The organism is Oceanobacillus halotolerans, from assembly GCF_010993955.1.
Lineage (GTDB): Bacteria > Bacillota > Bacilli > Bacillales > Amphibacillaceae > Oceanibacillus_A > Oceanibacillus_A halotolerans.
Genome location: NZ_WIXL01000002.1, coordinates 1 through 115,343 on the forward strand (window position 1 = coordinate 1; position 115,343 = coordinate 115,343).

The 115,343-nt window shown below is 35.7% G+C and carries 117 protein-coding genes, 1 other RNA gene and 1 riboswitch (1 of these 119 running past the window's edge); of the genes, 23 read left to right on the forward strand and 95 right to left on the reverse strand.

Annotated features, from left to right (window positions below):
- The first annotated feature begins 484 nt into the window (after window positions 1–484).
- The 4 genes from GHC26_RS02960 to GHC26_RS02975 all read left to right on the forward strand — a co-directional run bounded on the left by GHC26_RS02960 (window position 485) and on the right by GHC26_RS02975 (window position 6,235).
- Window positions 485–955, forward strand: a complete 471-nt coding sequence (locus GHC26_RS02960) for a flavin reductase family protein (protein ID WP_163969781.1) — start codon at window positions 485–487, stop codon at window positions 953–955.
- Window positions 956–1,022: 67 nt separating this feature from the next.
- Window positions 1,023–1,490 (forward strand): CBS domain-containing protein, encoded by a 468-nt coding sequence (locus tag GHC26_RS02965; protein ID WP_163969782.1) that lies wholly within the window; start codon window positions 1,023–1,025, stop codon window positions 1,488–1,490.
- A gap of 247 nt (window positions 1,491–1,737) precedes the next feature.
- Window positions 1,738–5,358 carry a dynamin family protein gene (locus tag GHC26_RS02970; RefSeq protein WP_226376854.1) on the forward strand — a complete coding sequence of 1,207 codons (3,621 nt, stop codon included), beginning with the start codon at window positions 1,738–1,740 and terminating at the stop codon, window positions 5,356–5,358.
- A 13-nt stretch (window positions 5,359–5,371) separates the two neighbouring features.
- Window positions 5,372–6,235: a 5'-3' exonuclease gene (locus GHC26_RS02975; RefSeq protein ID WP_163969784.1), complete on the forward strand. Its 864-nt coding sequence runs from the start codon at window positions 5,372–5,374 to the stop codon at window positions 6,233–6,235.
- 234 nt (window positions 6,236–6,469) lie between these two features.
- Here the strand turns inward: GHC26_RS02975 and GHC26_RS02980 are convergent, their stop codons facing one another.
- Window positions 6,470–7,312: a COX15/CtaA family protein gene (locus tag GHC26_RS02980; protein ID WP_404821764.1), complete on the reverse strand. Its 843-nt coding sequence runs from the start codon at window positions 7,310–7,312 to the stop codon at window positions 6,470–6,472.
- A 120-nt stretch (window positions 7,313–7,432) separates the two neighbouring features.
- Here GHC26_RS02980 and GHC26_RS02985 point away from each other — a divergent pair, with 120 nt between their 5' ends.
- A complete protein-coding gene (locus tag GHC26_RS02985; protein WP_163969786.1) occupies window positions 7,433–8,770 on the forward strand; it encodes a D-serine ammonia-lyase in 1,338 nt (445 codons plus the stop codon).
- A 60-nt stretch (window positions 8,771–8,830) separates the two neighbouring features.
- Here the strand turns inward: GHC26_RS02985 and GHC26_RS02990 are convergent, their stop codons facing one another.
- A complete protein-coding gene (locus GHC26_RS02990; protein ID WP_163969787.1) occupies window positions 8,831–9,019 on the reverse strand; it encodes a hypothetical protein in 189 nt (62 codons plus the stop codon).
- Between the two features lie 189 nt (window positions 9,020–9,208).
- Here GHC26_RS02990 and GHC26_RS02995 point away from each other — a divergent pair, with 189 nt between their 5' ends.
- The 4 genes from GHC26_RS02995 (at window position 9,209) to GHC26_RS03010 (ending at window position 11,734) form a co-directional block, all read left to right on the forward strand.
- Window positions 9,209–9,415, forward strand: coding sequence for a DUF1657 domain-containing protein (locus tag GHC26_RS02995; protein WP_163969788.1), 207 nt, complete (start codon window positions 9,209–9,211; stop codon window positions 9,413–9,415).
- Between the two features lie 119 nt (window positions 9,416–9,534).
- Window positions 9,535–9,966 (forward strand): PH domain-containing protein, encoded by a 432-nt coding sequence (locus GHC26_RS03000; protein ID WP_163969789.1) that lies wholly within the window; start codon window positions 9,535–9,537, stop codon window positions 9,964–9,966.
- 4 nt (window positions 9,967–9,970) lie between these two features.
- Complete coding sequence (gene cysK, locus GHC26_RS03005; protein ID WP_163969790.1) at window positions 9,971–10,894, forward strand: cysteine synthase A; 924 nt, start codon at window positions 9,971–9,973, stop codon at window positions 10,892–10,894.
- A 219-nt stretch (window positions 10,895–11,113) separates the two neighbouring features.
- Window positions 11,114–11,734 (forward strand): CAP domain-containing protein, encoded by a 621-nt coding sequence (locus GHC26_RS03010; protein ID WP_163969791.1) that lies wholly within the window; start codon window positions 11,114–11,116, stop codon window positions 11,732–11,734.
- Between the two features lie 306 nt (window positions 11,735–12,040).
- On the opposite strand, the gene GHC26_RS03015 is transcribed toward GHC26_RS03010, so the two are convergent.
- The 7 genes from GHC26_RS03015 to GHC26_RS03045 form a co-directional block, all read right to left on the reverse strand.
- Window positions 12,041–12,772, reverse strand: a complete 732-nt coding sequence (locus GHC26_RS03015) for an aspartate/glutamate racemase family protein (RefSeq protein WP_163969792.1) — start codon at window positions 12,770–12,772, stop codon at window positions 12,041–12,043.
- A gap of 244 nt (window positions 12,773–13,016) precedes the next feature.
- Window positions 13,017–14,546, reverse strand: coding sequence for an FAD-dependent oxidoreductase (locus GHC26_RS03020; protein WP_163969793.1), 1,530 nt, complete (start codon window positions 14,544–14,546; stop codon window positions 13,017–13,019).
- A 132-nt stretch (window positions 14,547–14,678) separates the two neighbouring features.
- Complete coding sequence (locus GHC26_RS03025) at window positions 14,679–15,104, reverse strand: hemerythrin domain-containing protein (RefSeq protein WP_163969794.1); 426 nt, start codon at window positions 15,102–15,104, stop codon at window positions 14,679–14,681.
- Window positions 15,105–15,442: 338 nt separating this feature from the next.
- Window positions 15,443–16,174, reverse strand: a complete 732-nt coding sequence (gene narI, locus GHC26_RS03030; protein ID WP_163969795.1) for a respiratory nitrate reductase subunit gamma — start codon at window positions 16,172–16,174, stop codon at window positions 15,443–15,445.
- Window positions 16,175–16,194: 20 nt separating this feature from the next.
- Window positions 16,195–16,728, reverse strand: a complete 534-nt coding sequence (narJ, locus tag GHC26_RS03035; RefSeq protein ID WP_163969796.1) for a nitrate reductase molybdenum cofactor assembly chaperone — start codon at window positions 16,726–16,728, stop codon at window positions 16,195–16,197.
- Window positions 16,703–18,250: a nitrate reductase subunit beta gene (narH, locus tag GHC26_RS03040; protein WP_163969797.1), complete on the reverse strand. Its 1,548-nt coding sequence runs from the start codon at window positions 18,248–18,250 to the stop codon at window positions 16,703–16,705. Before narH ends, narJ begins: the two co-directional genes overlap by 26 nt.
- Window positions 18,240–21,926: a nitrate reductase subunit alpha gene (locus GHC26_RS03045; protein ID WP_163969798.1), complete on the reverse strand. Its 3,687-nt coding sequence runs from the start codon at window positions 21,924–21,926 to the stop codon at window positions 18,240–18,242. Before GHC26_RS03045 ends, narH begins: the two co-directional genes overlap by 11 nt.
- A 292-nt stretch (window positions 21,927–22,218) precedes the next feature.
- On the opposite strand from GHC26_RS03045, the gene GHC26_RS03050 reads away from it, so the two are divergent.
- Window positions 22,219–22,488, forward strand: coding sequence for an acylphosphatase (locus tag GHC26_RS03050; protein ID WP_163969799.1), 270 nt, complete (start codon window positions 22,219–22,221; stop codon window positions 22,486–22,488).
- A gap of 39 nt (window positions 22,489–22,527) precedes the next feature.
- Here the strand turns inward: GHC26_RS03050 and GHC26_RS03055 are convergent, their stop codons facing one another.
- Window positions 22,528–22,767: a DUF362 domain-containing protein gene (locus GHC26_RS03055; RefSeq protein ID WP_163969800.1), complete on the reverse strand. Its 240-nt coding sequence runs from the start codon at window positions 22,765–22,767 to the stop codon at window positions 22,528–22,530.
- Window positions 22,768–23,471: 704 nt separating this feature from the next.
- On the opposite strand from GHC26_RS03055, the gene GHC26_RS03060 reads away from it, so the two are divergent.
- Window positions 23,472–24,908: a YcdB/YcdC domain-containing protein gene (locus GHC26_RS03060; RefSeq protein ID WP_163969801.1), complete on the forward strand. Its 1,437-nt coding sequence runs from the start codon at window positions 23,472–23,474 to the stop codon at window positions 24,906–24,908.
- 433 nt (window positions 24,909–25,341) lie between these two features.
- On the opposite strand, the gene GHC26_RS03065 is transcribed toward GHC26_RS03060, so the two are convergent.
- From GHC26_RS03065 to vrrA, 3 genes are all read right to left on the reverse strand, one after another.
- Window positions 25,342–25,548: a DUF6501 family protein gene (locus tag GHC26_RS03065; RefSeq protein WP_163969802.1), complete on the reverse strand. Its 207-nt coding sequence runs from the start codon at window positions 25,546–25,548 to the stop codon at window positions 25,342–25,344.
- 38 nt (window positions 25,549–25,586) lie between these two features.
- Complete coding sequence (gene msrA, locus GHC26_RS03070) at window positions 25,587–26,561, reverse strand: peptide-methionine (S)-S-oxide reductase MsrA (RefSeq protein WP_163969803.1); 975 nt, start codon at window positions 26,559–26,561, stop codon at window positions 25,587–25,589.
- Window positions 26,562–26,635: 74 nt separating this feature from the next.
- Entirely contained in the window at window positions 26,636–27,235 is a 600-nt protein-coding gene (gene vrrA / locus GHC26_RS03075) for a VrrA/YqfQ family protein (protein ID WP_163969804.1), read from the reverse strand.
- Between the two features lie 247 nt (window positions 27,236–27,482).
- Here vrrA and GHC26_RS03080 point away from each other — a divergent pair, with 247 nt between their 5' ends.
- Window positions 27,483–27,809: a YolD-like family protein gene (locus GHC26_RS03080; RefSeq protein ID WP_163969805.1), complete on the forward strand. Its 327-nt coding sequence runs from the start codon at window positions 27,483–27,485 to the stop codon at window positions 27,807–27,809.
- Window positions 27,810–27,865: 56 nt separating this feature from the next.
- On the opposite strand, the gene GHC26_RS03085 is transcribed toward GHC26_RS03080, so the two are convergent.
- The 7 genes from GHC26_RS03085 to GHC26_RS03115 all read right to left on the reverse strand — a co-directional run bounded on the left by GHC26_RS03085 (window position 27,866) and on the right by GHC26_RS03115 (window position 31,558).
- Window positions 27,866–28,078: a YozE family protein gene (locus tag GHC26_RS03085; protein ID WP_163969806.1), complete on the reverse strand. Its 213-nt coding sequence runs from the start codon at window positions 28,076–28,078 to the stop codon at window positions 27,866–27,868.
- A 22-nt stretch (window positions 28,079–28,100) separates the two neighbouring features.
- Window positions 28,101–28,862, reverse strand: a complete 762-nt coding sequence (tatC, locus tag GHC26_RS03090; protein WP_163969807.1) for a twin-arginine translocase subunit TatC — start codon at window positions 28,860–28,862, stop codon at window positions 28,101–28,103.
- A gap of 69 nt (window positions 28,863–28,931) precedes the next feature.
- On the reverse strand, window positions 28,932–29,123 hold the full coding sequence (locus tag GHC26_RS03095; protein WP_163969808.1) for a twin-arginine translocase TatA/TatE family subunit: 192 nt from the start codon (window positions 29,121–29,123) through the stop codon (window positions 28,932–28,934).
- 19 nt (window positions 29,124–29,142) lie between these two features.
- A complete protein-coding gene (tatA, locus tag GHC26_RS03100; protein WP_163969809.1) occupies window positions 29,143–29,349 on the reverse strand; it encodes a twin-arginine translocase TatA/TatE family subunit in 207 nt (68 codons plus the stop codon).
- A 132-nt stretch (window positions 29,350–29,481) separates the two neighbouring features.
- A complete protein-coding gene (gene mobA / locus GHC26_RS03105) occupies window positions 29,482–30,060 on the reverse strand; it encodes a molybdenum cofactor guanylyltransferase (protein ID WP_163969810.1) in 579 nt (192 codons plus the stop codon).
- Window positions 30,061–30,090: 30 nt separating this feature from the next.
- Window positions 30,091–30,582 (reverse strand): dihydrofolate reductase, encoded by a 492-nt coding sequence (locus GHC26_RS03110; RefSeq protein ID WP_163969811.1) that lies wholly within the window; start codon window positions 30,580–30,582, stop codon window positions 30,091–30,093.
- Window positions 30,583–30,607: 25 nt separating this feature from the next.
- Window positions 30,608–31,558, reverse strand: coding sequence for a thymidylate synthase (locus GHC26_RS03115; RefSeq protein ID WP_163969812.1), 951 nt, complete (start codon window positions 31,556–31,558; stop codon window positions 30,608–30,610).
- Window positions 31,559–31,993: 435 nt separating this feature from the next.
- On the opposite strand from GHC26_RS03115, the gene GHC26_RS03120 reads away from it, so the two are divergent.
- Both GHC26_RS03120 and GHC26_RS03125 read left to right on the forward strand, forming a co-directional pair.
- Window positions 31,994–33,025 carry a C40 family peptidase gene (locus GHC26_RS03120; protein WP_163969813.1) on the forward strand — a complete coding sequence of 344 codons (1,032 nt, stop codon included), beginning with the start codon at window positions 31,994–31,996 and terminating at the stop codon, window positions 33,023–33,025.
- Between the two features lie 73 nt (window positions 33,026–33,098).
- Window positions 33,099–33,461, forward strand: coding sequence for a phage holin family protein (locus GHC26_RS03125; RefSeq protein ID WP_163969814.1), 363 nt, complete (start codon window positions 33,099–33,101; stop codon window positions 33,459–33,461).
- 226 nt (window positions 33,462–33,687) lie between these two features.
- Here the strand turns inward: GHC26_RS03125 and GHC26_RS15850 are convergent, their stop codons facing one another.
- Complete coding sequence (locus tag GHC26_RS15850; RefSeq protein ID WP_226376838.1) at window positions 33,688–34,113, reverse strand: HD domain-containing protein; 426 nt, start codon at window positions 34,111–34,113, stop codon at window positions 33,688–33,690.
- On the reverse strand, window positions 34,113–35,780 hold the full coding sequence (locus tag GHC26_RS03135) for a formate--tetrahydrofolate ligase (RefSeq protein ID WP_163969815.1): 1,668 nt from the start codon (window positions 35,778–35,780) through the stop codon (window positions 34,113–34,115). Before GHC26_RS03135 ends, GHC26_RS15850 begins: the two co-directional genes overlap by 1 nt.
- A gap of 347 nt (window positions 35,781–36,127) precedes the next feature.
- Here GHC26_RS03135 and GHC26_RS03140 point away from each other — a divergent pair, with 347 nt between their 5' ends.
- The 4 genes from GHC26_RS03140 (at window position 36,128) to GHC26_RS03155 (ending at window position 39,073) form a co-directional block, all read left to right on the forward strand.
- On the forward strand, window positions 36,128–36,328 hold the full coding sequence (locus GHC26_RS03140) for a cold-shock protein (RefSeq protein WP_163969816.1): 201 nt from the start codon (window positions 36,128–36,130) through the stop codon (window positions 36,326–36,328).
- A 390-nt stretch (window positions 36,329–36,718) separates the two neighbouring features.
- Window positions 36,719–36,862, forward strand: a complete 144-nt coding sequence (locus GHC26_RS03145) for a cytochrome c oxidase subunit 2A (protein ID WP_163969817.1) — start codon at window positions 36,719–36,721, stop codon at window positions 36,860–36,862.
- A 25-nt stretch (window positions 36,863–36,887) separates the two neighbouring features.
- Entirely contained in the window at window positions 36,888–37,391 is a 504-nt protein-coding gene (locus GHC26_RS03150) for a cytochrome c oxidase subunit II (protein WP_163969818.1), read from the forward strand.
- Window positions 37,391–39,073, forward strand: a complete 1,683-nt coding sequence (locus tag GHC26_RS03155; RefSeq protein ID WP_163969819.1) for a b(o/a)3-type cytochrome-c oxidase subunit 1 — start codon at window positions 37,391–37,393, stop codon at window positions 39,071–39,073. The genes GHC26_RS03150 and GHC26_RS03155 overlap by 1 nt, the downstream gene beginning before the upstream one ends.
- Window positions 39,074–39,149: 76 nt before the next feature.
- Here the strand turns inward: GHC26_RS03155 and GHC26_RS03160 are convergent, their stop codons facing one another.
- The 10 genes from GHC26_RS03160 to GHC26_RS03205 all read right to left on the reverse strand — a co-directional run bounded on the left by GHC26_RS03160 (window position 39,150) and on the right by GHC26_RS03205 (window position 47,730).
- Window positions 39,150–39,662, reverse strand: a complete 513-nt coding sequence (locus GHC26_RS03160; protein WP_163969820.1) for an isoprenylcysteine carboxyl methyltransferase family protein — start codon at window positions 39,660–39,662, stop codon at window positions 39,150–39,152.
- Window position 39,663: 1 nt separating this feature from the next.
- The gene (locus tag GHC26_RS03165) at window positions 39,664–40,755 is read right to left on the reverse strand and encodes a type III polyketide synthase (RefSeq protein ID WP_163969821.1); all 1,092 of its coding nucleotides are present in this window, start codon (window positions 40,753–40,755) and stop codon (window positions 39,664–39,666) included.
- Window positions 40,756–40,776: 21 nt separating this feature from the next.
- Entirely contained in the window at window positions 40,777–42,273 is a 1,497-nt protein-coding gene (locus GHC26_RS03170) for a carboxypeptidase M32 (RefSeq protein WP_163969822.1), read from the reverse strand.
- A 2-nt stretch (window positions 42,274–42,275) separates the two neighbouring features.
- On the reverse strand, window positions 42,276–43,415 hold the full coding sequence (locus GHC26_RS03175; protein WP_163969823.1) for a THUMP domain-containing class I SAM-dependent RNA methyltransferase: 1,140 nt from the start codon (window positions 43,413–43,415) through the stop codon (window positions 42,276–42,278).
- Between the two features lie 124 nt (window positions 43,416–43,539).
- Window positions 43,540–43,922: RNase P RNA component class B (gene rnpB / locus GHC26_RS03180), an RNA gene on the reverse strand.
- A gap of 65 nt (window positions 43,923–43,987) precedes the next feature.
- Window positions 43,988–44,296: a cell division regulator GpsB gene (gpsB, locus tag GHC26_RS03185; RefSeq protein ID WP_163969824.1), complete on the reverse strand. Its 309-nt coding sequence runs from the start codon at window positions 44,294–44,296 to the stop codon at window positions 43,988–43,990.
- 1,050 nt (window positions 44,297–45,346) lie between these two features.
- Window positions 45,347–45,751, reverse strand: coding sequence for a cytidine deaminase (gene cdd, locus GHC26_RS03190; RefSeq protein WP_163969825.1), 405 nt, complete (start codon window positions 45,749–45,751; stop codon window positions 45,347–45,349).
- Between the two features lie 67 nt (window positions 45,752–45,818).
- Window positions 45,819–46,172, reverse strand: coding sequence for a DUF1798 family protein (locus GHC26_RS03195; RefSeq protein WP_163969826.1), 354 nt, complete (start codon window positions 46,170–46,172; stop codon window positions 45,819–45,821).
- 64 nt (window positions 46,173–46,236) lie between these two features.
- A complete protein-coding gene (locus tag GHC26_RS03200) occupies window positions 46,237–46,446 on the reverse strand; it encodes a hypothetical protein (protein WP_163969827.1) in 210 nt (69 codons plus the stop codon).
- 330 nt (window positions 46,447–46,776) lie between these two features.
- Window positions 46,777–47,730: a DUF2515 family protein gene (locus tag GHC26_RS03205; RefSeq protein WP_163969828.1), complete on the reverse strand. Its 954-nt coding sequence runs from the start codon at window positions 47,728–47,730 to the stop codon at window positions 46,777–46,779.
- Window positions 47,731–47,883: 153 nt separating this feature from the next.
- Here GHC26_RS03205 and recU point away from each other — a divergent pair, with 153 nt between their 5' ends.
- Window positions 47,884–48,471, forward strand: coding sequence for a Holliday junction resolvase RecU (gene recU / locus GHC26_RS03210; RefSeq protein WP_163969829.1), 588 nt, complete (start codon window positions 47,884–47,886; stop codon window positions 48,469–48,471).
- Window positions 48,472–48,487: 16 nt separating this feature from the next.
- Window positions 48,488–51,157, forward strand: coding sequence for a PBP1A family penicillin-binding protein (locus tag GHC26_RS03215; protein ID WP_163969830.1), 2,670 nt, complete (start codon window positions 48,488–48,490; stop codon window positions 51,155–51,157).
- 54 nt (window positions 51,158–51,211) lie between these two features.
- Here the strand turns inward: GHC26_RS03215 and nth are convergent, their stop codons facing one another.
- The 12 genes from nth to GHC26_RS03275 all read right to left on the reverse strand — a co-directional run bounded on the left by nth (window position 51,212) and on the right by GHC26_RS03275 (window position 64,766).
- Window positions 51,212–51,868 carry an endonuclease III gene (gene nth / locus GHC26_RS03220; RefSeq protein ID WP_163969831.1) on the reverse strand — a complete coding sequence of 219 codons (657 nt, stop codon included), beginning with the start codon at window positions 51,866–51,868 and terminating at the stop codon, window positions 51,212–51,214.
- Between the two features lie 4 nt (window positions 51,869–51,872).
- The gene (locus GHC26_RS03225; protein WP_163969832.1) at window positions 51,873–52,559 is read right to left on the reverse strand and encodes a DnaD domain-containing protein; all 687 of its coding nucleotides are present in this window, start codon (window positions 52,557–52,559) and stop codon (window positions 51,873–51,875) included.
- A gap of 1,095 nt (window positions 52,560–53,654) precedes the next feature.
- The gene (asnS, locus tag GHC26_RS03230) at window positions 53,655–54,947 is read right to left on the reverse strand and encodes an asparagine--tRNA ligase (RefSeq protein ID WP_163969833.1); all 1,293 of its coding nucleotides are present in this window, start codon (window positions 54,945–54,947) and stop codon (window positions 53,655–53,657) included.
- A 25-nt stretch (window positions 54,948–54,972) separates the two neighbouring features.
- Window positions 54,973–56,157: a pyridoxal phosphate-dependent aminotransferase gene (locus GHC26_RS03235; protein ID WP_163969834.1), complete on the reverse strand. Its 1,185-nt coding sequence runs from the start codon at window positions 56,155–56,157 to the stop codon at window positions 54,973–54,975.
- Window positions 56,158–56,171: 14 nt separating this feature from the next.
- Complete coding sequence (locus GHC26_RS03240; protein WP_163969835.1) at window positions 56,172–56,693, reverse strand: cell wall elongation regulator TseB-like domain-containing protein; 522 nt, start codon at window positions 56,691–56,693, stop codon at window positions 56,172–56,174.
- A 348-nt stretch (window positions 56,694–57,041) separates the two neighbouring features.
- Window positions 57,042–59,840: an ATP-dependent DNA helicase DinG gene (gene dinG, locus GHC26_RS03245; RefSeq protein ID WP_163969836.1), complete on the reverse strand. Its 2,799-nt coding sequence runs from the start codon at window positions 59,838–59,840 to the stop codon at window positions 57,042–57,044.
- Between the two features lie 44 nt (window positions 59,841–59,884).
- Window positions 59,885–60,856, reverse strand: coding sequence for a biotin--[acetyl-CoA-carboxylase] ligase (locus tag GHC26_RS03250; protein ID WP_163969837.1), 972 nt, complete (start codon window positions 60,854–60,856; stop codon window positions 59,885–59,887).
- Complete coding sequence (locus GHC26_RS03255) at window positions 60,832–62,028, reverse strand: CCA tRNA nucleotidyltransferase (protein WP_163969838.1); 1,197 nt, start codon at window positions 62,026–62,028, stop codon at window positions 60,832–60,834. The genes GHC26_RS03250 and GHC26_RS03255 overlap by 25 nt, the downstream gene beginning before the upstream one ends.
- A gap of 4 nt (window positions 62,029–62,032) precedes the next feature.
- On the reverse strand, window positions 62,033–63,175 hold the full coding sequence (gene bshA, locus GHC26_RS03260; RefSeq protein ID WP_163969839.1) for an N-acetyl-alpha-D-glucosaminyl L-malate synthase BshA: 1,143 nt from the start codon (window positions 63,173–63,175) through the stop codon (window positions 62,033–62,035).
- Complete coding sequence (gene mgsA / locus GHC26_RS03265; protein WP_163969840.1) at window positions 63,172–63,582, reverse strand: methylglyoxal synthase; 411 nt, start codon at window positions 63,580–63,582, stop codon at window positions 63,172–63,174. Before mgsA ends, bshA begins: the two co-directional genes overlap by 4 nt.
- A 10-nt stretch (window positions 63,583–63,592) precedes the next feature.
- Window positions 63,593–64,390 (reverse strand): 4-hydroxy-tetrahydrodipicolinate reductase, encoded by a 798-nt coding sequence (dapB, locus tag GHC26_RS03270; protein WP_163969841.1) that lies wholly within the window; start codon window positions 64,388–64,390, stop codon window positions 63,593–63,595.
- A 37-nt stretch (window positions 64,391–64,427) separates the two neighbouring features.
- Window positions 64,428–64,766 carry a nucleotide pyrophosphohydrolase gene (locus GHC26_RS03275; RefSeq protein WP_163969842.1) on the reverse strand — a complete coding sequence of 113 codons (339 nt, stop codon included), beginning with the start codon at window positions 64,764–64,766 and terminating at the stop codon, window positions 64,428–64,430.
- Between the two features lie 169 nt (window positions 64,767–64,935).
- Between GHC26_RS03275 and GHC26_RS03280 the strand changes: the two genes are divergently transcribed.
- Window positions 64,936–65,808: a YitT family protein gene (locus GHC26_RS03280; RefSeq protein ID WP_163969843.1), complete on the forward strand. Its 873-nt coding sequence runs from the start codon at window positions 64,936–64,938 to the stop codon at window positions 65,806–65,808.
- 51 nt (window positions 65,809–65,859) lie between these two features.
- On the opposite strand, the gene GHC26_RS03285 is transcribed toward GHC26_RS03280, so the two are convergent.
- From GHC26_RS03285 to prsW, 35 genes are all read right to left on the reverse strand, one after another.
- Window positions 65,860–66,543, reverse strand: coding sequence for a zinc metallopeptidase (locus GHC26_RS03285; protein WP_404821765.1), 684 nt, complete (start codon window positions 66,541–66,543; stop codon window positions 65,860–65,862).
- 68 nt (window positions 66,544–66,611) lie between these two features.
- Window positions 66,612–66,866 (reverse strand): sporulation protein YpjB, encoded by a 255-nt coding sequence (locus tag GHC26_RS03290; RefSeq protein WP_163969845.1) that lies wholly within the window; start codon window positions 66,864–66,866, stop codon window positions 66,612–66,614.
- 68 nt (window positions 66,867–66,934) lie between these two features.
- Window positions 66,935–67,519, reverse strand: coding sequence for a DUF1405 domain-containing protein (locus GHC26_RS03295; protein WP_163969846.1), 585 nt, complete (start codon window positions 67,517–67,519; stop codon window positions 66,935–66,937).
- Between the two features lie 564 nt (window positions 67,520–68,083).
- Complete coding sequence (locus GHC26_RS03300; RefSeq protein WP_163969847.1) at window positions 68,084–68,857, reverse strand: menaquinol-cytochrome c reductase cytochrome b/c subunit; 774 nt, start codon at window positions 68,855–68,857, stop codon at window positions 68,084–68,086.
- A gap of 15 nt (window positions 68,858–68,872) precedes the next feature.
- On the reverse strand, window positions 68,873–69,547 hold the full coding sequence (gene qcrB, locus GHC26_RS03305; protein WP_163969848.1) for a menaquinol-cytochrome c reductase cytochrome b subunit: 675 nt from the start codon (window positions 69,545–69,547) through the stop codon (window positions 68,873–68,875).
- Between the two features lie 6 nt (window positions 69,548–69,553).
- Window positions 69,554–70,066, reverse strand: a complete 513-nt coding sequence (locus GHC26_RS03310) for a QcrA and Rieske domain-containing protein (protein WP_163969849.1) — start codon at window positions 70,064–70,066, stop codon at window positions 69,554–69,556.
- A gap of 149 nt (window positions 70,067–70,215) precedes the next feature.
- On the reverse strand, window positions 70,216–70,674 hold the full coding sequence (locus GHC26_RS03315; RefSeq protein ID WP_163969850.1) for a DUF2487 family protein: 459 nt from the start codon (window positions 70,672–70,674) through the stop codon (window positions 70,216–70,218).
- Window positions 70,675–70,787: 113 nt separating this feature from the next.
- Complete coding sequence (locus tag GHC26_RS03320) at window positions 70,788–71,342, reverse strand: ReoY family proteolytic degradation factor (protein WP_163969851.1); 555 nt, start codon at window positions 71,340–71,342, stop codon at window positions 70,788–70,790.
- A 39-nt stretch (window positions 71,343–71,381) separates the two neighbouring features.
- A complete protein-coding gene (locus GHC26_RS03325) occupies window positions 71,382–72,644 on the reverse strand; it encodes a tetratricopeptide repeat protein (RefSeq protein ID WP_163969852.1) in 1,263 nt (420 codons plus the stop codon).
- An 894-nt stretch (window positions 72,645–73,538) separates the two neighbouring features.
- A complete protein-coding gene (gene aroA / locus GHC26_RS03330) occupies window positions 73,539–74,834 on the reverse strand; it encodes a 3-phosphoshikimate 1-carboxyvinyltransferase (RefSeq protein WP_163969853.1) in 1,296 nt (431 codons plus the stop codon).
- Between the two features lie 20 nt (window positions 74,835–74,854).
- Window positions 74,855–75,916, reverse strand: coding sequence for a 3-dehydroquinate synthase (gene aroB, locus GHC26_RS03335; protein WP_163969854.1), 1,062 nt, complete (start codon window positions 75,914–75,916; stop codon window positions 74,855–74,857).
- Window positions 75,916–77,082, reverse strand: coding sequence for a chorismate synthase (aroC, locus tag GHC26_RS03340; RefSeq protein WP_163969855.1), 1,167 nt, complete (start codon window positions 77,080–77,082; stop codon window positions 75,916–75,918). The genes aroB and aroC overlap by 1 nt, the downstream gene beginning before the upstream one ends.
- A gap of 29 nt (window positions 77,083–77,111) precedes the next feature.
- Entirely contained in the window at window positions 77,112–77,885 is a 774-nt protein-coding gene (locus GHC26_RS03345; RefSeq protein WP_163969856.1) for a CheR family methyltransferase, read from the reverse strand.
- 90 nt (window positions 77,886–77,975) lie between these two features.
- Window positions 77,976–78,422, reverse strand: coding sequence for a nucleoside-diphosphate kinase (ndk, locus tag GHC26_RS03350; protein WP_163969857.1), 447 nt, complete (start codon window positions 78,420–78,422; stop codon window positions 77,976–77,978).
- A 75-nt stretch (window positions 78,423–78,497) separates the two neighbouring features.
- A complete protein-coding gene (hepT, locus tag GHC26_RS03355; RefSeq protein WP_163969858.1) occupies window positions 78,498–79,469 on the reverse strand; it encodes a heptaprenyl diphosphate synthase component II in 972 nt (323 codons plus the stop codon).
- A gap of 32 nt (window positions 79,470–79,501) precedes the next feature.
- A complete protein-coding gene (gene menG, locus GHC26_RS03360; RefSeq protein WP_163969859.1) occupies window positions 79,502–80,227 on the reverse strand; it encodes a demethylmenaquinone methyltransferase in 726 nt (241 codons plus the stop codon).
- A 6-nt stretch (window positions 80,228–80,233) separates the two neighbouring features.
- The gene (locus GHC26_RS03365; protein WP_163969860.1) at window positions 80,234–81,028 is read right to left on the reverse strand and encodes a heptaprenyl diphosphate synthase component 1; all 795 of its coding nucleotides are present in this window, start codon (window positions 81,026–81,028) and stop codon (window positions 80,234–80,236) included.
- A 98-nt stretch (window positions 81,029–81,126) separates the two neighbouring features.
- Window positions 81,127–81,342 carry a trp RNA-binding attenuation protein MtrB gene (gene mtrB, locus GHC26_RS03370; RefSeq protein WP_163969861.1) on the reverse strand — a complete coding sequence of 72 codons (216 nt, stop codon included), beginning with the start codon at window positions 81,340–81,342 and terminating at the stop codon, window positions 81,127–81,129.
- 156 nt (window positions 81,343–81,498) lie between these two features.
- On the reverse strand, window positions 81,499–81,771 hold the full coding sequence (locus GHC26_RS03375) for an HU family DNA-binding protein (RefSeq protein ID WP_163969862.1): 273 nt from the start codon (window positions 81,769–81,771) through the stop codon (window positions 81,499–81,501).
- A gap of 703 nt (window positions 81,772–82,474) precedes the next feature.
- A complete protein-coding gene (spoIVA, locus tag GHC26_RS03380; protein WP_163969863.1) occupies window positions 82,475–83,953 on the reverse strand; it encodes a stage IV sporulation protein A in 1,479 nt (492 codons plus the stop codon).
- A gap of 245 nt (window positions 83,954–84,198) precedes the next feature.
- A complete protein-coding gene (locus GHC26_RS03385; protein ID WP_163969864.1) occupies window positions 84,199–84,918 on the reverse strand; it encodes a hypothetical protein in 720 nt (239 codons plus the stop codon).
- Window positions 84,919–84,939: 21 nt separating this feature from the next.
- The gene (locus GHC26_RS03390; protein ID WP_163969865.1) at window positions 84,940–85,137 is read right to left on the reverse strand and encodes a DUF2768 domain-containing protein; all 198 of its coding nucleotides are present in this window, start codon (window positions 85,135–85,137) and stop codon (window positions 84,940–84,942) included.
- Window positions 85,138–85,455: 318 nt separating this feature from the next.
- Window positions 85,456–85,716, reverse strand: coding sequence for a stage VI sporulation protein F (locus GHC26_RS03395; RefSeq protein WP_163969866.1), 261 nt, complete (start codon window positions 85,714–85,716; stop codon window positions 85,456–85,458).
- 57 nt (window positions 85,717–85,773) lie between these two features.
- On the reverse strand, window positions 85,774–86,811 hold the full coding sequence (locus GHC26_RS03400; protein WP_163969867.1) for an NAD(P)H-dependent glycerol-3-phosphate dehydrogenase: 1,038 nt from the start codon (window positions 86,809–86,811) through the stop codon (window positions 85,774–85,776).
- Between the two features lie 12 nt (window positions 86,812–86,823).
- Complete coding sequence (der, locus tag GHC26_RS03405) at window positions 86,824–88,134, reverse strand: ribosome biogenesis GTPase Der (RefSeq protein ID WP_163969868.1); 1,311 nt, start codon at window positions 88,132–88,134, stop codon at window positions 86,824–86,826.
- Between the two features lie 85 nt (window positions 88,135–88,219).
- The gene (locus GHC26_RS03410; protein ID WP_163969869.1) at window positions 88,220–88,405 is read right to left on the reverse strand and encodes a capping complex subunit for YIEGIA; all 186 of its coding nucleotides are present in this window, start codon (window positions 88,403–88,405) and stop codon (window positions 88,220–88,222) included.
- Window positions 88,406–88,408: 3 nt separating this feature from the next.
- Window positions 88,409–89,299, reverse strand: a complete 891-nt coding sequence (locus GHC26_RS03415) for a YIEGIA family protein (RefSeq protein ID WP_163969870.1) — start codon at window positions 89,297–89,299, stop codon at window positions 88,409–88,411.
- Window positions 89,292–89,888, reverse strand: a complete 597-nt coding sequence (locus GHC26_RS03420; RefSeq protein WP_163969871.1) for a YphA family membrane protein — start codon at window positions 89,886–89,888, stop codon at window positions 89,292–89,294. The genes GHC26_RS03415 and GHC26_RS03420 overlap by 8 nt, the downstream gene beginning before the upstream one ends.
- A gap of 391 nt (window positions 89,889–90,279) precedes the next feature.
- Window positions 90,280–91,410, reverse strand: coding sequence for a 30S ribosomal protein S1 (gene rpsA, locus GHC26_RS03425; protein WP_163969872.1), 1,131 nt, complete (start codon window positions 91,408–91,410; stop codon window positions 90,280–90,282).
- Between the two features lie 156 nt (window positions 91,411–91,566).
- Window positions 91,567–92,166 carry a lysophospholipid acyltransferase family protein gene (locus tag GHC26_RS03430; RefSeq protein WP_163969873.1) on the reverse strand — a complete coding sequence of 200 codons (600 nt, stop codon included), beginning with the start codon at window positions 92,164–92,166 and terminating at the stop codon, window positions 91,567–91,569.
- 16 nt (window positions 92,167–92,182) lie between these two features.
- Complete coding sequence (gene cmk / locus GHC26_RS03435; RefSeq protein WP_163970199.1) at window positions 92,183–92,863, reverse strand: (d)CMP kinase; 681 nt, start codon at window positions 92,861–92,863, stop codon at window positions 92,183–92,185.
- A 357-nt stretch (window positions 92,864–93,220) separates the two neighbouring features.
- A complete protein-coding gene (locus GHC26_RS03440) occupies window positions 93,221–93,880 on the reverse strand; it encodes a flagellar brake protein (protein ID WP_163969874.1) in 660 nt (219 codons plus the stop codon).
- A 90-nt stretch (window positions 93,881–93,970) separates the two neighbouring features.
- Window positions 93,971–95,314 (reverse strand): germination protein YpeB, encoded by a 1,344-nt coding sequence (gene ypeB / locus GHC26_RS03445; RefSeq protein ID WP_163969875.1) that lies wholly within the window; start codon window positions 95,312–95,314, stop codon window positions 93,971–93,973.
- 12 nt (window positions 95,315–95,326) lie between these two features.
- Window positions 95,327–96,460 (reverse strand): spore cortex-lytic enzyme, encoded by a 1,134-nt coding sequence (sleB, locus tag GHC26_RS03450; RefSeq protein ID WP_163969876.1) that lies wholly within the window; start codon window positions 96,458–96,460, stop codon window positions 95,327–95,329.
- 156 nt (window positions 96,461–96,616) lie between these two features.
- Entirely contained in the window at window positions 96,617–97,291 is a 675-nt protein-coding gene (prsW, locus tag GHC26_RS03455; protein ID WP_163969877.1) for a glutamic-type intramembrane protease PrsW, read from the reverse strand.
- A gap of 86 nt (window positions 97,292–97,377) precedes the next feature.
- Between prsW and GHC26_RS03460 the strand changes: the two genes are divergently transcribed.
- Window positions 97,378–98,349, forward strand: a complete 972-nt coding sequence (locus tag GHC26_RS03460) for an asparaginase (protein ID WP_163969878.1) — start codon at window positions 97,378–97,380, stop codon at window positions 98,347–98,349.
- A gap of 39 nt (window positions 98,350–98,388) precedes the next feature.
- On the opposite strand, the gene GHC26_RS03465 is transcribed toward GHC26_RS03460, so the two are convergent.
- The 7 genes from GHC26_RS03465 to GHC26_RS03495 form a co-directional block, all read right to left on the reverse strand.
- The gene (locus tag GHC26_RS03465; RefSeq protein ID WP_163969879.1) at window positions 98,389–99,363 is read right to left on the reverse strand and encodes a YpdA family putative bacillithiol disulfide reductase; all 975 of its coding nucleotides are present in this window, start codon (window positions 99,361–99,363) and stop codon (window positions 98,389–98,391) included.
- Window positions 99,364–99,661: 298 nt separating this feature from the next.
- Window positions 99,662–100,942: a Glu/Leu/Phe/Val family dehydrogenase gene (locus tag GHC26_RS03470; RefSeq protein ID WP_163969880.1), complete on the reverse strand. Its 1,281-nt coding sequence runs from the start codon at window positions 100,940–100,942 to the stop codon at window positions 99,662–99,664.
- 174 nt (window positions 100,943–101,116) lie between these two features.
- Window positions 101,117–101,701 (reverse strand): genetic competence negative regulator, encoded by a 585-nt coding sequence (locus tag GHC26_RS03475; protein ID WP_163969881.1) that lies wholly within the window; start codon window positions 101,699–101,701, stop codon window positions 101,117–101,119.
- A gap of 152 nt (window positions 101,702–101,853) precedes the next feature.
- Window positions 101,854–102,147 carry a hypothetical protein gene (locus tag GHC26_RS03480; RefSeq protein WP_163969882.1) on the reverse strand — a complete coding sequence of 98 codons (294 nt, stop codon included), beginning with the start codon at window positions 102,145–102,147 and terminating at the stop codon, window positions 101,854–101,856.
- Between the two features lie 9 nt (window positions 102,148–102,156).
- Window positions 102,157–102,726, reverse strand: coding sequence for a CPBP family intramembrane glutamic endopeptidase (locus GHC26_RS03485; RefSeq protein ID WP_163969883.1), 570 nt, complete (start codon window positions 102,724–102,726; stop codon window positions 102,157–102,159).
- Window positions 102,710–104,263, reverse strand: coding sequence for a RecQ family ATP-dependent DNA helicase (locus GHC26_RS03490; RefSeq protein ID WP_163969884.1), 1,554 nt, complete (start codon window positions 104,261–104,263; stop codon window positions 102,710–102,712). Before GHC26_RS03490 ends, GHC26_RS03485 begins: the two co-directional genes overlap by 17 nt.
- Window positions 104,238–105,329, reverse strand: a complete 1,092-nt coding sequence (locus tag GHC26_RS03495; RefSeq protein ID WP_163969885.1) for a helix-turn-helix domain-containing protein — start codon at window positions 105,327–105,329, stop codon at window positions 104,238–104,240. Before GHC26_RS03495 ends, GHC26_RS03490 begins: the two co-directional genes overlap by 26 nt.
- 261 nt (window positions 105,330–105,590) lie before the next feature.
- On the opposite strand from GHC26_RS03495, the gene GHC26_RS03500 reads away from it, so the two are divergent.
- A complete protein-coding gene (locus GHC26_RS03500; protein ID WP_163969886.1) occupies window positions 105,591–105,845 on the forward strand; it encodes a ferredoxin in 255 nt (84 codons plus the stop codon).
- 623 nt (window positions 105,846–106,468) lie between these two features.
- On the opposite strand, the gene GHC26_RS03505 is transcribed toward GHC26_RS03500, so the two are convergent.
- From GHC26_RS03505 to resA, 9 genes are all read right to left on the reverse strand, one after another.
- Window positions 106,469–107,692 (reverse strand): hypothetical protein, encoded by a 1,224-nt coding sequence (locus GHC26_RS03505; RefSeq protein WP_163969887.1) that lies wholly within the window; start codon window positions 107,690–107,692, stop codon window positions 106,469–106,471.
- Window positions 107,689–108,225, reverse strand: a complete 537-nt coding sequence (locus tag GHC26_RS03510; RefSeq protein WP_163969888.1) for an RNA polymerase sigma factor SigX — start codon at window positions 108,223–108,225, stop codon at window positions 107,689–107,691. The genes GHC26_RS03505 and GHC26_RS03510 overlap by 4 nt, the downstream gene beginning before the upstream one ends.
- A 79-nt stretch (window positions 108,226–108,304) precedes the next feature.
- Window positions 108,305–108,817 carry an ECF transporter S component gene (locus GHC26_RS03515; RefSeq protein WP_163969889.1) on the reverse strand — a complete coding sequence of 171 codons (513 nt, stop codon included), beginning with the start codon at window positions 108,815–108,817 and terminating at the stop codon, window positions 108,305–108,307.
- Between the two features lie 5 nt (window positions 108,818–108,822).
- Window positions 108,823–109,215: a DUF4430 domain-containing protein gene (locus GHC26_RS03520; protein ID WP_163969890.1), complete on the reverse strand. Its 393-nt coding sequence runs from the start codon at window positions 109,213–109,215 to the stop codon at window positions 108,823–108,825.
- A 154-nt stretch (window positions 109,216–109,369) separates the two neighbouring features.
- Window positions 109,370–109,560: riboswitch (cobalamin riboswitch) on the reverse strand.
- Between the two features lie 49 nt (window positions 109,561–109,609).
- Window positions 109,610–111,376: an ATP-binding protein gene (locus GHC26_RS03525; RefSeq protein WP_318936970.1), complete on the reverse strand. Its 1,767-nt coding sequence runs from the start codon at window positions 111,374–111,376 to the stop codon at window positions 109,610–109,612.
- On the reverse strand, window positions 111,376–112,092 hold the full coding sequence (locus GHC26_RS03530; RefSeq protein WP_163969892.1) for a response regulator transcription factor: 717 nt from the start codon (window positions 112,090–112,092) through the stop codon (window positions 111,376–111,378). Before GHC26_RS03530 ends, GHC26_RS03525 begins: the two co-directional genes overlap by 1 nt.
- A 106-nt stretch (window positions 112,093–112,198) precedes the next feature.
- Window positions 112,199–113,389, reverse strand: coding sequence for a c-type cytochrome biogenesis protein CcsB (gene ccsB / locus GHC26_RS03535; protein WP_163969893.1), 1,191 nt, complete (start codon window positions 113,387–113,389; stop codon window positions 112,199–112,201).
- Between the two features lie 23 nt (window positions 113,390–113,412).
- A complete protein-coding gene (gene resB, locus GHC26_RS03540) occupies window positions 113,413–115,056 on the reverse strand; it encodes a cytochrome c biogenesis protein ResB (RefSeq protein WP_163969894.1) in 1,644 nt (547 codons plus the stop codon).
- A 35-nt stretch (window positions 115,057–115,091) separates the two neighbouring features.
- Window positions 115,092–115,343, reverse strand: partial view of a thiol-disulfide oxidoreductase ResA gene (gene resA, locus GHC26_RS03545; protein ID WP_163969895.1) — the end only. It continues 321 nt past the right edge of the window; the window shows 252 of its 573 coding nt (coding positions 322–573); its start codon lies off the right edge, out of view — the gene reads right to left on this strand; the stop codon is at window positions 115,092–115,094.

A 115,343-nucleotide genomic window follows, 5' to 3' on the forward strand; every position in this document is an offset into this window, starting at 1 on the left:
TGTCTAGCTTCGACGGACAGGACGTCCTAGTGCCGATAGTCATAAGGACGTGGCGTTATCATCGGCCAGCGCCTACCCCCTCGAGGTCTTAAGTCAATCCTCTTTGTGGCAAAAAGCGCCACACCGAGGCTCGGCTTAAGCTTGGCAGATAAGAAAAACTTTCTTACTGCATAAGTGCAACTAAGGCTTTCGCCACTCGGCGACAAGCCAAGTTTTCTAATCGGGGGTGACCAAGGCACTTACGCTTTTCTATAGAGGAGGCTGAGGCCGTGCCTGCGGTAAAGAAGACACTGTGAAAACGAATAGTTTGAACAGATGTCGCACTTATGCGCCTGGTGAAAGCGAAGTGTTTTTCCGTAGCGGTATTCATAAGCTAAACTACTGCGCATAATAGATCTTATGTGCAAGACTATTCATACTTGAAAGCAATAATCTTTTAGAAAACAGCCTTAACAAAAGAGTGAAGTAGGGGGCATCTTTTTAAATGAATAATAGACTTTTTCGTGATGCGATGGGGAAGTTTGCTACAGGTATCACAATTGTAACAACTGAATATAATAAAGAAATAAAGGGTATGACCGTAAATGCATTTATGTCTGTTTCACTGGAACCAAAATTAATCGCGATTTCAATTGATGAAAAAGCAAGTATGTACCCGATTTTACAGGAAAACAAGAAATTTGGGCTTAGTATATTAAAAGAGGATCAAAAGGAACTTTCCATGATATTTGCCAAACAAATAGAAAAAGATAGGGAAGTCCCTTATAAATTTCTGGATGAAATACCTGTTATTGATGGTTCTCTTATCACATTGTCATGTCATGTGACAGAAACGGTAAAAGCTGGTGATCATTTAATTTTTATTGCAGAAGTTTCAGAAATGAATACCAGTGATGAAGACACAAATCCGATACTTTTTTACCGAGGAAAATATAAAAGCATCGATCAAAACTAGGGAAAATGTAGGATATGTCGTATTTTATCTTTTACTAAATTTATCCCGCATAATAGAGGTGAACTACATGCATATTAAAGACTTCATGATTACCGATACAATATATGCAACAAAAGAAACAACGCTAGAGGAACTATTAGAAACATTGGTAAACAATAAAATTGGCGGTGTACCTGTTTTAGATGAAAACCATAAGTTACTTGGTATGGTGACAGATGGAGATGTCATTCGCTATTTACAACCTAAGGGAAGAACAGTATATGATATTTTTTCCATGGTGCTAGTAAACGAAAAAGAAGATCTAGAAGCAAAATTAAACTATACAATTCATGACACAGTTGAAAAAATCATGAGACGTAAAGAAATTTGTACAGTTCATGAAGATGATGATTTAGAAAAAGCGTTACTTATATTTTCTAAGAATCGTTTTAAGAAAATACCAGTTTTAAATAATGAAGAAAAGGTAGTTGGTGTGGTAAGCCGAGGCGATCTTATTCGTTTTATATCCACTAAATTAATATCAAGTAAAAAGTAACCTCTTTGTAAAAAGATTTCTGGTCGGTATCTAAGAAGGTCAGAAATCTTTTTTCATAAGTTAAGAAAATTTTAGCTAAGAAGTGGACTCGACGTTGCTTAAATTTTAATGTCCCAAGTATAAGAAAAACTAACACATTCGTTAAAGTACGAGCGAATGCGAGTTTTTCTAATTTAAGGTAGAATTCCCGTTGTTGTTTCCTTATAATTAGAATAGTATTTGAAATGAGAAAGGACATACAGTGGACATGATACAAGATAAAACTCGTTTATTATCAACAGCACAACATTTAGTTGCACTTCACAACATAATGTATCAACATCAAGATTACAAGAACGCCTCAAAGGTAATCGACTTATATGAAAAACATGAGAAAGAAGAATTAATCATTAGTTTTGCTGGCCATTTTTCTGCTGGTAAATCATCCATGATTAATATGCTCTTAGGAGAAGAAATTTTACCAAAGAGCCCCATTCCTACTAGTGCAAATATCGTAAAAATCACATCTGGAAAAGGGGAAGCACGTATATTCTTCCGTCATGAACAACCTATAGTATATAAAGAGCCATATGATATGGATACGATTAAAGAGTATTGTAAAGATAAAGATACCATTCAACGTATCGAATTAGAGACCTCTAAAAAGATTGTACCTGATTCATCTGCCATCATGGATACACCTGGTATTGATGCTAGTGATGATGCAGACCGTTTAATAACGGAAGGATCTTTACATTTAGTAGATATTTTATTTTATGTAATGGATTATAACCATGTCCAATCGGAAGAGAACTTACAATTTTTATCAGCTTTGCATGAAAAAAACATTCCATTTTATGTCATCATTAATCAAATAGATAAACATGACGAATCTGAATTAGCTTTTTTAGCATTCGAGAAAAGTATTCAACAAACATTTCAGGAATGGGATATATACCCAGAACTGATTTTTTATAGTTCTTTAATCGACCCATCGGCTGAACATAATCAATTCGATACGATAAAAAAGACATTACACAATATGATGACGAAAGAAAAAGATAAGTATGTAGGAATGAATAATGCCGTTCATCAACTTGTGGAAGACCACAAGCAATTTCTGACTATGGAATATGAAGAGAAAATAGACGATTTACAAGAGGTGGAAGGTCAAGAAGAGGTGGATTTTAGTGAAATAGAATCCTTAGCTAAAACCCTCCAAGCATTACGTGAAAAACCGAAGAAATTAGAAGCGGAGTATCAATCAATCGTTAACCATACGTTAAAAAACGCTTATGTAATGCCAGCTGAACTACGAGATAAAGCAACTTCTTTTTTAGAATCGCAACAACCTGACTTTAAAATAGGCATTTTTGCTTCTAAGAAAAAGACCGAAAAAGCAAAGGCAGACTATTTAGCAAATTTCCTCCAACCATTACAAGAAAGAATAGAAACAGCCATACAATGGAAGCTACGTGATAAGTTAATAGATTTCTTAAAAACGAATGACATGAATAATACATTCATTATTCAACAGGTTCAATCACTTCAAATCTCCTATTCAGAAGAAGACCTTATACGTCTTATAAAGCCAGGAGCTAAAGTAAATGGAGATTCTGTTTTAAATTATACTAATGAAGTTCGTCAAGATATTTTAAATAAATATAAACAACAAGTTCGTTCAATTTGGGATGTCATCCAACAGTATTATAATGAGCAAATTAAAGAAGAAATAATTACTTATGAGGAAAAACTATCCAGCTTAGAAAAAAAACAATCCATTCAAAACCAAAAAGAAAGTTTACAATCGGAGTTAGAACAAAAGCAGAGGCAAATCGATGAACAATTCCAGACGATCCCAGATGAAAAAGCATGGGAACTGCTAAAAGATCAACAAAATAGTAGAAATAGTAAGGTGGAACAAAAATGGATGGAAGTAGACCATTCTCCACGATTGAATGAAAAAAAAGATTCAACACAAAAAATAGAATCAAAGTCAGCGGATAAACAGTTTCAACAAGATGATATTCTTAAACATATTAACAAGATTAACAAAACGATAAATGGGGTTCCAGGATTACAAGAAATTCAAGCCAGCTTACAACAGAAACAACATCGGTTAACAAATCGTTCTTATACCATTGCATTATTTGGTGCTTTTAGTGCCGGTAAATCTTCCTTTGCTAATGCACTAATAGGAGACCAAGCATTACCTGTCTCACCAAATCCAACTACGGCAACAGTCAACCGAATCAAACCAGTGACAGAAAAATATAGTCATGGGACTGTTGTTATTACATTTAAAAGTCACTCAGAAATACTTCATGATTTAGAGCTAATTTTAAAGCATTTCACACCGCCAACTGGGGATGTCGCAGCCATTTTAAATTGGGTGGAAAATGAGCAGATTACCGAAAGTAAGCAACTCAACAAAATGTATCAATCCTATTTACAAGGTATGATATCTGGCTTTTCAAGAACAAAGGATTCAATTGGAAACAGCATTCCAGTAACAGTGGAGGAACTACGTGACTATGTAACCGATGAAACGATTGCATGCTTTGTTAAAACAGTTGATTTATATTATGAATGTGCCATTACAAATCAAGGGATAACATTAGTGGATACCCCTGGTGCTGATTCTGTAAATGCACGTCATACCAATGTTGCATTTGATTATATTAAGGAAGCAGATGCCATTCTGTATGTTACTTATTATAATCATGCATTGACACGTGCTGATCGTGACTTTTTAATGCAATTGGGTCGTGTAAAAGAGACGTTTGAACTTGATAAGATGTTTTTCATTGTAAATGCAGTTGACTTAGCAGAAAACGATACAGAAGTAACCCTTGTTACCGACTATATTGAAGAGAAGTTAGTCGAACTAGGAATTCGTTTTCCACGTCTATTTCCTGTATCAAGTAAACAATCTTTACAAGAAAAACAAGAAAGAAAGCTATTAAATGAAAAAATGATGCATTTCGAGGAGAAGTTTTATCACTTTTTACATCATGAATTAGCGGCATTAATACACGACTCTATATTACGCGACTTTGAACGAAGTTATTTCATGCTAGAGAATTATATAGCATCATTAGAATTAGATCATGAAGAAAAAGAGAGATATAAACAGCAATTAATGGAAAATCATGATCAAAGTATACAAGTGATTAACCGTTTTAATCCTCAATTGTTTGAAGAAAATATTGAGCAAAAACTAACCAAACAATTATTTTACGTATTAGAACGGTTATCCATTCGTTTTCATGATTTCTTTAAAGAAACCTTTAATCCTACGACAATTACGGAGTCTGGAAGTCGAGCAAAATCTCAACTTACAACGAATTTACAGGAACTTATTGATTATGTAGGGTTTGAATTAAAACAAGAGGTTCAAGCTGTTTCGCTTCGAATTGAATCCTTTATGAAGACACAGGTTAACGATATCTATGAGGACTTACGAACGAAATTAACACAAATTGATCATACAGTGGTATTACCTAATGTTGAATCGACTTATTTTGAGACACCTGAATTTAACCTAGCATTTCAATCAATAGATATGAAAACCTTTGACAAAGTGTTAGCTACATTCAGGGGAACAAAAGCATTCTTTGTTAAAAATGAAAAAGAGAAAATGAAAGAAGATCTATATAGAGTGTTAACGCCATATGCTGAGGAGTATTTGGAAGATATCAAATCAACTATGCTTGTCCGCTACTTGGATCAATTTAATAATACCATCAATCGTTTAAAAACTGAGGTTCACAAACATATTGATATACATCGGGATGATTACCTCAAATTAATGAGCACACCAATAGATATCAATGAGTTAAAGGATAAGCATGATAAAATACAGGCAATTATAGATCATTATAATTAGAGGAAGTGCAAAAGTGGAAAGACAAAAAGTATTATTAATTGATGGAATGGCTTTATTATTTCGAGGTTTTTATGCAACGGCCTTTCGCGGAAATTTTATGAAAACAAAAAAAGGTATCCCAACAAATGGAATTTATCAATTTTTACGCTATTTTTTAGATGCTAAGAATCAGTTTGAACCTAGCCATGTTATATGTTGTTGGGATATGGGTTCCAAGACATTTCGAACAGAACTATTCGATAGGTATAAAGGAAACCGATCCGAACCACCTGAAGAACTTATTCCACAGTTCGATCTTATTAAAGAAGTCACAGAAGCATTTAACATACCAAATGTTGGGTTAGAAAATTATGAAGCGGACGATTGTATTGGCACTTTAGCCAAGCAATACGCTAATATGCATGATGTCATTATTTTAACTGGTGACCAAGATATTCTTCAGTTAGTTGATGATGGGATCGAAGTGGCCATTATGAAAAAAGGGCAAGGTAATTATGATGTCTTTCATCAGGCAAACTTTTTAGAGAAAAAGGGAATCACACCCAAACAACTGATTGATTTAAAGGGATTAATGGGGGACACATCAGACAATTATCCAGGTGTAAAAGGAATCGGTGAGAAGACGGCTTTAAAGCTTTTACAAGAATACAATTCAATTGAAGGGATTTTAGAAAATCTAGAAAACCTGTCAAAAGGAATTCGGACAAAAATTCAAAATGAAATCGATATGCTACACCTATCACGACATCTTGCCGAAATAAAGTGTGATGTCCCTGTAAGCTGTTCATTAGACAACGCACTTTGGAATTATGATCACCGACAAGTTGAAGCTAAATTAACAGAACTAGAATTTAAAAATATGCCAAAATGGCTTTAAAATCCAATATAATTTTTTTATCAAGCTTCGGCACGTAACTTCGTGCTGGAGCTTGGTCATTATTTATTAATTTTAGACTTTTTCACATATTCCAAGATGGAAGGAAGTCACGTTAAAGTTATGTCGCATTATAGGTAAACCGTTAGATAAACTTCATCAAAATAAGGTGAGGGCAGTCACAGTCTTTTAGAAAAAATTTAAAAATGATCTAGCTACTTACTGTTTTTTTTAGTCTTAATCTTTTCGAATAACAAAGCTAGTTTCAATTACAATTGCAAAAAGTAACGTTGCAGCTGCAAGATGAATCACTGCATATGATATGGAAATATTAGATAAAATGGTTAGAATACCAATTAGTAATTGTATGAAGATAATAATAGTTGCAACAACCATTCGACCTTTTAGTAATGATAGATTGTTTTGAAAAACATAGTAAGTAATATAAACGATATGTATACTAACGATAAATGCAACATACCGATGGATAGTTTGAAAAAAGCCTGAAATGGAGTTTGGGAAAAATGAATTATTACAAGTTAACCAACCACATGCTAATCCATAGTGATTATGCTTAACATAGGCTCCAAGCCCAATCGTTATAATTAAAAGTAAAGTTAGAAAATGAAAGTGCTTTTTCAATGATTGGCTTTTTTCAGATGAAGCATGAGATTGATTACGCCAAATCCATATAAGAAGTGCCAAAAAAATCATGGCAATTAATAAGTGAATAGTAATGATAACAGGTGGTAAATGATAAAATACAACAATTGCACCCATAATTAACTGGATTATTAACAGTGTAAGTAACCAATTAGCTACATGGCGTACTTTGCTATTGTCTTCTGTTTTTAGTTTCCAAAAAATAATACTCGTAAAGATAAATAAGATAGCACCAATCACACGGTGTCCAAATTCAATTAATGTTTCACCTTGTAATTCTGGTATCACTTCTCCATTACAAAGAGGCCAATCGGGACCGCAACCCATCCCTGATTCAGATGATGCTACATAACCACCGAAAACAATTAAAAAATAGGTAAGTACAATCGTAATAAATGTTAATTTTTTCAAATACATCACTCCTTATTATAAAATCATTCGTATTATATCAAATAGTTTGAATCTTATTTGTGTTTTGTATCACTTCATGGTACATTTTCTTTAATGTAGACTTAAGAAAAAGGAAGGAGGAATACCATGGCTTTTACCTCTAGTAGCTTACAATCGTGGAAACAACGTTATCCAGAACTTACAGATATCTTAAATTTAATACCTACATTGTGGTTAAATCCTAAAGTAAAAGAACTGGATTCTATTTCAACTATGCCAGTCACGAAACAAGACATCTATGATGCGGCTGATTTATTTGAACGTTTTGCACCTTTTTTAGAGGCAGCATTTCCAGCTTTACAACAAACAAATGGCATCATTGAATCCCCTTTAAAACCAATCAACAACATGAAAGCAGCACTACATAGGTACTACAATACTGAAATTAACGGAAATCTCTATTTAAAATGTGACAATGAATTACCAGTTGTCGGATCAATCAAAGCAAGAGGAGGTTTTTATGAAGTCCTTCATTATGCGGAAACCTTAGCAATAGAGCATGGGTTATTACAAAAAGGGGATTCCTATGAAGCATTTACAAGTGAAGAGTTTAAGCAATTTTTTCAAAACTATTCGATTGGTGTTGGTTCTACAGGAAATTTAGGTTTAAGCATCGGTATCATGAGTGCAGAACTTGGATTTAATGTAACTGTCTATATGTCTAAAGATGCAAAGCAATGGAAAAAAGATTTACTCCGAAAAAATGGAGCACAAGTTGAAGAATTCTCAGGTGACTTTAATGAGGCTGTTTCAATCGGTAGAGAAAAAACAACAACCCATGCAAATGGATACTTTGTAGACGATGAGAGCTCAAAACATTTATTTTTAGGATATAGTGTTGCAGCATTAAGATTACAAAAACAAATAGAAGCAGCAAATATTCCTGTTGATAAAAATCATCCTTTATATGTCTATTTACCATGTGGTGTTGGAGGCTCCCCTGGTGGTATTACGTTTGGCCTTAAACAAGTGTTTGGTGATCATGTTCATTGTTTTTTTGTTGAACCAACCCATTCTCCAGCAGTATTAATTGGACTCTTAACAGGTGAAAAAGATAATGTGAGCGTGCAAGATTTTGGGATAGATAACATAACAGAGGCTGATGGATTAGCTGTTGGTCGAGCGTCTCAATTTGCAACTTCTATTAGCGAGCACCTTATTAGTGGTATATATACAATAAAAGACAACGACCTATTTCAATTGTTATCAATGTTAGTTGATGCAGAAGAAATATTTTTAGAGCCATCTGCAACTGCAGGATTATTAGGTCCCAAGTCTGTGCTTCAATCGAGTTACCAAAATACCCATCATATTGATTCCGGTAACATTACACACATTGCTTGGGCAACTGGGGGATCACTTGTACCAGATAGAGAACGTCAAGAATTGTATAAAAAGGGGAAAGAAATTCTCCAATCAAATTAATGTACATGAAAAAACCTATACCAAAAGATAATTGGTACAGGTTTTTTTGCTTTTTTATTTTTAGTTGTTTCGGTTATTGTTACGTTTACGACTACGATTATTGTTTTGGTTGTTGTTATTATTGTCATAATTATTATTTTGATCTAGATCATCAAGAAACTCATTTGCAAAATCAACATTTGCATTATTTTGATTATTGTAGTTATTTTGGTTGTTGTTACGACGGTTACGGTTATTATTATTTGCCATCTGTTCGTTATCTCCTTTATTTTTAATTTTTTTGAAGTGAATTCACTTCACACTTATTATGGCTTATTCTATAGAAAACATCCAAAACCGCTAATGGTAAAAAATTCTATCTTCGTCGAGAATTTTTAGGTTTAATATTCGACATAACAAAGTACTTAAAGGGGATGATAGAATCAGGAGGTGAATGTAATGACTGTTGGAACACAATTACAACAAACCATTTCAAGTTGCGAAAGTGCACTTGCTAGTCTCCACAGCTTTGCTTTAGAAACACAAGATCAAAATGCAAAACAAATGTATCAAAATATGGCAAATCAACAACAAATGATTCTAAACAACTTAAATGCTCGTTTACAATATGTTCAGTCTGAGGAACCACAGTACAAGCAAAACTAATTATTTTCTCAAAAAGACCATCGTTTAGGATGGTCTTTTTGAATAATCACTTCAATGGAAAAATGGATTCTTTATCACTATAATAAGAGTATTATATCCGTACATTTAGGAGGCCTTTTATGTATTTTCCTTCCAAGAAAGATCGATGGTTATCCATTATTCTATGGGGTGTTTCTCTTGTTGGGATTATAATCCCTTTAATAACAGGGAGTATTTTAACCGTCATTTTTACTGTTCCGTTAGCAATAATTTTATTATGGTTCTGGTTCCGAACGGGTTATTTAATAGAAGAAGATAAGATAAAGGTACGCTATGGACCTATTAGACAAACCGTTAACATAAAGGAGATAAAACGAATACATAAACGAAAACTGCCATTATCTGCACCAGCATTATCAATGGATCGGATTGAAATCATGTGCAGTAAATTCAACGTGGTAACCATTTCACCTGAGAATCAGGAAAAATTTATCGAAACACTTTTAGCCATTAATCCAGCCATCAAATTAGATGATCACCTTAAAGAAAAAATTCAGAGCAAAAGGAGGTAACTATATGAAGGTAGTTGATACGGTAGCGGATTTAGTTGGACAAACGCCAATTGTAAAATTAAATAAGCTTGTACCTAAGGGTTCTGCCGATGTTTATGTTAAATTGGAGTCATTTAATCCTAGTAAAAGTGTTAAAGATCGTGCAGCTTATAGTATGATCCTAAAAGCAGAAGAAGAGGGAAGAATTAAGCCTGGAGACACCATCATCGAACCAACAAGCGGAAATACTGGAATTGGATTAGCAATGAATGCGGCAGCAAAAGGGTATAAAGCGATCTTAGTTATGCCTGATAACTCAACACAAGAACGTAGAAACCTTTTAAAAGCATATGGAGCAAAAGTAGTGTTAACACCAAGTGAGGAAAAAATGCCTGGTGCAATCAAAAAAGCATTAGAATTACAAAACGAAATCCCTGGGAGTTTCATCCCACAGCAATTTGAAAACGAAGCAAATCCAGATATACACCGCAAAACGACTGCTTTAGAAATATACAAACAAATGAATGGTCAATTAGATGCATTTGTTTGTACAGCAGGAACAGGTGGGACTGTTACAGGTACAGGGGAAGTATTAAAAGAGAAAATCCCAAACCTATACATAGCAGTTGCTGAACCAAAAGGGTCCCCTGTCTTATCTGGTGGTAAGCCTGGAAGCCATAAATTAGTTGGTACAAGTCCTGGATTTATTCCAGATATTTTAAATACATCTATTTATGACGACATTGTTCAAATTCATGATGAAGAAGCAGTAAATATGTTTAAACAACTTCCACAGAAGGAAGGAATATTTATTGGATTATCTGGTGCTGCAGCGGTTGTCACTGCAATACGTGTTGCAAAACGGATTGGAAAGGGAAAACGTGTCTTATGTATTGCACCAGACACAGGTGAACGATATCTAAGTATGGACTTATTTCATGAAAACTAAGTTGTAAAATCAGTTTTAGAGGAGTTAGTGTTTTTTATCATTAACTCCTCTTTGTTTTGTTCAATAGGCTTAATTGTACATAATGTTACGAGAATAAAGAATAATGGGTAACGGAGCTATTTGTTTTAATAAAATATTCATCTCTGATGCATTATTAATGGAAAGTGTTAAAAAATATCACTAGTACATTATTACGAGTGGGAGGGAGGGATAACATTTATGAAGAAGCTTTGCATTATTGGAATGATCATGTTAATGGCTTTTCCGATAACAGCGAATGCTGAAATTAAGCATTTTAAGGAACCGCCTTTTGAATTCTATAAAGTTTCTCCAGGTGATTCTTTTTGGTATATTGCACAACGTTATGGCTTAGACTACCGGGAGTTAATGCGCCTAAATCCTAATGTGGAACCAACCAATATGCTGGTTGGCTCTGTTATTCGATTAAAGTCTTCTGCGCCAAGTCCTAGTAATTTTGAACAGCAAGTAGTGAACCTTGTGAATAAGGAAAGATCAAAGCAAGGTTTAGCACCATTAAAACACCGTGCAGATATTAAAAATGTCGCAACCAAAAAAGCACAAGACATGATTAATTCAAACTATTTTTCTCATACCAGTCCAAATTATGGATCACCGTTTGATATGTTGAAAACATTTGGGATTAGTTATCAATCAGCAGGGGAAAACATTGCAAAAGGACAAAAGACACCTGAGGAAGTGATGAACGCATGGATGAACTCTGCTGGACATAGACAAAATATTTTAAATCCCGATTTTAATTCCATTGGCGTAGGATACTATCAAGGTGCATGGGTACAACTGTTTATAAAATCTAGATAATAAATAAGTCCAATTGAACGCTCAATTGGACTTATTTATCCCGCATGTAACGGGCAGTAAGACCCCCACTTCAAGATTTCAGGAGATCCAAGAAAGATAAGTGGGGGATCAAACTGCCCGTATTAAATGTCCGATTTGTTCAACTAACAATCAGTGGAGGGGAAAGGAAACCCCCACTGATTGAAGTTTCACTTTATTGGATTTTGCTAAAAGCTCGTAAACACCTTATTGCATAGTTGATATATTATGCGCAGTAATTGTTTAGTACGCTAAAACAGCAAAGAATTTGAAAAGAGCATATTTATTTTAGAGAAATCCGTTATAAATAGGGGCTCGATATGCAGAATGCACATAGTCTATCATCGTTTTATAATCGAATACAGGTAATCCTACAGCCTCCTGGACAGCTTTTGAATATGGAGGTAGAAAGCTACATTCAAGTAATATTGCTTTTATATCCGGATCCTCTTGGACCATTTGAGAAGCAAGAGAAACAACCTCCTGTTTGATTCCTTCCTCATTTAGAACACCACTTTCTTTCACACAAGCATCATAAAAATAAGAGGTATTCTGTAATCCCTTAATGCTCAATCGATTCATATCTTGAATACCAATTTCTGTTAGTAACTGTTCATTTAATAATGTGGAATCAGCTGTGATCACACCAATTTTTTCCGTAGTATTGACCATTAAGAAAAGAAATGGAAGTTGTAATAAACTAGATAAAAATACCGGAACTTGTAGAGCATCACGTAATTGATTTTGATAATATAATAAAAAACCACAATCCGCTGTAATGGCCTTAGCACCATTCTTCACAAGTTCCTGACCCTTTGCAATAATTTCAGGTACAACAGTAGAATCTTTATTCGCTATTTTTGTAGCAGTAACATTATCTAATGTTCGATATAAAACAGGATAAGAGTAAGTAGTAGCATTCCCAACATCACCAGGAATCATTGGCACATACGTATCAAGCATTAAAATTCCGACCGTAAAGCCATAATACACTTGACCTTTATTTGCCTTATAGATCATTTTATTCTCCTTTCCAGTATACTAATCATAGTATGGGACAGCTGTTTTCTTTTTACTTATTTCTCATTCATATTATTTGGAAATAGAAAAGAGGAGAAAGGAACTGCATGCAGTATCTATCCTATTTCGTTTTCTAGTTTACATAATATATATTATAGGAAGTTATACATTAGTTTATTCATTCCATCTCAATAACAAAGTATACTTGTGATAGTGAGATGAAATGAAATTTTTATCCGTTTAATTACTCTAAATCAACTTTTGGTAATGGTTTTCTTGCCGGACCTTCGATGATTTCGCCCGTGTAGGAAAACCTCGATCCATGGCAAGGACAATCCCAAGTTCTATCCCCAGCATTCCATTCCACCTCGCATCTCATATGCGTACATGTGGTATCTAATGCATGTAAATTATATTTGGTGTCTTTGTATACACCAACACGTTGTCCGTTTATGTGTGTAACCATCGCTTCATCACTTGATAGGTCTTTGACGGAATTGTCTGCATATTCTAGTTTACCCTTTATAAAATGTTTTGCAACATCTGCGTTCATACTGGTGAATTTCTTAATTGCTGGATCTGCTTGAAATCGAGATGGCGAATATAAATCTTCATATGGTGAATCTTCGCCTAAAATCCGATCACTTATGATTTTTGCAGCAATCGTTCCATTGGTCATGCCCCATTTTCGAAATCCTGTTGCAATAAAAACGGATGGCTGTTCTTTTGTCATTGGTCCAATATATGGGACTTTATCTAATGTAGTTAAATCTTGTGTTGACCAACGATAAAGAAATTTGTCTATGCCAAAATGTTTTTCGGCAAATGATTGTAGTGCTTTATAGTGATCGATTGTTGGTATCCCTTGTCCGGTTTTATGATTTTCACCACCAATCAACCACAGATCTTCATTACCAATTGTTGTTGTTCGAATCGACCTTGTTGGAGACTCTGCATTAATATACATTCCTCCAGGAAACTTTTTATTCGTCTTAATACCAATAACATAAGCTCTTTCTGGGTACATTCTGGAAAAATAAAAGCCATTCCCATCATTAAAAGGAAAATGCGAGGCTGTTACAACATGTCTACATGTGATGTGATGATCATCTCTTGTTACAATTGTTGGATACGCTTTTTGTTTTATATCAAGTGCAGCGGTATTTTCATATAACTTTACTCCGTTATTTACACATTCTTCTAATAGTGCCCTTAAATATTGTAAGGGATGAAATTGTGCCTGATTTTTCATTACTAATGCGGATTTAATTGGAATATCTAACGGTATACTTTCGGTAAGTTCACTCGGAATATTTAACTGATCATACGCTTTTTTTTCGGTTTCTAACTTGGAGAGATATGTATCGGAATTCGTATAAATATAAGCATCCTCTTTTTTAAAATCACAATCAATCTCTAATTCATTTATCGTTTGTTCAATCATTTCCTTTGCCTCTGTACAAGCTTGATAATATAGGGAGGCTTTCTCCAGTCCAAAATGTTGGATAAATTCATCATAGATTAGACCGTGCTGTGCCGTTACCTTAGCAGTTGTATGACCTGTTGTGCCATTTAAGATGACATCTGAATCAATTAAGGCTACTTTTACATTTTGTTTTGCTAATAGATAAGCTGTTGTTATTCCCGTAATCCCACCACCTACTATGCCGACATCAACATTTATCGACTCTTCTAATTTAGGAAATTGAGGGAAACGAACGGAATCTCGCCAATAAGGTTCTGGAAATTTGGGCATTATGCTTTTAATATCCATCTATAATACGCTCCTTTTGATAACGAAAGAATCATTAATGTTATTGTTACCAAAAGCTTTAAAGCTATTCTAGATTGTTAGGTATAAAAAAACAGTTCTAGAAACAATGATCCTAGAACTGTCATCTGGAGACTATTCTTCTAATAAACTTTCTTCACTTCTACTATGAATTCTATTGATAACGAGTAATGATTGAAATTTATTCATGATGTCTTCGGTTATTTTTCGGCTTTCCTTCAAGCTATCCTTAATCTCTCCTACTACAATCCGCAAGAGATCATGATCCCGTGTTAACTCATAAATTTTTGGTTGTAATTCAGGGTTTTCCTTTGCAATTTCTTGATACAATCCATCATCATCTTCCTCAGCATCTGCGTGTGCAATAACACGTGTCTCCCAATGGTCCACCAATGCATCAGCTGCCTTCACACAATCATCCATTCTGTTCTCCTGAAATAATCGAAATGTAACTTCTGTTAGATCACGTGCTTCTGCAAATGAACCATCATGGATGGACCGGTGTGATGCTAGTTTTCGTAATGCTGGTCCTGTAGCCATAACTATCGCCCCCCATCTCTACTATTCATTTTATGTAAATATCATAACATAACAGTCCCTGCATCAATAAACATTATGCAGGGACATGGTGTTTGTTCTAAGATGAGAATGTTTAAAATTTATTCAGGAATGTCTAGCTAGCACCAACCCCCTCGAGGGCTTAAGCTAATCATCTATGTGGCAAAGACCGCCACACCATGCTTGGCTTGTAGCTTGGCAGATAAGCATCATAACTTTCCTACTGCATAAGTGCAGCTAAGGCTTTCGCCATAAGAACTTGGCGAAAAGCCTAGTTTTCTAATCGGAGGTGCTCAAGGTGCTTCTAGCTTTTCTTATGTCTAATTCAGCTTTTTGCGTTTTGCTACTTTTGGCTTGTTGTGTGGTTTTACATTTCGATATACAACATAGTTTCTCTTCAAATATCCTAATGGTAAACTAAATACATGGACTAACCTAGTAAATGGCCATATGGCAAATAAAACAAATGCCAAAAAGACATGCATCTGAAATCCAATTGGGGCTTGAGCCATTGCCACAATCATTCCTTGAGATGGTTGAAATGTCAGTATTTCACGCATCCACGGTCCGATTACTACCCGGTAATCAAAGTCACCACCTGTAGCAGTATAACCAGCCGTATTCGTAAAACCTACTAGCACAACAATCCCAAGCATTACTAAGGCAACATAATCACTTACAGAACTATTTTTAATAACCCGCTTAACAGATACACGGCGAAGAAATAAAAAGAATCCGCCAATTACAACGGCAACCCCAGCCAAACCACCAAACCAAATGGCACCGAAATGGTACATATGCTCATTAATCCCAATTGCATCAAACCATGCTTTCGGAATTAATACTCCTGCAACATGACCAAAAAATACGAAAATAATCCCCCAATGAAATACCGTACTACCAAACCGTAATCGTCTTTGTTCTAAAAACTGACTAGATTTAGCTGTCCATCCAAATTGGTCGGTATTATACCGATAAATATGCCCTAGTATAAAAATTGTTAACGATATATACGGAAATACGACCCAAAGAAAAATATCAAGGTTTGTCATGGAGCCCAATCCTTTCCGTTTTAGGATGCTTTTACATTTTTCATCAATTCATAGGAACAATCAATGGTAGCCTTTAGCAGAAAATGATAAGGGCTATCATTTTCTGCTAAATCCTGATCTACCTTTTTCATGGAGTTGAAATGTAATTTTAGTAATCGCTCTACATATTCATCCTCCGCTAAAGATAGAAACTCTAAAATAAGTGGTAAATAATCTGGTAACTCATCTGTTTCTGCTTCAAGATCTGTATCATTGAAAATCTGACGTAACTTTACTAATGCTTCACCACGTTCCCTTGAATCTTTAAATACGTTATACGTTAAATTTAAGGTAGCGATCCCATGAAAATCAAACGTATAAACATAGTCTTCACACAATTTATCAAACGGTGTAGATTCTAAGTAATAGACAAAAGACTTTAAATAAGCATTAACTGTTGGGTTCTCAATCTTATCAATTTCTTTTTTTACCTCTGGTAAGGTGTCTAATACTTCTTTTTCTGGATAGTGCAAAAAAGTGGATGCTATTTTATACACTTTTTGATGGGTTTTCATCTAACTCCCTCCAGAAGCCACTTTCATAATACTCTAATGGATCGGACACTTGTCCACCACCCATACAGCTACGGCATGCCTCCATAAAGTCATATCCTGCATTACCTTGATGTGAAAACATCGTACCTGCTTCTTCACGGTGAGACTTTGGTATAACATAGCGATCTTCATATTTGGCAATCGCAGATAATTCATACATCTCTCTAGCCATATCCTCTGTTAACCCTGCTTCTTCCAATATAGACATATCAAATTCTTTTCCTAATTCACGGTAACGCATATACGTACGCATTGCTACCAGCTTTTGAAGGACTTTTTTGACCACTTCTGTATCACCTGCTGTAAATAGGCTTGCTAAATATTGAATAGGGATCCGGAATTGATTAATCGTTGGGAAAATAACATTTGGATTTAACGAATTAACTTGCTCTCCTAAAGCATTCATAAATGGACTTAATGGTGGTACATACCATACCATTGGCATTGTTCTATATTCAGGATGCAATGGCAATGCAATTCTTTGCTCTACTGCCATCTTGTATACTGGAGAGCGCTGTGCTGCTTCAATCCAATCCTCAGGAATCCCTTGTTTTATTGCTTCTTTTATAATCTCTGGATCATTTGGGTCTAAAAATGTACTAAGTTGGGCCTCGTATAACTCCTTGTCATCTTCTACAGATGCTGCCTCTAACACCTTATCAGCGTCGTATAAGACAATTCCAATATAACGAAGGCGACCAACACATGTTTCGGAACAAATAGTAGGTTGTCCATTTTCAATTCTAGGGAAACAGAATGTGCATTTTTCCGCTTTATGGGTTTTCCAATTAAAATACACTTTTTTATACGGGCAACCTGTCATACAAAAACGCCAGCTGCGGCATGTTTCTTGATCCACTAACACGATTCCATCTTCTTCTCGCTTATACATTGCACCTGATGGGCAAGAAGAAACACATGATGGGTTTTGACAATGCTCACAAATACGTGGCAAATACATCATAAAGGTTTCTTCAAATTCAAACTTAATTTGTTCATCCATATTACGCATATTAGGGTCATTTTTACCTGTTTCGTGAACACCACCTAAGTCGTCTTCCCAGTTAGGTCCCCATGTAATATCCATATATTCCCCAGTTAGTTGGGAAACTGGGCGAGCTACAGGCTGGTGCTCTTTTTCAGGACTATCAATTAATTTCTCATACTCATATGTCCATGGTTCATAATACTCATCAAGTTGTACGAGATTTTTATTATAGAAAATATTAAGTAGTTTACTGACACGACCTCCAGCACGCAATTCTAACTTCCCATTTTTAACATGCCATCCGCCTTTTCGTTCGTCGTTATCCTCCCATTCACGCGGATAACCGACACCTGGTTTGGTTTCCACGTTATTCCAGTACATATATTCAGCACCTGGACGATTGGTCCATGTATTGCTGCACGTAACACTACACGTATGACACCCAATACACTTATCTAAGTTCATTACCATTCCAAATTGAGCTTTAATCTTCAAGCCAATCCACCTCTTCTCTCTCAATTTTTCGAATTGTTACCTGTTCATCACGTTGATTTCCAGTAGGACCGTAATAATTAAATCCATAACTTAACTGTGCATAGCCGCCAATCATGTGCGTTGGTTTCACATGGATTTGGGTTGGGCTATTGAATGTACCTCCACGTGTTTTCGTGATTTTTGAACCAGGAACATTGATCAATCGGTCCTGTACGTGATACATGTAAACAACTCCACGTGGCATCCGGTGACTAACAACTGTCCTAGCAACAACAACACCATTTCGGTTATACATTTCTATCCAATCATTGTCCTTAATGCCAACAGATTCTGCATCTTCATTATTCATCCAGATATGTGGTCCTCCACGCTGAAGTGTAAGCATCGGCAATGTGTCATAATAGGTAGAGTGATAGGACCATTTAAAATGTGGCGTTAAATACCGCAATGTAATTTCATTGTCAACTGCTTCTGGTTTCCGGTCTTGATCATAGAATGTCAGCTTTTGTAATGGTGGTTTAAATGTTGGTAATTCCTCCCCAAATTCAAGCATCACGTCATGATCTAAATAGAAGTGCTGTCTACCTGTTAACGTTCGAAACGGGATTTTTCGTTCTACGTTAGTCGTAAACGGTGAATATCTTCTATTTCCAGTTTCTGTCCCACTAAATACTGGTGATGATAATACTTTTCTCGGCTGTGTTGTAATGTCATTAAATGATACATGCTCTTCTGACCGTTCAATAACAAGATCTGTTAAGTGCTTCTGACCTGTTTTCTCTTCTAACGCCTTCCATGCTTTCATTGCTAGGGAACCATTTGTTGTACTAGACAACGTTAATATGGCTTCAGCAGCTTTTCGGTCTGTTTCTAAACTTGGCAGTCCTTTATAGTGCTTGGTTTTTTTATTCATTCCGAGCAGCTTTTTCAATTTGTCGTACTCTTCTTTTGCATGCCACCCAAGTCCTTTTGCACCTATTTGATCCCGTACATTTTCACCGAGAGAAATAAATTTTTCATATACCTTTGGATACTCTCTCTCCACTACTTGAATTCTAGGGAAATTAACACCAGGCTTTGGTTCAAAATCGCCATATTTCCAATCTGGAACGGTTCCGTATGCTTGAGCAATTTCATCCTTAGAGTCATGTAGTAATGGACCTGCTACAACATCCTTTACAACACCAGGTAAATGGGTTTCAGCCATTTCTGAGAATTTTTTGGCCAACGCTTTAAAGGCATTCCAATCTGATTTTGCCTCCCAAGGTGCAGCGATTGCCGGATTAAAGGGATGGATAAATGGATGCATATCTGTGCTGGATATATCGTACTTTTCATACCATGTAGCTGCTGGAAGTACAACATCTGAATATAATCCGGTTCCACTCATTCGAAAGTCGTAGTTAATCAGTAAATCCAGTTTCCCTTTTGGGACATCCTCGATCCATTTAATTTCATTGGTATTTTTCTCTTCCTCTTGCTCGCTCAAAGTCCCTTCATGGGTTCCTAATAAATGTTTTAAGAAATATTCATGCCCTTTTGCGGAACTTCCTATTAAATTAGCACGCCATACAAACAAAACTTTTGGAGAGTTAACAGGATTACTAGGATCATCAATAGCAAATTCCATTTCCCCAGATTTTAATTGATTCACAATCTTTTGTGCTGCCTCTTCACTAGTTTCGTTTTCGACAAGTTGTGTCGAGTTCTTATTAAACTGCGGGTAAGATGGTAACCACCCCAACCGAGCAGCAAGTGCATTGTAATCCCCCAAGTGCTTATAACGACTCTGTTTCGTTAATGGAGATACTAGGTTCTCTGCTTTTTGGTCCTCGTAACGCCATTGTTCTGTGGCAAAGTAGAAAAATGGTGTTCCAGCCTGTAAACGTGGAGGTCCTCCCCAGTCTCTTGCCATGGCAACTGTCTGCCATCCTTCTAATGGACGAACTTTTTCCTGGCCAACGTAATGTGCCCAACCACCACCATTAACACCTTGGCAGCCAGTTAACAAAACAAGATTTAACACAGTACGGTAGACCATGTCTGCATGATACCAATGGTTAATACCAGCTCCCATGATAATCATCGAACGGCCTTTTGAATCGATAGCGTTTTGAGCAAACTCTCTAGCGATCTGTGCAACATTATCTGCTGGAACCCCTGTGTATTTTTCCTGCCACGCAGGAGTAAATATGGTGTTTTCGTCCATTGAAGAAGACTTTTCTTCCCCTGGTAAACCACGATTCACACCTGAATTTGCCATCAATAGATCAAATACCGTCGTAACATATTTCGTTTGTCCATCAATTTTCAGCCTTTTCACTGGAACTTTTCGCTGAAAGACTTGTCTTTCCTCATTCATAAATTGTGGAAAACTAACATCTACAACATCATCAGAATGATCAATAAGGGAAAGTAATGGATCAATGTCTCCTAATTGATTATCTGTATCGCGCAAGTGGAGATTCCAAGTTCCATTTTCTTCCCAACGGTGACCAACGGTTCCATCGGGTGCCGCGTATTTTCCACTGTTTTGATCGATCACAAGTGTTTTCCACTCTGCATTATGAATATTCATGCCAACTTGTTCTGCTCTCAGAAATTTACCAGAACGAAGATTTTCTTCATCTTGATCCAATGTGATTAAAAACGGCAGGTCTGTAAACTGTTTTACATAATTCATGAAATAAGGTACTTGTTGGTCAACATAATATTCTTTCAGGATTACGTGTGTCATGGCCATTCCAATTGCAGCATCATTCCCTGCCTGAACTGGTAGCCATGTATCTGCAAATTTAACGTATTCAGCATAGTCTGGTGCCACAGCGACAACCTTTGTCCCCTTATAGCGCACTTCTGTCATAAAGTGAGCATCTGGTGTTCTTGTTTGCGGCAAATTTGAACCCCATATAATTAAATAATTGGAATTAAACCAATCCGAGCTTTCTGGTACATCCGTTTGCTCACCCCAGATTTGTGGTGAAGCTGGTGGTAAATCTGCATACCAGTCATAAAAACTTAATAATGGAGCTCCGATTAGGTTCAAAAATCTTGATCCACCTGAATAGCTAACCATTGACATAGCAGGAATTGGCGAAAAACCAAATATCCGATCAGGGCCTTCTTTTTGAATGGTGTGAATGATAGACGAAGAAATTAGTGTATTCATTTCTTCCCATGTTGTGCGGACAAATCCACCCTTCCCGCGAGCTTGTTTATATCGTTGGGCACGCTCTGGATTTTCTACAATACTTTTCCAAGCTTTTACTGGATCTTTCTGTTCAGCTAATGCCTCAGACCAAATTTTTAATAAAGCTGAACGAATATACGGATAACGTACTCGCTGCGGGCTATAGGTGTACCATGAAAAGGTAGCACCTCTTTGGCAGCCACGCGGCTCATATTCCGGCATCTCAGGACCTGTAGTTGGATAGTCCGTTTGCTGGGTTTCCCATGCGATTATGCCGTCTTTAACATGAACTTTCCAGCTGCATGATCCAGTACAGTTAACACCATGTGTCGTACGGACTACTTTATCGTGTTGCCATCTCCTACGATAAATTCTTTCCGTATTCGTACGATCTAATGGTGAACGCTCATACTGGTCATTCAACTTCTCTGACTTTCCAAAATAGGATAATCTTTTCCATAAAGAAGTAGATGATGATTGAGACATTTGGCACCTCCAGAAAAATGATATAAACTAGTCATTTTAGAAAATATGATGTTTTCAGTTTTATAGAGCGTAAGATGGTAAATTATGTAATCTCAAATTTTGTAAGATTACGCGTGATATTTATCACGCTTTCGACATAAAATACAAATTGGGTGTTAAATTAATCGACCTTACTAGTAACATAACCAAAACAACAATTATTTATTGCATTTTTATTTATCTTTTTCTATATTTTGGTTTCAGAGTAAACTTCTTTAAAATGGGATAAAACGATTTTGGATGGTGAGAACAAATGGTAAAACATATTATTGTAATTGGTCGTGTGCAAGGAGTTGGGTTTCGCTATGCTACACAGCAAAAAGCACGACAACTAAATTTAAATGGATGGATACAAAATAAGGAAGATGGTACAGTTGAAATAGAGGTTGAAGGTGACTCTACAAAAATGGAGGAATTAATAAATGCTATTAAATCAGGACTTAATCCATTTATGCGTGTCGAAAAATTAACGGTACATAATATCGATACATCCAAAGGCTATAGTGGATTTAGCATAAAATAGAAAAACCGCTATCTTTACGTATAAGATAGCGGTTAAGGATTAACGGTCTTCGAAAAACTTCTGGTTCAATTCAATATACTCTGTTTCTTCCTCTGGAACTTCATCTTCCATATAAATAGCTTCAACAGGACATACAGCTTCACATGCGCCACAATCAATACAAATATCTGGATCAATATAAAACATGTCCTTACCTTCCTCTATGCAATCAACAGGGCAAACTTCTACACATTCGCCTGCTTTTTCCGTTTTACATGGTGATGTAATTACAAATGCCATCATATCTCCTCCTACGTTTATGTTCCTATCTAAACAATTCTTTTCATTTTGAAAGGGGTAGAATTTTAAAGGATTATATCATATTTATCTTACACCAGTAGCCTAAATTGTTTCAAGTATTTCCTAATATAATCATTATTCTTCGATTCAATCATGGAATTATTTTCTACGTTTGTTATTACGCTCCTTTTGTATATTTTTTGTTTCTCACCATCAGAGTTATATAAGACGACGTAACATAGCAGCTTTGATTTCCGTTTCGGACAAGTAGTTTACCTTCGACGGGAGTTAATTTCCTATCAATATTTACATATATATATCGGAACGAGGATATGGTGATTACAGCCATTGAAATGTACAACCCTTGACATAGTATTTACCACCGAATGACAAAAAGTGTACCAAAGAATGACAGACTGTTTACCACTTCAAACCTTCAGGTGATAAAAAAGCTATAGTCTTGGCAATCAAAAATGTTATAGTCGTTATATAAATTTGATAGATTTTCAATAAGATCAGTCTTCTGCAAATCCCCATTTAATGGAATTAAGTGGGATTTTTGAAAAGGTTTCGAAGCAGTTAATATCTTGTCGTTACTCAATGAAGCAGGATCATACAAAAAGGTATATCAATTCTTTTATATAATGTAAGATTAAAATAGGTGGAGAAAGAGAAGTAATAGCAAAACTACGGAGGTGGCTTGCTTGCTAAAAGAAGAGTTAAAGAAACGAGCAATATCGATGGTCCAAATACCTAGTCATTTTCACTCTATCATAGAGGAGTATGTTGAGCGAGAGAATGGAGAAGGTGAAGCCATGTTTTCATGGACAAACGAGGCACAAGATGAGGGGGTTACTATAAATCTGGATTTCTCTGGCAATTTAACTAGTTTATCAATTGATAATAATGATGAAAACTTAGACGTGATTCCTTTAAATATAGAGACAAAAAGAGAACGTGCGGAACAATTTTTACTTCGTCATTATCCTGACGCATTAAAATATTTAACATACTATAAAGCGAAAAAACTTACTCGTACAGATCGTTTTTACTATGAACAAATTGTAATGGATTTACCATTAGGAAATGCTGGATGTTATATTGATATAGACCATGTGGGGAGTATTGTTAAGTTTACATATCAAGGTGTGAAACAAATTCCTGATATACCAACCACACTGATTCCAAAAGAAAAACTGGTGGAACACGTACGAAACAGATTGAATTTTCAATTGGGAACTACAAATTTGTATACTGCTATTCATGATGTAGCAGCAGATGGACTCCGTCTTGTTTACGAGCCTGATCAATTTTTCATGAAATATAAAGCGGACGTTTTAAAACCAACCTTAACGATTATACATGACGAAGACGAACCGCAAACATATGTCTCTCTTACTCCTCCTTCTACTACGAACGTACGCAAAGATTTATCTATTGAAGATATCGTTGGTATTACTGATAGGATGGAAGTCATTCGTGAAGTAGATATGGGGGAAGAAACGGGCATAGTGTGGCGTGATCAGGACTGGGAGATGAAGGAAAGGGATTTATCGATAAATGGCTTTTTCAAGAGACAATCAGAAGATACAGTTAAAGCCTTCATTTCAAAGAAAACTGGTAAAGTCAGAAGCTTCATGTGGTTTAATGAACGAAGTGGTGATCTTCGACTTAGCCGCGAAGCATGTTATCAAAAAGCCATTGCCTTTTTACAAATGATAGTTCCAAACTATTATCAGTATCTACAACTGATTGTTCAAGAAAACGAGGAAGAAGTGGATGATACTTCAAAGAAAGAAGCATTCACATTCAATATGCATAATGGTCATGGTATACCAATTCATCTAGAATTAGTTATAGTTGTTGTTAATCGTCAAACAGGACAGGTTGATCATTATAGCGGACCGAGTTTTGATATGGAACAATTGAGCCAACTCCCTATTGAACCGGCTATTTCTAAAAAAGAAGCAAGTGAAATATTTATCAATCATTTGGATTTTGAATTAGCTTGGAACAAAAATTATGATAGTAAAACAGAATCATATATCCTTGTTTATCAAGCGTGTGATCGGCATTCCAGAACCCCCATCCGGTCAATTGATGCTATGACTGGAGCTGTTATTTCCAATAAAGATAAATAAAATAAAGCAGTTTTTGTTGAATCAATTTAAGTGATTAAAAATATTGTCATAAATAGTTTTCCATTAAAGGGTGCGATTGCGGAAGATCACTAGTCTAATTTCTTGCTAAAAATGCGGAGGAATTAGACTTTTTTATCTTTCAAAATCCTTACGTTGTAAATACGCATTTTCTTGACGTCACTCCATTGGTAAACGCGTTGGCGACAAGTGGTAGATCTTGTGACAATTGCTGGTAAAGAACATGGCAGAAGTGGTAAATTCTATGGCCCTAATCATATGGTAACAAGAGTGCGCCTCTCAGTGCCCGAGCAAGCAAAAATTTCTTCACTCTCAATAGGGTATGGAAAATAACAATCTTGAAAACCATCTTTATTTACGAAAGATAAGATAAAAACTCACAAAAAAACAGTGGAATTGAGATCCACTGTTATAGCTATTTTACCTCTTTAAAATAATCTTTAAAAAACCCACCTATTCGATTACTATTATCAATAATAAAATAGAATTCATCCGTTTCATTTTTAACATCATATATTTTTCCTGGGGTTAATTTATCATGGACAATGAATTTTTTTGCATCAGCATGAACACATTCTATTTGTTTTATTGTTTTATTATTTTCCCAATTCTTATGAATCACGTCATCGTCACTCCAATGTTTTAGTTTACATAATATAATTATTGTCTATCTTCTTCATCAAATAAGTATAAATAGTTTTCATATCCTTCATCAGCCATCTCATCTTTTGGTATAAACCGCATTGCCGCTGAGTTCATGCAATAGCGTAAACCTCCTGCATCTTTTGGTCCATCCTCAAATACATGACCGAGATGTGCGTCCGTATGTTTACTCCTCACTTCTGTACGTATCATACCGTGTGACGTATCCATATTTTCATTAATATGGTATGGATCAACTGGCTTTGTAAAGCTTGGCCAACCACAGCCTGCGTCAAATTTATCTTTAGAAGAGAATAATACATTTCCAGAAATAATATCGACATAAATACCTTCTTTTTCATTATCCCAATATTCGTTTTGGAATGGTGTCTCCGTTCCATTTTCTTGTGTAACATGATATTGAATCGGTGTTAATTTTTCTTTTAAGTTTTCTTTAGCCAATGCTTGTTTCCAATTCTTTTGGATAAAATCTTCCCTACCTGAGCCTTTTTTATATAACCGATAATGGAATGATTGTTTTTTATAATAATCCTGATGTTCTTCTTCTGCTGGGTAAAACGTTTTGGCAGGAAGAATTTCTGTCACAATTGGCTTGGAAAATTTCCCACTCTCCTCCAATGATTGTTTTGATTTCTCTGCTATTTTCCTCTGCTTTTCATTGTGATAAAAAATGGCCGTTTGATAAGATTCTCCCCTATCGTTAAATTGACCATTTGGATCAGTTGGATCAATTTGCTGCCAAAACGTTTCAACTAGTTGTTCATATGGCATAATCGATGGATCAAAGGTGATTTGCACTGCTTCAACATGACCAGTAGTATTGGAACAAACCTGTTCATATGTTGGGTTTTCTACTGAACCACCAGTATAACCTGAAACAACTTTTAAAATCCCAGGGCGCTCGTCAAAAGGTTCAACCATACACCAAAAACAGCCACCTGCAAATGTAGCAATTTCTTTGTTATTTGTCATGAAACATCCTCCATACATAATTATTTATATCCATTTTTTCGTTAATTGCTTCAGAAATCAAGTGGTTTGCCTATTTAAATGAATAATTTTGGAACGGATTCACCACTCCTAGATTTCCCCTCATTTACGGATTCTACACTGGACTGTTCTTGTTTTTCTGTTTGCTGACTTGTCGTATCTTCTAAATTCCGCTCATCATGCACCGAACTCTCTAAACTCTCTAGAAAATCAAGACTATCTTCTGATGACTCTTCCTTTTCTAACTCGGCAGCATCTAGATTTTCTTGATCACTTTCCTCGTTATTGTCATTGTCTTCTTCGCTATCCGTCTCACTTAATGCTTTCATCATTTTTAGCATCATTGGTAAATTCTTAACCATTGGTCCATACTCCTGAATGACTGGTGCTGTTGATTGTACTACATTTAAAATTTGTTGAATATTACTTAACGTATTGCTCAAACCACCCCCTGTTCCTCCCCCAGCTATGTTAGCTGTATTAGAAGGATTTTGAACGAGACGACTCAGTAATTGTTGAATCCCACCACTTCCGCCAGTTCCAGGTGTTGGGGTTGGCGTCTGGTGCATACCTTGCATCGGTCCTCTAAATGAATTAGGTGGACCTTGTATTGGCGGCTGATAATTTGTTGGAGATCTCCGTATTGGTAAAGCCATCCTTATCCCCCTTACTTAAATCATAATCTAGATTATTGTACGCCATCTTAGGTGGATACGTGTAGGCCACTATACTTGACTATTCATGTGAAATAATTATTCCCTATTTCCCGGGTAACCGCAAAAAACCCAAACATTTTTACAAATAATGTAGTGTTTTGTCGAAATTTATATCGTTGGCTCTAGGAGCTTATAAGTTGAATACAGAACATATGTTTTGTATTCTATAAATAGAGGTGATGGTGATATGTTAAGAGATCGAGGGAACATAAAATGGACATCATTGATGCTACCAGAACATGTTGAAATGCTTAAAAATGTTTGGCAAGAGGATCACTATGAAACAAAGCCAATTCTTGATGATCAAGCATTAGAACTACTAAATGAGCAACTAAATTTGGCCTATATTCATCAAGATACTATCCTACTAACAGTTTATGATAAGGGTTGCCAAAATGATATAGAAGGAAAAATTATAAAAATTAATCCTTATCAAAGGGATTTAACAATAGAAGTAAACCACGAGAAAATAACCATACCTTTTTCAAAAATAATCACTATTAAGGAAAGATAAAGCAGTGTCCCAAAAGGGCATCAGTTGACCTTTTGGGACACTGCTTTATGTAATAATCATTCAGAACTATAATGATTCCAAATCTCATCAAAAATCATTAAGGCACTCGGAAATGGACTATTCCACTCCAAATAATCACTGATTTCATGATAACTTGTAGAATGTTTCGGGAAATTATGATCATGAAAAATCCAGTCTGCTAACTTACTCTTCTCATCAGGGTTCTTCTTTCCTCTATATGTCATCACATAATGATAAAATGATCGCATTGTACATCATCACTCCATACCATTAGATTTGTTCTGACTTCATAAATTCTTCATGTTTTCGTTGCTTTTTCCGATAAACAATTTTTGCTAAATAAATACTGATCTCATATAAAATGATTAGTGGTAGCGCTACAACTATTTGTAGAATAAAATCTGGTGGTGTTACGATTGTACCGATAATGATCAACACAAAATAAGCATATTTTCTAGTTCGTTTCATAAAATGTGGTGTTAGAATACCTAAAGATGTCAAGAACATAACAATAATAGGAATTTCAAACAAAATAGCAAAAGGTAATGTAATACGTAGTAAAAATTTAAAATACTTTTCAGTTGTAAACATTTCATTAAACATGCCTTCACTTAAACTTAGTAAAAAGGGCAATATAAGTTCAATAAACATAAAATATCCAAAGACTAGTCCACCAATAAACAAGAGAAAAATAGCAGGGATATATGCTAGTGATGCTTTTCTCTCGTTTGGCATTAAGCCAGGCTTAATAAATGCCCATATTTGATAAGCTAAAATAGGAAGCGTTCCAACAATACCTACTAACCCTGCCATTGTAAAATAAAGCCATACTGCTTCTCCAGGACTTAGAATATTAAGTTGAAAGTCTAATTCAGCAGTAAAAAAAGCATAAAGGTCTTCTACATATACAAAGCCAAGAACAAAAAATAAAATAAAAAAGATAGCTGTAATAATTAATCTATTCCGTAATTCTGATAAATGTCCAGTTACATTCATTTCTTTTTCATCTAATTTGATATCGCGATCGGTCATTTTTCACACTCCCACTGCTGTACACAAAAGAAGATGCAAGGTTATATACCTTACACCTTCTTGACCATGCTATTGTTTTGTTGATGGTTGATCACTTTTTGTTGACGTATCATCGTCTACAATATCCTTTGTGGCATTTTTAAACTCCTTTAATGAGCTTCCAAAAGCCTTGCCAATTTCTGGTAATTTAGAAGGTCCAAAAACAATCAATGCAATTATAAGTATTAAAATTAACCCTGGGACACCAATACTACTAAACATTCCCATCACTCCTCCGTGATTACTTGCGCTCTTCCCCTTTGATGATTCCTTTTACTTCTTTAGCCTCATCAGTCATATCACTTGTTAGGTCATTTGCTGATTTTTTAAATTCCTTAAGTGTTTGACCAGCAGCTTTTCCAATTTCAGGTAGTTTCTTTGGTCCAAAAATGACTAATGCGATAATTAATATTAAAATTAATCCTGGAAAACCGATACTTGAAAACATCATTACACCTTCTTTACATGGTTAAGTTTATTATAATAGAATTGTTTGTTTAGGTATATCAAAAATAGCAAAAGTACATATAAAGTTCACGATTTACTTATAGTTTAACATGTTTGTCTTTTTATTCACAACTTAAAATGTTTTAGCATGTTCGAATTGCTCTGGGTGATTCATATTAAAGAAATGCTTTTCTACTAATTCTTGTGGGATTCCGCTAAAATCATGGACATAATGGACTTGTACAGCATCAAGTAGTTTCTTAACTTTCCGTTGATCGTCATTTAATAATTGTTGAATAACCGGCAAAACAGACCGTTTATAAATGCCTGAAAGTGGATGAATCTGTCCATCATAAACAGGTACGACAGCCTCATAGCGGCCTAACTGGTTAAATAACTGATCATAAACATCTTTATGTACAAAAGGCATATCACAAGCTGCAATGAAATAAACATCTGCTTCATGATAATACATCCCACTCTCTATTCCAGCTAAAGGTCCTTGGTAGTGAAAACGATCTCGTTGTAAAGGAATGGAAAGATGAGTATAGCGAGATGGTTCATTTGTAATGATAACCAATGTATCACTACATTCCTCCATTGTATCCATAACATGTTCGATAACTGTTTGGCCGTTTAATTCCAACAATGATTTATTTTTCCCCATTCTAGAAGATTTTCCACCAGATAATATAACACCACAACGTTTCATTCTATATACATCCCCCTTATGGGATACGCATTATCCCTTTCGATCATACTGGATGAAGTAATAGTTATAAGGGTTTTTCGCATCTTTTTTCCCTTTTTCCTTTGTTGTAACAGTCCATTCAGCAGCTGAAAATGGTGGAAAATAAGTATCACCTTCAAAGGTGTCTTTGATTAATGTAATATACATCCGATCTGCATAAGGTAATACTTGTTCAAAAATAGTAGCTCCACCAATGACAAAGTATTCTTCGTCTGGATATTCTTCATTCCATTTTAAAATAGGATTGATATCATGAATAACTGTCACCTCATCTGGAAAAGCCGCATCCCCTCGAGTAATCACTATATTATTACGATTTGGTAATGGCCGTCCGATTGCTTCGTATGTTTTCCTCCCCATAATAATAGTGTGACCTGTGGTTTTTTCTTTAAAAAACTTCAAATCATTTGGCAAATGCCAAGGTAAGTCATTATTAGCACCTATAAGATTTTGCTCGTCCATTGCAACAAGTAATGTTATCACCGTTTAACACCTCCGATTATCATTCTTAAACAGCTATTGGGGCTTTAATAGCTGGATGAGGATGATATTGTTCAATGACTATATCTTCTAGTTCAAAATCAAAAATCGTATCTTTATCTTGATTTAGTTTAAGAGTTGGTAATTTTTTTGGTTCTCGTCCAAGCTGTGTTTTGATTTGTTCGACATGATTAGAATAAATATGTGCATCCCCAATTGTATGGATAAATTCCCCCACTTCTAAATCACACTCATATGCTATTAAATGTGTTAATAAGGCATAGCTGGCAATATTAAATGGGACACCTAAGAAAATATCACCGCTCCGTTGGTATAATTGACAGGATAACTTTCCGTCCGCAACATAAAATTGAAACAATGTGTGACAAGGGGGCAATGCCATTGTAGGTACATCTTCGGGATTCCAAGCAGATACAATATGCCTTCTGGAATCAGGGTTTTCCTGAATCGATTGGATTACCTGTTTCATTTGATCAATTGTTTGGCCAGTAGATGTTTTCCACTCTCGCCACTGCTTTCCATAAACTGCACCTAAATCTCCATATTGCTGAGCAAAGTTATTATCCTGTAATATCTTTTCCTTAAATTGTTCCATTTGTTGTTGATATGCTTTATTAAATTCAGAATCAACCTGTGAGCGTATACCAAAATTGGTCATGTCTGGTCCATCATAGTCTTCACTTTCTATCCATTTTTTAAAGGCCCATTCATTCCAGATGTTATTATTATACTTTAATAAATAGCGAATATTAGTATCTCCTTTTAAAAACCATAATAGCTCACTTGCTACTAATCGAAATGGCACCTTTTTGGTTGTTAAAAGCGGAAAACCTTCTTGTAAATTAAACCGCATTTGATAACCAAACAAAGAATAGGTACCAGTATTCGTACGGTCCATTTTTTTCGTCCCATTTTCTAATATTTCATGACATAAATTCAAATATGCTTGTTCACTCATCGACTCATTAACTCCTTTGCCCATTACATTTTATAGAGAGATCTTTTTGTAAGGCTCTTTTCGCAGTTATTGTTATTTTAACGTGGTAGTTGATATTTAATGCGACTTAACTTAACGTCTATGATTTCCGCTTCGTACAATAGCGTTCACCACGGCCACAAGTACGACATCTGTTCGACTGTTCGTTTCGCATTGTCTTCTACACCGCGGACAACGCTTTTAGCTTCCTTTATAGAAAAGCGGAAGTGCCTTGGTTACCAATATTTAATAAAAACACATTTAGAAAACAGCCTTTTGTAACATTTGTTTCATTTATTGTAACATAAACGTAAATAGTGGATAGGTCATAAACCCATTTTTCCCCACATAAATGTATTAAGAAGAATCACAGAGCTCAAGGTATATGAGCTATTCTACTCGAAAGGGGATATTTGCATGCTAAATGGTACTGTAGAACACGTAGTGAAACAGTCTTTTCTATATAGTTACGTGTTAAGCCAACCGTTTGCAGTTTATGTTGATGCATACCCTGTCCTTCAAAATAAACTATTGTTAGAAGCGGAACAAGTTCAGTATAGTGAACACGGTGAGACAGTTCGGGTATTACAGGAGAAACTAAATAAATTATCCTATTATGATGATAAAATTGATGGAGATTACGGCATCTTAACCGAACATGCATTAAAGAAATTTCAATCAGACCACAATTTAACCGCTACAGGTCAAACTGATAAAGAAACCATTTATGCGATTATAGACTCTGAAAAAGAAAAGTATATAGAAAAGTTAGAGAACATGTCAGATTCTGTTCAACCAGGTATGCAGAATGATGATGTAAAAATTGTCCAGGAAGCGCTCCATTATTTTGGTTATTATAAAGGAGAAATTGATGGAATTTATGGACCAATGACTCAAAAAGCGTTGGAAACTGCAGAGAATGAACATGATATGGAGCTCACCGATCATGTTGATGAATCAGCACTTAAAGCATTATATGACACTAATGAAAATGAAAGTAAAAGTGAAAACGAAAATACCGACAATACACAAAAGCAAGGGAAACAAAAAGAGACTCAACCTGAAGTGAAGCAAGCAGAAACGAAAGATTTTAATCGGTCAACACTAGCAGATGTTGCGCGTTCTTTTATTGGAACCCCATATGTATGGGGTGGTACATCTCCTTCTGGTTTTGATTGTAGTGGATTTATCCAATATGTTTTTCAATCACAAGGAATAAAAACGCCAAGAACGGTAAGTGAAACTTGGAATTTTGCTGAGCAGATCAGTCAACCATCTATTGGTGACCTCGTCTTTTTTGAAACATATAAACCTGGACCATCACATATGGGAGTTTATATAGGAGATGGTAAATTTGTGCATGCTGGCGAATCACGAGGTGTCGAGATTAGTGAATTGAGTGAATCATATTGGGAACAGCGATATATTGGAGCAGGACGTGTAAAATAAAATACCGCTGACTGTTATAAGCTAATAAAAATAACAAATACTAAGCCCATCTTGTCTAAAAGGTGGGTGACGAATGACTGGTCTTATTGTTAAATTACTTATTTGCCCAATTGGCCTTATTATCGCATCATGGTTACTTCCTAATGTTAATTTCACTTTTTGGTATCAACCAATTTTACTTGGTATTGTATTAGCTATTATAGGATATTTTATGGAAGTACTCATGTTACGTGAAGAAACAAAGGGATTAAGTTTATTTTTGGATTTTGCCGCTTCTGTTGCAATCATCTATGTTGGGGCATGGTTAATGCTCGGTGTATCTATTTCCTTTTGGGGAGCAATATTGACGGCTGCTATCCTTGCTATAACAGAAATAGTTCAACATAATTGGCTGTTACGGAGTGGGCGCATAAATAAAGAGCAAGTAAGTGGATAGACAAAGAATCACGTAGTAACTAATTACTACGTGATTCTTTAATACAACTTGTGTTTTCTACATTCCATTCTTCCATAAAACACGTTAAATATTGATCCATAAATAAATGCCTTTTTTCAGCGATTGCCTTTGCTGTATTTGTATTCATTTTATCTTTTAGCGTTAATAATTTATCATAAAAATGTTGAATAGACGTTTGGTTGAATTGTTCATCACGATAAATGAGCTAGTTATTTGCTCCACCATAGGCAAATGTTCTTGCTATCCCAATAGCTCCTATCGCATCTAGACGATCAGCATCTTGGACAATTTTTCCTTCAAGTGTGTTAGGAATAGCCCCTTTTCGAAAAGAAACATCCTTTACTGTTTGATTAATATCATCAATCACTTTGTCATTCAAACCTATATCCTTCATAAATGTACATAAGTTTCTTTTAGCATATTCAGGATCTGAAAAGAGCTTTTGATCCCCAATATCATGAACCCAACCAGCTACTTCACACAGGATTGGATCACTATTTTCTTTTAACGCAATATCTTTTGAACATAGGGCGACTCGGCGCATATGGTAATAATCATGGCCGGTAACATCATCCTTAAATTGTTCATAAATATATTGCTTTATCTTACCAATTTGTTCTTCTGTGATCACTAGAATAATCCCTTAACCTTTCCATCTTCGCTAACATCCATATTCAATGCTGCTGGTTTTTTTGGTAATCCAGGCATTGTCATAACATCACCTGTTAATACTACGATAAATCCTGCACCAATTGATGGTCTAAGTTCTCTAATCGTTATCTTAAAGTCAGAAGGTCTTCCTACAAGTGACGGGTCATCAGAAAGTGAATATTGTGTTTTCGCCATACAAACTGGAAGATTTCCCCATCCTTGCTTTTCAAAAAATTGAAGCTGCTTCTTCGCTTTTGAAGATAATTCTATATCATCTGCACCATACACAGTTTGAGCAATTTTTCGTATTTTTGTCTCTAATGGGTCTTTTAAATCATAAATATAGTTAATTTCTGATGGTTCCTCTGCTTTTTTCATGACTTTTTCAGCTAAATCAGTTCCACCTTTACCACCTTTGGCAAAAACTTCTGTCAATGCTACTTCAATATTTCTTTCTTCACACCATGTTTGGATAAAGTTCGTTTCTGCCTCTGTATCTGTTGGGAATTTATTAATGGCAATTACATATGGTAGGCCAAATGATTCTATCGTTTCAATATGTTTTTCCAGATTCTTCATCCCTTTTTCTAATGCTGGGAGGTTTTCCTCTGTTAACTCATTTTTATTCACTCCCCCATGCATCTTTAGGGCACGAACGGTAGCAACAATAACGACTGCGTCTGTGTCGATATTACCTGCACGAGTTTTAATATCTAAAAATTTCTCTGCACCAAGGTCTGCACCAAATCCTGCTTCTGTCACAACATAGTCCCCTAATTTAGTAGCTGTTTTTGTCGCCATGATACTATTACAACCATGTGCAATGTTAGCAAATGGACCACCGTGAATAATTGCAGGTGTATTTTCGATCGTTTGAACTAAATTCGGTTTCATTGCATCCTTTAACAGTAATGTTAATGCACCTTCAACTTTTAGATCCTTTACTGTGACTGGTTCTTCTTCATATGTATACCCAACCACAATACGGGATAATCTTTCCTTAAGATCGTTTAAACTAGTAGCTAAGCATAATACGGCCATTATTTCGGATGCTACAGTAATATTGAAACCATCCTCACGAGGTACACCGCGTAATGGTCCACCTAAACCGACTACGATTTGTCTAAGTTCACGGTCATTCATATCCATTACCCGTTTCCATTCGATACGTCGTGGATCAATATTTAATTCATTACCACGATGGATATGGTTATCTATAAATGCCGACAATGCATTATTTGCTGTAGTGATAGCATGAATGTCTCCAGTAAAATGTAAATTAATATCTTCCATTGGTAATACTTGGGAATTTCCACCACCAGCAGCTCCACCTTTTAATCCCATTACTGGTCCAAGTGATGGCTCTCGTAATGCGATAACAGCATTTTTCCCTAGTTGATGGAAAGCTTGTCCTAATCCGACAGTTACAGTTGACTTACCTTCACCTGCTGGGGTTGGATTAATTGATGTTACCAGAATAACTTTGCCATTCGGTTTATTCTCTAAGTTAGCTAATAATTGATCAGAAAGTTTAGCTTTCGTATGCCCATATGGCTCCCAATCCTTCTCCTGTAGGTTAAGTCCCTCGGCAATATCATTAATTGGTTTTAGTGTAGCCTCTTGTGCAATCTCGATATCAGATTTCATAAAAAAGTCCCCTTCCTTTGTAGGTTTTTTATAAAACGCTTCCATTTATACTTTACCATACATATTCCCTAGTTACTATGGTTATAATAAAAATGTAAATCGGTAGCCCTTTTTCTTGACTGGCTACCTTAAATAAGCTATATTAGAACCAAGCAAAGAAGATGTACGGAATCATTACCAACAGGCAACTTCTATAGAAGTGGATGTAATAGTGATCCGACACTTCTTATTAGAAGTTGCCTTTTAATTTAAGCATTCTGTTTATCTGCTTTGTATTAACACGTACAGTGGTTCTAGCAAACAGCAACAATCTCTTTACGTGAAAGTTTTTAGGAGGATTATTTAACATGGAAAATGGAGTAGTAAAATGGTTCAACGCAGAAAAAGGATACGGTTTTATTCAAGTGGAAGAAGGAAATGATGTATTTGTACATTATTCCGCAATCCAAGAAGAAGGCTTTAAGGCTTTAGAAGAAGGACAAGAAGTTTCTTTTGAAATTGTGGAAGGCGAACGCGGACCACAAGCTGCTAACGTAGTTAAAAAATAAACACCATAAAATGAAAGCGGTAATCTTATTGATTACCGCTTTTTCGTGTGCTTTTTTACCTTCCTCTATCCCCTTCCCCTTAGGCTCTCTTGTCACATTCTTTGTTGTTTTTTAACGTCGTATCTTCTATATTAAACAGACTTCCCTTATTTACCATCAATATTTAAACGTTAAAAATAGGAACGCATATTCTATTTTTTATAAAAATGCCATTTTTTCTTCACATAACCTTCACAAACTTTTTTAACAAAAAGGTTAGTAATCCCTTGATATTCTTACATAAAAGCATTATTGAACAATTTGTGAAACGTCTTATATATCCCTTATTTCCATGTTGAAAATGTGTATCATGAAATTAAGGAAATTATTTCAAAGAAAAGGGGTGTCAATATGAGTAACTTACAAGAGAAAAAAACAGATCCAAATCAGAAGAAAGAACCAGAATTAAAAGGAACCCTAATTTCCGTTTTTTTAGTTGGCGCATTTATTGTTATTAGCTGGATTGGTGTTTTTGTACTATTTATATCAAGGTAATTATTAAATTAGGGAGTGAAAAAAAATGCACATACACAAATATGAAAAGATATGGCTAATTTTTGGAATTAGTGCACTTGTCATCTTTTTAGTCATCTTAGGATTCGGCGCATTCTGGCAAGGCACACATCCACAAAGCCATGGAGTCACAATCGATCCAGAAAACATCGAAGCACATGAAGCCTTTCAGGAGGATAATTTAGGATTAACGAAAGTAGGCGATGATAAATATATTGTCAATATTATCGCATCTGCATTTAATTATAACCTCGGTACTGATGAGGATGGAACACCAGTTAAACACATTCGAATTCCAAAAGGTGCTACCGTTTTATTCCAAGTAACAACACCTGATGTCGTTCATGGATTTAATGTTGCTGGAACAAACGTAAATATGATGGTTGAACCTGGATATATCAGTAGCTTGGAGACAGAATTAAACAAACCTGGTGAATATACCATTGTATGTAATGAGTATTGTGGTGTTGGCCACCATATGATGTATGCAACATTGGAGGTGTATGAATAATGGGAATTGCAAAATTAGAAGATGCAAAATCAAGTCAAAGTTTACCAATTACGAAACCAGAATCTAGATTGTATATGTCCTTTATACATGTTGCATTTATTTCCTTACTAATTGGTGGTTTAATGGGACTGTTACAAACGCTTGTACGTTCTGGTAAATTCGAACTACCATGGGGAATTGATTATTATCAGATCTTAACAGTCCATGGTGTTATATTAGGACTTGTTCTTACAACCTATTTTATTATTGGATTTCACTTTGCCCTAATGGGAAAAACAGTAGGGATCTCTGAAAAACAACGTAAAGTTACCTGGTTAGCCTTCTGGGTTATGGTTGTCGGTACCATCATGACAGCTACTACAATTTTATTAGGTGAAGCAAGTGTTCTTTATACATTCTACGCACCATTACGTGCACATCCTGCCTTTTATATTGGACTAGCACTTGTTATCATTGGTAGTTGGGTTGCAGGCTTTGTCAATTGGCGTCAGTTATATGTATGGAAAAAACAAAACCCTGGTGTGAAATCACCTTTAGCTGCATTTATGGTCACAATTAATACACTATTATGGTTTATTGCATCACTTGGTGTAGCTGCAGCAGTATTAATTCAATTCATACCTTGGTCTTTAGGATATGCAGAAACAATTAATGTGCTTGTTAGTCGTACATTATTCTGGTATTTTGGACACCCACTTGTTTATTTCTGGTTGTTACCTGCATATATGGCATGGTATCTCGTAATACCTAAAATTATTGGCGGAAAAATCTTTAGCGATTCACTTGCAAGAATGTCGTTTGTACTATTTTTATTCTTCTCCATCCCAGTTGGCTTTCACCACCAACTAACAGAACCTGGTGTTGATCCAACATGGAAATTTATTCAGGTTGTTTTAACGTTTATGGTGGTTATTCCAAGTTTAATGACCGCATTTTCACTATTTGCTACATTTGAAATTACTGGTCGTAAAAAAGGATATGGTGGTTTATTTGGATGGTTTAAACACCTTCCATGGAAGGATGTGCGATTTTTAGCTCCATTTATTGGAATGCTTGCTTTCATCCCAGGTGGTGCAGGCGGAATTATTAATGCATCTCACCAAATGAACGCGGTTGTCCATAATACAATATGGGTTACAGGGCACTTCCATTTAACAGTTGCAACAACGGTTATTCTAACATTCTTTGGTATAACATATTGGCTTGTACCACATTTAACAGGAAGAAAACTAACACCTCAACTGAATAAATTAGGAATTGTACAAGCAATTATTTGGACAGTAGGTATGACAATTATGTCCGGTGCTATGCATATCGTTGGTCTATTTGGTGCACCTAGACGTTCTTCTTACTCAGAATATGGTGGTACAGAACAAGCTTCAGAATGGATTGGATATCAGTTAGCACAAGCAGTTGGTGGCACAATTCTCTTCATCGGTATATTGTTAATGATTTACATCTTTGTGAAGTTAACCTTCTTTGCACCAAAAGGAGAAGAAGAATTTCCAATTGCTGAAGAGGAAGAAGATGCAGAACCTACTCCAGCATTCTTTGAAAATTGGAAATTATGGATTGCGATTACTATTGCATTAATTTTATTTGCATACACGATCCCGTTTGTGGATATAATTCAAAATTCACCTCCAGGATCAAAACCATTTGATTTTCCAATAGGAAGATAGAAAGTCTAAAAGGGGACAGTTCTCAAAACTGTCCTCTTTTATTGTTTAGGTGTGGAACCTACCTTGCGTAAAGCACCTATTGTCTTAGTAAAGTTAATGCTTTTTCTTCTGTTGGAATTCTGATGGTTAATAAAAGGCCATGTAAAATTGGGAAAATGATTGCCGTAATATAGGCACCAAAAAGTAATGGAATAATAAATAACTCAATTGCTACGATGATATAGTTAGGGTGTTTGACATATTTATAAGGTCCCCTCGTAATAGGTGTAAACTTTGGTAACACAATAATTTTTGTATTCCAAAATCGTCCCAACGACTGGATACACCATATCCGCAATAGTTGTGTAAGCACAAATATTGCCAATAAATAGTAGTTTACAGATGCATTAATAGGATTTCTGAGCATTACTTCTAAAAGAATGGAGAGAAAAAAGATGCTATGAACAAGCACAAACCATTTATAATGTTGTGCTCCGAGCTCAAGTGCTCCCCTTTCCTTCATCCACTGTTCATTGCGTTTTGCAATGCGTAACTCCATCAATCGTTGTAAGATAACAATGGTAAATAATATCCACATTAAGAATGTCATACTATATCCACTCCACAAGTAATAGTTCAGAACTAAAACCAGGGCCAAGAGCAGAAATAATACTTTTTTCTTGTTTCTCTATCTTTTCTTTCATCCATTCATAAAGTACAAACAAAACAGTTGCAGAAGACATATTTCCATGTTCACGTAATACTGAATAGGACTTTTCAAATTTGCTACTTGATTCATTTAGGACGGATTCCATAGCCTCTATAACTTTCCTTCCTCCAGGATGTGAAATATAAGAATGGATCTGTCTTCTACCCAGTGCCGTTTTTGATAAAAACGATTCTATATGTTTCTGCCAAAATGAATGTACAAGAGCTGGAATACTTTTAGAAAAAATCACTTCTAGCCCGTTGTTGTTTACATTCCATCCCATTACATCTGTGCTATCCTTTTTGGTTAAGGAACTTGTTTCAATTACTTTAGGGATTGGTAAGTTAGAGGAGCGATCCTCTAACAACATAGAGTCTACCCCACATACTAAAGCTGCACTTATCCCGTCACCGAAAAGTGCACTCCCGATGATATTACTTTTATTCAAATCTTGTTTTTGGAACGTTAAACTACATAACTCACAGCATACTACTAAAGCAGATTTATCTGGGTTTGCTTTTACCCAATCAACTGCTCGGCTCAAACCAATTGCACCACCAGCACAACCTAATCCCCATAATGGCATTCGCTTAATATCTTCGGCAAATGGTCGCTTATTCATTAATTCCACATCAAGACTTGGCGTGGCAATACCTGTACTAGAAACAAAAATAAGCATATCAACAGCATCATATGGTATATCTCTTGTAAGAAAATAATTATTAGTTAAACAATCGTCAACGGCCTTTACTGCATATTCCGCTGCATAGGTTTGATACAAGTCGTTTTTCTCCTGAAACGTATGGTCCTCTGTAAACCAATTAGCGTCAACCACAAATTGCCTATTAGAAACGTTTGCATTATCAAAAACTGGAAGTAACCGTTTAATTCGTGAATCGTTATCATGAAAAATTTGTTGAACGAGTTGCTTTATTTCATCTTGTTGAATATTATTAGGTGGTATTGCAACACCAGTTGAGCAGATATAAGCCATAGTGTCACCTTTCTTCGTTGTCTATAATTGATAAATTTTGGTGTATTTGTCAGTTAAGTATTGAATGAGATACTGCGGGTTTATATCTTCCTCTGTCACCTCTTGCACAATGTCTAATGGTTTTTTCATCTTTCCAAATTGATGTATATGTTCTGTTAACCATTGCCTAATTTTATGGAAGTCCCCATTTTTTATAAACGAATCAATATCGTTCGTGGAATCTAATACATGATGAAACTGAGCTGCATAAATATAACCAAGAGCGTATGACGGAAAATAACCAAAATCTCCACTCGACCAATGAATATCCTGCAGTACACCCAGCCTGTCATTTGGCGGTTTGATACCTAAATATTCCACCATTTTTTCATTCCATGCTTCAGGGAGATCTTTAACAGCCAATTCATCATTCATTAATGCTTTTTCTAACTCATATCGAATCATAATATGAAGACAATACGTTAATTCATCAGCTTCAATACGTATGTAGGAAGGTTGTACATCATTTATTAAGCGATAGAACTCTTCTAATTCTATGTTTTGAAATGGTTTAGGAGCATAGGTTAAAAAAGTGTCATAATGTGATTCCCAAAATGACTTCCTTCTACCTATAAAGTTTTCCCAAAACAAGGATTGTGATTCATGAATACCCATAGAAGTTCCTGTTGATAACGGTGTATTACTTAACTTAGGGTGGATATTTTGCTCATATAATGCATGTCCACCTTCATGTATTGTCCCAAAAATAGCCATACGAAAATCTTGTTCATCATAGCGCGTAGTGACACGAACATCATTTCGATTAAGGGGAATAGCAAATGGATGAACGGTTTCGTCTAAACGTCCTGATGTAAAATCATATCCCATTTCTTCTAAAACTTTCACACTAAATGCCTCTTGATCTTGTTTTGGAAAAGGGATTAACAATTTGGAAGCAGCTAATTGGTGATCACTTTTATTTATTTTATCTACTAAATTGGTTAATGATTCGCGTAAGGGTAGGAATACATCATCTAATTGCTTGGTAGTCATTCCTGGTTCAAATCGATGTAGTAACGCATCATATAAATTATCATCATATCCCCAGTAACTTGCGAATTTCTTATTATAGGTCACCAATTGTTCTAAATATGGTTGGAATAAAGTAAAATCCGATTTTTCTCTGGCCTCTTGCCATACGGATTCTGCTCTGGATTGTAACATGACAAACTCTTTAAACTCTTCTTTCGGAATTTTTTTGTTCTGTTCATAGGTTTCTTCACATACTTCTATTGCTCGTTTCACAACTTCATTCTCAGTCCTGTTCTTTAACACATCAATAAAATGTTTCATTTCATCTGAGGTTTCAATCGAATGAAGTTTTTCAGAAAGAATACCGACTACATTCGAACGTTGTTCAACAGCTTTTTTTGGGATTTTTGTGCGCATATCCCAATGTGTTAACATAATTGCCTCTTGATAGGCTGATTGTTCCTTTAATAATTGTAAAAAATCGTTTTCAATAGTATTTATATTCATTTTTACTCTCCCTTTATTTTTTGTCCAAAATACTGATAGTAATCCGCTCGAATAAACCCATTAAATAATTTTCTTTTTTTCGTAGCCTTTTGACCATACGTTGACTCAAATGACTCGAATGCCGTTAAGATATAGACGCTCCATGATGGATGTTCTTTCATTATATTTCCAAAATCATGATAAATTTGTCCAATTTCTTCTTTATCTCCTAGTCGCTGGCCATACGGCGGATTAGCTATAATATACCCGTTCTCCTCTTTAATCGTTAAGTCTTGTACACGCATTTGCTTCCATTCAATTAAATCACCAAGTCCTGCTTCTATAGCATTGTCACTAGCAATTTGAATGAGTTTATGATCTATATCTGAACCTCTTATATCGATTTTTTGATCATAATTTGCTTTATCCTCGACTTCTTCTAATGCCATTTCCCAATCTTTCTGTTTGATAATTTCCCACTCTTCACTAGCAAATTCCCGATTAAATCCTGGTGCAATATTTTGCCCAATCAACGCTGCTTCAATTGGTATCGTACCCGAGCCGCAAAATGGATCCAATAGCGGATAATCCGGTGTCCAGTTCGTTAATAAAACTAAAGCTGCAGCTAATGTTTCTTTTAACGGTGCATCACCTTGACCAATACGATATCCTCTCTTATGTAAACCTGAGCCAGAAGTATCAATAGTTAATTGGGCAATATCTTTATGTAAGGCAACTTCAACTTTATACAATGCCCCTTTTTCAGGCATATTAGAAGCTAGGCCATATTTCAATTTTAATCTCTCTGCAATTGCCTTCTTTGTAATTGCTTGACAATCTGAAACACTAAACAAGGTTGATTTAACAGACTTTCCACTTACTGGAAACCTCCCATCTTCACTAATAAATTGTTCCCATGGGAGCGCTTTAACCGCTTCAAATAATTCATCAAATGTTTTGACCTTCGCTTCACCTACTAAGACTTTTACACGATCTGCTGTTCGAAGCCATAAGTTGCACCGAGGTATTGCCAAAGCTGGCGCTTGGAAAATAACTTTTCCATTTTCTATAGTTGGTTCGTATCCTAGTGCTTCTACCTCCTTGCCCACAACAGCCTCTAAGCCCATTGCAGCAGTAGCAATTAAAGTAATATCTTGAGCCATTATGAATACCCTCTCTTTTCTTTTTTTCTATCCATATAGTTTACCATAATAAAACAAAAATAACCTTTCTAATAGTCACCTATTAGAAAGGTTATGTTCATTTCGCGCTATGACCTATTGAATACTCGGTAAGCCATGTTCTGTATCCTTTGTACTCAAACAGTGGTCAACTTTGTACGCCGGTCGTAATCATCTATCTACAGGCACTTAACCTGTCCCTTTTTCGGTTCAATTCCCTAATCAAGGATGCCCCTACCATTATTTGGGTTGCTCACTCGTGGGGTTTACCGCGTTCCACTCAGATTGTTTCCAATCTGACTTCGTCACTGTGGCACTTTCAAGTGTACTAATCCATATCCAAAGGACGTAGGACGTTTCACTGCCGTTAGCCAGTTAATGGCTACCTTGACTTATGATTTCGTCAAGCACGAACACTACAAGCATCGCAGCTTGTGTGAGCATGGACTTTCCTCTGCATGCAAATTCATGCAGCGATTACGTGAGTATTCAATAATAATGTAAATAATAGTATACCATAGATATCCTAGTAAAGCACTGGTAAATTAAGTCAATTATTCCGAATCAGCAACCTTCTTTCCAAATACCGCTTTCTCTAAGTTAGATAACCGCTTTAAAATATCATAATTTACTTGATGGTTTGGTGTTGCGCTTCTTGTTCTTGGTGTTTCTGTTTGCTTTTGTTTTTTTAATCGCTCGTTTTCTTGTCTTAGTCTTTCAATTTCTTGTTGAAATGCATCATAATCCTGAATTACGATATCAAGAAATTCATCTACCTCTTCTTGATGATAGCCTCTCATTGCAGTTTTGAATTCTTTTTCTAGTATATTTTTTCCTGTGAGTTGAATTTTGTTGTTGGACACCTTACCCTCACCTCAATTTTCACAAAGTCACTTATATTTTTTCAAACAAATGATAGCTTGTCAATTTAATTTTATTATTGTTTTATTTTATTATGTCTTTTTTTGGAATTAATTGTTTTTAGTGAAGGTTGTTTTCTAAAAGATTGTTGCTCTTTCAAGTATAAATCTTAATGCATAGTTGATGTATGATGCGCAGTAGTTTAGCTTATGAATACCGCTACGGAAAAACACTTCGCTTTCACCAGGGGCATAAGTGCGACATCTGTTCAAACTTATGTTTTCACAGTGTCTTCTTTACCGCGGGGGAGTGGTAAGCCTCCTCGGGCTATCGCCCTGTGGGTCTCACCGATCTCCTACTTCCCGCAGGAGTCTCCGTATTTTTCCTACGCTAGCTCGTGTTCTATTTCTTATTAATATCATCATTAATGCTAGAACAATAGTTGATTGGAGCGTAGGACAGTCGACTCCTGCAGGAAAAGCACGTGTCCGAAGACCCTGGAGGAAGCGGTCTTCTTCCGATATCTAGCTACAGCGCCTACCCCCTCGAGGTCTTAAGTCAATCCTCTTTGTGGCAAAAAGCGCCACACCGAGGCTCGGCTTAAGCTTGGCAGATAAGAAATACTTTCTTACTGCATAAGTGCAACTAAGGCTTTCGCCACTCGGCGACAAGCCAAGTTTTCTAATCGGGGGTGACCAAGGCACTTACGCTTTTCTATAGAGGAGGCTGATGCCGTGCCTGCGGTAAAGAAGACACTGTGAAAACGTAAAGTTTGAACAGATGTCGCACTTATGCCCGTGGTGAAAGCGACTGTCCGAAGCGGAAATCAATGGCACCTTTTATTGCACATAATATAGTTAATACGACGTTAAAAAACAACAAAGAATAGGATAAGGGCCTAGTCCAATTAGAAAAACTCGCATTCGCTCGTCCTTTAGGGAATATGTTCGTTTTTCTATATTTGGGACATTAAAATTTTAGCAACGAGTCCACTTCTTAGCTAAAATTTTATACTTTCCTAACATGTAAAAAAAGCTGAAATATCAGCTCTTTTATTTATCATCGATTAAATCACTTGGCTGAAAAGAAAAAGGCAATAACTCTTCCATGACAATCGATTTAATATTATTTTGGAGATTTGTTAAATGAATTTTCGTGTCACGATCAAAGAATTCACTCATTACTTGTCTGCATGAGCCACAAGGCGGGACTGGTCGTTGTGTATCTGCTGCCACGGCTAATTCTTCAAACTCGGTTTCGCCTTCTGAAATCGCTTTAAAAATTGCTACACGTTCAGCACAGCAACCTACCGGGTATGCAGCATTTTCAATATTACAGCCTGTATATACTTTACCAGATTTCGTACGTAGTGCAGCTCCAACAGGAAATTTTGAATATGGTACATATGCTCTATTTCGTATCCCAATAGCTTCTTCGATTAGCTGGTCTTTGTTCATGTGTTGAATCCCCTTTCAACGTTAAATGGAAACTAATTATAAAAGATATAGTAGGGATTGTAAAGGCTTATTGTAAATCGTTTAATAATTGATCTAAAATATAATGAATAGAATGATTAAGTTCCATATATCTTTTTCGCTTAACATCAATATAATAGCTGTGCATTAGTAATAATTCCATGTTTTCCTTGGTAGATGTAACTTGTTGTGGGTGTACATTTACTACCCTTCTTTTAACAACATCGAGGGCTTTTTCCTCCCATTCTTCTAACAGCTCATAAATTGGTTTTGTTTCTTTCTTAACTTTTTCAAAAAAGGCATGGTCCTTTCTGCTTTCTGGAGGATCTGCTGTTTCAAAACGTTGTTGTAATTGATCTAGGTATATCTTGAATTGCTTTGTTTGTGTACTGATATCTGTCATTATAATCCTACCTTTTGTTTAATATACCTCTACTTTATCACGATCTTAAAAAAATAACATTCATTTAATTTTTATATAGTTTTACAATAGATCGTTTTGTTTGTTGTGCCTCCTTGTATTGTTCATTAAAACGATGTTCAATCGTATCATCAACCTTCATAATTAATTTTTGCTCCATTTTTCTTACTTGATCTGATATATATTGTAATGATTTAGCATATGTTTCTTTCTCTACTCCATTCGAGTGAAACGTTAACTCTCTTGCTACATCCATTTTATACGCACCTCTTTCTGGATTATTTATACACCTATTCGTTAAAACAAATTCATCTCCTCCACGTTCGACAAAACTAGAAGAAAAGGCACAAAACTAGTGATGGTTTACACATTTTTTTACGATAGTTAGACAAAATAAATAACAAGGAGGTTGTTAATATGAAAAGACAGAAAGGTCAAAAGCGGACTGAAGAGGATCGAAAAAAACGTTCTCCAAAGCCAGGAGATAAAAAAATGGATGGACCAAATCGTCCTTCTACTTAATAATGAAAAAAATATGATGGCTTTCATCAAAAAAGGATTTGTTATTACAAAAACAAATCCTTTTTTATGTGAAAAGACTATTTTTCAAGTGGTAGTATGCATATAACATATTCCGTTTTTTGTAAAATCTCTTCCCTGTATCCTTATATGACTTTGGCAATGAACAAGGTTGTAACCACTTTTGTCTGATACCCCTATAAAGATACCAATCTTTTCGAATATTATCTTGATGAGAAATAGGCGGATAAGTTGTCCGTACCATTACACGTTTTGTTAATGAGGCACCCATGTATTTTTCATAATCACACCTTGAACCAGTATGCTCCGTTGTTACAGCAAAATCGAATATCGATTCATAATAATGAGGATGGAACAAAATCGATGCAATTTCTTTTCCTAGTGTGATTCGGTTCGTTAGTGTTGTGAAATCTTTTACAAATCTTCCATATAAGCTATTTGATCTTGTAGGTAACAACACAGCATTCATTAATAACCAATTTTGGATGCGATATGGCATTTGAAAAAAAACTCGTTTTTGAAAGTAATTATTTTGAATAACTGGGGTTTCAATTACATTTTGTTCATTAATAATAAGTGCAATCATTAACCTTTCTTGATCTTGGTTTTCCCAGAAATATTCCCATTCCTTAATCATGAACTGGGAAACATGAAATTTTTCTAATAAGTAAAAAAGCGGTTTATGTTGCTGTAGTGATAATTGATAAATTAGTAATTGAGGAAATGCATCTGAAAAAATAAGCCAATTTGCACGTTCATACGTCATAAATAGCCGCTTTCGTTCTTCCTGATGAAGAATTTTATGAAATGGTGCTAATTTTAAATCTGTCATATTCCAACCAGCATTACGGGATACCAAACTCGCTAAAAAGGCCCATTTTATTTCAGGAAATAAGAGGTAAAAATGAAAATAGGCGTTTGTTCGAGAAATGTTATCTAAATTATGTCTCTTTGTTTGTTTTGTTATATAATAAAGATAATGATGTTTCCCCTTATCCATAAATAAACATAACCTTTCTTCATTGTTATACTAAGTTATCTTAAAGTAATTGGACTATTTTACTTTTTACAAGAAGAGGCTATTTTATGCTTTTCGTTATTAATAATTCTTCTTTTTTTGATATGATACTGACATAAATAGGGGGAGGATCGTATGAAATATCCGAATGGAAAGAAGCTTTCTTCTACTAAAGAAAAGTTAAGTTTACCAGATAATAGTTTCAGTAACCGTGGAATGTCATTAGAGGCTGACATAAATGTTACAAATAACTATTACTTACAAACAAATAAAGCAGTTATCCATAAAAAACCGACGCCTGTACAAATTGTAAATGTAAATTATCCAAAGCGCAGTGCTGCTGTTATTACAGAGGCATACTTTAAGCAAGCATCAACTACTGATTATAATGGTATTTACCGAAATAAATATATTGATTTTGAGGCAAAAGAAACAAATCATAAAACACGCTTTCCGTTAGCAAATATCCATAATCATCAAATAGAACACTTAGATGCAATTATTCAACAAGGGGGAATCGGATTTATTATTATTCGATTTACCGCTCATCAAGAAACCTATTTTATGAAAGCAAAGCAACTTTTTCGCTATTGGAACGACAAATTAAATGGTGGACGAAAATCAATACCATATGATGCTGTAAAAAGTGAGTGTTATGAGATACCATTTCATTATTACAAACGAGTTGATTATATATCTATTATCGATAAGCTTTATTTTTAGAACGGAGGAATGACCTATGGCAGACAGTAGCCGGTCTCGAACTGCTCGAAGAAGACAACAAAAAGCAAAAAGGAAGCCATTATGGAAAAAAATAATATACACTATTTTAATCATATCGCTCACCATTTTCATCGGTGTAGGAGCATTATTCACATATTATATTGCAACTGCACCTGAAATTGATGCTTCCAAATTATCTGACCCTCTATCATCGACAATACTTGATAAAGATGGGGAACCAGTTGCCAATTTAGGAGCAGAACGTACAAAAGTTTCATATGAAGACTTGCCTCAAATACTTATTGACGCAGTTACAGCTACTGAAGACGCCCGATTCTTTGAACATTCAGGAATTGATATATGGCGTATCGGTGGTGCAGTCCTTGCAAATATTACGAATGGATTTGGTTCTGAAGGAGCTAGTACCATTACACAGCAAGTGGTGGAAAAATCCTTCTTATCACCAGAGAAGAAAATTAGTTTGAAAGTACAAGAACAATGGCTAGCACTTAAGCTAGAACGAGAATACACAAAAGAAGAAATATTAGAGATGTATTTAAATAAAATTTTCTATGGAAATAATTCATGGGGTGTTGCTAGAGCAGCTGAGAACTACTTTGGTAAAACCGATTTGCAGGAGTTAACACTTGCAGAAGCGGCTATACTTGCTGGATTACCACAGCGCCCAACTGCCTATAACCCTTTTGAAAACCCTGATTTAACGAAAGAGAGAATGAATACTGTACTCAATTTAATGGTGCGTCATGATAAAATTACCGAAGAAGAGGCTGATGAAGCTAGAGAAGTAGATATTCCATCATTACTCACCGACAATCGAGCCAAATCAACACCCTATACTGGTTTTCTCCAACAAGTACGAAAAGAGGTTATTGAAAAAGTAGATGGTGCTGATATTTATACAGATGGTCTAACTATCCATACTACATTAGATACAAGCATTCAGGAACATGTGGAATTTTTACTTTCCGATAGTGAAGATAACCCTATTGATTTTCAGGATGAGGGTGTGCAAGCTGGAATGGTTGTGTTGGATACCAATAATGGTGCAATACGGGCTATTGGTGGTGCGCGTGGTGGACTGGAAAATGATGGCTGGAATTATGCTATTGATGGTGATGGTCATCAACCCGGTTCGACTTTCAAGCCAATTGTTGCTTATGGTCCAGCAATTGAATACAATAAATGGTCAACTTATCACCAAATTAATGATGATAAACCATATGAAGTTGCTGGCACGGATTCTGTAATACGTAACTGGAACCGACAATATGGTGGATGGATGACTGCTCGCCATGCATTAAATCAATCGCTAAACGTTCCTGCTGTGAAAACATTAGAGGAAACTGGCTATCAAAATGCAAAAGAATTTGCTGAGGGCTTAGGCATCACATTTGCTGAGGACACGATTACGATACGTGATGCCATTGGTGGAACGAGTACAAATGCTACCCCACTTGCTGTAGCTGGGGCATTTCGCGCGTTTGGTAATGAAGGGATTTACAACGAGCCATATGCGGTAACGAAAGTAGAATTCCCAGAAACGGGTGAAGTTGTCGAATTAACACCAGAACCAACGGCTGTTATGTCAGACTATACAGCTTACATGATCACCGATATGTTAAGAACAGTTATGACACAAGGTACTGGAACAGAAGCAAATGTCCCAGGTCTCCCTATTGCTGGTAAAACAGGAACAACTAACTTAGAGGATGTGGAAGGAAGTCCTGACTCATGGCTTAGTGGATATACGCCAAACTATACGATTTCTATTTGGACTGGATATGGAGAAGAACGAAATCCATTACCAACAACTAAGATTCCACATGCAATATTTAAAAATACAATGGATACAATCCATGAAGGCATTGAAACTGCTGATTTTGAACGGCCTGATTCAGTTGTCGAAGTTGAAGTTGAAAAAGGGTCCCGTCCAGCTAAATTACCAAGTGAATTTACACCTAGTTCTGAACGAGTAACCGAATTATTTGTTAAAGGAACAGAGCCAAGTGATACATCTGAAAGATTTGATCAGCTAGATCCTGTGGAAAGCCTAAGCGCAGAATATAGTGATGATGAGGAAACCATACAAGTCAATTGGGAATATAGTGGTGATGAAGATGTATCCTTTGAAATTAGTTCAAGTGAAGATGGAGGGCAAATGCAAGTCCTATCAACAACTGAAGATACTACAATGGAAATATCAGAAATAACACCTGGTGTATCCTATGACATTCAAGTTATTGCAATAAGTAACGAAGATGAAAATGTCACGAGTGAACCAGCAACTACAACTGTAAATGTTCCTGAGGAAAATGAGGAAGATGAAGAAGACAGGGAAGATGAAGGAGCAAACATACCTGGGGTTGAAAATTTAAATGCGGTTCTAGATGGTACCATCATTGATGTTACATGGGACTATAACGGACCTCCTGCATCATTTGAAGTCTATGTGACACCAAATGAACAAACTGAAATTATAGAGGCAAATGGTATCGAAATTGCTAACCTTTCCCTAGGAGAGACCTATACCATTACCATAACACCTATTGGCCAAAATGGTGCCAATGAAGATGTACGTGGTGATCCAAGAGAGGTTATAGTTGAAACATTTGCCGAAGATAATAATGATGAGGATAATAACGAGGAAGTAGAAGAAGATGAATAAGTTCAAACGAAAAGGCGTCCACAAATATGGGCGCCTTTTTTTCGTATTGTCCTCTTATATTTTCTCAAGTTTTTTCATCCGTTTTTGGCCTTCTCGACATAAATCAAGCAATGGACATTCTGGACATTCTGGATTTCTAGCTTTACAGTGATATCGTCCAAAAAAGATCATTCGGTGATGAGTATCAGCCCATTCATCTTTAGGGACCTTTTTCATTAACGTTTTTTCAACTTCTAAAACAGAATCTTTCCATCTGCAAATTCCTAATCGTTTAGAAACTCGCTCTACATGTGTATCTACAGCAATAGCTGGTTCACGAAATGCAACAGATGCAACCACATTCGCTGTCTTTCTCCCTACTCCTGCTAATTGCATTAATTCGTCTTTCGTACGTGGAACTTCCCCATCATATTCATCAAGAAGCACACGACATAATTTCCGTATATTTTTTGCTTTATTTCGATACAAGCCAATTGATCTAATATCTTGCTGTAATTCTTCTAAAGATACTGCTAGATAATCTTCTGGGGTTTGATACTTTTCAAATAAACTAGCCGTCACTTTATTCACTAAGACATCTGTACATTGAGCTGAGAGTAATACAGCAATCACTAGCTCAAAAGGGTTGCGATGGTTTAATTCGCATTGTGCATGCGGAAACATTTCTTTCATGACATCTAAACAGTGTCTAACCTGTATTTTTGTTAACATTTTATTACTCTTCTCCCTCTAACCAATTATAATAAAACGAAGTGTCACGCTTTTTAGCATTTTCTTCCGTATACCGTGTTTGTTTTTGATGGAATCCTTTACTTGCATTACGTGCTTGTTCAACTGTTTGAACACCTTTCTTTTTCCATTCTCTGAGAATTCGATCCAAATATTTAAAATTTAATTTTCCCATTAACACAGATTCACGAAGTGCAGCTTTAATTAACGCTGGTGATTGTTGATCTTCATCCAGCCAGACATTTATTGTTTCAATCTCAAAAGGAGAAAGTGGTCTACCAAACTCTTGTTCAAATAAAAGAAATAAGCTGCCTTCCCCTCCTGTATTCTCATTAGATGTTTGCCTTTTTGTATATAATTTTTCAAACAGTGGTTCAAGACTATAGGATTCACTTATTTGTTGATCTTCATTTTCATTTTGTTCAATCGTTAGAACACCTTTTTGGATAAGGTAACGTAACATACTCGCACATTCTTTTTCATCCATGGTTACATAAGATGCAAGTTGATCAGGTGTAGGGAACTCAATGTTTTTTAATAAAAAACGGTAAATTTGTATGATTAGCATAACTTCTTTTTCATTTAAATCGAGACTTTTATAAGAAGTTAGCAATTTGGTAGGTATAGACATTTGGTCTAAAATAATTTGTTCAAAAGAAGCGAATTTCGACATTTAGGAACACCTCTACTATAGTATAGCATGAAATAAGCAATGGTTATAAAACAATGGTCTTCCCTTCTATTGGTTATCCATTAATTATTATTTGATGGCTGTTTTCTAAAAATTTGTCGCCTTTTCACATATAAATTTCATTGAATAATAGATGTATTAAGCGCAATAGTTTTATCTATGAATACCGCTACGGAAATACACTACGCTTTCCGCGGGTGGCTGTTGAGCCTCCTCGTGCTACTGCACTGCGGGGTCTCACCTATGCCTCTTTTCCCGCAGGAGTCTCCATGTATTTCCTCCACTAGTGACATGCATTTTTGGTCTATATCATTATTGATGGTAATACGATGTAATGGGTCGAATTTCAATATAATTATATACTCCGCATCATATCTTCTTACTTGTTAGTAAAATTATTCCAAGCAGCGGAAAATACGAGACTCCTACAGGAAAAGGAACAGTCTGAAGACCCCACAGCGAGCGTACTTTGCTCGCGATGTCTAACTTCGACGGACAGGACGTCCTAGTGCCGATAGACATAAGGACGTGGCGTTTTCATCGGCCAGCGCCTACCCCCTCGAGGTCTTAAGTCAATCCTCTCTGTGGCACAAAACGCCACGCCGAGGCTTGGCTTAAGCTTGGCAGATAAGAAACAAAACATTCTTACTGCATAAGTGCAACTGAGGCTTTCGCCATAAGAACTTGGCGAAAAGCCTAGTTTTCTAATCGGGTGTGACCAAGGCGCTTACGTTTTCTATGAGGAGGCTGAGGCGTTCCCCGAGGGAAAGAAAACACTGTGAAAACGACCGTTGGGAGTTTAAACAGATGTTGCCCTTGTGCCCATGGTGAAAGCGAGTGTTTTCCGCTGCGATGGTTGAACACACATTCAATAAAGGATGATAAAAAAGCATGAAAAAAACTACTGCGTATAATATAGATGTTGCGACGTTAAAAAAAACATGGAATACGAGAAGACCCTATTTGATAAAAGCAAACTGACAGATGGGAATCGACAGCGTTACGTCATAGTATAAGTTTATAAAAAAATCCCCTGTACAAGACGACAAGGGATTTTTACCGTAAGCATATAATATATTATGGGTATAGTCGATTCAATAACCGTGGGAATGGTATTGTTTCGCGTACATGATCCACACCCGCTAACCATGCTACCGTACGTTCTAATCCAAGACCAAACCCGGAATGTGGTACACTTCCATATTTACTTAATTCCAAATACCACTCATAGGCTTGTCCAGTTAATCCATGTTCTTCATAACGCTGTTTCATTAACTCTAAGTCATCAATCCGCTGAGAACCACCAATAATTTCACCATATCCTTCAGGTGCAATTAGGTCTGCACATAATACTACTTCTTCTCTTTCTGGATGTGGTTTCATATAGAATGCTTTAATATCTTTTGGATAGTTGATAATAAAAACTGGTTTATCAAAAGACTCCGCGATCGCTGTTTCATGTGGGGCACCAAAGTCCTCACCCCACTCTATATCAGTAAATCCTTTTTCTTTTAACAGATCAATCGCGTCATCATACGATATCCGTGGGAATGGAGCTTTTATTTGCTCTAGTTTTGCCGTATCTCTTTCCAAAATATTAAGTTCAAGACGACAATTTTCTAGAACTGACTGTACCACAAACGATACATATTGTTCTTGAATTTCTAAGCTTTCCTCGTGATTGACAAATGCCATTTCTGGTTCAATCATCCAAAATTCAATTAAATGTCTTCTTGTTTTTGACTTTTCTGCTCGAAATGTTGGACCGAATGAGAATACTTTACCAAAGGCCATTGCGGCAGCTTCCATATATAGTTGTCCACTTTGCGATAAATAAGCCTCTTCATCGAAGTACTTAGTATGGAACAATTCCGTTGTACCTTCAGCAGATGAACCCGTTAAAATTGGTGGATCAATTTTTACATACCCATTATCATTAAAGAATTGATAAGTAGCCCGAATGATTTCATTCCTTATTTTCATCACAGCATGCTGTTTTTTAGAACGTAACCAGAGATGGCGGTGATCCATCAAAAACTCTGTACCATGTTCTTTTGGCGTGATTGGATAATCCACTGCCTCATGAATTAACTCAATATCATTTACTTGCATTTCAAACCCTAAAGGCGAACGTTTGTCCTCTACTATTGTTCCTGTTATATACATAGAGGATTCTTGTGTCATATCTTTTGCTAATTGAAAAACTTCTTCTGATACGTCATTTTTCGCTACAACAGCTTGCATAAAACCTGTGCCATCACGTAATTGTAAAAAGGCAATTTTTCCACTGGAACGTTTATTTGCTAGCCAAGCACCAATGGTAACTACTTCTCCTTCATGTTTCTTAACTTCAGATATTGTTGTTTTCAAAATCATTACCTCCATCTAACTACTATTAAGATTGATGATTTGATACAAAACGTTTTATTCGTTTTGCTGCTTCTGTTAACGCTTCGATTGATGTTGCATACGATAACCGAACATTATTTGATGCGCCAAAGCCAGAACCTGGAACTAAGGCAACTTTTTCTTCTTCTAGAATTGCTTTCACCCAATCATCAACATTTGAAAATCCGTTTGCATTAACAGCTTCTGTTACATTTGGGAATAGATAAAAAGCACCTTTTGGTTTTTCACAGGTGATACCAGGTACATCAATAATTAAATCATATAATGTATCCAGTCGTTTAGAAAAATCGTTTCGCATTTCAATTGTTGGGTCTTCCTCAGCTTGATAGGCGGCTAAGGCAGCATATTGTGCTATCGTTGTTGGATTAGAAGTTGAATGGGAAGCTAAGTTGGTCATTGCCTTAATAATTTCTTGATTACCAGCAGCATAACCAATTCGCCAACCAGTCATAGCATGTGACTTAGATACCCCATTAATAATAACCGTTTGCTCTTTTAGTTCTGGTGAAATTTGAGCAATGGAAATATGTTTATCGTTCGTATAGATCAGTTTTTCGTATATTTCATCTGACACAATGATAGTGTCATGTTTTAAGCAAATCTTCCCAAGTTCCTCTAATTCTTCTTTTGAATACATCATTCCTGTTGGATTACTTGGTGAGTTAATAATAACTGCTTTGGTCTTTGAAGTAATTGCTGCCTCCAATTGAGCTGGTGTTAGTTTAAAGCTATTTTGCTCTTTTGCTTCAACAAATACAGGATTTCCTCCTGCTAACTTAATCTGTTCAGGATAGCTAACCCAGTATGGTGTAGGAACAATGACTTCATCTCCCTCATTTAAAAGGACTTGAAATAAGGTAAATAAGGCATGCTTAGCACCTGTAGTAACAACAATTTCCTCTGGGGTAAACGTTAAGTTGTTATCACGCTTAAACTTATCAACAATTGTCTCCCGTAATGGAACTATTCCTCCTGCAGCTGTATATTTAGTCATTCCTTCATCCATAGCTTTTTTTGCTGCTTTTAGAATATACTCAGGCGTATTAAAATCTGGCTCACCAGCACCTAACCCAATAACATCATGACCTTGTTCTTTCAATTGCTTTGCTTTAGCAGTAATTGCTAACGTGGAGGATGGCGTAAGCGTTTTTACCCGATTTGCTAATTCCATTATTTTCATCCTTTCTATTCAAAAGTTTGTTTGAAGCGTAACTGTTCATATTGAGAGCCATCGTACATGGATATATAATCCAATACATACCGGTCTTTCTCATCTCTATATGTTAATTCCCATAGAGGCCTTTCATTTATCATCGCTGGGCTTATCTTTATGAATTCACACTCATCACAAGTTTGACTCCATTCATCTACCGCTTGCTTTTCTGATATAATTTCATCTTGATCAATTAGTACTATATCTTTTTGATCATTGTCTAGATTCAGAAATGCGATTTGTTCTTGAGTATCGTCTGTACTTCCAAATAAAATATGGTAAGCTTCTTTTCCTTGAAAATTTTTAATGGTATCAATTTGCTGGAGGGTTGTTTCACGAATCACTATTTCCTCTGAATTAGAAAAACCTGTTGTACGTTGTTCCTGGACAATCTGATATAAATAATAGCTGTACACCAATAATGCAATCATACAAATAGTGATTACGGCTATACTCCATTTCAACCACGTTGGAAATAAATTTAATTTTTTCATCATAACCTCGATTTAGGTGGGATCCTTGACTTCACATTTTAAAAACTTATATGTATTTACCTGTTGTCTCAGTGTGATTGAAAGGCTCATATCCATAAAATTCCCTCCATTTTAAAACCTGCTTTTTTTATCAAATATTGTTAGTCATAGGAACAGTGACAGTGTACAAAATAAAAATATCGTTGAAGTTAATGAAGCCCTTAAATTATAACACACTTTCTTATATGATTTGACAAGGAGTACGTGTATTAATTTCAACTGATAAATCAACCAGCCCATACCATTTTAACACTGATGCAACAATCTTGCATCAGTGTTATTACATAAATAACCCCTTAAGGTCACATGTTAAAACCATTTTGTTGCTTTCTCCATTAGCTGGCCTGTTGTGTCGAATGTTGTTGGTACAAATGGAATGGAATCTGTAAAATATTTACCGTAACGAGCTTGAATTATTCTTGCATCACACACAAAGATAATTCCTCTGTCACTCGAGGAACGAATTAAACGTCCAAATCCTTGTTTAAAACGAATTACTGCATTTGGTAACGCTAAGTCCATAAAGGCATTTTTACCTTGTTCTTTTAGATTTTCTGCTTTTGCCTCATAAATTGGATGATTAGGTGGTTGAAATGGCAACCGTACAATCATTAAACACGATAAATCGTCACCTGGAATATCGACCCCTTCCCAAAATGAACTTGTCCCTAATAAAATAGCTTTATCAAAAGATTGAAAGTTCTTCTTAAGCCTTGTACGACTTCCACTTGAAATACCTTGTGCAATTAACATAAAGTCCTCTATTTCCATCATCTCTCGTAATAGGCTATAGCATTTACGAAGCATTTCATACGACGTAAATAAAACAAGCATCCTTCCATTGGTAATATTGGCTAAAGAAAGGATTGATTCACATGTTGCATAAATAAATGCATCAATATTACCGTGTTTGATTGATGGAAAGTCATTCGGTATTAGCAATTGAACTTGGTTTTCATAAGAAAATGGTGATGGAATTGTCTTTGTTATAACTTGTTCTTTTTCTAACCCTAAACGGTCCAGCATAAATGAATAGGAATTCTTCATCGTTAACGTTGCACTTGTTAGAACAATACTTTTTTTAGCTCCGAAGAAGTCATCCCCTAAAAAGGATGCTATTTCAGTTGGTTCACTGTAAATTTGGACTGTATTTTTAGAGCCGTGAACATCAACTTCTATCCAATTTACCTCTTTATTCGAGTCCTCCATTAAAAAGATGTGTTCACTTTGATCAATGATGGCTTGCAATTGTTCTATATAAGAAAGGACTTCTTCCCTACTATTTTTTTCAATTTGACCTTGATCAACAACGGATTGCTTTAGTTGTGCCAGTATGTGAATGAGATCTCGTAGTAAAAAAATGAATCGATTCACCATTTCTTTAATTGTTTCCCATATTCTCGGGTCCTCTTCACTTCTCATAAAGCGATATTGGATACGGCCAACATCACTTATTGCTTTTTCCGATTTTCGTTGGATTACATACGAGAAAAGCATCTGGAATAAGTCATCTAATTCATATTTAACATTGCCATATCGTTCATTCCATTTAGACATTATATTGTTCTCTAATGAAACAGCGTGATCTCTGATAAATTTTCCTAACCAACCATTCTCTTCAACTGTACCAATTTGATTCAGAACATATTGGATAGACATATAATCTAACTTTAACCCATAATGTTTGGACGCTGTCTCTTCTAAATGATGTGCTTCATCAATAATTGCCATATCATAGGTTGGCAGAAATTGATAATCATTAAAAATATCTGTACATAGTAATGCATGATTCGTAATGATCAAATGTGCCCTTTGAGCTTTATTTTTCGCCTTTTGATAATAGGAATGATAAAACCATGGTGACTGGGGATCAATTGCTCCCTCTGCATCAGAAGATATTTTTTTATAAAAAAGATACCCGCTAGAAGGTAATTGAATCTCATCAATATCTCCCGTTTCTGTTTCTGATAACCATACTAAAATCATTGCTTTTGTTAAGGTAATATCATAATTGTCTTGTTCCGAGTTGCTCAGTTCGTGTGCAAATTTCTCTAAACTAATATAATGTTGTCTTCCTTTTAATAAGGCAACATTAAATGGGAATGGAACGACTTTTTGGATAAAGGGGATCTCTTCTTCTAATAGCTGAGATTGTAGCTGGGTTGTATACGTACTTATGATTATTCGTTTATTCAACCGAACGGCTTCATAAATTGTAGTAAGTAAATATGCCACCGATTTCCCAGTACCTGTCTCTGCTTCAATTAAGGCATGTTTGCCTCCTGTGAATGCATCATAAATCACTTCCGACATTTCCCGTTGACCTGCTCTCCGCTCATAATGCGCCATTTGCTGGTGCATTCTCCCATTTATTTCATACAAATCATCTAGATATTCACCAAAGGAAATAGAGAGTGTCTTTTTGTCCGTTGTATCGTCGGGTATCTTTTTAAAAGCAAGCCCTTGAAATGTTTCTATATCTGTCCGTTCTTGTATCGAAAAAGCCAATTCATCCGATCTATCTTTTAGCAACTGATACAGATCTGATTTAAGTCTAGGTTCCAATGTTAACAGATGTTCAATCGTTTCTGCTGGTAACTTTTCTATTTTTTGTAACATCTTCAAGAATAAGTCTGCTGTTACATAAGCATCTGACAATGCTCGATGAGGATCATCATGCTGAATTTGTAAGTATTCTGCTAATTGACCTAATTTAAATCCCGGAGCCTGCGGATATAACACACGCGCTAGTTCAACAGTGTCCATAACAGGGTTTGTTACTCTATTTTCCCCAATTGCTGCAAGCTCTTCATTTAAAAATCCAACATCAAATGGGACATTGTGTGCGATAATGTAACAACCTTCTATCATATTCGTGATATCTGATGCAACCTCTTCAAAACGAGGTGCTTGATATACATCATCATCATGAATACCGGTTAATTTAGAGATGAACGATGGTATTGGTTGGTTAGGGTTCAGTAAGGTGGAAAACTCATCAGAGATTTTATTATTTTTAATAGTAACAATTCCTACTTCAATTATTTTATCTTTATTTGCTGCAGCATGTCCTGTTGTTTCAAGATCAATGATAGCATATTTGTTCATTCGTCCCACCATACCCTTTATCATTACTGTTACTTAGAAATATATTACCATTCAATTTCCGCTGAATAGAGTTTTATTTGTTCCCCTTCTTTTTCGGCTAATAAAGCACCATCTTCGGCAATTCCCAGTATGGAGCCATACCAGCGATCTTTCATTGTATTAATCCAGACAGATTCTCCTAGTTTATACCCATAGTTTTCCCACTTCTCTTTCACAACTGGAAAACCTTGATCAAGATATACCTGGTAGGCAGATTCAAATGTCAGTAAAATGTTTTGAATCATATCCCGAATATCCCAATCTCGATCTGATTCTAATCTTAGGGATGTCGCTTTTCCTTTTAGATCCTTTGGTATATCTTGTTCTGTATGGTTTACATTTATCCCTATACCAATCACAACATATTGTATTTGGTCTTGTTCTGCTTGCATCTCAGTTAAAATACCTGCAACCTTTTTATGATTAATGAAAATATCATTAGGCCATTTGATTGCAGGATTTAATGGTGTAACTTTCGCTAATACATCACATAGAACGGTAGCAGTCAATAATGTAAGCTGTGGGGCAAGATGTGGTAATAACCTAGGTCTTAATACTAAACTCATCCAGATCCCTTTACCATTTGTTGAATGCCACGTTCTGTTCAGTCTTCCCTTCCCCATCGTTTGTTCATCTGCAATAATGACAGTACCATGTTCTGTATCGTCACTTGCAAGCTGTTTAGCAAGTATTTGTGTGGAAGGAATTGATTCCTTATGATAAATTGTTTTCCCAAGCCAGTTAGTATTTAGTCCCCATTTAATTGTGTTTGAACTTAGCTTCTCAGGATAGGCAATAATCCGATATCCCTTATTGGACACACCTTCAATGGTATACCCATCTTTCTCTAGCTCTTTCATATGTTTCCATACAGCACTCCGAGAGATTGCTAGTTCTTTTGATAATTGCTGACCAGATATATATGTACTGTCATTATTCGCTAATATCTGTATTAATTTATTTCGGGTGGATTCCATCTTATCCACTCCCTTAGCTCTTGTTTTGAATTGATAACATTACCCATTACCACTTCTTTTTCCATTTGATTCAACAAGTTTCGAATCCAAGGTCCTTTTTCTTTTTCTGGAAAAAGCTGTTGGATTTCTAAACCATTTATCGCTAACTCATTTCTAGATTGAATCGGTAGTTGTTGTGCTTCTTCATGGATCTCTTCAACAGTTAAAGAATTTTCCCATAAACTATTTGTTAAACGGATAAATCCAGCATAATACGCTTTTGGTAAACGATAAAGAAGCCAGGAATTAAGCCCAGTGGTTTCAAAATATGTAAGTGCCTCTACAAGTTCCATAGCTTCTTGTTTATTCCGCTTTGAAGCCTTCCATTCTTTAATCCAAGTTTTAATCGGAACCGTCTTTTCAATGTAATGTAATAATGCAATAATCTCACCGAATGATTGTAATGGCACTAGGCTTGAAGGAATTTGCTTGATTATGCTTGGATGCTCTTGAATTACTGGTAAATAATGGTGTACACCTGTTTTTTTTATATAGGTAAAACCGCGTAATACATCGCCTCCAGCAAATAGCTTAATTATTTCTGTCGTAATCCGTTCAACGGCTATTGTTCTAATTTGAGGAGCTACTTGAACCATTGCTGCCAACGTTTTTTCTTCAATAACAAAGGACAATTGGCTAGCAAATCGTAAAGCCCGAATAATACGTAATGGGTCTTCTGTAAACCGTTCATGACCATTTCCAACCGTACGAATGAGTTGTTGCTGCAAATCTTTTTTTCCATTAAATAAATCTAAGATCTTACCATGCTTATCCATTGCTAATGCATTAATAGTGAAATCTCTTCGTTGTAAATCTTGATCGATCGATGAAATGAATTGAACATGATCAGGGTGTCGTTGATCTGAGTAGTCACCGTCTACACGATAGGTGGTGACTTCGTATGATTCACCCTTCAAACGTACAATGACTGTCCCATGTTCAATTCCAACTGGGATAACATCATCAAAAATAGATTGTATCGTATGAGGCTTTGCTGATGTAGCTATATCGATGTCCCCAATTTTTTTATCTAATAAAGAATCACGGACACAACCGCCTACGAAAAAAGCCTCATAGCCATGTTCTTCAATTTGTTCAATTATGTTAATTGCATCTTTAAAGGGTGCTTCCATGATGCTATTCACCTAATTTCGATGTTGATAACTTTAAAGCTTCTTCATACACATTTATATATTGTTGAACGATTTCCTGCGAGTTAAAGTTTGTTCTAGCATGATGAAGTGCATTCTTTCCAAATGCTTGTAATAGCTCATCCTCTTTTAACAATTGAATTGCATAGCTAGCTGCTTGATCTATGTCTCCTAACTCAACAATATATCCCGTTTCCCCATGACGAATAACTTCTGGAATTCCACCGATATTCGTACCAATACATGGTACTTCACACGACATCGCTTCTAAAAGGACAAGACCAAAGCTCTCCTTTTCTGACATTAGTAATTTTAAATCAGATATGGATAATAGATCTCGAATATTTTTCTGTTTCCCTAAAAATAAAACATGGTCCTGTAATCCTAGATCTTTAACATACTGGGAAAGATCCGAGTATTCTGGTCCATCACCTATTAACAATAATTTTACTTTTACTTTTTGGCGTATTTTTTGAAAGGTATTAATAATATCATGAATTCGCTTCACCTTGCGAAAATTTGATATATGGATCATGACCTTCTCATCTTGTTCAATACCATATTGCTGTTTGATAGAAGGTAATTCCTTTTTCATATACTCAGCTTCATTCACAAAGTTATAAACCACTTTTATATCCTTTTGTACGTGTAACATTTCTTTTGTTTGACTTACTAAGCTTTTGGATACAGCCGTAACTACATCTGATTTTTCAATTCCGTGTTTAATCATCTTTTTAAATGTTTTATCAATACCTAGCACTGTGATATCTGTACCATGTAAAGTGGTTACAATTTTGACATCATGTTCTGCAATATCTTTAGCTAATATAGCACATATTGCATGTGGCATTGCATAGTGAACATGTAAGACATCAAGCTGTTCACGATCAATTACTTCAGCCATTTTGGTAGCTAAGGCTAAATCATACGGTGGATACTGGAATACGGGATAATGGTTAAGCTCTACTTCATGATAAAAAATAGTTGGATGAACACGATTTAGACGAAACGGCAAGCTGGATGTAATAAAATGGATTTCATGTCCTTGATCAGCTAATAACATCCCAAGCTCTGTTGCGATAACACCAGACCCTCCTACAGTTGGATAACAAGTTATTCCTATCTTCATTCTTCCACAAATCCCTTTTCAGAATGTTTTTTAACAATATCGCTACGCTCAATCGAATACATCAATATTTCGGCTATGGTTATATTGGTCGCTAATGGGATAGCATGTACATCACATAATCGCATCAGTGCACTCACATCGGGTTCATGTGGTTGTGCAGTAAGTGGGTCCCGTAAAAAAATAACAACATCCATCTCATGATTGGCTATCATAGCACCTATTTGTTGGTCACCGCCTTGAGGGCCTGACTGAAAACGATGAATGGATAATTTAGTTTTTTCAGCAATTACTTTACCTGTTGTACCAGTAGCATACAATTCATGCTTTTTTAACACCTTTTTATTCGCATCACTAAACCGTATAATATCGTCTTTTTTCTTATCATGAGCTATTAATGCAATTTTCATAAAAAACCACCTAATCTAATATATTTTCAAGTCCATAAATCAGCTCGTCTAAATCCATAACCTGTTTAATCGCAAATTTTATCCCATCCATAAAGGATTGTCTATTTAGTGAATCGTGCTTAATGGATAAGGTTTGTCCTGCACCACCAAATATAACCTCCTGATGTGCAACAAGCCCTGGTAATCGTACACTATGAATTCGCATATTATCTACGTTAGCACCTCGTGCTCCTTCGATTGTTTCTTTCTCATCAGGGTGTCCTTGTACTTTATTTGTTCTTGTTTCCTTAATTAACTCCGCAGTTTTTACTGCAGTACCAGATGGTGCGTCTAATTTTTGATCATGATGCTTTTCAATAATTTCAACATCCGGTAAGTATTTTGCAGCCATTTTTGCAAATTGCATCATTAATACGGCGCCAATTGCAAAATTTGGTGCAATAATACCGCCTAATTGTTTAGATTTTGTAAGTGTTTTTAACTCTTCTACTTGTTCACTTGTAAAACCAGACGTACCAACTACTGGTCGTATGTTATATTGGATTGCTAATTTTGTATGTAAAAAACCACTTTCAGGAATGGTTAAATCTACGAAAGCATCCGCTTTAATTGTACGAAAACATTCATCAGGGTCTTCAAAAATCGGGACATCTATATCAATTAGCTTATTAATATCTTTTAAGCTCTTCCCATTATGTTTTCGATCAACACAAGCCATTAATTCAAATGTTTCCTCCTCTTTTATCATCTGAATAGCTTCAGACCCCATTTTCCCACGTGGTCCTGCTACGATAATTTTAATTGTCATTGTTGCAGCCTCCTAGTATGTCTTGTGATTTATTTGGTTAATCTTTTTTCGTCCATCTGTCTTTATCCCTTGTTTCTATTTTTGACATAGACTGTTCAAATGCATCAGAAAGGTCAATTTGAAGGGAATTTGCAAAACAGGTTAAAACAAATAAAATATCTCCTAGTTCTTCTTCGACAGTGTTTGGCTTTTCTGTTTCTTTTTTAGGTTTTTCACCATAATAATGATTTACTTCTCGAGCCATTTCCCCTACTTCTTCTGATAACCTGGCCATTAGACTTAATGGCGAAAAATACCCTTCCTTAAATTGTGATATGTAGGAATCCACACGATTTTGGATGTCATGTGTATTATATAAAGGTTTATCTGTAGCCATTTTAAAGCTCCTTTTACTTTTTCTTCTTTCATGTTAGCTAAAAGAAAATGGTTTGACAAATTATTTATCCTATCCTGAAGTGAAAATGAAAAAGAATTGTTTGATAGGATTATATTGGCTATACTAGTAAAAGCTGGCGAAAAGAGTTGAATGAATGGGGGTATTTCATATGTTTCGTAGGATAAAATTTAAAAATATCTTTTTTATTTTGATGGGCTCCGCTATATTTTCATTTGGCATTGTTCATTTTAACATGCAGAATAACCTCGGTGAAGGCGGTTTTACTGGTATTACACTACTTTTATACTTTTTATGGCATTGGGATCCAGCTATCACAAATATTATTTTAAACATACCAGTATTTTTTATTGGCTGGAAATTTCTTGGGCGAACAACATTTATTTATACGGTAATTGGAACATTTGCTGTTTCTGTATTTTTATATATCTTCCAAATAAATCCCTTCCCAACTAACCTGCAAAGTGACATGACGCTTGCAGCACTATTCGCAGGGGTATTTATCGGTGTTGGACTTGGAATTATTTTTCGGTTTGGTGGTACTACTGGAGGAGTTGACATTATTGCCAGACTGGTTCATAAGTATGTTGGATGGAGTATGGGTAAAACCATGTTTTTATTTGATTTTATCGTTATAACAACCTCTGTCTTTACAATATTAGAATATGTGGAAGGCATGTACACCTTAGTAGCTGTCTATATTGCAGCCCGTGTGATTGATTTTATTCAGGAAGGTGCATATGCTGCACGTGGGGCTATAATCATTTCTGGAAAAAGTGAAGAAATTGCCCAAATTATTAATAAAGAGATGGACCGTGGGGTAACGGTTCTAGAAGGACGGGGAAGCTTCACTGGTGAGAAACGTGATGTTCTTTATTGTATCGTCGGTAGAAATGAAATTGTCCGTCTAAAATCAATCATTACGAACATGGATCCCAATGCGTTTGTTACAATCAGTTCCGTGCATGATGTGGTAGGTGAAGGCTTCACATTAGACGAAAATAAAAATCCCATCCAGGATTAAAAAAAACGGGGTGACAACTAAAATAGTTGCACCCTGTTTTCGATTAGCTATTTAGTCATTGTTTGCAGCAACATACATTAAAATGAAACGAACTAATTCCGCAACTGCTACTAATGCAGCAGCAACATAGGTTAACGCAGCAGCATTCAATACTTTTTTCGTCTCACGTTCTTCATTATTGCGAATAGTTCCAGTCGAGACTAATTGTGCCATCGCTCGATTAGAAGCATTAAATTCAACAGGTAACGTCACCAGCTGGAATAACACCGCCGCTGACATAAAGACGATCCCAAATAGTACGAGATTCATCATACCAAAAATAATACCTGCAAATATTAAAAAGAATGACATGTTTGAACCTAAGTTCGCGATGGGCACTAATGCATGACGAAAACGCAAAAATGCATATGCTTCCGCATCCTGAATAGCATGTCCTACTTCATGGGCCGCAATAGCTGATGCTGCCATAGAGTGGCCATGATAATTTTCACTGGATAATCGAACAACTTTTTTTCTTGGATCATAGTGATCAGATAGTTTTCCTCTTGTCTCTTCTATATGAACATCGAACAATCCGTTATCATCCAAAATTTTTCGAGCTACTTGAGCACCTGTCATAGCGGATGATGTTGCGACTCTCGAATATTTTTTATACGTGCTTTTTACTTTCGACTGTGCCCATAACGGGATAATTAGTAATAGGGCAATATAAATAAGATAACCACCAAGCGACATGTGCATTCCTCCATTGATTACATAATCTTTCTAAGGTCAATTTTAGTCAAAAATGTGATTTTAGTCAACTAAATTGAATCTTTTTTTGCTTTTCTGTTTTGTTCCCCTTTATATTTTCTCCAACCAACATAAGATAATGTAACTGCAATAGATCCACCTACAATAATTACCAGCCAATAAAAAGGAACCATATCATTATTCTTTTTAGATGAAGGATTCTCCACAACAGGTGTATTGTTTTCCGCTAATACACTGTTATCCATGTCAATAAAAAAGAAAATGCCTATGAGTACTATTGCAAAAAGTATACTATTCTGTTTCATTTAGGATCACCTCACATACACCTTCTACTTTCATATGTATGTGGAGATAACAAGATATATAACAAGGATTAAATACTAACGCGATTTCGCTTATTGGAAATTGTTAACATATATGCTACCCATATCGTAATAATACTAAGCCAGAACGTAAAATATCCTATTTCATTCATATACGTAGTGAGGGAGCCGTAAGTAGGCATCATACCAAACACATAGTCAATGATATCGTTATGTAATATCCAAATTGAAGCAATCGCAAAATGTTTTAATTTGATTTTATAAAACGGCGCATATAATAATGCTTGAACAGCCATTGCACCATGAGACGCTATAAGCATATATCCTTGCCAACTTAAGGTGCCATTTACTTGTAATGTTAAAATATTCATGACTACTGCCCAAACCCCATACTTAAATAAGGACATTAAAGCTAGTGCTTCGATATATGGAACATGCCTCCCAAAAAGAAAGAACAGTAAAAAGATGGTAAAAAATAAACTAGCTGTTGGGCTATCTGGAACGAATGGTATAAATAAAGTAGGAGTATTAGCTAATTGATAACCATACCAATCATAGCCATAAAGCGTACCAAAAAAATTGACAATGAATAGTAATATCAAAAACCGTTTATCTAGCAATATGTATCGAAGCATGTATTTCCTCCTCCATTACCAAAATGAAAAGTTTAGAAAAACTCGCATTCGCTCGTCCTTTAGCGAACGTGTTTAGTTTTTCTTATACTTAGTACATTAAAATTTTAGCAACATCGATTCCACTTCTTAGCTAAAATTTTAGACTTTCCTAACGTGGAAAAAAAAAGCTAGAAGTGCCTTGATCACCCCCGATTAGAAAGCTTGGCTTGTCCCCAAGTGGCGAAAGCCTTAGTTGCACTTATGCAGTAGTTTCTTATCTGCCAAGCATAAGCCAAGCCTCGTCGTGGCGCTTTTTGCGCGTATTGAGGATTGACTTATGACCTCGAGGGGGTAGGCACTGGCCGATGAAAACTCAGGCGTCCTGTTGCTTCATCGGCACTAGGACGTCAATCACTCTCACTGGCTAAATTCGTCACGTCCTGTGACAACGCCAGCACTAGGACGTCCTGTCCGTCGAAGCTGGACGTGGCCTTTTCTATTAAGGTAGTAATAATGCAGCCAACTTTTCTCAGAAAAAAACAACACCTTCACCATTTGTAATGGCAAAGGTGTTTTCCTTTTTTATTATTCCTCATTTACGGACATAATAAATTCAACTAACTGATCCAGTTCTTCGTCTGATCCAGTGAATTGGTCTGCAGGCATCGAACCTACCCCATCTGTTGCAATGGTTGCAATTTCTTCGGCAGATCGGTCAATCCCGATAAGCGATGGTCCTGCCCCTCCACCTGAAAGGTCATCTCCATGACATGAAAGACAATTACTTTCATAAATGGCAAAACCAGGATCCTCTGTATCAATGTTTACTTGTTCATCTGGGTGAATTGGTTTATTCTGTTCTGCACGTGTTTCCCAGTCCACATGAGCAGCAGATTCATAGGTTAACCATATAACGGATGTAACAGCTAGTAACATCATACCAACTGCAATAGGTCTTTGATATGGCCTTCTTCCTGGACCATTATCTAAAAATGGAGCTAGTAATAATGCACCAAATGCAAGTCCTGGAATAACAATGATACCCATTAATGTATATGGTCCACTAGCAAAGTCATACTTTAAAAGTTCATATAAGAACAGGAAATACCAGTCTGGCAGTGGTACATAGGCTGCATCAGTTGGGTCGGCAACACCTTCTAATGGTGAAGGATGCGCAAGTGTCAAGCTTAAAAACCCTACTAAAAAGACAGAACCTACTAACCATTCTTTTAACAAGAAATTCGGCCAAAACGCTTCCGTTCTGCCAGGATATTCCGAATAGTCTTTTGGTATATTATGTTTTCGTTCGGCAGAGATACGTGAATCTCCGACGAATTTCATTCCTTTACCCCTATGCACAGCTATCCCTCCTTTTTATAGTGGTCCAGCAATACCTTGTCTACGTATTAACAAAAAGTGTACTGCCAATAAGGCAAATAATGCTGCTGGTAAGAAGAAAACGTGAATTGCAAAGAATCGAGTTAGTGTCTGTGCACCAACAATATTTTCATCACCAGCTAATAATGTTTTTATTTCTGGTCCTATTAACGGAACTTGTTCAGCAATCTCAATACCTACTTGTGTTGCAAAGTAAGCTTTATTATCCCAAGGTAATAAGTACCCAGTGAAACCAAGACCTAGCATAATAAAGAAGATCAATACACCGACCATCCAGTTTAATTCACGTGGTTTCTTATACGCACCTTGGAAAAATACACGCAATGTATGTAAGAATAACATGACAATAACAACACTTGCGCCCCAGTGATGCATTCCTCGTACGATTTGTGCATGTGCTACTTCTGTCTGCAAGTAATAGACAGACTTCCAAGCATTTTCAATATCTGGAACGTAGTACATTGTTAAAAACATACCAGAAAGAATTTGGATGACCACAACGAAAAATGTTAAACCACCAAAGCAATATACAAAAGCTGAGAAATGGTGAGCGGGGTTAACATGTTCTGGTACTTCATGATCCGCAATATCGCGCCATATAGGCGTAACATCTACGCGTTCATCAATCCAATCATAAATTTTCTGTAGCATATTCTATTACGCCTCCCCTCTTGGTTTTGCCATACCTAGGAATAACATACCGTTTTCTACTTTTTGCTCATACTCGTCTAATGGCTCTAATGGTGGTGTGTTAGGCACATTAGTACCATCTTTGTAATAGCGTCCATCATGGCATGGGCAGAAAAATTCATTTGGATAATCTTCACTACCTTCCCAAGATACGACACAACCAAGGTGCTTACAAATTGGGGAAAGTGCTTTAATATTATCGTTTTCATCTTTGAAAACCCATGCAGATCTACTTACCTCAGATTCATACCAACCATCAACCTGTTCAACCAGCCAGTCGACTCGCTGTGGTTCTGTTGTAATGTCTTCAACAGCTAGTCCAACATTTACAAAGTCACCTGCAGCAGATGGTTTCAAAACTGGATCTACCGCCATTCTTAACATAGGAGCAAGCATTCCTGCTGCCATGAAACCACCTACACCTGTAAGTGTATAATTCAAAAATTGTCGACGGGATACTTGCTGTTTCTTTTCACTCATGATTTTCCCCCCTCTATAGATTAATCACGGACAAAATTTTACTATCAGATTACTAGGACATTACCATGATAGCGCAAACTATTTGTCGGGTCAATAAATTACACTATTTGTTAACAAAACTTTCTTATATAGGTATTCAAACCATTATATTACCAATAAGATCGTATTAAATCCACTACTTCACTAACTTGATCACGTATAAAGGAATGCATCTCTTTAGATTGAAAATCACCTGAGTGCATACTCGGAAACCATAGTAATGTCCCTTCTAACTCATTTTCATACTTTTTCCAGCTAGAATCAAACGTAATAAAAAATGTTTGCTGAAAAGGTTGTGTTTCTGCATCGTGAACCCATTCGTTAATACGAGAAATCTCATCCTGCTTATTGGTGTTCTTCAAATAATGGTAAGTAGGGATCAACATAACTCTACCTGTCAACTCTGTTTCTATCTCCTTTGTGAAAACGGATAACACTTCACGTTGAAATGCATTTTTTCCTAAGTCATTATCTTTGGATAAGTGGTATGGAGATAATGGCATGATAATCGTATCCACGTATTCCTTTGCGTTTATGTATTGCTGTAAGTCCTTTTTTATCCATTTCATAGGAAACCAACCTTTCTTATAGTGTGCTCATATAGACTTTATTTATGAGTCAATCATGCTTAAATCTTATCTTAATCGCACAAAAAAAATCAACCTATTGCAAAGCAAATAGGTTAATGATGATAGTCTTCTTCCATTCTATGTAGCTCTTTTACAAGCTGTTGAAACGTTTCCTGATCTCTTTTATCTAGTGATTGATCAATCGCTTTTATAAGTTTTTGTTTCCTATTTTGATATAAGGACCATTTTAAAAATTTCTCGGCTAGATCTTTATCTTTTTGTGTAATAAAGTATTCATCAGGTATAAATGGATTTTCTTCTAAGACCGCTGCATAGAATGTATTTTGATTTGCATTTTTAAAATTTAATTGAATATATAATGGCTCATCTTGATTCAAACGAATATCGTGAAACGACTTTTCCGCATCTGTCGTCACAAGCTGATTTTTATAAAATCGAAATGGTACTTCATCTGAGCAATGAGTTGTAATCATAATACCTCGCGGGCAAAATTTTACATCGTGTACAAAATGTACATTGTTTAAAATTTTACTGTGGTTCAGTAAATAATTTAGTATCCAAACACTTTCCCTTTTCTTTAATTGATAGTGATTTAAAAACCATTGAATAAATGTCTTTTTATCATGTACGGAAATAGGAGTATGCACGAAGAGTCTACCTCCTTATTAATCCAAAATTATAAGGCTTTATATATCGTTTGTCTGCTTCAAACGGACCAGAAATTCTTCAACTTCACTGTCTAATGGCTGATGTTTTAAGTACGATTCAAAAATTGGAATTGCAGCACGTATCCTCCCTTCTTCAGTTAAGAAATAGGCATATTCTTTTAGGAAATCACTATCTTGTTTAAGGCTATTATATGCTTCGTTATAGTGGTTTAATGCATCATTATAGGATTCAATTTCATTATATGCACGTGCTAATTCCCAATCATACAATCCATCATCAGCACCCATTGTTTTTATTTCATTTAAGAAGTTAATAATCTCTTCGTGGTTATCCTTTTTCTTACATAGTTCAATAAAAAAGAGGATAGCTTCCTTATAATCAGGATCTAGGGCAACAGCCTCTCGAATCCATTTTTCACTTTCTTCATCTTTATTCAATTGATGTGCAATAGATCCAGCATAAAAGTAAAGCTCTTTATTAAATTCATCCACTTTTAATCCTTTTTGAGCTACCTCATATGCTTTTTCTGGTAACTCCTCTTCCCCATATACTTTAGCCAATTCATGATATACCGTATGATAATATGGATCTATCTTGATGACCTGTTCCCAGGCTTTCACAGCTATATCATTCCGATTAGCCTGATGTGCAACAAATCCATATTTAAATAATGTATCTGGGTGTTCATTATCGATATCTTGATAAAGCTCGAGTGCTTTTTCATATTCTCCTATACCTGCATTCGCTTCAGCCAAGCGATCGTTAATCGATACATTAGCAATTTCCTTCGTGTAGATCGATACTTTTTCATAATAGGTGATCGCTTTTTTATAATCACCTGTAGAAAATAATAACTCACCTAAGGCAAAGTCAATAATTGGTTCGTTTGGATTATGGTTTTTCGCTGTAAGAAGCTTTTGTTCTGCTACCTCAAATAACCCTTCAGCTTGATACAAATCTGCTAGTTGAATTAAGGCCTGTACATATGCCTCATCATCTTCATCAATCTCATTTAAAATATCTATTGCAGCTTCATCATGCTCTAATTCTATATATATATCGGCTAGCATCACATTTAGTTCGCTCTCATTCGGATATTGTTGGCGTAATGTTTCTAATATATCACTTGCTTCCTGTAGATAACCCCATTGTACAAAAAGCTCTGCAATCGTATATTGTTCTTCTTCATTAGCTAATGGTAAGTAGTCCTCTAACATTTCCATTGCCTTATCTGATTGTTTTTGCTCCATTAGACGAACAGCTTCCATAATCGTTTCCATTCTAAACTTCCTTTCTAGTTCATACTCCTAGTTTGTCTCATCTTAACTAAAAGTGCCTGGATCTTCAAATAAGAAAACTTTCACCAATGCTAATTTCCGTACAATTAGTTGCGTATAATCTATATTATGCGTAATAACTGTTTAGCATAGCTTCGCTACGGAAAAACACTACGCTTTCCGCGGGGGAGTGGTGAGCCTCCTCGGGCTAGCGCCCTGTGGGGTCTCACCTATCTCCTACTTCCCGCAGGAGTCTTCGTGTTTTTCCTTCGCTGTTGTGTGCTGTCCTCTTTCTAATCATTGCTATTGCTAATGTACTAGTTGATTGGAGTGTAGGGCAGTCGACTCCTGCGTAAAAAACAACAGCTGAAGATCCCACAGGAAGCGGTTTTTGCTTCCGGTGTCTAGCTTCGACGGACAGGACGTCCTAGTGCCGATAGTCATAAGGACGCGGCGTTATCATCGGTCAGCACCTACCCACTCGAGGTCTTAAGTCAATCCTCTTTGTGGCAAAAAGCACCACGCCGAGGCTCGACTTAAGCTTGGCAGATAAGAAAAAATTTCTTACTGCATAAGTGCAACTAAGGCTTTCGCCACTTGGCGAAAAGCCAAGTTTTCTAATCGGGGGTAACCAAGGCGCTTCCGCTTTTCTATTGAGGAAGCTAAAAGCGTCTGTCCGCGGTAAAGTAGACACTGTGAAAACGTAAAGTTTGAACAGATGTCGTACTTATGCCCGTGGTGAAAGCGACTGTCCGTAGCGGAAATCAATAAGGAACTTTTACTGCGTATAATCCATCAACTACGCATTAGATTTTATATTTAAAAGAGCAACATTCTTTTAGAAAAGATCCTTCTCCAAACATCACAAACAGAAAAAAGAACCTACAATGGTAGATTCTAGTTTTTCTTAATTAGTTGATTCAAATCATCAAAAAACCGAGGATATGATATTGCGATAGACGATAGATCATCTACTACAACTGCCTCATCTGTGAGGAAAGAAGCAATAGCTGCCATCATCCCGATTCGATGATCGTGAAATGATTTGACCTGACCACCAATTAAATTTGTTTTCCCTTCGATAATCATTCCATCATCTGTTGCCGTAATGGATGCACCAATTGATGATAACCCTTCTACTACAGCTTGAATTCGATCTGTTTCTTTAACTCGTAATTCTTCTGCATCTCGTATGATTGTCGTTCCTTCTGCCTGTGTAGCTAAAAGTGCAATAATAGGCAATTCATCAATTAGCCGTGGAATCATATCACCTTCTATCGTAATACCACGTAGAGAACTTGCTGAGACAGTTACATCACCGACAGGTTCATGATTGACCGTATCTAAATAATCAATCTCAAGGTTTGCTCCCATTTGCTGGAGAATATCAATAATTCCTGACCTTGTATGATTCAATCCAACCTGCTTAATGGTTACATTACTATTTGGAATAGCCGCAGCTGCAGCTATAAAGAATGCTGCAGAAGATATATCTCCTGGGACCGTAATGGTTGAGGAATGCAGTTTTTCTGGAGGCGTGAGTGTGATCTCTCTATTATTCAACTTAATGTCTACACCAAAAGACTGAAGCATTTTTTCGGTATGATCCCTTGTTTGGACTGGTTCTCTTATGACCGTAACACCATTGGCATACAAAGCCGCCAGAAGTATTGCAGATTTCACTTGTGCACTTTTCACTGGGAGTGAATAATGGATAGCTTGTAAATCACCGCCACGAACAGAGAAAGGTAAATATTTCCCGTTTTTTCTACCATCAATCGAAACGCCCATTCTTTGAAGTGGAATTGCTACTCGATCCATTGGTCGATTTGTTAAAGATTCATCCCCATAAACAGTCGTGTGAAAGGTTTGTCCCCCTAAAACACCGAGCATTAATCTTGCTGTTGTGCCTGAATTGCCAAAGTACAGTGGTGAATTAGGCTCAACAAGTCCTTTCATCCCGCTACTGGATATTTTAAGATTTTGTCCCTGTTGAACGATGTTAACGCCAAGGTTACGGAATGCTTGAATCGTTCGCATACAATCTTCGCTTTGCAAAAAGTTCTCTACCATGGTTGTTCCTTCGGCTATGGAACCTAATATAATTGCACGATGTGAAATGGACTTATCTCCTGGGACTGTTAGAATGCCTTGTAGCGTTTTTCCGTTAAAGTGCAATGACCTTTTATCCATTCTAATCCCCCTTTTACGGCTTACGAATATAAGAACCTTGCTAAATGGCTTCTAAGCTCTTCATTAGAAAATTCTTTAACAACTGGCTTTGCAACATCCTTTAATAATACCATTTGTATATGCTGTTTTACTGTTTTTTTATCTGTCTGCATACTTTTGAGCAGCTCATCAATATTCATATTTGATATACAGAGAGGATACCCATTTACCTGCATCCATTCCTTTAGTTCCTGGTATGGTAGTTGTATAGAAAACGTATGTTCACTTACTCTGATTGCAAATAATAGTCCAATTGCTACTGCCTCGCCATGTGTTAATTGGCCATATCCGATATTTGCCTCTATTGCATGTGCAAGCGTATGGCCTAAATTTAAATATTTTCTAGTATTTTTTTCTGTTTCATCTTGTTGAACGATATCTGCTTTAATTTGTATTCCTTTCCTTATATGTTCGACTAAATCATCATTTGAAATAGAATCTAAATTTATTTGCAGAAGTTTATGCAAAAGCATTTCATCTGCTAATAGGGCTTCCTTCATGATTTCAGCATATCCCGATCTAAATTCTCGTTTACTTAATGTTTTTAAAACATCAATATCGTAAACTACACAAACTGGGGGATAGAATTGTCCAATCATGTTCTTACCAAGTTCATGATTAATCGCAACTTTTCCACCGACACTACTATCATGGGCTAGTATCGTTGTTGGGATCTGAATATAATCGATCCCACGCATATAAGTTGATGCCACAAAACCTGCCAAATCCCCAACGACTCCACCACCTAAGGCAATAATTAGTGAATTACGATCTAATCCAAATTGTATTGCCTTTGTATGTAATTCATAAAACCAGTGGATACTTTTCGATGTTTCTGAGGCAGGGACGATCGTTTGGTATACAGTGTACATTTCCAAGTCCCTTTTTACATCAGATAAATAAAGTGGTGCCACATTTTCATCTGTAATAATAAGAATAGAACTATAATCTTTGGTTAACCACTTATTTACAGAAAATCGATTTTTCCGTCCGACATGCACTTGATAGGTATGTGATTGGGCTTCAATATCAAGATGATACACTAAAACCACCTTGTTTCTTCACGATATTCAGCCATAGCTTTTTTTAGTTTAGGAAATTGATCATTTGGAAATTGTTCTAGTATTGCCTTTGCTAACTCAAAGGCAACAACATGCTCCATGACAACAGATGCTGCAGGTACTGCACAAGAATCAGAACGTTCGATACTTGCATGGAATACTTCCTTGGTTTCAATGTCGACGCTTTGAAGCGGCTTATATAAGGTTGGAATTGGCTTCATAACACCTTTTACAATAATTGGCATACCTGTGGTCATTCCACCCTCAAAGCCACCTAAACGATTTGTTTTGCGATAATAGCCACGATCTTTTGTCCATGCTATTTCATCATGAACCTCGCTTCCATTTTTTCGAGCGGCTTCAAAACCTAAACCAAATTCCACCCCTTTAAAGGCATTGATACTGACAACACTCCCTGCAATCCGTGCATCTAGCTTTCGATCATAATGTACATAAGAGCCAACACCAGGCGGCATGCCCTCTACAAACACCTCTACAATACCGCCTATGGAATCCCCATCTTTCTTCGCCTCATCAATTGCATTCATCATTTGTTGTTCAACTGATTCATCTAGTGTTCTTACAGGAGATTGTTCTGATCGGTGCTTTCGTTCTTCCATGGTAAGCGATGGGTTATCACCAGCGCGAATTCCTGCTATTTCTTTCACATAAGCAACAACTTCGATATCTAGTTCCTGAAGTAAAACTTTTGCCACAGCACCAGCTGCTACACGTGCAGCTGTTTCACGTGCTGAGGATCGTTCTAACACATTACGCATATCCCGATGGCCGTATTTCAAGGCACCATTTAAATCGGCATGTCCTGGCCTTGGACGTGATATGGTACGGCGGATTTTCCGATTTGGATCAATGGGGTCTTCTCCCATAATATCGGTCCAATGCTTAAAGTCATCATTATGAATAACTAATGATAAAGGAGACCCTAATGTATAGCCATGTCGTACGCCACTTGTTAGTTCAACAAGATCCTTCTCAATTTGCATTCGTTTTCCACGACCATAGCCTTTTTGTCTACGACGTAACGAATCATTTATTACGTCTTTTTCTAATGGCATATTCGCAGGGACCCCCTCTATAATCGTTGTCAATTGTTTTCCATGTGATTCACCTGCAGTTAAATAGCGCACAATGTATTCTTCCTTTCTGTACCCTGATCCTACTTTTTTTGGTAATAAAATGTATCTAAAAGAGAAAATCCATAGTTGGAAGGGTTAAAAATTTGTTCTGTACTGCCGACAAATAAAACACCATTTTGGTTTAAGGCTTTATTGAAATGATGATAGATCGTATCTTTTGCCGTATCTGTAAAGTATATTAATACATTACGACAAACGATGAGATCATTATTCTTTGGATAAGTATCGGATAATAAATTATGCTTTTTAAAAGTTATGTATTTTTTAATCTGTTGATCAATATAATAAATTCCATTTTTCTGATCAAAGTATTTATGTTTCATGTTATCTGGCAATGCTTTTAAAGCCTGTTCTTGATATATTCCTTGTTTCGCACGTTTTAATACGTTTTCATCGATATCTGTAGCCAAAATAGAAAATTTAATAGCTGGAAAATATTCCCGTAACATAATTGCAAGACTGTACGGCTCTTCTCCAGTAGAGCAGGCAGCACTCCAAATGGTTATGTCATTTTTATCTTTTGTTAATTCAGGAAAAGTAACGGTTTGTAATACTTCCCATCGTTTCGGATTTCGGTAAAATTCAGATACATTTATCGTAATTCGGTCCATAAACTCAGCTAGTAGCTGATTGTCCTTCTCCAGTGCCTTAAAGTAATCATGGAAATTGGTATACCCACGTTTATTACGGAGTGAAGTTAAGCGTCGTTTCATCTGTGCTTCTTTATAAAGCTTTAAATCAATACCTAATTTTTGATATATTCGATTGATGAATTGTTTGTATTCTTCTGACATTGTTTGCGCCTCTTTCAATTTAATCCATCTCTTATGTCATATGGTTTATCATGTAAAGAAAACCCCCGTATAAAACGGAGGTATTCACCTTTAGTAGATCCATTCATTGATTTGTTTAGTATAAGATAGAATTTCCTCTTTATCGAAAAATAAATTAATTTCTCGATCTGCACTTTCAGGAGAATCTGAACCATGAATTACATTTTTGCCTACTGTTAAACCAAAATCTCCACGGATTGTTCCTGGAGCTGCTTCTAATGGATTTGTTTTACCCATCATTTCTCTAGCAGTTTTAATAACTTCCTCGCCTTCCCATACCATTGCAAATACGGGGCCAGAAGTTATAAAATCTACTAATTCACCAAAAAATGGCTTGTCATGATGTTCTCCATAATGTGTTTTAGCTAATTCATCAGAAATATTCATTAATTTTGCTCCAACTAACTGAAAGCCTTTGCTTTCGAAGCGGCGAACAATGTCACCTACTAAATTACGTTGTACCCCATCTGGTTTTACCATTAAAAATGTTTTTTCCATGTCTCCACCTCTTTATTATGTCTTTTTATGTAACCGTTAAAATTTTAACAAACATTATAAAAAATGACAACGTTTCTATGACCTTCGTTTTCCGATATATTTTGCAATATCCTGTAATGTTTGTTTTGCCCTCCTATTTGGTAGCTTATCTAGCGCATGTAATGCTTTTTGTAAATAATGATCACTAAGATGATAGGACCGTTCGATTGCGTTTGTTTGCTTCAATTGTTTAATAATAACTTCCATATCCCGTTCATCAAAAGCATCTGGGTTTTTCAAAATGTCGCGAACCATCGATTGGAACGTAGTATTTTCCATCGCATATATAACAGGTAGTGTCACATTTCCTTGTAGTAAATCATTTCCTGCAGGTTTTCCAAGTTCCTTTGCTGTAGAAGTAAAATCAAGAATATCATCAATAATTTGATAGGACATTCCAATATAGTAACCATATTGATATAATTTCTTTGCTTCATAAGCAGGTAAATCAGCTACAATAGCTCCCAATTTACAACTTGTTGCAATTAATAGTGCTGTTTTACGTTTAATTCTTCGAAGGTATTGCCGTAAGCTTTGCTCCCAGTTATATTTATCTTTTATTTGTTCAATTTCCCCTAACACTAACTCAACCATGGTTTTTGATAATACACGATGTATTTCAACATTTTCAATAGAGGTAATATGTTCTAGTGCACTAGCAAGGATATAATCTCCTGTGTACATCGCAACACGGTTATCATAGATGTGTTTCACAGTAGGTTTACCACGCCGGAGATCAGCATCATCAATTACATCATCATGAACAAGAGATGCCATATGTATTAGTTCCAACGATACTGCTACCTTTTTTATCCGATCCATATCAAAATTTCCTAATTGACCTGATAACAAGACAAAAACAGGGCGAATTCGTTTTCCCCCTGCCCGTAATAATTGTGTTGAGGCTTCTCGTAATACAGGATGGTTGGCTTGTATAACGTTATCCAGAGCTTCTTCTATTTGATTTAAATCTTTTTTTAAGTATCCATATGTTTTCGCTAATTTCATGAAAGTCACCTTTTACCCAATACCATTTCAATTTAATCTATCATATGATGTGGTTGTTTATACCCCATATGCATGGCAGCTACCCCACCTGTATAGCTTTTCACTCTCACACTGGAAAAACCTGCTTCTAAGAACATCTTTTTTAATTCCCGTTTACCTGGAAAATCTTTTGCTGACTCATGTAGCCATGCATATTCCTGAAAACTTTTAGCAAACATTTTTCCAATAAGAGGCATGATAAACCGAAAATAAAAAAAATAAAGTTGACGATAACCGATTAAAGTTGGCTGTGATGTTTCCAAACATACCACTTTACCATCATCTTTTACAACACGGTATAATTCTTTTAAGACTTTCATATAGTCTGGCACATTTCGCAATCCAAAACCAATTGTTACATAATCGAATGTATTATCTTCAAAAGGCAGTTCCATTGCATTACCATGAATAAATGATAAATGGTCATAATCTAACGCTTTATTTTTTTCCTCCGCTACAGATAGCATGTTTTCACTAAAGTCTAGCCCAATCACTTTTCCGTTTGGACCAGTTGCCTCTGCTAAAGCAATCGACCAATCTCCTGTTCCACAACACACATCAAGAGCAGAGGTGCCTCTTTGGACATTCATTTGTTTCATTACATCTTTACGCCATGATTTATGACGCTGAAAAGAAATAATGGAATTCATGGAATCATATTTTTCATATATTTTTTCAAACACATGATGTACACGTTCTTCTTTTGATTGTTCTTTCATATCATCTTACCCTTCTTCCACAATAGAGGTTTTCGTGGTGGATCTGTGACGAAAAATAGACCCCATATTTTCTTTTACATATGGATCAAGCGTTGCCTGTTCTATTTTTATTTTAAGTTGTGATTGTTTTGTCTCTATTATTGATTCCAGCTTTTGAATGATGCTTATATCATTTTTATCTTGTAACAGATCTTTCCCTATATCCACTATAGTAGAAGAACCAGCTTCTTTTGCTATTGCTATTTCATCCTTTAACCTTCCAACTAGTAACCAGTCAGAAGCGATTGCACCAATACGAGTTTCTTGGACAAACTCCGCTACTCGCACCATTAAAGCTGATTCAATTTGTTTAACAAGTGAAATAGCATCATCTAACGAATTTGGTTCTCGATAGTATAATTGCATTTTATATTCATTTATTTCTTTAATAGTAGCGGCCAATTTTTTTATCATCTTGAAATCATCAATTTCCGATAACAAAAAGTAATAAAGCCCGCTGTAGTAATCACCTGCTAACACAGTAAGTTGTTTCGTTTCTTTTGATCCTTTGTGTTCATGTCGTTTATTAGTTTCTGGTACTAAATCATGTGTATCAAGTGCTATTTGTACTAACATGACAGTAACAAGATATTTTTTCTTTACCTTTTCAGATAAAATCGTTTCATTAAGAATACTGGATAAAATGAAAAGTTTGTTATGATCTATGACAGGTCTATCAATATATCGGTTTAAATAACAATGTTGGATTTTTGATTTGATTGTTTCTGTAATGGATTCTAGATCGAAACGTGAGGACTGCAAATTTATCACCTAAGCCTTTTCATCTTATCTTCTTCAATTTATGGTTATATTATAGCATATATTCCATACCTACATCATGAAGAAATTGTTGACTGTCGTTATTCATTTGTCATTTCACCGTGACTGGTTTGTATCTTCGCTTTTCCTCTTACTTTTACTGCAGAAGTATGCTCCGTAAATTGTGCAATCATCACTTCATTTTTATCCAGTTTTTCAGAATGGTGAAATCGCGTATCAGAGCCCCTAGTTAATCCAATAACATTCACACCATCTTCAAGAGCTTTAATCACAAAAAAATCTGTTCTATCACTCATGTGATAACCTCCTTATTTATTGTATGAAACTGATATGTTTGTAAATGGTAATAAGGATATTTCTTTTGGAAGGTTGTATGTGACATTTTTTCCATTTCACATATCAAGAAAAAAAGGGTACGTATGCACGCACCCTTTAGCCCTATGTAATCAATATTAGTTTACACTATCTTTTAGGGCTTTACCTGGTTTGAACGCAGGCACTTTACTTGCTGGAATTTCAATTTCTTCCCCAGTTTGTGGATTACGGCCTTTACGTGCTGAACGCTCACGTACTTCAAAGTTTCCAAATCCAATTAACTGAACTTTTTCACCGTTTTTAAGTGAATCCATGACAGATTCAAAAACTGCATCTACAGCTTTTGTAGCATCTTTTTTAGAAAGATCGCTTTTCTCAGCAACTGCATTTACTAAATCTGTTTTATTCATGACATTCACCTCCTCCCAACAAAATCTAAAGTCGGCATAGAACAAGAATGATATAGTATCATTTGTTCACCATTTCTGCAGCTTTTATACGTATCAGTCATCTATGTATAGGATGACAAGCCTTATATTAACTGAGATTGCAATAAAATTCAACAATAAGAGCCTAATTTATCGCGATTTATATCATTTTTTAGCAAATTCATCCGATTATTAGTCGAAAATCTTCCACTTAGTGGCTACATTAAAACCCACTTCAAAACAACCCTGAACAAAAGCGCAAGTGCCTTGATTACCCCCGATTAGAAAACTTGGCTTTTCGCCAAGTGGCGAAAGCCTTAGTTGCACTTATGCAGTAAGAAATTTTTGCTTATCTGCCAAGCATAAGCCAAGCCTTGACGTGGTGCTTTTGCGCGTAATGTGGATTGACTTATGACCTCGAGGGTGTAGACTCTGGCCGATGAAAACTCGTGCGTCCTTATCTCAATCGCTCGAAGCTAGACATCGCGAACAAAAGGCACTCGCTGTGGGGTCTTCAGACTGTTCCTTTTCCTGTAGGAGTCTCGCATTTTCAACAGCTTAGAATAACCTTCTGTTAAAGTGAGACAGAAAATCCACCAATAGCAAGGAGTTCTAAATTCTCCTTTTACAACAAGTCTTTATAAAATATTCTTTTACAAAATAAAATAGCAGCTTTAGTAAGCTGCTATAATATAATTGCAATTAGTCCGCCTGAACCTTCATTAATAATACGCTCAAGTGTATCTTTTAGCTTATATCGAGCATTTTCTGGCATTAACGAAATTTTTGCTTGAATTCCTTCCCGTACAATAGAACTCAATGATCTGCCAAATACATCTGACTCCCAAATGGATAATGGATCTTCTTCAAAGTCTTGCATTAAATACCTTACTAATTCCTCGCTTTGTTTCTCTGTTCCAATAATTGGCGCAAATTCAGATTCTACATTTACTTTTATCATATGGATAGAAGGGGCCACTGCCTTTAATTTAACCCCAAATCGAGACCCTTGTCGTATAATTTCTGGTTCATCTAATACCATATCTTGAAGAGTTGGTGCTGCAATGCCATAGCCAGTTTGTTTCACCATTTGTAAGGCACCAGCTACTTGATCATATTCACGCTTGGCATGTGCAAAATCCTGCATAAGCTCGAGTAGATGATCTTTACCTCTTATTTCCTCGCCTACAATTTCTTTCAAAATATCATCGTAAAGATAGTCAGGTGCATGTAAGTCAATTTCTGCTACACCGTCTCCCATCTCCATTCCGGCTAAATTGGCATGGTCTATATACTCGTAATCTCTAAAGTCATCCATAATATGATCTACATCTCTTAATCTTCTTATATTTTTGACGGTTGTTTGAATGGCTTCTTGATAATTTTTGCGCAACCAATGATCTTCTCGTAGTACCATAACCCAGCTAGGCAGATTGACATTGACCTCCAATACAGGGAATTCATATAATGCCTCTCGTAATACATTATGAACGTCATGCTCTGTCATCGATTCAATACTCATGGCCAGTACAGGTATGTCATACGTTTCCGTTAGCTCTTGACGAAGCATCTCTGTTTCATGACTTGTAGGATGTACTGAATTAATAACCATGATAAATGGTTTACCTACTTCTTTTAATTCTTCTATCACTCTTTCTTCTGCTTCCACATAGTCAGAACGAGGAATTTCCCCAATTGTTCCATCCGTTGTAACGACAACACCCATAGTTGAGTGTTCCTGAATTACCTTCCTCGTACCTATTTCTGCTGCATCATGAAATGGAATTGGATCTTCATACCATGGTGTATTAATCATCCGTGGACCATTTTCATCTTCAAAACCTTTGGCTCCCTCTACTGCATAACCTACACAATCCACTAAACGAACATTAACATCCAATCCATCCTCCACATTAACAGACACTGCTTGATTTGGAATAAATTTTGGTTCAGTCGTCATGATTGTCTTCCCTGCAGCACTTTGTGGTAGTTCATCGTGTGCACGTGCTCGTTCACTTTCTTCTTCAATGTTCGGTAAAACAACAGATTCCATAAACTTTTTAATAAATGTTGACTTACCTGTTCGTACTGCACCTACAATACCTAAATAAATATCTCCGTTCGTCCGCTTCGAAATATCTTTAAAGATATCAACTCTTTCCAAACGATCCCCTCCCGATCTCCTTTGCCATTTAATAGACATACTATAAATAATTGACATTACAAGTCTATGATGTTGTCCTATCACAATATGACTTATTTATGCGTAAAAGCATAAAAAGATTTGATCCTAAATTACACAAAGCGTGTACAGGAAACCTTAGCGGAAACAAAAAAATTCCCTTGAAACAATATATGTTTTAAGGGAATGTTTATGCTGAAATTTATTAATTTGCTCACAATATTATATTATAAATTAAGATCAAACACTGGTTCATTGTCGATAACGGTATATGGTAATGAATAGGCTGGAGCAAATGGTGTATGGTCTGTTAACAGAAACCGTATGTCATCACCTGTTTCATACAGATGATCATAATCCTGAAGAGCTTGATAAAGATCTATCCGATAATCCACATACAATTTACCAGATGTATCCATAACGATTGGTAGGTTTTCTTTCGTATATGGACTTTTTACGTATGGTTCAGAATCCAAACCGAGTTTTTCATAATCTAGTTTATAAACACCGTCTGCGATTTCCTCTCCATATGGAGGGTAAATATGTTCATCCCGATAAACCTGTAACTTGACGTTTACAGAGCGAATTTCTTCTGTGATGCGTAAATCAATCAATTTCACCTGTGGTTCATCCTCAGGTGTGACTAATATATATTGATAAACTCCTCCATTTTCAAAGGCATTTCCAGGAATTTCTGATATTAAATTTCGTTCCTTTAATGCTGTGAAATCAACTAAATATTTTTGAAATACTGGTGTATCACTACTTTTGGTCTTAATTGGTACTAATCCTTGTGTTTCTTCTTGATATCGTTCTATTGCGAGTTGAACTTGTTCTACTTGATCTTCATTTGGTGTTTGACTTTTTTCTAATTCACTTTCTGGATACAAACAACCACTTAACAGGATCACTACAAAGAAAATAATTATTCTATATGTAAATTTCATGATTATGTTCCCCCTAATTCTCTATCCTGTTGGTCCACTAAAGACAATATAAAAAATGATGATGCCGCCTATAAAGAAAGCAATATACGCTAATAAAGAGACGATAGCGGATAGTATTCCTTTTAATTTATATCGCCCCAAGTAGATGAGACCAATAGATATAATTAGTAAGGCCATACCAGCAAACGAAATATACATATTTAACATTGACTGTGACATTCACTTCACTCCTATTAGTTACACTGATAACTTCTGCCAAAAGTATTATAACATATCGGTTGTCCACCAAGTAGAAAAATGGCATATCTCACAACTTAATTTCAATCGCTCGAGTTGGACGTGGCTGTACTTAATATATAATTAAAAACAATTAAATGATTTTATAATTTCCTGGACAACATAAAAATCCGAGATGAATGGGGCTAGATTCATCTCGGTTGACTAAATATTACCCGAAGCAACTCTATCCATGAATGCTTGTGCGATTTATCTTATGCGAGCATACAGCCAATTGTATCCTCACTTGCCCAGTTATGATTACTTTTTAAACAATTGATTTAACGATTGCATATCCATTGGTATATTGTTATTTGTAATGGATTTTACAATTTGTTCTTCTTTTTCTTTTGAAATAGGTTTATCGGCTAATTTAGCCAAGTGTCGCACGAGCTTTCTTACTGTTTTTTCATCAGTTAAATCAGCGTTTTTCACAGAATCTGCAACCTTATACACTTCTTTTGGATCGATATTAGCTTTTTGTTGAATGTTATCAAATAGGGATTTCTCAAAGTTACTCACACGCTCGCCTCCTTGCTATGTTGTTCAACATATTATATGCAAGGAGTATCTATCGTGTTAGTCTGTATACCTAGATCGTAATAATGAGGCTAAATCATCTAATTCTTCTCGTTTATTTCGATTCATCAACTGTTCCACAACTTGTTTTGGTTCTTTATCTTCAAATAAAATTTGATATATCCCTGATGTTATAGGCATCTCTATTCCTTGGCTTTGTGCAAATTGATAGGCTGCTTTTGCTGTTCTTACACCTTCAACTACCATCCCCATTTGGTCAAGGACATCGTCTAATTTTCTACCTTTCCCTAATAAATTACCTGCACGCCAGTTTCGACTATGCACACTTGTACAAGTAACAATTAAATCCCCCACGCCTGGTAATCCAAGGAATGTAAGTGGATTAGCACCTAGAGACGTCCCTAATCGGGTAATTTCAGCTAATCCTCTAGTGATAAGTGCTGCTTTTGCATTATCCCCATACCCAAGGCCATCAGAAATACCAGCACCTAGTGCGATAATATTTTTTAGTGCTCCACCTAATTCAATACCAATCATATCAGTACTTGTATACACACGAAAAGCTTCATTGAAAAAGAGGTCTTGGGCCAATTGTGCATGTTTTTCATTATTCGAGGAGACCGTTACAGTAGTAGGCTGTCTTTTCGCAACCTCCTCAGCGTGACTTGGTCCAGATAGAACAACAATATCCTCCTCTTCATATCCCTGAAGATCCTCTGCAATCATTTCGGATACTCTTTTTAATGACTTTGGTTCAATCCCCTTAGAAGCATGGATTACAGTTGCGTTCGTTTTTAGCACTTGATTTAATTGTTCGCAAATTTCTCGAATCGCTTTTGTTGGTACAACAATGACAATATATGATACCTCTTTCACTGCCTCTTCCAGACTAGAAAATGCTTTTATTTGCTCTGGGATCATAATTTCCAAATATTTTTCATTTTTATGTGTTGTATTAATGGTTTCTGCTTGTTCTTTTCGATGTGTCCATAAGCGAACATCATGACCATTATCTGCTAATACAATACTTAAAGCTGTCCCCCAACTCCCTGCGCCTAATACTGCTACCTTTTCCAAACATACTCCTCCTTATTGCCGCTGTCGTGCAAATATTTTTATTGGCGTTCCGACAAACCCAAAGGCATCTCTAATTTTATTCTCTAAAAAGCGTTTATATGAAAAATGCATTAATTCTGGATCATTTACAAATATGACAAAACTTGGTGGTTTTACGGAAACCTGTGTCGCATAAAGTATCTTTAACCGCTTTCCCTTAACAGTTGGTGTTGGATTCATAGCTAATGCATCCATTATGACATCGTTCAACACATTTGTTTGAATACGTTTCGTATGGTTTTCACTTGCTACCTTAATAGCTGGAATTAATGTATGTATTCGTTTTTTGGTTTTTGCAGATAAAAACACGATTGGTGCATAATCCAAAAACTGAAAATGGGCACGTACATTTTCCTCAAAAGCTCGCATTGTTTTATCGTCGGTTTCAACCGTATCCCATTTATTCACAACGATAATAACTGCTCGACCTGCCTCATGTGCATATCCAGCAATTTTCTTATCCTGTTCACGAATTCCTGTTTCTGCATCAATCAAAACTAAAACAACATCTGAACGTTCAATCGCTTTTAAAGCTCTTAACACGCTATACTTTTCTGTCGTTTCATATACTTTACCGCGTTTTCGCATTCCAGCTGTATCGATAATAACATAATCCTGATTATCTTTACGTAGATGTGTATCAACTGCATCCCTTGTTGTTCCTTCCACATCACTAACGATAACCCGTTCCTCATTTAATATCGTATTAACTAGCGATGACTTTCCAACATTTGGTCTTCCAATTAAACTAAAGTAGATGGTTTCATCATCCACAGTATCTTCTTCTTGAGTTGGAAAGTGTTTTACGACAGCATCTAGTAAATCTCCAAGCCCTAATCCGTGCGAGCCTGAGATTGGATATGGCTCCCCAAAACCAAGTGCATAATATTCATATATTTCCTCACGCATTTCAGGATTGTCCATTTTATTAACTGCAACAACAACAGGTTTATTTGATTTATAAAGTAATTTGGCTACCTCTTCATCTGCTGCTGTTATTCCTTCCCGTCCATTTAACATAAATATAATAACATCTGCTTCATCAATGGCGATTTCTGCTTGTTGTCGGATTTGAACTAATAATGGTTCATCACCTATTTCAATTCCCCCAGTGTCTATTACATTAAATGTGGATGTTAACCACTCTGCCTCGGCATAAATTCGATCTCTAGTAACACCAGGGGTATCCTCTACAATCGAAATTCGTTCACCAACAAGTCTATTAAAAATAGTTGATTTTCCAACATTTGGTCTCCCAACAATTGCAACTACTGATTTCCTCATGAAAGGAACACCCTCTCTATCTCTCTCTGTTTTTCATGGAACTTCATTAATTTTAGCAAAAGTAACAGATATTAACAATTACCATCTAATGTTTAACCACAATAAATACATCATCACTTAAAGCGTGCGCAATCCCATCAGTTATGGCTTCTATATTCGCTGCCACATTTTCTAATTCTTTACGTGTTTCACAAATGAAGATTGGTGCTCCACCACTAATCCTTTTCTCATCAGTCGTAATAACAGCTAATATCGCCTTTTCTAATTTCATGGATTAGTTAACCTCCTTATTATGCGTTCTTGATTTAGAAGGCATTCGAATGGCATTCTCTAATACTGGAACAGCACCAATAATTTTCCTAGCCTTTTCTACCTCTCGTACCTGAGGTAAGATAAATACGCCAATACGCCCATCATCTAAATCGCGTTTGATCAGAGGGGTTAGTGCAGGCGTACCAGAGTCACGGAACACACCAAGTGATACGGATACGTCATGTAAAATTGCTTGGCGTTGTCCTAAATTAGCTATCGTTGTAATGGTATTCATATCTTTAGGTTTTAAAATGAAGCCCATCCCATATCTTAAAATCTCTTCTTGTCTTTCAGGTAATCCAATATTCATAATATAAATATTATCTACGTATAAACCAGCTCCTTCAAAAGTTAGTTCACTATGCTCAATATCCACAATATCTTTTAATGTACTACCACTTTGAAGGACCTTACTTAACAAGAAACATATAATCGTTCCAGCTATAGCAAACCATACATTCCAAACAATATAAAACAATGTACCAATAAATGCCGTAAAAATAACAATATAATTACGACTTTCAAACGAAATAGCAATTCCTTCTATATACGTATTTCCTCTTGGTACTAATTCAAATTCATCTACTTCAGTTAATGTATTTCGTTCCATGTTACGGACTTCTCGGAATTGTGTTGCAGCAACAGTTAAGAATGTGACTGCTGTAAATTCTAATTCCATAATGGCTGGTACAGCTACAGCACCTAAAGATGCTGCAATAAATCCAAGTGAGACATGGATTAACTTTCCATGTAAATAGGTAGGATATTGACGATAATCTGTACGTAACATCAATAAACGTGCAATGGTTCCAATAACTACACCAAAAATAATTGGATATGTATATTCAGTCATTTTGCCACCTCATTACATTATTAAGTAATATCGTAAATCGTTGCTTCATTTGTAGTATGACCTCTATGCAAAAAATGATGACAATAACCATCATTACACTATCTAAAAAGGCCATTTCTCCAATTGTTTCCGGTAATTGATAACCAGCTAATATAAAACTATAAATTGCCTCACCAAAAGTAATACCTACTAAACCTATTACCATTCTTGTTTGAAAGTCATTGGTTAAGAGTATACTTAAGCATGCGCAAATAACTGGTATTAACACAGCCCTTGGTAAAAATAACCACACAGGTGTTTGTTGCTCCCAAAGAAGTATAGCAATGTAACCGATTGAAATGGTAAATGAAGTGATTAAATGGTACGACAAACGTGGCAACCGTGCATGTAAAAGCATCATACCTATAAGAATGATAATAAATGAAACGGATACCTCAATCGTTAAGAACGTCACATATTTATTTGAATAAATAATAGTTAATAGTAGCCATGCCGCCAAAAATGTTCGTTTACGTGTTTTATCCATAAAGAATGTAGCAATAATCCAAAGCATCCAAGCGATCCAATAAAATAATAACCCCTCTGCCAAAGTAACCACCTTCCATTAGCATTATTTCTAATCAACTATTTTTTAAACCTATAGAAAGTATTACAAGGCTGTTTTCTAAATATTCGTTTCTTTTTTAAGGCATATATCTTAATGAATAGTTGATATAAATTGCGACGTAAAATTAAAGTGACTTTTGTAATCCTTTATTAGATGAGGAGTAATTCGACGCTGTATGAAAATACTGTCGGAACACGAAGTTCAAGTACTCTATCCTCATTGATTGAGGAAAGCGATAGCACGGAACGGAAAAACACTCTATACATCGCCTTAAATTACGTCGCAATCTATAGATGTTGCGATGTAAAAAAGAATACAAAAAGAGATAAACCCAAAAAAAAGATCCCCCCTAATGGAAGGATCCTATTCTATATTATTTATATTTGTTAAGCTTATCGCCTATAAAATCACCAAGTTGAAAACCTGTTTGTTCTTCATCTTTTTCATATTGCTTGTAATCCTCTGCTTCTTGTTCCTGTTCCAATTCTTTAATACTTAACGACATACGTTCTTCTTCAGTATTAATATCGAGCACTTTCACATTTACTTTTTGCCCTACTTCCAATACTTCTTGCGGCGTACCAATATGCCGATTTGCTATTTGAGAAATGTGTACTAGCCCTTCAACACCTGGCAAGACTTCCACAAATGCTCCAAAGTTTACAAGGCGTTTCACTGTACCTTCCACTGTATCTCCCACCTGAATCTTTTCTTGAATATCTGACCAAGGGCCAGGTAATGTTTTCTTACGTGAAAGTGAAATTCGTTCATTATCTTTATCTACTGATAACACTTCCACTTTTATGGTATCCCCTTCTGAAACGACATCTGTCGCTTTATCAACATGTTCATGTGCTAATTGGGATATGTGTACTAATCCGTCTACACCACCGATATCTACAAATACACCAAAGTTAGTTATACGTTGTACAGTTCCTTCAAGGACTTGGCCCTCTTCTAAAGACTGTAATAGTTCCTGTTTCTTAACTCCTTCTTCCTCTTCTACTACCGCTCTATGAGATAAAATAACACGATTTTGTTCTCGATCCAGTTCAACAACCTTAACAGTTATTGATTTATTAAGATAATCGGTAAAATCATCAACATAATGTGTTTCTACTAATGAAGCTGGGATAAAGCCTCTTAAACCAACATCAACGACTAAACCACCTTTTACAATTTCTTTTACTTCTGTTTCAAATATCTCATTGTTCTTATATTTTTCTTCTAAATCTTGCCATGCATGTTCTGCGTCGACTCCTTTTTTGGAAAGAACAATTTCATCATCTTCGACTTTTGTTACTTTTAAAGTAAGTTCATCCCCTTCCTGAACAACATCACTAGGTTGTTCAATATGAAGACTAGATAATTCACTAATTGGGATAATTCCCTCGGTTTTATAACCAATATCCACCAATACATGTTTTTCTTCCAATTTTACTACTGTACCTGTTACTACGTCACCGACATTAATGTCTACTAATTCCTTTTTTGTCTCATCCATATTCATTGCCCTCCTTAGTATACAAAGCCAACCTACCTACTTATTAAAAATCGAATTTAATAAGTATTTTTCCTAATCTTCTTGCTGAAAAATGTATTTGAATAAAAACTTAAAAAAATATGCTTTTTTATAACTTCTAACAATTCTATTTATTTGTCAAGTAATGTAATTATCTTTTTGATAATTTTCTAGTAGTTGCCTAATTTCCTCCATTATAGCATCAGATGTTTCTTGGGCAGAAGCTTTACGGCTTCGTAAATCTTCCATATTCATTGGGGTCCCATAAATAACAGTTAATTTCTTTCCCCCTTTGTAGGGACCTACGATTGCACATGGAATAATTGTAGCATTTGAGCGTAATGCAAAAAAGCCAGCACCTGCTAAAGGTTTTCCTAATTCACCTGTTTTACTTCGGGTACCCTCTGGAAATAATCCCAAAGTATTTCCATTTTTTAATATCTCTAAACCTTTCCGTAATGCAGTACGGTCACGCAACCCCCTTTTTACAGGGAAGGCATGAATACCCAATAATAATTTACGTAAAAATGTATTTTCAAATAATTCCCCTTTTGCCATAAAGTAAATATCTCTATGTGAAGTAATGCCGACAACTACCGGGTCTAAATTTGAGATGTGATTTGAACAAATAATAACAGGTCCTGTTTGCGGGATATTTTCTTTACCAATCACCCTAAAGCGATATAAAGGGTAAAAAATGATAGTGACAATAAATTTTGCGAATTTGTAAAGACTCATTGATCTCCATACCCCTCTATTCCTTTATATTTCGTAGTGCAATCGCTAATATACGTTCTGCCACCTCATTTATGGATAAGGCAGTTGTATCAATTTCAATCGCGTCTTCTGCTTTTATGAGTGGTGCTACCTCACGATTAGAGTCAATTAAATCTCGTTGTCTAATTTCTTCTTTTAACTTATCCAAATTGGAAGGGAATCCTTTTTGAATATTTTCCTCGTGGCGCCGTTTAGCACGTTCTTCTACAGATGCAACAAGGAAGATTTTTACTTCTGCATCCGGAATAACATGTGTCCCAATATCTCTTCCATCCATAACAACTCCACGTTTTGCTGCAAGTGATTGTTGCCGTTTGACCATAATACTTCTAACATCTGCATGCTTGGCAACATGAGAAACACTATTTGATACAATCTCTGTTCGTATTTGTGTTGTAACATCTTTTCCATCTAACAAAACGATTTGATTATCGTTTTGCTGTTGTAAATCAATTACAGTATGTACTAATAAGGTCTTAAGTGCTTGTTCATCATTTAAATCAATAATTTCATTTAAGGCTTTTAATGTTAGTGCTCGATACATAGCACCTGTATCGATATAGATATAGGAAAGTTTTTTCGCTACTATTTTAGCAACGGTACTTTTTCCTGCCGCTGCAGGCCCATCTATAGCGATTGCAATTGCATTTTTAGTCATGGATTCCATACATTCCTCTCTTATGATAGTACGAAAGAAAACTTGGCTTTAGCCAAGTTTTACAGAAATGATACGTTTATAATCATAACACATCATAACACATTCTTTGAAAACTTGGCATTCGACAAAGCCTCAATGATGAATACCTTAAATACGACGCACAGGATAAGAAAAGCTACGACAGCAATACATCGCACGAAGCAAAAGTGCTCTTCTTTTGCGAGGACGTACTAGTGCTGGCGTTGCGATTGACATAACGGTTTTAGACAGTGAACAGTAGGAAGTAGGTTCTATACTTACTTTAGCTGCAAAAAAGTCAGTCTATTACCCTTTCGCAAACTATATCCAAATTTCTGTTTATTGTCTTTCCTTTTTCCTAGCTTCTCGTTGTTTTTCAAAACAATATCGTATAATGTATTGTTGATCTTGCTGTTGTATGTTGTCAAAGGATAAAGAAGCTGTATCAATAGATCCTTCGTTATGATTGATACGTATAATTTTAGCCTCTGTATCAATGTAATAATATTCTCCAGAAACCATTGGTAAGACGAGGTGTAGCTCTATAAATTCATCACCTTTTAAGGTAGTTCCCTTTGGCAAAACTATTGAAGCTCCCCCTCCACTTATATCATTTGTTACGGTTGTAAAAGCAGGTGTTTCTGATGACTTTAGTTGAACTGCTACATCAACTGCTGTTTCGACCCTTACATAACGTCTGCGCTGAATTCGGCTAATGTCCTTTTTTTGGGGTTTGTCAAAAGCTAGTGCCGGTATATCTGACTCAACTTGTTTTGTAATCTCACTTGTAAAGGTATAAACAGAATTGTCACTTCCTACATATGAAACATTAATAACACTGCCTACTGGAAATTTCTTAGACCGCTTTGTTTTACTATGAATAGGATAATCAATAAAAATAAAATCTTTATTTTTATCAATCACTTTACAATAGTATTTTTCCATTTCACCTGAATATGTATCCTTTATTTCTAAATTACATGGTTGACCTATTTTCACTTGGAATTCCTCCAAAGCATTTTTCTGTAATTCGTACATTATACCTATTATTACAGAAAAATAAAAATAGGGAAAGACTTATGTCTTTCCCTATGATATAGATGCATACTTAATTTCAGTACCTTTTAATCGTTCGACTTTTTCTTCTGTACCGTCCATCGCATTTATAAATATACGATACGTATCATCTCCATGGATTCCTAAAAATTCATACACTAACACTTCTTCTCCTAAATCACTATCAATAACAGCCATGTATTGTTCCTGTATATCAACATTATCATTCACTTTTTCTTTTGCTTCTTCAACCGATAATTCAGGTTCTGGAATTGACCGTTCTTGATGATTCATAAAGTAGTCTCTAGCTGTGACACCAAGAATATCACCATTATCCAAGGCAACCTTTAGTTCTATTGAATCAGAATATATTCTCACATCATTTTGATTGTATAGGAAGGAGTATACACCAACATTGTTATATTCACTACTTTGGAAAAGTGTCATATTTTCAAATCCGTGTTTTCGTAAATAATCTTCAGCTTCTTGTTGACCTTGATTTAAACTGATCTCCTTGTCCTCTACAGTCCGATCTACTATAAGAGAAATCGGATGGCCTCCCTGCTCTGATATATCCATGTATGCACTTTTTTGCCCATTTTTATAGGAAATACTGTACAATGGTATGTCTGCTCCATCACCTGTTTCTGTAATATTTAATTTAGATGTATCCTGTATATTAAATAATTCTTTACCTTTTTCTAACGCTTCATCTTCCGTAATCCTACTACCTGATAAACCTTGATACTTATGTTCTTTAGAGGTAGTACCGATAATGGAAGAATTTGCATTACTTTCGGCGAATCCTTCTACTTTCTTTTCCACTGTCTGAAAACCGTCTACGATCGTGTTATCTGCCTGTTCCTCTTGAGCTGCCAAAGCTAATTCAACATCCATCCACCGTAAATTATTTTCTAGCACGACATGCTGTACTTTTCGCATTTCATCTTTTATTTCACCAGATTGTTCATATAAACTTTCTAATGTTTCTACTTCTTCATCTTCTAGTGGCTCATTTTCTAAATCTCTAACAGCCGTTTCATACGTAAAGTCACCAATATTCGATAGAAATTCTTCTGTTTTGTTAAACGGAATCAAAGCTAAAGGTAATTGGCCAACATCTGATAAGGCTTCTGATGTTAATCGCCAAATTTCCAGCAACTGTGGTGATAAACTACTATCTGAACTCATGGCCAGCGCCGTTCCAATTTTATCATGGAGCAAGTCAACATGATAAGATAAATTATGAAATGCTCGTTGATAGTCATTTTCAGCCTGTATTAAAACGGCATTTTTTTCTTGGTGTTCTTGGTATCCCCACACACCTGTTCCAACAAGTGCAATACCAAGGACTGCAATGACAATCCATCGTTTCATTAAAAATCACTCCTAATTTGCGAATATATGTTTTCCTATTTGCTTAATTTGAGGTCTAGAAAAAATCCAACTAGATGTAGCTGTCTGTGGATTATAATAATAAATCGCACCACCAGATGGATCCCAGCCATTTATCGCATCTAATACTGCCTCTCTTGCTTTATCATTAGGCTCCAACCAAATTTGACCATCGGCTACAGCTGTAAAGGCACGTGGCTCAAAAATAACACCTGAAACAGTATTTGGGAATGTAGGGCTTTCCACACGATTTAAAATTACTGCTGCTACTGCAACTTGTCCTTCATATGGTTCCCCACGTGCTTCCCCATAAACAGCATTAGCCATTAATTGAATATCGTTTTGAGAATATCCTTGTGGCACATTTACAGCGGTTGCTGTTGGCCCTTCTTCTGTTTCTGCTTCACCTTCTGTAGTTTCATCTGCTGTTCCTTCATCTGGTGCTGGTTCTCCCTCATCCGTTGCATCCTGTTGAGCATTCTCTTCTGTATTTTGCTGTTGCTCCGTTGTATCTTGTTGAGCATTCTCTTCTGTATTTTGCTGTTGTTCCGTTGTATCCTGTTGAGCATTCTCATCTGTATTTTGCTGTTGTTCCGTTGCATCTTGTTGATTATTGTTGTTGGCGTTAGGGGTTTCAGTTCCTTGATTTTGGTTTTGCTGATTTTGATTCTGTTGATTTTGGTCCTGTTGATTGTTAGAACCCTGTTTATCTTGATTCCGATTCGGAGCTGTTTGCAACTCTTTATCCATACCACCATAATGGGTGAAACGATTACCCTTCTCTAATTGTTCTTTTACAAACTGTTCATCATATTCAGTAGCTCTTTCCAACATTTCCTTCGTTTTCTCACCAGCTAGGCCATCTACACTTTCCAGTTCAAACTCTTCCTGAAAGTTCCGAAGTGCCCAATAGGTTCCCCAACCAAACACGCCGTCAATTGGTCCATGGTAAAAGCCAATATATTGCAATCTTGCTTGTAACTCTATAACATCTTCACCAGTAGCACCTTTTTGTATAACTTGTTCTGAAAAGGCATCAACCTGTTTTGGAGTTAATGTTTCTTGAAGTCCGATAGATAAACAACATATAATTAATATCAATAAAAGGGGTAACTTTTTATTGGTCATACGATTTCCTCCTGCATAAACATGATTTTGTGCTATCTATTTTTTGAGTAAATGGTCTTTTTATGCATTTTATAAACGTGAACTAACAAGATATAAAAAAACAATCACAAAAAAACCTTGTAGATTAGATCTACAAAGCTTATATTATGCTTAGAGCTAGGCTTGTTTTTTATTCTCTGCAAAAATAGGATCGATTGATTGATTGGCAACCTTAACACTACGTAATCCCAACAGCCACAATGCAATCATAAATGGAATTAATAGTAATAACCAACGACTTGTAACAGTCAATAGGATGTAATCATATAACCCATGTAGGACATAGGGAAGGGAAAAAGCCAAAAATAGATTCCACTTTTTCAGTTGTACACCGACTTTCGATTTACCAAAATAAAATCCCATAATCACGCCAAATAAAGCGTGAGATGATACTGGGAATAAAGCACGTGTGAAAGCATACTCGACTCCATTCGTTAATATATAAAGAAAATTTTCGATTGTAGCAAAACCTAGACTAATGGCAACAGCATACACGATTCCATCATAATGTTCATCAAACTCTGTATGATGATAAATAAAGTACAAGAATATAAACCATTTGAAAAACTCTTCACTTAAAGCAACAACTAAGAATGAGTAAATAAATGCATTATTTGAAAATCCTTCCGCTGCAAAAGTATATTGAATAAACATAATTGGAAACACAAGCAATGCACCTAGAATAAACATTTTTAACGTTAATCCAATTGGCTCAGAGAATCGATCCTTCAAATAAAAAAAAGCCATTAACGCAAAAGTAGGTGCTATCCCAGCAGATAAAATAGAAAACATGAAAAAGACCTCTTTCTCATTAGTTAACTTTATCGTACCATTAAGTTTTCAGCATGAAAATAGAAAAAAAGAAGTAGGTGATTATCTTGAAAAAGATTTTGCTCATCCATACAGGTGGTACTATCTCTATGGTCGAAAACAAACAAACGGGGGAGATAAATACAACAACAGAACATCCATTAAAAGACGTAACATCTCGTTTAAAAATGTATGCTCATATTGATGAGAAAGTAGCCTTTTCACTTCCATCTCCACATATTACAACAGAACATATGTTGAAATTAGCCAAGCAAATTCAGCAAGTTAGTTCATCTTATGATGGCATTGTTGTAACACATGGTACTGATACGTTAGAGGAAACAGCTTATTTCCTAGAATTAGTACTTGATATAGAAATTCCAGTTATTATTACAGGTGCAATGCGATCTAGTAATGAAATAGGTTCGGATGCGTTGTATAACTTAATTAGTTCTATTCGCGTAGCAATTGAAGACACTGCTAAAAATAAAGGCGTATTAGTAGTCATGAATGATGAAATACATACTGCTAAAAATGTTACCAAAACATCAACAAGCAATGTAGCAACATTTCAAAGCCCACAATATGGGCCAATAGGGATTATCACGAAAGAGTCAATCATCTTTCACCATACCATTTTATTTCGGCATACACATCCAATTCAATCCATTAACAAAAATGTTCTGTTATTAAAAGCATTTGCTGGAATGGATGGACAACTCTTCCAGGCTCTTTCACAAACCGAAATAGATGGCCTTGTAGTCGAGGCGTTAGGTCAAGGGAATTTGCCAAAGGATACGATCGAACCTATTCACCGATTAATCCATCACAATATCCCAGTTATTTTAGTTTCACGTTGTTATCAAGGAACGGTCCAACCAACTTATGGATATGAAGGTGGTGGAAGACAACTAAAAGATATAGGTGTTATTTTTACGAACGGTCTAACAGGGCCTAAAGCAAGAATAAAATTATTAATTGCTTTAGAACGAACAACTGACTACAATACATTGAAAAATATATTTGAACAAGAGATATAAAAAAATGGATAGTAGGGGTTATCCTACTATCCATTTTAACTAGTGTTTGGTTATTGCTTTTGCGATGATATCTCCATGGAATCGACCATTTTCAATAAAAATTTTATTATTATTATATCCTGCTGCCACAACACCAGCTACATAAATTCTGGCTACATTTGTCTCCATCGTATCTTCCTTATAGTGTGGTTGCCCACTTTCTTGATCAATCATAACCCCTGCAGCTTCTAATAAATGATGATCTGGTTTATAACCTGTCATCGCAAACACAAAGTCATTTTGGATTGTTTTGATATCCCCATTTGCAGTAAAGGTAACATCGTTTTTTGTTATGTTTGTTACATGTGCATTAAATACCATATCGACCTTTTTCTTACGTATTAATGAATCAAATTCAGGCAAAATCCATGGTTTTATACTTTTTGAGTAATCCTCTCCACGATAAAGTACTGTAACACGCGCTCCTGCCTTGTATAGTTCGAGGGTTGCATCAACTGCTGAATTCTTACCACCAATGACGATTATATCTTGATCATAGTATGGATGAGCCTCCTTAAAATAATGCATTACTTTTGGAAGGGATTCCCCAGGGACATTGATAAAGTTTGGTTGATCATAATATCCAGTAGCAATAATGACATGTTCAGCCTCATATTCATTTTTTTCGTTTTCCTTTGTTTCTGTAGAGACATAAATTTTATTTCCACTAGGCTTGATTTTATTAACCTTTTCATAGGTATTCATTCGTAATTGTTTTCGTTCGGCAACAGTTCGATAATAGGCCAAAGCTTGATTTCTTACAGGCTTTTGCTTTTCTGTTATAAATGGAACTCCACCAATTTCAAGTTTATCACTGGAACTAAAAAATGTTTGATGAGTCGGGAATTGGTAAATTGTATTGACAACATTTCCCTTCTCTATAATTAATGGCTCTAGCCCAGTATCTTGTAGCGCAAGTGCACTACTCATACCACATGGACCTCCACCAATAATGATGACGGACTCTTTTTTCATATTACGCACTTCCTTTACTCCCTTGCTTTTTAGCATTTCCTATGGCTCTTTTCACATGTTTTGTTGCTTTCTTAACGAAACATCTTCTATATAATACGACGTAATATAGAAGCTTTGATTTCCGTAGCGATATTCATAGCTAAAACTATTGCGCATCATATATCAACCATGTATTAAGATTTATACTTGAAAAAGCAACATCTTTTAGAAAAAAGCCTTTCCTCACAAAAAAACTCCTATCTAACTATACAGGATAGGAGTTATTTTTTCAGTTCTAACGTATTACATACTTTATTTATTATACCCAACCTCTGAATCTGGAGGCTTCAGCCATTTTACGAACACCGATCATATATGCAGCTAGGCGCATATCAATTTGGCGAGTTTGGGCTGTATTATAAATAGAGTTGAAAGCTTTCACCATAATATTTTGTAATTTTTCTGCAATTTCATCTTCCGTCCAATAGTAGCCCTGATTATTTTGTACCCATTCAAAGTATGATACTGTGACACCACCTGCTGAAGCAAGAACATCTGGGACTAATAAAATACCTCTTTCAGATAATATTTTGGTAGCTTCCATTGTTGTTGGTCCATTTGCAGCTTCTACTACAATACCCGCTTTAATATTATGTGCATTTTCTTCGGTAATTTGATTTTCTACTGCAGCTGGCACAAGAATATCACAATCCAACTCCAAGAGGTCTTTATTGGAAATAGTATTATTAAACAATTTTGTCACTGTACCAAAACTATCACGTCGATCCAATAAATAATCAATATCAAGTCCCTCTGGGTCATGCAATGCGCCATATGCATCTGAAATTCCAACTACTTTAGCACCTGCATCATGTAAAAATTTTGATAAAAAGCTCCCCGCATTCCCAAATCCTTGAACAACGACACGTGCTCCTTTTACATCAATACCTTTTTTCTTAGCAGCTTCTTCAATACAAATTGTTACACCTTTTGCAGTTGCAGATTCTCTTCCATGGGAACCACCAAGTACAATTGGTTTACCAGTAATAAACCCTGGATTATTAAATTCATCAATTCGGCTATACTCATCCATCATCCAAGCCATTATTTGCGAGTTCGTAAATACATCAGGTGCTGGAATATCTTTTGTTGGACCTACAATTTGACTTATTGCACGAACATACCCACGACTAACTCCTTCTAATTCGCGAAAAGACATTTCTCGTGGGTCGCAAACTATACCACCTTTTCCTCCACCATATGGTAGATCTACTATACCTGCTTTTAAACTCATCCAAATTGATAATGCCTTAACTTCTTTCTCTGTTACATCAGGATGGAATCGAACCCCACCTTTCGTGGGACCTACTGCATCATTGTGTTGTGCACGGTAACCAGTGAAGATTTTTATTGAGCCATCATCCATTCGAACAGGAATTCTTACTGTCATCATACGGATAGGGTCTTTTAACAATTCAAATACTTCATCAGGGTAACCCAACTTCTCCAACGCATTTTTTACAACAGTTCGTGTTGAACTTAATATATCCATCTGATTACTTTTTTCTTTGGTAGAATCTGCTGCTTTTTCGGCTACCATGAATTTACCTCCTAGAATACAAATAAATATTTATTAATGCTGTTCTCAGAGATTAGTATACACTTTCAATATAAATATGCAATAAAATTAAACGAATTTTTGTAACTAATTTTTATTAAATGGAAACGATTTCAAAAACCAATGTATATTTTTCATTTTTTCAATATTTGACTATCATTTATTACAAAATGATTGAACAAGTTGCTCAACTGCATTTTCACTTACTATACGTTTACCATATTCCTCTAATCGAGGAATTGTAATAATACTTGGTATAGAGAATTCTGACATAATAGCAATAAAATCTTCTTTCTTTACATCATGTAAATCGGATTCATCAATTACCACATAATAACGATCATCCATATAATAAAGGGTACCACCTGTAATATCGAGTATCGACAAACGGGATGCTACTTGAATAACATGTTCGAAATCCATGAACACGAACAGTAAATTTTCACTCTCATCCATTGTTACTTTCATCTCAAAGAAATCATCTTCCACACTCTCCGGCTCTACCCTCTGTGTGACAAATACATGCATTCCTTGTGCTTGCATTAGTTGTACTTGAACTAATAATAAACCTTCTAATTCAATACCCAATTCATAGCTAGCTTCAAACATCATATCACTAAATAGGTTCTGTACACTGGCTAAATCCTGCCATAAATCTTCTGTCGTAAAACCTCGTTCAATGAGATCTTCAAAGGTAAGAAAAATCGTAAATTGATTTTCGGATACTCGTTCCATACGCATTTAGCATCCCCCTTTGGTCGCATTTAGTATCATTATATGCTTGTTGTATCATTGTTGAACTTCATTTTTTTACATCATATTGTTTTTTCTAAAAGTACTACATTGATTACGTATTGTTTCCATAAAGTTGAAAATCAAAACATTTTCTAACATCACACATATTCATACATTAGTAAATAGGCTAGTACGATAGCAGTCATCACTATCATTACGAAAAATAATCGAATATAAGGCTTTCTCCATTTTAATTTTAAACGTTGCTTACTCGTATGGTGAACTTCCTTTCGCGGTGGTAATGTTAAGATATCTACATCATCATCGTTACCCACATTTTTGTTCCTTTTGCTTTGATCTACCTTACCTTTGGTTTGTGTATCAGAAACTTCTTCAAATAATTCGCGCAACGTTTGTGCTTGATCTTGTGATTTTTGCATTTCCACACCCATTGAATCACCTCATTTTTTTAATCGAATTACCATTGCTAAAAGAAAGTCAATTATAAAATGTGCCGTAATCGTTACCGTTAGACTTTCTGTTAATTCGAATAAATAACCAATGTAAAAACTAACGAGCAATACAGATATTAGTAATACAATTTTCTTTAAGTAACGAAAGTGTATTAAGGCAAAAATTGTACTAGCTACGAAATAACCAACTGTCGTCTGAATCACTCCTCTAAATAACAGTTCCTCAGAAATAGCAACAAATAGGGTAATATAAAAAATTTCTACAAAACTTCTATTTTTAAATACCCGTTCGTTAATGCCACCATCATCATAATAACGTTTAGGAAAAACTCCCATAAGGATTAAGTCAATCAACACAATTAACAAACCAGGTAGTACACCATAGTAAAAAATAGTATGTAAATCCCAATCAAAATAAAGAAACCAATCTGTAACATTTTCAAATAACAAGAAACTTAATACAATACTCAATAATAAAAGAAAAAATTGCGTCAATAATACTTGTATTTTTAACTCTTGGTCTGTCAATTGTTTTATGATTTCACTTTGCTTTGTCATTCATTTTCTCTCCTACCAATAAGATCCTTTTCAGTCTTTTTTGCCAAGAATAAGGAGTATTGTTTCGTTGTGTCTGTTCTGGTTTCCAATCTGAAAAAGAGAAACCACAATTAGAACAACAAGCAAATTTAGGCTTTTTTATAGTAGTTTGAAAGTTTTGGTAAATTTTTCTTCGTAAACAATCTGTCGCATTAATCCATGAAACCATCTCTATTAATTTCTTTTCTTTTAACAACTGACGTGACTGAATAAAAGAATCAATCTGATGAAATGTTTGCTCCCAGTTTAACTCACTGTAAAGAATAGATTGTCCTTTAATCATACCATGTTTTTCTAATTGGAACCGTAAAAATCGCCATTGTATTTCACTTAATTGAAAATCCCTAGCTATCTCTTCTTGATCGTCAGGTAAGGTAATGTCTTTTTTGAACCATGTAGAAAGTTTTTCCATAACATCATGGACTTCAGTTCGAGACGGTAATTCCTGTCTAATAAATGATTGTGGTATATAAATGTCATGCTTGGAATATAGCAATAGACTGATACTTGCATTACCATCACGACCAGCTCTTCCTATTTCTTGTATAAAGGATTCAACTTGAGCTGGGAAATGATAATGTATAATAAGTCGTATATTTGGTTTATTTATACCCATCCCAAATGCACTCGTACAACATATGACATCTAATTGGTCATTTGTAAATTGTTGTTGAATGGAGATACGATCTATATGTTCCATCCCACCATGATAATAAGCAATTCTTAAAGATGGATTTGCCTCTTGTAGACGATTGGATACATCCTCGGTCGCTTGTTTACTAGAAAAATAGACAAGGGTTGGAACCCGATATGTTGAAAAGATATGGTTCATAATCATGAGTTTCTCACGATCACCTCCAACCTCTTCTATCGAAAATATAATATTATCTCGATCCATTGGGTAAATATGTTTTATCATGGATGGACGATTAAGCATTGATAAAATATCTTCCTGGACAGTCGGTGTAGCCGTTGCACTCAATGCTAATACTGTTGGTTCTTGTAAATCTTCTATAATCGATTTTAATTTTAAGTAATCAGGGCGAAACTCATGTCCCCATTGGGATATACAGTGAGCCTCATCAATCACAAACAAACTAACATGCACCCTTTTTAAGGTTGATTGTAGAATTGGATGTTGTAACATTTCAGGGGAAACATATACTAATTTATATTGATGTATATTCTGTAAGACGTTCTTCCTTTCGTTATATTCCATAAAACTATTAATAGCTACTACTTCTTTAAAATGATTTGCTTTAAGCTCTTTAACTTGATCCATCATTAACGAAATTAAGGGAGATACGACGATTGTAATACCCTCTAAAAGTTTTGCTGGTAATTGATAGCACAAGGATTTACCCGATCCAGTCGGTAACACCCCTAATACATCGTTTCCATTCATCACATCCTCAATAATCTCTAGTTGACCTTCTCGAAATGTTTCATAACCAAAATATTGTTGTAAATTATCAATTAAATAGGCTGTTTGATTCATTATTCTCACCAGATTTCAACGATATTGTAGTAGTAGCAATAACTAACCGAATTTGAAAGTAACTAGTTGTTTCACGTAGTAATTGTTTAATTTGTTTTAATTTAAAGGAATTAGCTTGCTTAATAGCAGCTATAATTTCTTGATATGCGGATTGATCGACATATTGATGTAATGGAAAAGATGGGTCATAAATAGCAATTTCCACTATATGATCATAAATAGTATTCAGTTTCAAACCGCGATAGGCTGCAATCTGCTTTAGCGAATAATGTTGATGAAGCAATTGATTCGTTTTTTTAGCTGAATTTGTAATAAATCGATTAGTCGTTAGATCATTGACGAAATTAGTTAACAATGGATATTGAGACTGTAGGTTTAACACCTCATGTAACATATAATGATGAGTTGCAGTTAATCGTAACTGAATATCATGCTCATGTAAATTATATTGGTAACATAATTGTTGTATACTTTGTCCATAATTTTGGTAGCCAGTTAATCGGTCTACAAAAATAGATGCATGCAAATCACTAATCCCCTTTAATAGCTGTCTTAATTCATGATACAGTGCTAGTAGAACCTTATCCTGATTGTCCTTATGTACATAAAAAAACTGTCTTACCCATGTTGTAATGGTTGAGCGATCTATGATTGGGATAAAAGAATAATACCCCATTTTGCTGTTCGTTACTGTTTGAATAACGAGTAGCAACCTTTCAGAGAATGCAACTTCCATATCACTATAACGTAACCCATTAATATGTTGAAAAAACGAATCATCTTTCTGTTGATGAACTATATTTAGCCCTTTTTCTGTTAGTTGAATGGTATTTTCAACATGAGGCTTTATAACATTTTGTTTCTTTAATTGTAAAATTCTTTCGTCAAAAGCATCCCTACCCAACGTTTTATAAATCCCATAAAATGATCCTATTTTAAATATATGTGCATCTTGTACCGTCTGGATTGATTTTTTACCTATTAGTATATAATAAATTGCTTGAATGCTTCGTTCTGTTTTTATTTTTTCCAAGCATGTTATGATAATTTGATCAAGTAGTTGCAAGAATCACACCTCCTTTTTTGAAAGGTATATGTTTTGTATAGAATCTTTTAGCATTATTTGTTGTTTTTTAACGTCTTCTATATATACATTAAGAATTATACTTGAAAAAGCAACAATCTTTTAGAAAAAAGCCTGTGGTAACATGTTTTAAACATTTACCTTCTTATCTTTTTTCTATGAATCATCCAGTATTGAAATATTTACAAAACAAACTTAAAATAAAAGGTGGTAGGTTTCTGAGATTGTTAGGAGGTAAATGACATGCCAAAATATACAATTGTTGACCAGGAAACATGTATAGCCTGTGGTGCTTGTGGTATCACTGCTCCTGATATATATGACTATGATGATGAAGGAATTGCATATGTTATTATTGACGATAATACAGGGACAATGGAAATTTCAACTGAATTGGAAGATGATCTGTTTGACGCTTACGAAGGTTGTCCATCCGATTCTATAAAAATAGCAGATAAACCATTTCATCGTGATCCATTAAAATACGAGGAAGAATAAAGAGAAGCTGTTTCATTTCTCCAAGGTGAAATCAGCTTTTTTACATAATAATTAAATATTATCATATTAGGACACATCCTAAAAGTACTATTCTTGCCTATTACAAATAATGTTTATGTTAGGGTGCCTTTAAGAGGATGTTCAAAAAGTCTGGTAAAAATGGCACATCTAATTCTTTGTTGGCTTACTTTTTCAGCTCCTTTGAAAAGACACTACACTTTTCCTTGTTGCGATGTAGATTCTAGGGAGCATTCCTTGTGCTCACGTATTAATTGCACACACTCCGCTGCTGGGAGCTTCGCCGCCTCGAACTTTCGACTCGACAGGACGTGCTAGTGTCAGCGTTGCAACAGGACGCCTGAGACCTTAGCCGACTCGGTCCTTTTTACCCTCCTTTTTGAACACGTACTTTTATAAATTTTGTTGTTTTTTATATGAAAGACTTAAATACGCATACTTTGTTGTTTTTACCGCTGATATAAACTGCTACATCATATACTGCGCCAGAAATAAACTCCGCTATCACCATAGAAACAAGTTTGAACAGATGTCGAACTCATACCCATGGTGAAAGCTACTTACTGGAGCGAGTACTGCAAAGCAATCATCTTTTAGAACTTACTTTAATTAGTGTTGATATGGATTGGATTAACTGCATTTGGTACCTGAATAGGTTCGGTTAGAATATATGGGCCAACCTTATCAACGGTTACATTTTCAAATTGTACCATCCTATATCCAAAACTTTTAGCAGTCATCATGATTGCATCAATCATTGTCACCATTTCTTGTGTTGGCTCAAATGTAGAAGTGATTGTGATTTCCAGTGTATTCCCAGTTTCAGCTACCGTAAATTCCGTATTGGTTGGTACTGAGTTGAATACATTAAATGTTTCGTCACTTTGCTTCAGGTCTTCTAATGCATTAGCAATGGTAACAGATTCATCCTGTGGAATTGGAATTAGAAACTGATGTTCATCAGATGCTCGATATAATTTATAGGCAAAATTAGTGTCATGTATAATTTCGATTTCATCTATCATACCATATGGACCGACTTCTATCCCCTGATTACCTTCCTCTTGTTGCAGTTTAATTAAATCCATTTGATATGGGCGAAACATCGTTATTAATAACTGTTCAAACATAGTTGCCATTGCAGAGCTTTGACCAACATTAAAATCATCAGGAAAAGTAGCATTGACGATACCATTCGCTTCATCCATTTCAAATAGTACATCTTGAAATAGATAATTACTAACACCCCATTCGTCTTCTTGTAAATAATCATCTAACTTATTGTAGAATGAAGCAATATTCTCATCTTCTGGAATAACAATGGAAAGCGGTATAGTATACTGTCCCTGTCGATCAGCAAGTGCCATGTAAAGGATCGATTCATCAGACGCAGGCTCATCATGCACAACATGGCTCTTCAATGATGACTCTGGAGCCATAGATTCAGCTTGTTCCTCTTCCGTCTTTTCCTCGTTATCCGTCGTCCTGTTAGGTTCTTCCTTTTGAGATAGATTAGATTCCTTCTTGGTGCTCTCCTCCTGGGCAACATCCAATGTATTATCTTCTGTAGCCTGGTTATTGGAAGAATCTTCAGTTGCTTGATTGGACCCATTATTGACAAGCATAGGAATTAATAATAAAACAATTGCAAATGCAGAAATAGTTCCAATTACTGGAATAAGGACTTTTTTCTGTTTTCCACTAGAGGGTTGATCCATTTTGGCGGAGATACGTTCATATAATTCTTCTTTAGAAATATCATGCTTAATTGTTGGAAGTTGTTCTAACTTTTCAATCATTTTACGCTCTTCTTCATTTGATGATTTCATACTACATCTCCCCCTTCCTGTTCATGTTGGAGCAAATAGGTTCGTAATGTTTTTAATCCCCTATGTTGAGTTGTTTTCACTTTACTAATACTAAATCCTAGTATCTCTGCTGTCTCTTGAATAGAAAATAACTGAATAAAGCGCAAAATTAAAACACTTTTCTGATCAGGTGTACAATGATCAAGATAACGATAGACTTGTTGTATCATTTCATTTTGTACAGCTATTTCCTCTGGCAAAGGACCTTTATCTGGAATAAATTCTCCTTTTTCAGTCCAGTTAAAAAAATCTTTTATCCGCTTTCGTTTTCGCGTTTGAGACCGAAAATAATCTATCGTAATATGTCGAGCGATAGAAAACAACCACGTCTTTATGCTACTATCCCCTTTAAAGGAATCATACGATTGTAGGACTTTCATATATACATCTTGAACAAGATCAGCTGTAATTTGTCTATCTTTTACCATGTAAAAAATGAATTGATATAAATCCTGATGGTACTTTTCGTATATTTCATCAAAGACAATTCTCATTTGTATCCCCCGATCATAGAAATAGTCGTTTGTTTTATGTAAAAGTTTCATGATAGCGCAAAAAAATACCAACATAGTCTTAGTTGGTATTATAAAGGAAAAAACGCTTATTTGCATATTTTTTTAAAAAGTAGGACATAGTCGGATATAGGAAGGCAATAAATATTCCGTTACCTATAGCATGGTACGTATCAAAAGGTAATCCTGCTACATAATATGGCCAAAACATTCCAGTTACTTGGTACGTCGTTAACGAAATAATAAACCCATAAAAATAGCCACTGAAAATAGCAAAAATTATTATTGGTAGAATAGATACTTTCATATATTTTCCTATAACTCCACTTATTAAGCCTATAATCCCCCATCCAACGACTTGCCAAATTGTCCAAAGCCCGATACCCAATAACATGTTAGACAAAAATGCCGTTAAGATGGCTAATATAATAGCAGCAAGTGGTCCTAAAAATAAGCCACACACGATAATGATTGCTGTAACTGGTTGTACATTAGGCAGAAACGAAAAAACGAATCTGCCAACAACCGCTAGTGCAGCCAATATTGCTAATAAAGTTAACTTATAAGTGTTCACTTATATCATTCCCAAGCCTGTAAATCGAAATTAACTTCATCACCAGGTGTTAATTCAAATTCTCCAGCACCAACTTGTGGCATTTCATCATTTACAAAAAACATCCATGCCTTTTGTTCGTCTTCTTGTGGCGCGTGACCATCAATTGATGTAATAAAGCCATTATCATGTTCAATTTCAAAGTTTTCTTCCATTACATCCATTAGGATCGCATTTTCTTCAATTGCAACCTCTTTCTCTGTAATGACTTCTGCACCCTCATCTTCTGAGATTGTAATAACGACAGTTGCTTCATCTGACTCATTTTCTGTTTGTTCCTCACTATCATCGGCACCACAACCTACTAGTAGGCCAATTGCTACAAATAGTGTAAGCATTCTAGTAAACCATTTGTTCATTTTCCTTTCCTCCAGTTCAATATTATTAGGGTAGTTAACGTTTGATAACATTAAAAAAGCTAGCCCCTTCTCATGAGCTAGCTAGACAACTCAAAAACATAAAAATTTAGCACTTATGTATTCAGTCGTCCCAATAGCTCATACCCTCGAAGCATTGAAACAATTGAAATTGGCAGGTTTACTGACTTGTGATATTATTACCTACTCTAAGTTCCTTCCCATATGACTTTTCATACAGTGGATTGTTACTTATTTCGTCATCACTTACAGTTGCGAGGACAGCTCTAGTTTTTCACTAGATTCCCTTTTAAGCACTTTTTTAGCACCAATTTCACAACATATATTCAATTCTTTAATATCATTACCATAAATCAACACAATTTAAACTAGATGGTTACTTTTTTCTAGGTATTCTAAAGGTAAATGTTGTCCCTTCATCTAACCGACTATTTACTGAGATTACTCCATTATGGGCGTCAATTATATTTTTCGCAATCGCTAGCCCCAAACCAGTTCCTTTTTTCTTTTTATTTCTTGTTCTTGATTTATCTGCTTTGTAGAATCGTTCAAATACAAAAGGTAAATCGTCTTCAGGGATACCGCTACCATTATCTTCAATAGATACTGAAAAATCATTTTCATCGGATTCAATCATCACGTGAACATATCCACTTTCACCTGTATGACGAATTGCATTGTCGATTAGGTTTGTAAACACTTGTTCAATCCGATCTGCATCCATATAAACGGCATCTACCTGTAATTGTTTGGATACTTTTAATTCTACCTGATTTTCTTCTGCAATTCCATTAAATTTACGGATAATCCGATCAATAAAGGTATCCATATTCACAGACTCTTTATTTAATTGGATATGGCCAGCTTCCATCCGAGCTAGATCTAATAGCTCATTTACTAATCTCCCCATTCTAAGTGATTCTTCATAGATGATTTGGGCTAGCTCATTCTTCTCCTCTTTACTTTCTGCTACATCATCCACAATGGCTTCACTATACCCTTGTAACATAGAAATTGGCGTACGTAATTCATGTGACACATTGGCGATAAAATCTTTACGCAATTTATCGAGACGTCTTTCTTCTGTCATATCTCGTATTACTGCAACAGCACCACGTACATAAGCCTGGTCGTACAATGGTGTCATAATCATTACCCATGTACGTCCCTGTATATTAAATTCGTGTATGGATTCGGATTCATCATCAATGACTTGTTGTAAAATTTCTTTCAATTCTGATGGTAATTTTTTGTTACTTTCATCATCTATTTGTTCATTATTTTCATAATATAAGTTTTCTAGAAAGTGTTCTGCTGGTGGATTGGTTACCATCATATCACCATTACGATTTAATGTTATCACGCCATCAGCCATCGAGCTTACAATACTGGACAGTTGTTCTTTTTCTTGTCTTAACGCATTAATATGGAACTTCAATTGTCTTCCCATGCGGTTAAAGGCCATTGCTAAGCCACCTATTTCGTCATGGGTTAATATTGGTACTTTTGTATTAAATTCACCCCTCGTTAAATCAAATGCTGCTTCACGCATTTTTAACAATGGTGCTGTGATTCGTGTAGATAGAAAAAAGGCAAAAATAGTTGTTAAAATGATTGCAATTCCTGCAGCTAAAAAGATAATCTTCGTTGTTTCCGCTTTTGTTTGATCAACCACCTCTAATGATTGATAGACATAAACAGCTCCACCTGTACTTGCTACAGGTGTACCAACAATCATTACTTCCACATTACTATCTGGGAGCATCATTTGTTTCTGAACCTTTTCCTGGTCCGTTAATACAGTTGTTAGTTCTTGGTCATTTTGGAGCCAATCATCTTCTAATTTGGCAAGATTATCATCACTGCTATTTGATACCCAAGCTGTATCATCATTAAAAAGAATGGCAACACGACTTTTAGGATCTTTTACTTGTTCTGCTGTTTCAATTAAAAGCCCTCTACTTTGATACTGTTCCACCATTACAGATACTTTCGTTGCGGTTTGCATCATATCTTTTTCTGCTTCTTCAATATGAAATGTTTCAAAAAACTCTAATAGTAAAATAGTTAATATAAACAATACAAAAGAAACTAGCAATAAAATCGTTATTGCTAGCTTTCCAACGACACTACGCCAAAACATCATGCATCATCTACCTCAAATTTATAGCCTACTCCCCAGACGGTTACAATCATTTTTGCAGCGTCTTTTGAGATTTTGTTTAGTTTTTCCCGTAACCGTTTCACATGTGTATCAACAGTTCTTAGATCACCAAAAAATTCATATTGCCACACTTCTTTTAACAAATGTTCGCGATTGAACACTTTATCTGGTGATTTTGCTAGAAAACAGAGCAATTCATATTCTTTTGGAGTTAAACTTACTTCCATCCCATCAGCCGTAACACGATGCGCATCATAATCGATCGTTAAGTGCGGGAATACTAATAAATTCTTTGGTGCTGTTTCATTTTCATCAAAATGCGATGCACTCACTCTCCGTAATAATGCTTTTACACGTAATACGACTTCACGCGGACTAAATGGCTTGACAATATAGTCATCTGTCCCAACCTCAAAGCCTTGAACACGATTTGCTTCTTCCCCTTTAGCCGTTAGCATAATAACAGGTGTTTCTTTTTCTTTCCGTAGTGCTTGACAAACTTCAATCCCGTCCATTTCTGGCATCATAATGTCTAGCAGAATGACATCATAATCATTTTCCAATGCCAATTGCAGTGCATCGGTTCCATTATCTGCTTCTTCTACAATATAGTCCTCTCGTTCTAAATACATTCGTATTAATCGACGAATTCGTTCTTCATCATCTGCAACCAACACTTTCGCATTTATATCCATAATACATTCCCCCCTTACATTCCAGTATAAACGAACTGTGAAGAAAAGTATAAAGAAAACAAGGCATTATAATTGTTACAAAATGGATCCATTATTTGTACAAACATTAAGCATAAGAATGGAGTCCAGCTAACACTAAATTAACTACAATTAGGTTAAACATAATGATCCCAAAGCCAGCAACTGCAAGCCATGCTGATTTTTCCCCATGCCACCCTCGTGAAAGTCTTAAGTGAAGATAGGCTGCATAGAAAAACCATGTAACTAATGCCCAAACTTCTTTTGGATCCCAGCCCCAGAATCGATCCCAGGCAATCTGAGCCCAAATGGCCGCAAAGATTAAACCACCTAATGTAAAGACAGGGAAGCCAATTGTTACGGAACGATAATTTATTTCATCTAATACATCTGGTTTAATATTTTTAAGCATTGGCTGGATTGCTGCACCAACTCGTTTTCTTAAAATTAATCTTACTAGACCATATAGGATGGAACCAGTTATGACTGACCATATTACTGTATTAAACTTCCTACCAGCATCTGCACCTTGCATCCATTCAGGGGTTTCAAACAACGGCTGCATCGTATCTTCGGTTAGCAGTGTACCATCATTTGGACCAGCAATAGCAGGTAAATGATATTCTGTTGTGGTTGTCGCATTTTGTTCTGTATATTCAAATGTTGCATTATAATCCATCAAATTAAATGTTGATGTAATCACGATAAAGCCGATAAATAAGAATATTGTATATAATACAGTTTCCAACCATGTCGTTTTCTTACTTTTGACAGATTGATCAATTTGTCGAATTAAATAAATTAACCCAGCAACAAAACTGATTGCAAGTATTCCTTGTCCCAACGAAACAGTTGTTACGTGTATATATAGCCAATGACTTTGTAGTGATGGTACCAACGGAGAAATCTCTGTTGGAAACATACTTGCATATGCAATAATAATCAATGCTATAGGTAAAGCAAATAATCCTAAAGCACTTAATTTATAAATGAAATAAATGATGATAAACGCCAGTACCATACACATTCCTAGAAATGTCATAAATTCAAATAAGTTACTGACTGGCGCATGTCCACTAACAATCCATCTAGTTATAAAATAAACGAGCTGAGCAATAAAACCAATAATGGTCAATGTAATACCAATTTTGCCAGATATGTTCCCTTTACGCTTATCGGACTGCTTATCTTTTATTGTTGCACCAAAAAACCCAGTAGCAACAAGATACAGCACAAATGCAGTGTAAAGTGCTATACTACTTATGGTTAATAAATCCATTTATATCCTCCTTATATACATGGTTACTTTTTGTCTAATTCTTGTTGGTCCTCAACCATGTTGACATTTGTATCCTCGATTATTTTTTCAATATCTTTTCTCACACCAAACCAGTTTTTATTCGTATGGGCTGCAACTAATACACCTTCATCTTTTGGATGAATCCATATACGTCGGTGGTACCAATACATTCCTTGTGTAACACCGATCATGAAAATAGCGGCACCAATACCAAATAATGGTAAGGTGTAGTCTCGGCGAACCGTTAATCCACTAACATCACGAACTTGAAAGTCCTCTAACCCTAGAGTATAGTCATTTTCTTCCGTTGCAGGTATATTTCTACCAATCCCAACAAAACTTATTTCTGGTGTTTCGGTTTCAGGAGGATAGACTGAAAATACAAAAGCTGGATTTCTTGGATAATTTGTTTCCGATCGTGGAACACCATCATCCATATAATAATCAGGGTAATACTTGTCCACATTCACCGTAAATCCATTGTCCAATTCATACGTAGATTCTGGTGATGTTAAATCTACCGTAAATGACCCTAGTCCCTCTTCATCCTCATCTTCTGTATCATAAATTCCGAATGTCATACTCTTAAACTCATCAAGTTGATAGCCAGCCTGGTACAAGGTATACCCATCAAACTTTAAAGGTTCATTCATTCGAATTTCCTGTTCTGCAATCTTTTCTAATTCTGATTCCGCACCAGTTACATCGGCTTCTTGTTGTTTGTAAACAATCGCATTTGTTTGGAAATTACTTGGGATCATTCCACCTTGTTGCATAATAGACTCTTGAAACCGTTCGTCATTTTCGTCATACGTTTCCAAAATAAAGTCTTTGTTTTCTATCAGGTATTCGCCACCTGTTCCAGGAATAACGATCTGCTCCCCTTCTCTAACCCATACATATTCATCAATATACAATACAGAAGAAAAGCGTAGAATAGCTGCTAATAGAATAATAATTAAACCTATATGATTCACATATGGCCCCCAACGAGAAAAACGTCCTTTTTCTGCTAAAATATGGCCATCTTGTTCCGATACACGGTACCGCAGTTGCTTTAATCGATTCACCATTTTCTCTTTTTCTTCTTTGGTTACAGACTTTGTTTCACTATATAAGCGTTGTCTATTAATGAATGTTTCATGCCGTTTAGGCTTCTGTCTTTTTAACGCTTTATATAGTGGAACAACGCGGTCAATACTACAAATAACAAGTGAAATTCCGATTAGTGCGATTAGCGTCATGTACCACCATGAACCATATAAATTATGAAGTCCTAACTGATAATAGATTTGACCAAGAAGACCGTAGCGTTCCGCATAGAAAATAGATGGATCACGTGATTCAGCGTCAGCAGGTATGTACATTTCCTGTGGAAAAATAGTACCAATTGCAGAAGCTATTAATGTTATAACGATTAACCATACCCCTACTTTAACAGAGGAAAAGAAATTCCATGTCTTATCAATAATTGATTTATTATAGGTTTGCGATCTACGGGCACTTCCATCATACCGCATGTTTAACAGTTTTCGTTTATCATTACCATCAATATGTTGATTTTCTTCAATAGGTTTCCCGCATGCCTCACAAAGGACTGTTCCCTCTGGGTTAACATGCCCACACTCACATTTTATTTTTTTCATTTATATCCCTTCCTGCAAACAGGTTGCTGTTCATCTTATTCAGGTTGAATTTGCTCCAAATATCCTTCTAAGTCTTCTAATGTTAAAGCACCTTCTACAATTTCCACAATCTCTCCATCCGCATTAATAAAAAATGAACTTGGTATTGGCCCTATTTTATATAAATCTTTCACCTTATTATCTTTATCATGTGGAATAGGAAATGTGAGATTATATTCATCGATGAAATTGTGCACAACTAATTCTGTTGTATCTAAACTGACAGCAACAATTTCAATTCCTTTTTC

Coding starts and splice junctions, on each gene's coding strand:
- GHC26_RS02960 (WP_163969781.1), top strand. CDS start 485: ATGAATAATAGACTTTTTCGTGATGCGATGGGGAAGTTTGCTACAGGT.
- GHC26_RS02965 (WP_163969782.1), top strand. CDS start 1,023: ATGCATATTAAAGACTTCATGATTACCGATACAATATATGCAACAAAA.
- GHC26_RS02970 (WP_226376854.1), top strand. CDS start 1,738: ATGATACAAGATAAAACTCGTTTATTATCAACAGCACAACATTTAGTT.
- GHC26_RS02980 (WP_404821764.1), bottom strand. CDS start 7,312: ATGTATTTGAAAAAATTAACATTTATTACGATTGTACTTACCTATTTT.
- GHC26_RS02985 (WP_163969786.1), top strand. CDS start 7,433: ATGGCTTTTACCTCTAGTAGCTTACAATCGTGGAAACAACGTTATCCA.
- GHC26_RS02990 (WP_163969787.1), bottom strand. CDS start 9,019: ATGGCAAATAATAATAACCGTAACCGTCGTAACAACAACCAAAATAAC.
- GHC26_RS02995 (WP_163969788.1), top strand. CDS start 9,209: ATGACTGTTGGAACACAATTACAACAAACCATTTCAAGTTGCGAAAGT.
- GHC26_RS03000 (WP_163969789.1), top strand. CDS start 9,535: ATGTATTTTCCTTCCAAGAAAGATCGATGGTTATCCATTATTCTATGG.
- cysK (WP_163969790.1), top strand. CDS start 9,971: ATGAAGGTAGTTGATACGGTAGCGGATTTAGTTGGACAAACGCCAATT.
- GHC26_RS03010 (WP_163969791.1), top strand. CDS start 11,114: ATGAAGAAGCTTTGCATTATTGGAATGATCATGTTAATGGCTTTTCCG.
- GHC26_RS03015 (WP_163969792.1), bottom strand. CDS start 12,772: ATGATCTATAAGGCAAATAAAGGTCAAGTGTATTATGGCTTTACGGTC.
- GHC26_RS03020 (WP_163969793.1), bottom strand. CDS start 14,546: ATGGATATTAAAAGCATAATGCCCAAATTTCCAGAACCTTATTGGCGA.
- GHC26_RS03025 (WP_163969794.1), bottom strand. CDS start 15,104: ATGGCTACAGGACCAGCATTACGAAAACTAGCATCACACCGGTCCATC.
- narI (WP_163969795.1), bottom strand. CDS start 16,174: ATGACAAACCTTGATATTTTTCTTTGGGTCGTATTTCCGTATATATCG.
- narJ (WP_163969796.1), bottom strand. CDS start 16,728: ATGAAAACCCATCAAAAAGTGTATAAAATAGCATCCACTTTTTTGCAC.
- GHC26_RS03045 (WP_163969798.1), bottom strand. CDS start 21,926: ATGTCTCAATCATCATCTACTTCTTTATGGAAAAGATTATCCTATTTT.
- GHC26_RS03050 (WP_163969799.1), top strand. CDS start 22,219: ATGGTAAAACATATTATTGTAATTGGTCGTGTGCAAGGAGTTGGGTTT.
- GHC26_RS03055 (WP_163969800.1), bottom strand. CDS start 22,767: ATGGCATTTGTAATTACATCACCATGTAAAACGGAAAAAGCAGGCGAA.
- msrA (WP_163969803.1), bottom strand. CDS start 26,561: ATGACAAATAACAAAGAAATTGCTACATTTGCAGGTGGCTGTTTTTGG.
- vrrA (WP_163969804.1), bottom strand. CDS start 27,235: ATGGCTTTACCAATACGGAGATCTCCAACAAATTATCAGCCGCCAATA.
- GHC26_RS03080 (WP_163969805.1), top strand. CDS start 27,483: ATGTTAAGAGATCGAGGGAACATAAAATGGACATCATTGATGCTACCA.
- GHC26_RS03085 (WP_163969806.1), bottom strand. CDS start 28,078: ATGCGATCATTTTATCATTATGTGATGACATATAGAGGAAAGAAGAAC.
- tatC (WP_163969807.1), bottom strand. CDS start 28,862: ATGACCGATCGCGATATCAAATTAGATGAAAAAGAAATGAATGTAACT.
- GHC26_RS03095 (WP_163969808.1), bottom strand. CDS start 29,123: ATGTTTAGTAGTATTGGTGTCCCAGGGTTAATTTTAATACTTATAATT.
- tatA (WP_163969809.1), bottom strand. CDS start 29,349: ATGTTTTCAAGTATCGGTTTTCCAGGATTAATTTTAATATTAATTATC.
- mobA (WP_163969810.1), bottom strand. CDS start 30,060: ATGAAACGTTGTGGTGTTATATTATCTGGTGGAAAATCTTCTAGAATG.
- GHC26_RS03115 (WP_163969812.1), bottom strand. CDS start 31,558: ATGAGTGAACAAGCATATTTGAATTTATGTCATGAAATATTAGAAAAT.
- GHC26_RS03120 (WP_163969813.1), top strand. CDS start 31,994: ATGCTAAATGGTACTGTAGAACACGTAGTGAAACAGTCTTTTCTATAT.
- GHC26_RS03125 (WP_163969814.1), top strand. CDS start 33,099: ATGACTGGTCTTATTGTTAAATTACTTATTTGCCCAATTGGCCTTATT.
- GHC26_RS03135 (WP_163969815.1), bottom strand. CDS start 35,780: ATGAAATCTGATATCGAGATTGCACAAGAGGCTACACTAAAACCAATT.
- GHC26_RS03140 (WP_163969816.1), top strand. CDS start 36,128: ATGGAAAATGGAGTAGTAAAATGGTTCAACGCAGAAAAAGGATACGGT.
- GHC26_RS03145 (WP_163969817.1), top strand. CDS start 36,719: ATGAGTAACTTACAAGAGAAAAAAACAGATCCAAATCAGAAGAAAGAA.
- GHC26_RS03150 (WP_163969818.1), top strand. CDS start 36,888: ATGCACATACACAAATATGAAAAGATATGGCTAATTTTTGGAATTAGT.
- GHC26_RS03155 (WP_163969819.1), top strand. CDS start 37,391: ATGGGAATTGCAAAATTAGAAGATGCAAAATCAAGTCAAAGTTTACCA.
- GHC26_RS03160 (WP_163969820.1), bottom strand. CDS start 39,662: ATGACATTCTTAATGTGGATATTATTTACCATTGTTATCTTACAACGA.
- GHC26_RS03165 (WP_163969821.1), bottom strand. CDS start 40,755: ATGGCTTATATCTGCTCAACTGGTGTTGCAATACCACCTAATAATATT.
- GHC26_RS03170 (WP_163969822.1), bottom strand. CDS start 42,273: ATGAATATAAATACTATTGAAAACGATTTTTTACAATTATTAAAGGAA.
- GHC26_RS03175 (WP_163969823.1), bottom strand. CDS start 43,415: ATGGCTCAAGATATTACTTTAATTGCTACTGCTGCAATGGGCTTAGAG.
- cdd (WP_163969825.1), bottom strand. CDS start 45,751: ATGAACAAAGACCAGCTAATCGAAGAAGCTATTGGGATACGAAATAGA.
- GHC26_RS03195 (WP_163969826.1), bottom strand. CDS start 46,172: ATGACAGATATCAGTACACAAACAAAGCAATTCAAGATATACCTAGAT.
- GHC26_RS03200 (WP_163969827.1), bottom strand. CDS start 46,446: ATGGATGTAGCAAGAGAGTTAACGTTTCACTCGAATGGAGTAGAGAAA.
- GHC26_RS03205 (WP_163969828.1), bottom strand. CDS start 47,730: ATGGATAAGGGGAAACATCATTATCTTTATTATATAACAAAACAAACA.
- recU (WP_163969829.1), top strand. CDS start 47,884: ATGAAATATCCGAATGGAAAGAAGCTTTCTTCTACTAAAGAAAAGTTA.
- GHC26_RS03215 (WP_163969830.1), top strand. CDS start 48,488: ATGGCAGACAGTAGCCGGTCTCGAACTGCTCGAAGAAGACAACAAAAA.
- nth (WP_163969831.1), bottom strand. CDS start 51,868: ATGTTAACAAAAATACAGGTTAGACACTGTTTAGATGTCATGAAAGAA.
- GHC26_RS03225 (WP_163969832.1), bottom strand. CDS start 52,559: ATGTCGAAATTCGCTTCTTTTGAACAAATTATTTTAGACCAAATGTCT.
- GHC26_RS03235 (WP_163969834.1), bottom strand. CDS start 56,157: ATGGAATTAGCAAATCGGGTAAAAACGCTTACGCCATCCTCCACGTTA.
- GHC26_RS03240 (WP_163969835.1), bottom strand. CDS start 56,693: ATGAAAAAATTAAATTTATTTCCAACGTGGTTGAAATGGAGTATAGCC.
- dinG (WP_163969836.1), bottom strand. CDS start 59,840: ATGAACAAATATGCTATCATTGATCTTGAAACAACAGGACATGCTGCA.
- GHC26_RS03250 (WP_163969837.1), bottom strand. CDS start 60,856: ATGGAATCCACCCGAAATAAATTAATACAGATATTAGCGAATAATGAC.
- GHC26_RS03255 (WP_163969838.1), bottom strand. CDS start 62,028: ATGGAAGCACCCTTTAAAGATGCAATTAACATAATTGAACAAATTGAA.
- bshA (WP_163969839.1), bottom strand. CDS start 63,175: ATGAAGATAGGAATAACTTGTTATCCAACTGTAGGAGGGTCTGGTGTT.
- mgsA (WP_163969840.1), bottom strand. CDS start 63,582: ATGAAAATTGCATTAATAGCTCATGATAAGAAAAAAGACGATATTATA.
- dapB (WP_163969841.1), bottom strand. CDS start 64,390: ATGACAATTAAAATTATCGTAGCAGGACCACGTGGGAAAATGGGGTCT.
- GHC26_RS03275 (WP_163969842.1), bottom strand. CDS start 64,766: ATGGCTACAGATAAACCTTTATATAATACACATGACATCCAAAATCGT.
- GHC26_RS03280 (WP_163969843.1), top strand. CDS start 64,936: ATGTTTCGTAGGATAAAATTTAAAAATATCTTTTTTATTTTGATGGGC.
- GHC26_RS03285 (WP_404821765.1), bottom strand. CDS start 66,543: ATGTCGCTTGGTGGTTATCTTATTTATATTGCCCTATTACTAATTATC.
- GHC26_RS03290 (WP_163969845.1), bottom strand. CDS start 66,866: ATGAAACAGAATAGTATACTTTTTGCAATAGTACTCATAGGCATTTTC.
- GHC26_RS03295 (WP_163969846.1), bottom strand. CDS start 67,519: ATGCTTCGATACATATTGCTAGATAAACGGTTTTTGATATTACTATTC.
- qcrB (WP_163969848.1), bottom strand. CDS start 69,547: ATGCTACAGAAAATTTATGATTGGATTGATGAACGCGTAGATGTTACG.
- GHC26_RS03310 (WP_163969849.1), bottom strand. CDS start 70,066: ATGAGTGAAAAGAAACAGCAAGTATCCCGTCGACAATTTTTGAATTAT.
- GHC26_RS03315 (WP_163969850.1), bottom strand. CDS start 70,674: ATGAAATGGATAAAAAAGGACTTACAGCAATACATAAACGCAAAGGAA.
- GHC26_RS03325 (WP_163969852.1), bottom strand. CDS start 72,644: ATGGAAACGATTATGGAAGCTGTTCGTCTAATGGAGCAAAAACAATCA.
- aroA (WP_163969853.1), bottom strand. CDS start 74,834: ATGGATAAAAGGTCATTGCACTTTAACGGAAAAACGCTACAAGGCATT.
- GHC26_RS03345 (WP_163969856.1), bottom strand. CDS start 77,885: ATGTCAGAAGAATACAAACAATTCATCAATCGAATATATCAAAAATTA.
- ndk (WP_163969857.1), bottom strand. CDS start 78,422: ATGGAAAAAACATTTTTAATGGTAAAACCAGATGGGGTACAACGTAAT.
- hepT (WP_163969858.1), bottom strand. CDS start 79,469: ATGAAATTAGCGAAAACATATGGATACTTAAAAAAAGATTTAAATCAA.
- menG (WP_163969859.1), bottom strand. CDS start 80,227: ATGAAAGAACAATCAAAAGAAGAACGTGTACATCATGTGTTTGAAAAA.
- mtrB (WP_163969861.1), bottom strand. CDS start 81,342: ATGAGTGATAGAACAGATTTTTTTGTGATTAAAGCTCTTGAAGATGGT.
- GHC26_RS03375 (WP_163969862.1), bottom strand. CDS start 81,771: ATGAATAAAACAGATTTAGTAAATGCAGTTGCTGAGAAAAGCGATCTT.
- GHC26_RS03385 (WP_163969864.1), bottom strand. CDS start 84,918: ATGAAATTTACATATAGAATAATTATTTTCTTTGTAGTGATCCTGTTA.
- GHC26_RS03390 (WP_163969865.1), bottom strand. CDS start 85,137: ATGTCACAGTCAATGTTAAATATGTATATTTCGTTTGCTGGTATGGCC.
- der (WP_163969868.1), bottom strand. CDS start 88,134: ATGAGGAAATCAGTAGTTGCAATTGTTGGGAGACCAAATGTTGGAAAA.
- GHC26_RS03410 (WP_163969869.1), bottom strand. CDS start 88,405: ATGAAATTAGAAAAGGCGATATTAGCTGTTATTACGACTGATGAGAAA.
- GHC26_RS03415 (WP_163969870.1), bottom strand. CDS start 89,299: ATGACTGAATATACATATCCAATTATTTTTGGTGTAGTTATTGGAACC.
- rpsA (WP_163969872.1), bottom strand. CDS start 91,410: ATGGATGAGACAAAAAAGGAATTAGTAGACATTAATGTCGGTGACGTA.
- GHC26_RS03430 (WP_163969873.1), bottom strand. CDS start 92,166: ATGAGTCTTTACAAATTCGCAAAATTTATTGTCACTATCATTTTTTAC.
- cmk (WP_163970199.1), bottom strand. CDS start 92,863: ATGACTAAAAATGCAATTGCAATCGCTATAGATGGGCCTGCAGCGGCA.
- ypeB (WP_163969875.1), bottom strand. CDS start 95,314: ATGAAACGATGGATTGTCATTGCAGTCCTTGGTATTGCACTTGTTGGA.
- sleB (WP_163969876.1), bottom strand. CDS start 96,460: ATGACCAATAAAAAGTTACCCCTTTTATTGATATTAATTATATGTTGT.
- prsW (WP_163969877.1), bottom strand. CDS start 97,291: ATGTTTTCTATTTTATCTGCTGGGATAGCACCTACTTTTGCGTTAATG.
- GHC26_RS03465 (WP_163969879.1), bottom strand. CDS start 99,363: ATGAAAAAAGAGTCCGTCATCATTATTGGTGGAGGTCCATGTGGTATG.
- GHC26_RS03470 (WP_163969880.1), bottom strand. CDS start 100,942: ATGGTAGCCGAAAAAGCAGCAGATTCTACCAAAGAAAAAAGTAATCAG.
- GHC26_RS03475 (WP_163969881.1), bottom strand. CDS start 101,701: ATGCGTATGGAACGAGTATCCGAAAATCAATTTACGATTTTTCTTACC.
- GHC26_RS03480 (WP_163969882.1), bottom strand. CDS start 102,147: ATGGGTGTGGAAATGCAAAAATCACAAGATCAAGCACAAACGTTGCGC.
- GHC26_RS03485 (WP_163969883.1), bottom strand. CDS start 102,726: ATGACAAAGCAAAGTGAAATCATAAAACAATTGACAGACCAAGAGTTA.
- GHC26_RS03490 (WP_163969884.1), bottom strand. CDS start 104,263: ATGAATCAAACAGCCTATTTAATTGATAATTTACAACAATATTTTGGT.
- GHC26_RS03500 (WP_163969886.1), top strand. CDS start 105,591: ATGCCAAAATATACAATTGTTGACCAGGAAACATGTATAGCCTGTGGT.
- GHC26_RS03505 (WP_163969887.1), bottom strand. CDS start 107,692: ATGAAATCATCAAATGAAGAAGAGCGTAAAATGATTGAAAAGTTAGAA.
- GHC26_RS03510 (WP_163969888.1), bottom strand. CDS start 108,225: ATGAGAATTGTCTTTGATGAAATATACGAAAAGTACCATCAGGATTTA.
- GHC26_RS03520 (WP_163969890.1), bottom strand. CDS start 109,215: ATGAACAAATGGTTTACTAGAATGCTTACACTATTTGTAGCAATTGGC.
- GHC26_RS03525 (WP_318936970.1), bottom strand. CDS start 111,376: ATGTTTTGGCGTAGTGTCGTTGGAAAGCTAGCAATAACGATTTTATTG.
- GHC26_RS03530 (WP_163969892.1), bottom strand. CDS start 112,092: ATGGATATAAATGCGAAAGTGTTGGTTGCAGATGATGAAGAACGAATT.
- ccsB (WP_163969893.1), bottom strand. CDS start 113,389: ATGGATTTATTAACCATAAGTAGTATAGCACTTTACACTGCATTTGTG.
- resB (WP_163969894.1), bottom strand. CDS start 115,056: ATGAAAAAAATAAAATGTGAGTGTGGGCATGTTAACCCAGAGGGAACA.